This is a genomic window from Microbacterium sp. VKM Ac-2870 (genome assembly GCF_015350795.1).
In the GTDB taxonomy this organism is placed as follows: Bacteria; Actinomycetota; Actinomycetes; order Actinomycetales; family Microbacteriaceae; genus Microbacterium.
Map to the genome: position 1 here is coordinate 565974 of NZ_JADKSH010000003.1, position 112683 is coordinate 678656.

The 112683-nt window shown below is 68.7% G+C and carries 113 protein-coding genes and 1 pseudogene (2 of these 114 running past the window's edge); 48 read left to right on the plus strand and 66 right to left on the minus strand.

The window, feature by feature from the left end; translation table 11 throughout:
* On the minus strand, positions 1-322 hold the 5' end (the start) of the coding sequence (locus tag ITJ43_RS10060; protein ID WP_194583686.1) for an ABC transporter substrate-binding protein. The gene continues 1028 nt to the left of window position 1, outside the view; 322 of the gene's 1350 nt are visible here — the first part of the coding sequence; it begins with the start codon at positions 320-322; the stop codon falls past the left edge of the window.
* 163 nt (positions 323-485) lie between these two features.
* Between ITJ43_RS10060 and ITJ43_RS10065 the strand changes: the two genes are divergently transcribed.
* Positions 486-1562, plus strand: a complete 1077-nt coding sequence (locus tag ITJ43_RS10065; RefSeq protein ID WP_194583687.1) for a LacI family DNA-binding transcriptional regulator — start codon at positions 486-488, stop codon at positions 1560-1562.
* Positions 1563-1604: 42 nt separating this feature from the next.
* On the opposite strand, the gene ITJ43_RS10070 is transcribed toward ITJ43_RS10065, so the two are convergent.
* Complete coding sequence (locus tag ITJ43_RS10070) at positions 1605-2123, minus strand: adenine phosphoribosyltransferase (protein ID WP_194583688.1); 519 nt, start codon at positions 2121-2123, stop codon at positions 1605-1607.
* A 64-nt stretch (positions 2124-2187) separates the two neighbouring features.
* Between ITJ43_RS10070 and ITJ43_RS10075 the strand changes: the two genes are divergently transcribed.
* The 4 genes from ITJ43_RS10075 (at position 2188) to ITJ43_RS10090 (ending at position 7282) form a co-directional block, all read left to right on the plus strand.
* Entirely contained in the window at positions 2188-3867 is a 1680-nt protein-coding gene (locus ITJ43_RS10075; RefSeq protein ID WP_194583689.1) for a glycoside hydrolase family 13 protein, read from the plus strand.
* A 2-nt stretch (positions 3868-3869) separates the two neighbouring features.
* Positions 3870-4874: a LacI family DNA-binding transcriptional regulator gene (locus ITJ43_RS10080; RefSeq protein ID WP_194583690.1), complete on the plus strand. Its 1005-nt coding sequence runs from the start codon at positions 3870-3872 to the stop codon at positions 4872-4874.
* Positions 4875-5156: 282 nt separating this feature from the next.
* A complete protein-coding gene (locus tag ITJ43_RS10085) occupies positions 5157-6380 on the plus strand; it encodes an amidohydrolase (RefSeq protein ID WP_194583691.1) in 1224 nt (407 codons plus the stop codon).
* Between the two features lie 197 nt (positions 6381-6577).
* Positions 6578-7282 carry a hypothetical protein gene (locus tag ITJ43_RS10090; RefSeq protein WP_228495636.1) on the plus strand — a complete coding sequence of 235 codons (705 nt, stop codon included), beginning with the start codon at positions 6578-6580 and terminating at the stop codon, positions 7280-7282.
* 31 nt (positions 7283-7313) lie between these two features.
* On the opposite strand, the gene ITJ43_RS10095 is transcribed toward ITJ43_RS10090, so the two are convergent.
* Positions 7314-8357 (minus strand): VanZ family protein, encoded by a 1044-nt coding sequence (locus ITJ43_RS10095; protein ID WP_194583693.1) that lies wholly within the window; start codon positions 8355-8357, stop codon positions 7314-7316.
* A 72-nt stretch (positions 8358-8429) separates the two neighbouring features.
* Between ITJ43_RS10095 and ITJ43_RS10100 the strand changes: the two genes are divergently transcribed.
* From ITJ43_RS10100 to sufU, 3 genes are read left to right on the plus strand one after another with little or no spacing between them, the layout of a single operon-like run.
* Positions 8430-10481, plus strand: a complete 2052-nt coding sequence (locus tag ITJ43_RS10100; protein ID WP_194583694.1) for an APC family permease — start codon at positions 8430-8432, stop codon at positions 10479-10481.
* A 60-nt stretch (positions 10482-10541) separates the two neighbouring features.
* Complete coding sequence (locus ITJ43_RS10105; RefSeq protein WP_194583695.1) at positions 10542-11813, plus strand: aminotransferase class V-fold PLP-dependent enzyme; 1272 nt, start codon at positions 10542-10544, stop codon at positions 11811-11813.
* A gap of 1 nt (position 11814) precedes the next feature.
* On the plus strand, positions 11815-12276 hold the full coding sequence (gene sufU / locus ITJ43_RS10110) for a Fe-S cluster assembly sulfur transfer protein SufU (protein WP_194583696.1): 462 nt from the start codon (positions 11815-11817) through the stop codon (positions 12274-12276).
* A gap of 28 nt (positions 12277-12304) precedes the next feature.
* Here sufU and ITJ43_RS10115 read toward each other — a convergent pair whose 3' ends face one another.
* The 3 genes from ITJ43_RS10115 to ITJ43_RS10125 are packed head-to-tail and all read right to left on the minus strand — an operon-like array spanning position 12305 to position 14972.
* Positions 12305-13105, minus strand: coding sequence for an alpha/beta fold hydrolase (locus tag ITJ43_RS10115; protein ID WP_194583697.1), 801 nt, complete (start codon positions 13103-13105; stop codon positions 12305-12307).
* A gap of 50 nt (positions 13106-13155) precedes the next feature.
* The gene (locus ITJ43_RS10120) at positions 13156-13458 is read right to left on the minus strand and encodes a DUF427 domain-containing protein (RefSeq protein WP_194583698.1); all 303 of its coding nucleotides are present in this window, start codon (positions 13456-13458) and stop codon (positions 13156-13158) included.
* Entirely contained in the window at positions 13455-14972 is a 1518-nt protein-coding gene (locus tag ITJ43_RS10125) for an MATE family efflux transporter (RefSeq protein WP_194583699.1), read from the minus strand. The genes ITJ43_RS10120 and ITJ43_RS10125 overlap by 4 nt, the downstream gene beginning before the upstream one ends.
* A 143-nt stretch (positions 14973-15115) precedes the next feature.
* Between ITJ43_RS10125 and ITJ43_RS10130 the strand changes: the two genes are divergently transcribed.
* Positions 15116-16036 carry a DUF808 domain-containing protein gene (locus tag ITJ43_RS10130; RefSeq protein WP_194583700.1) on the plus strand — a complete coding sequence of 307 codons (921 nt, stop codon included), beginning with the start codon at positions 15116-15118 and terminating at the stop codon, positions 16034-16036.
* An 18-nt stretch (positions 16037-16054) separates the two neighbouring features.
* On the opposite strand, the gene ITJ43_RS10135 is transcribed toward ITJ43_RS10130, so the two are convergent.
* Both ITJ43_RS10135 and ITJ43_RS10140 read right to left on the minus strand, forming a co-directional pair.
* Complete coding sequence (locus tag ITJ43_RS10135) at positions 16055-18130, minus strand: HAD-IA family hydrolase (RefSeq protein ID WP_194583701.1); 2076 nt, start codon at positions 18128-18130, stop codon at positions 16055-16057.
* A gap of 62 nt (positions 18131-18192) precedes the next feature.
* The gene (locus tag ITJ43_RS10140; protein WP_194583702.1) at positions 18193-19068 is read right to left on the minus strand and encodes a LysR family transcriptional regulator; all 876 of its coding nucleotides are present in this window, start codon (positions 19066-19068) and stop codon (positions 18193-18195) included.
* A gap of 81 nt (positions 19069-19149) precedes the next feature.
* Here ITJ43_RS10140 and ITJ43_RS10145 point away from each other — a divergent pair, with 81 nt between their 5' ends.
* Together ITJ43_RS10145 and ITJ43_RS10150 are read left to right on the plus strand one after the other, a co-directional pair.
* Positions 19150-20382, plus strand: a complete 1233-nt coding sequence (locus tag ITJ43_RS10145) for an MFS transporter (protein ID WP_228495637.1) — start codon at positions 19150-19152, stop codon at positions 20380-20382.
* 22 nt (positions 20383-20404) lie between these two features.
* Entirely contained in the window at positions 20405-20698 is a 294-nt protein-coding gene (locus ITJ43_RS10150) for a DUF4190 domain-containing protein (protein ID WP_194583862.1), read from the plus strand.
* 23 nt (positions 20699-20721) lie between these two features.
* Here the strand turns inward: ITJ43_RS10150 and helR are convergent, their stop codons facing one another.
* Entirely contained in the window at positions 20722-22953 is a 2232-nt protein-coding gene (gene helR / locus ITJ43_RS10155; protein ID WP_194583704.1) for an RNA polymerase recycling motor ATPase HelR, read from the minus strand.
* A 109-nt stretch (positions 22954-23062) separates the two neighbouring features.
* A complete protein-coding gene (locus ITJ43_RS10160; protein ID WP_194583705.1) occupies positions 23063-23737 on the minus strand; it encodes a Type 1 glutamine amidotransferase-like domain-containing protein in 675 nt (224 codons plus the stop codon).
* Between the two features lie 67 nt (positions 23738-23804).
* Here ITJ43_RS10160 and ITJ43_RS10165 point away from each other — a divergent pair, with 67 nt between their 5' ends.
* Positions 23805-24230, plus strand: a complete 426-nt coding sequence (locus ITJ43_RS10165) for an NUDIX hydrolase (protein ID WP_194583706.1) — start codon at positions 23805-23807, stop codon at positions 24228-24230.
* 25 nt (positions 24231-24255) lie between these two features.
* On the opposite strand, the gene ITJ43_RS10170 is transcribed toward ITJ43_RS10165, so the two are convergent.
* Positions 24256-25737: an SDR family oxidoreductase gene (locus ITJ43_RS10170; protein ID WP_194583854.1), complete on the minus strand. Its 1482-nt coding sequence runs from the start codon at positions 25735-25737 to the stop codon at positions 24256-24258.
* Between the two features lie 94 nt (positions 25738-25831).
* Positions 25832-26503, minus strand: coding sequence for a hypothetical protein (locus ITJ43_RS10175; protein WP_194583707.1), 672 nt, complete (start codon positions 26501-26503; stop codon positions 25832-25834).
* A 121-nt stretch (positions 26504-26624) separates the two neighbouring features.
* On the opposite strand from ITJ43_RS10175, the gene ITJ43_RS10180 reads away from it, so the two are divergent.
* Positions 26625-27266 carry a TMEM175 family protein gene (locus tag ITJ43_RS10180; protein WP_194583708.1) on the plus strand — a complete coding sequence of 214 codons (642 nt, stop codon included), beginning with the start codon at positions 26625-26627 and terminating at the stop codon, positions 27264-27266.
* A 1-nt stretch (position 27267) separates the two neighbouring features.
* Positions 27268-27600 (plus strand): hypothetical protein, encoded by a 333-nt coding sequence (locus ITJ43_RS10185; RefSeq protein ID WP_194583709.1) that lies wholly within the window; start codon positions 27268-27270, stop codon positions 27598-27600.
* On the opposite strand, the gene ITJ43_RS10190 is transcribed toward ITJ43_RS10185, so the two are convergent.
* Positions 27601-28269, minus strand: coding sequence for a cation transporter (locus tag ITJ43_RS10190; RefSeq protein WP_194583710.1), 669 nt, complete (start codon positions 28267-28269; stop codon positions 27601-27603).
* Positions 28266-28610: an ArsR/SmtB family transcription factor gene (locus ITJ43_RS10195; protein ID WP_194583711.1), complete on the minus strand. Its 345-nt coding sequence runs from the start codon at positions 28608-28610 to the stop codon at positions 28266-28268. The genes ITJ43_RS10190 and ITJ43_RS10195 overlap by 4 nt, the downstream gene beginning before the upstream one ends.
* Positions 28611-28681: 71 nt before the next feature.
* On the opposite strand from ITJ43_RS10195, the gene lgt reads away from it, so the two are divergent.
* Complete coding sequence (lgt, locus tag ITJ43_RS10200; protein ID WP_194583712.1) at positions 28682-29596, plus strand: prolipoprotein diacylglyceryl transferase; 915 nt, start codon at positions 28682-28684, stop codon at positions 29594-29596.
* A 7-nt stretch (positions 29597-29603) separates the two neighbouring features.
* On the opposite strand, the gene ITJ43_RS10205 is transcribed toward lgt, so the two are convergent.
* Positions 29604-29837, minus strand: a complete 234-nt coding sequence (locus ITJ43_RS10205) for a histidine ammonia-lyase (protein ID WP_194583713.1) — start codon at positions 29835-29837, stop codon at positions 29604-29606.
* Positions 29838-29978: 141 nt separating this feature from the next.
* Here ITJ43_RS10205 and ITJ43_RS10210 point away from each other — a divergent pair, with 141 nt between their 5' ends.
* A complete protein-coding gene (locus ITJ43_RS10210) occupies positions 29979-30455 on the plus strand; it encodes a hypothetical protein (protein ID WP_194583714.1) in 477 nt (158 codons plus the stop codon).
* Positions 30456-30482: 27 nt separating this feature from the next.
* Here the strand turns inward: ITJ43_RS10210 and ITJ43_RS10215 are convergent, their stop codons facing one another.
* The 5 genes from ITJ43_RS10215 to ITJ43_RS10235 all read right to left on the minus strand — a co-directional run bounded on the left by ITJ43_RS10215 (position 30483) and on the right by ITJ43_RS10235 (position 35303).
* Positions 30483-30815: a DUF6804 family protein gene (locus ITJ43_RS10215; RefSeq protein WP_194583715.1), complete on the minus strand. Its 333-nt coding sequence runs from the start codon at positions 30813-30815 to the stop codon at positions 30483-30485.
* Positions 30812-31855: a zinc-dependent alcohol dehydrogenase family protein gene (locus ITJ43_RS10220; protein ID WP_194583716.1), complete on the minus strand. Its 1044-nt coding sequence runs from the start codon at positions 31853-31855 to the stop codon at positions 30812-30814. Before ITJ43_RS10220 ends, ITJ43_RS10215 begins: the two co-directional genes overlap by 4 nt.
* 195 nt (positions 31856-32050) lie before the next feature.
* Positions 32051-33193, minus strand: a complete 1143-nt coding sequence (locus ITJ43_RS15330; protein ID WP_194583717.1) for a DUF998 domain-containing protein — start codon at positions 33191-33193, stop codon at positions 32051-32053.
* Between the two features lie 194 nt (positions 33194-33387).
* Positions 33388-33954, minus strand: a complete 567-nt coding sequence (locus tag ITJ43_RS10230; protein ID WP_194583718.1) for a dihydrofolate reductase family protein — start codon at positions 33952-33954, stop codon at positions 33388-33390.
* Positions 33955-34031: 77 nt separating this feature from the next.
* Entirely contained in the window at positions 34032-35303 is a 1272-nt protein-coding gene (locus tag ITJ43_RS10235; protein ID WP_194583719.1) for an alpha-hydroxy acid oxidase, read from the minus strand.
* A 115-nt stretch (positions 35304-35418) separates the two neighbouring features.
* On the opposite strand from ITJ43_RS10235, the gene ITJ43_RS10240 reads away from it, so the two are divergent.
* Both ITJ43_RS10240 and ITJ43_RS10245 read left to right on the plus strand, forming a co-directional pair.
* The gene (locus ITJ43_RS10240) at positions 35419-36177 is read left to right on the plus strand and encodes a FadR/GntR family transcriptional regulator (protein ID WP_194583720.1); all 759 of its coding nucleotides are present in this window, start codon (positions 35419-35421) and stop codon (positions 36175-36177) included.
* Between the two features lie 10 nt (positions 36178-36187).
* Positions 36188-36724: a GNAT family N-acetyltransferase gene (locus tag ITJ43_RS10245; RefSeq protein ID WP_194583721.1), complete on the plus strand. Its 537-nt coding sequence runs from the start codon at positions 36188-36190 to the stop codon at positions 36722-36724.
* A 12-nt stretch (positions 36725-36736) separates the two neighbouring features.
* On the opposite strand, the gene ITJ43_RS10250 is transcribed toward ITJ43_RS10245, so the two are convergent.
* The 9 genes from ITJ43_RS10250 to ITJ43_RS10290 all read right to left on the minus strand — a co-directional run bounded on the left by ITJ43_RS10250 (position 36737) and on the right by ITJ43_RS10290 (position 46809).
* Complete coding sequence (locus ITJ43_RS10250) at positions 36737-37618, minus strand: GNAT family N-acetyltransferase (protein WP_194583722.1); 882 nt, start codon at positions 37616-37618, stop codon at positions 36737-36739.
* A gap of 49 nt (positions 37619-37667) precedes the next feature.
* A complete protein-coding gene (locus ITJ43_RS10255) occupies positions 37668-38561 on the minus strand; it encodes an esterase/lipase family protein (protein WP_194583723.1) in 894 nt (297 codons plus the stop codon).
* 82 nt (positions 38562-38643) lie between these two features.
* Positions 38644-39636, minus strand: a complete 993-nt coding sequence (locus ITJ43_RS10260; RefSeq protein WP_194583724.1) for a TerC/Alx family metal homeostasis membrane protein — start codon at positions 39634-39636, stop codon at positions 38644-38646.
* A gap of 200 nt (positions 39637-39836) precedes the next feature.
* Positions 39837-40700, minus strand: coding sequence for an NAD-dependent epimerase/dehydratase family protein (locus ITJ43_RS10265; protein WP_194583725.1), 864 nt, complete (start codon positions 40698-40700; stop codon positions 39837-39839).
* A gap of 50 nt (positions 40701-40750) precedes the next feature.
* Entirely contained in the window at positions 40751-41908 is a 1158-nt protein-coding gene (gene hutI / locus ITJ43_RS10270) for an imidazolonepropionase (RefSeq protein ID WP_228495763.1), read from the minus strand.
* Positions 41909-41940: 32 nt separating this feature from the next.
* Positions 41941-43260, minus strand: a complete 1320-nt coding sequence (locus ITJ43_RS10275) for a formimidoylglutamate deiminase (protein WP_194583727.1) — start codon at positions 43258-43260, stop codon at positions 41941-41943.
* The gene (locus ITJ43_RS10280) at positions 43257-44459 is read right to left on the minus strand and encodes an allantoate amidohydrolase (protein ID WP_194583728.1); all 1203 of its coding nucleotides are present in this window, start codon (positions 44457-44459) and stop codon (positions 43257-43259) included. The genes ITJ43_RS10275 and ITJ43_RS10280 overlap by 4 nt, the downstream gene beginning before the upstream one ends.
* Positions 44456-46111: a urocanate hydratase gene (gene hutU / locus ITJ43_RS10285; RefSeq protein WP_194583729.1), complete on the minus strand. Its 1656-nt coding sequence runs from the start codon at positions 46109-46111 to the stop codon at positions 44456-44458. The genes ITJ43_RS10280 and hutU overlap by 4 nt, the downstream gene beginning before the upstream one ends.
* A complete protein-coding gene (locus ITJ43_RS10290; protein ID WP_194583730.1) occupies positions 46108-46809 on the minus strand; it encodes an IclR family transcriptional regulator in 702 nt (233 codons plus the stop codon). The genes hutU and ITJ43_RS10290 overlap by 4 nt, the downstream gene beginning before the upstream one ends.
* Positions 46810-46960: 151 nt before the next feature.
* Here ITJ43_RS10290 and ITJ43_RS10295 point away from each other — a divergent pair, with 151 nt between their 5' ends.
* Positions 46961-47245, plus strand: a complete 285-nt coding sequence (locus ITJ43_RS10295) for a hypothetical protein (RefSeq protein ID WP_194583731.1) — start codon at positions 46961-46963, stop codon at positions 47243-47245.
* A gap of 16 nt (positions 47246-47261) precedes the next feature.
* Complete coding sequence (locus ITJ43_RS10300) at positions 47262-48473, plus strand: MFS transporter (protein ID WP_194583732.1); 1212 nt, start codon at positions 47262-47264, stop codon at positions 48471-48473.
* Here the strand turns inward: ITJ43_RS10300 and ITJ43_RS10305 are convergent.
* Positions 48458-49156, minus strand: coding sequence for a YoaK family protein (locus ITJ43_RS10305; protein WP_194583733.1), 699 nt, complete (start codon positions 49154-49156; stop codon positions 48458-48460). The two genes, ITJ43_RS10300 and ITJ43_RS10305, sit on opposite strands and share 16 nt — an antisense overlap.
* A 151-nt stretch (positions 49157-49307) precedes the next feature.
* Here ITJ43_RS10305 and ITJ43_RS10310 point away from each other — a divergent pair, with 151 nt between their 5' ends.
* Genes ITJ43_RS10310 through ITJ43_RS15110 form a run of 4 tightly spaced genes read left to right on the plus strand, consistent with a single transcriptional unit; the run spans position 49308 to position 53018 of the window.
* Positions 49308-50546 (plus strand): MFS transporter, encoded by a 1239-nt coding sequence (locus tag ITJ43_RS10310; protein WP_323741194.1) that lies wholly within the window; start codon positions 49308-49310, stop codon positions 50544-50546.
* Positions 50543-52189 (plus strand): MFS transporter, encoded by a 1647-nt coding sequence (locus ITJ43_RS10315; protein WP_194583735.1) that lies wholly within the window; start codon positions 50543-50545, stop codon positions 52187-52189. The genes ITJ43_RS10310 and ITJ43_RS10315 overlap by 4 nt, the downstream gene beginning before the upstream one ends.
* A 6-nt stretch (positions 52190-52195) precedes the next feature.
* Entirely contained in the window at positions 52196-52669 is a 474-nt protein-coding gene (locus ITJ43_RS15105; protein WP_228495638.1) for an NAD(P)-binding protein, read from the plus strand.
* Complete coding sequence (locus ITJ43_RS15110) at positions 52617-53018, plus strand: FAD-dependent monooxygenase (protein WP_228495639.1); 402 nt, start codon at positions 52617-52619, stop codon at positions 53016-53018. Before ITJ43_RS15105 ends, ITJ43_RS15110 begins: the two co-directional genes overlap by 53 nt.
* A gap of 57 nt (positions 53019-53075) precedes the next feature.
* Here ITJ43_RS15110 and ITJ43_RS10325 read toward each other — a convergent pair whose 3' ends face one another.
* Positions 53076-54290 (minus strand): cupin domain-containing protein, encoded by a 1215-nt coding sequence (locus ITJ43_RS10325; RefSeq protein WP_194583736.1) that lies wholly within the window; start codon positions 54288-54290, stop codon positions 53076-53078.
* 108 nt (positions 54291-54398) lie between these two features.
* Between ITJ43_RS10325 and ITJ43_RS15210 the strand changes: the two genes are divergently transcribed.
* The gene (locus tag ITJ43_RS15210; protein WP_267238044.1) at positions 54399-54533 is read left to right on the plus strand and encodes a hypothetical protein; all 135 of its coding nucleotides are present in this window, start codon (positions 54399-54401) and stop codon (positions 54531-54533) included.
* Positions 54534-54541: 8 nt separating this feature from the next.
* Here ITJ43_RS15210 and ITJ43_RS10330 read toward each other — a convergent pair whose 3' ends face one another.
* From ITJ43_RS10330 to ITJ43_RS10350, 5 genes are all read right to left on the minus strand, one after another.
* Positions 54542-54835, minus strand: a complete 294-nt coding sequence (locus ITJ43_RS10330; protein WP_194583737.1) for a DUF2277 domain-containing protein — start codon at positions 54833-54835, stop codon at positions 54542-54544.
* A 91-nt stretch (positions 54836-54926) separates the two neighbouring features.
* A complete protein-coding gene (locus ITJ43_RS10335; RefSeq protein WP_194583738.1) occupies positions 54927-55463 on the minus strand; it encodes a YbhB/YbcL family Raf kinase inhibitor-like protein in 537 nt (178 codons plus the stop codon).
* A gap of 426 nt (positions 55464-55889) precedes the next feature.
* Positions 55890-56357, minus strand: coding sequence for a hypothetical protein (locus ITJ43_RS10340; RefSeq protein WP_194583739.1), 468 nt, complete (start codon positions 56355-56357; stop codon positions 55890-55892).
* A 44-nt stretch (positions 56358-56401) separates the two neighbouring features.
* Positions 56402-57193: a MerR family transcriptional regulator gene (locus tag ITJ43_RS10345; protein ID WP_194583740.1), complete on the minus strand. Its 792-nt coding sequence runs from the start codon at positions 57191-57193 to the stop codon at positions 56402-56404.
* Positions 57186-57698: a VOC family protein gene (locus ITJ43_RS10350; protein ID WP_194583741.1), complete on the minus strand. Its 513-nt coding sequence runs from the start codon at positions 57696-57698 to the stop codon at positions 57186-57188. The genes ITJ43_RS10345 and ITJ43_RS10350 overlap by 8 nt, the downstream gene beginning before the upstream one ends.
* A 119-nt stretch (positions 57699-57817) precedes the next feature.
* On the opposite strand from ITJ43_RS10350, the gene ITJ43_RS10355 reads away from it, so the two are divergent.
* The 3 genes from ITJ43_RS10355 to ITJ43_RS10365 all read left to right on the plus strand — a co-directional run bounded on the left by ITJ43_RS10355 (position 57818) and on the right by ITJ43_RS10365 (position 59910).
* Entirely contained in the window at positions 57818-58219 is a 402-nt protein-coding gene (locus tag ITJ43_RS10355; RefSeq protein WP_194583742.1) for a DoxX family protein, read from the plus strand.
* Between the two features lie 123 nt (positions 58220-58342).
* Positions 58343-59389, plus strand: a complete 1047-nt coding sequence (locus ITJ43_RS10360; RefSeq protein ID WP_228495640.1) for an AAA family ATPase — start codon at positions 58343-58345, stop codon at positions 59387-59389.
* On the plus strand, positions 59386-59910 hold the full coding sequence (locus tag ITJ43_RS10365) for a hypothetical protein (protein WP_194583743.1): 525 nt from the start codon (positions 59386-59388) through the stop codon (positions 59908-59910). Before ITJ43_RS10360 ends, ITJ43_RS10365 begins: the two co-directional genes overlap by 4 nt.
* A gap of 218 nt (positions 59911-60128) precedes the next feature.
* On the opposite strand, the gene ITJ43_RS10370 is transcribed toward ITJ43_RS10365, so the two are convergent.
* From ITJ43_RS10370 to dnaB, 4 genes are all read right to left on the minus strand, one after another.
* Positions 60129-61439 carry a nucleotide-binding domain-containing protein gene (locus ITJ43_RS10370; RefSeq protein WP_194583744.1) on the minus strand — a complete coding sequence of 437 codons (1311 nt, stop codon included), beginning with the start codon at positions 61437-61439 and terminating at the stop codon, positions 60129-60131.
* Positions 61440-61441: 2 nt separating this feature from the next.
* Entirely contained in the window at positions 61442-62038 is a 597-nt protein-coding gene (locus ITJ43_RS10375) for an SLATT domain-containing protein (protein ID WP_228495641.1), read from the minus strand.
* A 41-nt stretch (positions 62039-62079) separates the two neighbouring features.
* On the minus strand, positions 62080-62562 hold the full coding sequence (locus ITJ43_RS10380; protein ID WP_194583746.1) for a P-loop NTPase fold protein: 483 nt from the start codon (positions 62560-62562) through the stop codon (positions 62080-62082).
* Positions 62563-62666: 104 nt separating this feature from the next.
* Positions 62667-64049 (minus strand): replicative DNA helicase, encoded by a 1383-nt coding sequence (dnaB, locus tag ITJ43_RS10385; RefSeq protein ID WP_121190005.1) that lies wholly within the window; start codon positions 64047-64049, stop codon positions 62667-62669.
* A 453-nt stretch (positions 64050-64502) separates the two neighbouring features.
* Between dnaB and ITJ43_RS10390 the strand changes: the two genes are divergently transcribed.
* Both ITJ43_RS10390 and ITJ43_RS10395 read left to right on the plus strand, forming a co-directional pair.
* Complete coding sequence (locus ITJ43_RS10390; protein WP_194583747.1) at positions 64503-65426, plus strand: hypothetical protein; 924 nt, start codon at positions 64503-64505, stop codon at positions 65424-65426.
* 82 nt (positions 65427-65508) lie between these two features.
* Complete coding sequence (locus tag ITJ43_RS10395; protein ID WP_194583748.1) at positions 65509-66648, plus strand: chaplin family protein; 1140 nt, start codon at positions 65509-65511, stop codon at positions 66646-66648.
* 112 nt (positions 66649-66760) lie between these two features.
* On the opposite strand, the gene rplI is transcribed toward ITJ43_RS10395, so the two are convergent.
* The 4 genes from rplI to rpsF all read right to left on the minus strand — a co-directional run bounded on the left by rplI (position 66761) and on the right by rpsF (position 68435).
* Positions 66761-67213, minus strand: a complete 453-nt coding sequence (gene rplI / locus ITJ43_RS10400; RefSeq protein ID WP_005054607.1) for a 50S ribosomal protein L9 — start codon at positions 67211-67213, stop codon at positions 66761-66763.
* Positions 67214-67225: 12 nt separating this feature from the next.
* Positions 67226-67480 carry a 30S ribosomal protein S18 gene (rpsR, locus tag ITJ43_RS10405; RefSeq protein WP_005054609.1) on the minus strand — a complete coding sequence of 85 codons (255 nt, stop codon included), beginning with the start codon at positions 67478-67480 and terminating at the stop codon, positions 67226-67228.
* A gap of 101 nt (positions 67481-67581) precedes the next feature.
* Positions 67582-68091 carry a single-stranded DNA-binding protein gene (locus ITJ43_RS10410; protein ID WP_194583749.1) on the minus strand — a complete coding sequence of 170 codons (510 nt, stop codon included), beginning with the start codon at positions 68089-68091 and terminating at the stop codon, positions 67582-67584.
* Between the two features lie 5 nt (positions 68092-68096).
* On the minus strand, positions 68097-68435 hold the full coding sequence (rpsF, locus tag ITJ43_RS10415) for a 30S ribosomal protein S6 (RefSeq protein ID WP_194583856.1): 339 nt from the start codon (positions 68433-68435) through the stop codon (positions 68097-68099).
* A gap of 195 nt (positions 68436-68630) precedes the next feature.
* Between rpsF and ITJ43_RS10420 the strand changes: the two genes are divergently transcribed.
* Together ITJ43_RS10420 and ITJ43_RS10425 are read left to right on the plus strand one after the other, a co-directional pair.
* A complete protein-coding gene (locus ITJ43_RS10420) occupies positions 68631-70190 on the plus strand; it encodes an MFS transporter (RefSeq protein ID WP_194583750.1) in 1560 nt (519 codons plus the stop codon).
* Between the two features lie 58 nt (positions 70191-70248).
* Positions 70249-71400: a hypothetical protein gene (locus ITJ43_RS10425; protein ID WP_194583751.1), complete on the plus strand. Its 1152-nt coding sequence runs from the start codon at positions 70249-70251 to the stop codon at positions 71398-71400.
* A 1-nt stretch (position 71401) separates the two neighbouring features.
* Here ITJ43_RS10425 and ITJ43_RS10430 read toward each other — a convergent pair whose 3' ends face one another.
* The 5 genes from ITJ43_RS10430 to ITJ43_RS10450 all read right to left on the minus strand — a co-directional run bounded on the left by ITJ43_RS10430 (position 71402) and on the right by ITJ43_RS10450 (position 77375).
* The gene (locus tag ITJ43_RS10430) at positions 71402-71800 is read right to left on the minus strand and encodes a VOC family protein (protein WP_194583752.1); all 399 of its coding nucleotides are present in this window, start codon (positions 71798-71800) and stop codon (positions 71402-71404) included.
* A gap of 42 nt (positions 71801-71842) precedes the next feature.
* Positions 71843-73501, minus strand: a complete 1659-nt coding sequence (locus tag ITJ43_RS10435; RefSeq protein WP_194583753.1) for an ABC transporter ATP-binding protein — start codon at positions 73499-73501, stop codon at positions 71843-71845.
* Complete coding sequence (locus tag ITJ43_RS10440; RefSeq protein WP_194583754.1) at positions 73501-74505, minus strand: ABC transporter permease; 1005 nt, start codon at positions 74503-74505, stop codon at positions 73501-73503. Before ITJ43_RS10440 ends, ITJ43_RS10435 begins: the two co-directional genes overlap by 1 nt.
* A 14-nt stretch (positions 74506-74519) precedes the next feature.
* The gene (locus tag ITJ43_RS10445; RefSeq protein ID WP_194583755.1) at positions 74520-75611 is read right to left on the minus strand and encodes an ABC transporter permease; all 1092 of its coding nucleotides are present in this window, start codon (positions 75609-75611) and stop codon (positions 74520-74522) included.
* Between the two features lie 117 nt (positions 75612-75728).
* Positions 75729-77375, minus strand: coding sequence for an ABC transporter substrate-binding protein (locus tag ITJ43_RS10450; RefSeq protein WP_194583756.1), 1647 nt, complete (start codon positions 77373-77375; stop codon positions 75729-75731).
* 240 nt (positions 77376-77615) lie between these two features.
* Between ITJ43_RS10450 and ITJ43_RS10455 the strand changes: the two genes are divergently transcribed.
* The 4 genes from ITJ43_RS10455 to ITJ43_RS10470 are packed head-to-tail and all read left to right on the plus strand — an operon-like array spanning position 77616 to position 81129.
* The gene (locus tag ITJ43_RS10455) at positions 77616-78521 is read left to right on the plus strand and encodes an ABC transporter ATP-binding protein (protein WP_194583757.1); all 906 of its coding nucleotides are present in this window, start codon (positions 77616-77618) and stop codon (positions 78519-78521) included.
* The gene (locus tag ITJ43_RS10460; RefSeq protein WP_194583758.1) at positions 78518-79339 is read left to right on the plus strand and encodes an ABC transporter permease; all 822 of its coding nucleotides are present in this window, start codon (positions 78518-78520) and stop codon (positions 79337-79339) included. Before ITJ43_RS10455 ends, ITJ43_RS10460 begins: the two co-directional genes overlap by 4 nt.
* 24 nt (positions 79340-79363) lie before the next feature.
* Positions 79364-80527: a sensor histidine kinase gene (locus ITJ43_RS15335; protein ID WP_194583759.1), complete on the plus strand. Its 1164-nt coding sequence runs from the start codon at positions 79364-79366 to the stop codon at positions 80525-80527.
* The gene (locus ITJ43_RS10470) at positions 80524-81129 is read left to right on the plus strand and encodes a response regulator transcription factor (protein ID WP_194583760.1); all 606 of its coding nucleotides are present in this window, start codon (positions 80524-80526) and stop codon (positions 81127-81129) included. Before ITJ43_RS15335 ends, ITJ43_RS10470 begins: the two co-directional genes overlap by 4 nt.
* Here the strand turns inward: ITJ43_RS10470 and ITJ43_RS10475 are convergent.
* Entirely contained in the window at positions 81126-81569 is a 444-nt protein-coding gene (locus ITJ43_RS10475; RefSeq protein WP_194583761.1) for a MarR family winged helix-turn-helix transcriptional regulator, read from the minus strand. The genes ITJ43_RS10470 and ITJ43_RS10475 overlap by 4 nt on opposite strands.
* Positions 81570-81627: 58 nt before the next feature.
* Between ITJ43_RS10475 and ITJ43_RS10480 the strand changes: the two genes are divergently transcribed.
* Complete coding sequence (locus tag ITJ43_RS10480; RefSeq protein WP_194583762.1) at positions 81628-81996, plus strand: VOC family protein; 369 nt, start codon at positions 81628-81630, stop codon at positions 81994-81996.
* A 16-nt stretch (positions 81997-82012) separates the two neighbouring features.
* Here the strand turns inward: ITJ43_RS10480 and ITJ43_RS10485 are convergent, their stop codons facing one another.
* The 3 genes from ITJ43_RS10485 to ITJ43_RS10495 all read right to left on the minus strand — a co-directional run bounded on the left by ITJ43_RS10485 (position 82013) and on the right by ITJ43_RS10495 (position 84680).
* Positions 82013-82396, minus strand: a complete 384-nt coding sequence (locus ITJ43_RS10485) for a DUF779 domain-containing protein (protein ID WP_194583763.1) — start codon at positions 82394-82396, stop codon at positions 82013-82015.
* Positions 82397-82504: 108 nt separating this feature from the next.
* The gene (locus ITJ43_RS10490) at positions 82505-84052 is read right to left on the minus strand and encodes an aldehyde dehydrogenase family protein (RefSeq protein ID WP_194583764.1); all 1548 of its coding nucleotides are present in this window, start codon (positions 84050-84052) and stop codon (positions 82505-82507) included.
* Positions 84053-84158: 106 nt separating this feature from the next.
* On the minus strand, positions 84159-84680 hold the full coding sequence (locus ITJ43_RS10495) for a MarR family winged helix-turn-helix transcriptional regulator (protein WP_323741196.1): 522 nt from the start codon (positions 84678-84680) through the stop codon (positions 84159-84161).
* Positions 84681-84714: 34 nt separating this feature from the next.
* Between ITJ43_RS10495 and ITJ43_RS10500 the strand changes: the two are divergent.
* Positions 84715-85515: pseudogene (locus ITJ43_RS10500) on the plus strand (DMT family transporter); the annotation flags it as partial.
* A gap of 62 nt (positions 85516-85577) precedes the next feature.
* On the opposite strand, the gene malQ reads toward ITJ43_RS10500, so the two are convergent.
* The 4 genes from malQ to ITJ43_RS10520 form a co-directional block, all read right to left on the minus strand.
* The gene (malQ, locus tag ITJ43_RS10505) at positions 85578-87713 is read right to left on the minus strand and encodes a 4-alpha-glucanotransferase (RefSeq protein WP_194583765.1); all 2136 of its coding nucleotides are present in this window, start codon (positions 87711-87713) and stop codon (positions 85578-85580) included.
* A 155-nt stretch (positions 87714-87868) separates the two neighbouring features.
* Positions 87869-89200 (minus strand): GAF domain-containing protein, encoded by a 1332-nt coding sequence (locus ITJ43_RS10510; RefSeq protein WP_194583766.1) that lies wholly within the window; start codon positions 89198-89200, stop codon positions 87869-87871.
* Between the two features lie 74 nt (positions 89201-89274).
* Positions 89275-90714, minus strand: coding sequence for a CCA tRNA nucleotidyltransferase (locus ITJ43_RS10515; protein ID WP_194583767.1), 1440 nt, complete (start codon positions 90712-90714; stop codon positions 89275-89277).
* 39 nt (positions 90715-90753) lie between these two features.
* Positions 90754-92301 carry a methyltransferase gene (locus ITJ43_RS10520; protein ID WP_194583768.1) on the minus strand — a complete coding sequence of 516 codons (1548 nt, stop codon included), beginning with the start codon at positions 92299-92301 and terminating at the stop codon, positions 90754-90756.
* Between the two features lie 165 nt (positions 92302-92466).
* On the opposite strand from ITJ43_RS10520, the gene ITJ43_RS10525 reads away from it, so the two are divergent.
* From ITJ43_RS10525 to trxA, 4 genes are all read left to right on the plus strand, one after another.
* Positions 92467-94665, plus strand: a complete 2199-nt coding sequence (locus ITJ43_RS10525; RefSeq protein ID WP_194583769.1) for a DUF6049 family protein — start codon at positions 92467-92469, stop codon at positions 94663-94665.
* The gene (gene murJ / locus ITJ43_RS10530; RefSeq protein ID WP_194583770.1) at positions 94658-96268 is read left to right on the plus strand and encodes a murein biosynthesis integral membrane protein MurJ; all 1611 of its coding nucleotides are present in this window, start codon (positions 94658-94660) and stop codon (positions 96266-96268) included. Before ITJ43_RS10525 ends, murJ begins: the two co-directional genes overlap by 8 nt.
* Positions 96269-96385: 117 nt before the next feature.
* Entirely contained in the window at positions 96386-97366 is a 981-nt protein-coding gene (trxB, locus tag ITJ43_RS10535) for a thioredoxin-disulfide reductase (RefSeq protein WP_194583771.1), read from the plus strand.
* A gap of 105 nt (positions 97367-97471) precedes the next feature.
* Positions 97472-97795, plus strand: coding sequence for a thioredoxin (gene trxA, locus ITJ43_RS10540; protein WP_194583772.1), 324 nt, complete (start codon positions 97472-97474; stop codon positions 97793-97795).
* Between the two features lie 57 nt (positions 97796-97852).
* Here trxA and ITJ43_RS10545 read toward each other — a convergent pair whose 3' ends face one another.
* The 9 genes from ITJ43_RS10545 to rpmH all read right to left on the minus strand — a co-directional run bounded on the left by ITJ43_RS10545 (position 97853) and on the right by rpmH (position 104178).
* A complete protein-coding gene (locus ITJ43_RS10545; protein WP_194583773.1) occupies positions 97853-98194 on the minus strand; it encodes a tryptophan synthase subunit alpha in 342 nt (113 codons plus the stop codon).
* A gap of 9 nt (positions 98195-98203) precedes the next feature.
* A complete protein-coding gene (locus tag ITJ43_RS10550) occupies positions 98204-99232 on the minus strand; it encodes a ParB/RepB/Spo0J family partition protein (protein WP_194583774.1) in 1029 nt (342 codons plus the stop codon).
* Positions 99232-100167 (minus strand): ParA family protein, encoded by a 936-nt coding sequence (locus tag ITJ43_RS10555; protein WP_323741197.1) that lies wholly within the window; start codon positions 100165-100167, stop codon positions 99232-99234. Before ITJ43_RS10555 ends, ITJ43_RS10550 begins: the two co-directional genes overlap by 1 nt.
* Before the next feature lie 819 nt (positions 100168-100986).
* The gene (gene rsmG / locus ITJ43_RS10560) at positions 100987-101640 is read right to left on the minus strand and encodes a 16S rRNA (guanine(527)-N(7))-methyltransferase RsmG (protein ID WP_194583775.1); all 654 of its coding nucleotides are present in this window, start codon (positions 101638-101640) and stop codon (positions 100987-100989) included.
* Between the two features lie 6 nt (positions 101641-101646).
* Complete coding sequence (locus tag ITJ43_RS10565) at positions 101647-102153, minus strand: protein jag (protein ID WP_194583776.1); 507 nt, start codon at positions 102151-102153, stop codon at positions 101647-101649.
* A 30-nt stretch (positions 102154-102183) separates the two neighbouring features.
* On the minus strand, positions 102184-103305 hold the full coding sequence (gene yidC / locus ITJ43_RS10570; RefSeq protein WP_194583777.1) for a membrane protein insertase YidC: 1122 nt from the start codon (positions 103303-103305) through the stop codon (positions 102184-102186).
* Between the two features lie 3 nt (positions 103306-103308).
* A complete protein-coding gene (yidD, locus tag ITJ43_RS10575) occupies positions 103309-103695 on the minus strand; it encodes a membrane protein insertion efficiency factor YidD (protein ID WP_323741198.1) in 387 nt (128 codons plus the stop codon).
* Positions 103692-104030: a ribonuclease P protein component gene (gene rnpA / locus ITJ43_RS10580; protein WP_194583779.1), complete on the minus strand. Its 339-nt coding sequence runs from the start codon at positions 104028-104030 to the stop codon at positions 103692-103694. Before rnpA ends, yidD begins: the two co-directional genes overlap by 4 nt.
* A gap of 10 nt (positions 104031-104040) precedes the next feature.
* The gene (gene rpmH, locus ITJ43_RS10585) at positions 104041-104178 is read right to left on the minus strand and encodes a 50S ribosomal protein L34 (RefSeq protein WP_194583780.1); all 138 of its coding nucleotides are present in this window, start codon (positions 104176-104178) and stop codon (positions 104041-104043) included.
* Positions 104179-104505: 327 nt separating this feature from the next.
* Here rpmH and dnaA point away from each other — a divergent pair, with 327 nt between their 5' ends.
* The 6 genes from dnaA to gyrA all read left to right on the plus strand — a co-directional run.
* On the plus strand, positions 104506-105924 hold the full coding sequence (gene dnaA, locus ITJ43_RS10590; RefSeq protein WP_194583781.1) for a chromosomal replication initiator protein DnaA: 1419 nt from the start codon (positions 104506-104508) through the stop codon (positions 105922-105924).
* A gap of 441 nt (positions 105925-106365) precedes the next feature.
* Positions 106366-107508, plus strand: a complete 1143-nt coding sequence (dnaN, locus tag ITJ43_RS10595) for a DNA polymerase III subunit beta (protein ID WP_194583782.1) — start codon at positions 106366-106368, stop codon at positions 107506-107508.
* 91 nt (positions 107509-107599) lie between these two features.
* Complete coding sequence (recF, locus tag ITJ43_RS10600; RefSeq protein WP_194583783.1) at positions 107600-108787, plus strand: DNA replication/repair protein RecF; 1188 nt, start codon at positions 107600-107602, stop codon at positions 108785-108787.
* Complete coding sequence (locus ITJ43_RS10605) at positions 108777-109262, plus strand: DUF721 domain-containing protein (protein WP_194583784.1); 486 nt, start codon at positions 108777-108779, stop codon at positions 109260-109262. The genes recF and ITJ43_RS10605 overlap by 11 nt, the downstream gene beginning before the upstream one ends.
* A 123-nt stretch (positions 109263-109385) precedes the next feature.
* A complete protein-coding gene (gene gyrB / locus ITJ43_RS10610) occupies positions 109386-111443 on the plus strand; it encodes a DNA topoisomerase (ATP-hydrolyzing) subunit B (protein WP_194583785.1) in 2058 nt (685 codons plus the stop codon).
* A 54-nt stretch (positions 111444-111497) separates the two neighbouring features.
* A protein-coding gene (gene gyrA / locus ITJ43_RS10615) for a DNA gyrase subunit A (RefSeq protein WP_194583786.1) crosses the window boundary here: on the plus strand, positions 111498-112683 show its 5' portion. Its footprint extends 1391 nt past the window's final position; the window shows 1186 of its 2577 coding nt (coding positions 1-1186); it begins with the start codon at positions 111498-111500; the stop codon falls past the right edge of the window.

The window sequence follows — 112683 nt, forward strand, 5'->3', positions numbered from 1 at the left end:
GCATGATGTCCGGCGGCGAGTCGACGAGAACGCGGGGAGCGTTCTGCGTGATCACCGCGAACTGGTCTTCACGGGTGTTGAACGTGACGTTCGGGAACTGCTTCGTGAACTCCGCCGTCAGATCGTTGAACAGCGGGAAGCCGGTCTCGACGTACGCGCTGAGGGTGACCGGGTCGGTGCCGCAGGTGAGCGCCACGTTGCCCGAGGGCGCCTGAGCGGTGGAGGTGTCTGCGCCGGGAGGGGCGCAGGCGGTGAGGGCCAGCCCGGCGATCGCCGTCGTGGCGACCGCGGCGAAAACGCGCATGCGCGTGGTGTTCGACATCGTTGTCTGCCTTTCCATGCAGGTTCTGCAGTTATCTCGGTGCGAGGATGGTGTTTGCTGCTATACCGATTCAGCTCGCGTGCTAAAACGTACTAGCAGTGATGGACTCCCGCAACCCCCACGAGGCGGATGCGACCGAGACGAGAGAAACAGGAGCGCCGAGGTGGTCAGAAAACGTGTCACGCTCTCGCAGGTCGCGCTCGAAGCGGGCGTGGCACCGTCGACGGCATCGCTCGTGCTGGCTGGCCGCGCCGACGAGTTGCGCATCTCGACCACGGCGCAGGAGCGGGTGCGCGAGGCTGCCCAGCGGTTGGGCTACCGCCCCAACGCCCTGTCGGCGGGGCTGCGTACCGGCACCACCCGCACCCTCGGGTTCGTCTCTGACTCGGTGGCGTCGTCGCAGCTGACCGGTGAGATGATCCGCGCGGCCATCGAAGCGGCGCGCGCCCGGGGCTACATGGTCTTCGTCGGCGAGACCGGCGGCGACGCCCAACTCGAGCGCGACCTGCTCGACGCGATGTCCGATCGGCAGGTCGACGGGCTGATCCTCGCCACCATGCTGACGCACGCCCGACAGATTCCTGCGGCGGCCACACGGATGCCGACGGTGCTCCTGAACATCGAACCCATCGGAGAGCGCGGCAGCGTCGATCTCGTCCGCGTCCTTCCGGACGAGTACCGCGCCGGCCAGGACGCCGCGCGGCTGCTCGTGGACACCGGGCATCGCCGCATCCACATCATCGGGGTCGGCGCCGATCCGGAGCACGCCCACCCCTTCGCGCTCGCGGCCGCCCTGCGGCTGCGTGGCGCACTGTCGGTGCTGACGGAGGCGGGCATCGACATCGTGTCGGCGCAGCCTGCCACCCAGTGGCTGCCCCCCGAGGGCTTTCGGTTGACGAGCGCGGTGATCGAGCGCGGCGAACCCTGCGATGCGCTGCTCTGTTTCAACGACCGCCTCGCGATGGGGGCGTATCAGGCCCTTCACGAGACCGGGCTCCGCGTGCCCGACGATGTGTCGGTGGTGTCGTTCGACGACACCACCTTCGCGCGCTGGCTGCGCCCCGGGCTCACGACGTTCGCATTTCCGCAGCGGGCGATGGCCAAGCGGGCCACCGACGAGCTGATCGATCTGATCGAGCGCGGGGAGCATGCGGGCGACGAGGGCGGCGGGGTTACCGGCGCCACCCACCTCATTCCCCTACCGCTGCGGTCGCGCGAGTCGGTCGCCGACCGGAGCTGACCGGAGCCGACGGGAGCCGCGGCGGCCGAGCGCTGCGGCGGCTCAGACCCGGAAGACGGAGTGCACGGGGCCGCAGACCTCACGGCCTCCGAGCGCGACGAGCTCCATCAGCACCGCCGTCCCCGCCAGCTGCAGGCCGAGCTCATCGAGCAGTTGCTGGCCCGCGCGCAGGGTGCCGCCGGTGGCGAGGATGTCGTCGACGAGCAGCACGCGGGTGCCGGCGGCGAGGTCGTCACTCATCTCAATCTCGGCGGTGCCGTACTCCAGCGCGTACGCGACGGATGCCGCGGGCCGCGGCAGCTTGCCCGCCTTGCGGATCGGGGCCATGCCCACACCCGCGGCGATCGCGACGGCGCCGGCGAGCATGAAGCCGCGCGCCTCGATGCCCGCGACGACGTCGAAGTGCCCGGCGAACGGTTCGATGACGGCATCCACGACGGTGCGCAGCGCCGCGGCATCCGCCAGCAGCGGCGAGATGTCGCGGAACAGCACCCCCGGCTCGGGGAAGTCGGAAATAGACGCGATCAGGGATTCGGCGTGGGCGAGAGCCTCGGAAGTCACCGGTCAAGGCTAGCCGCTCCCCTGCCCGACGCCCTGCGCAAGCGCTTGCGCTATGGTGGTGCGCATGACGTCTCTGATGACTTCCTCCCTGCCCGGCATCGGACAGAACCGTCCGGGCGCCGAATGGTGGCGCACCGCGGTGATCTACCAGGTCTATCCCCGCTCGTTCGCCGACGCGTCGGGCGATGGGATCGGCGACCTGGCTGGCGTGACCGCGCACCTCGACGATCTGCAGGCGCTCGGGGTGGATGCCCTCTGGCTGAGCCCCTTCTACCCCTCCCCGCAGAAGGATGCCGGGTACGACGTCGCCGACTACTGCGACGTCGACCCGCTGTTCGGCACCCTCGCCGACTTCGACGCGATGCTGGCCGCAGCGCACGACCGCGGCATCCGGGTGATCGTCGACCTCGTTCCCAACCACAGCTCCGACCGCCACGAGTGGTTCCAGGAGGCTCTGGCCTCGGCACCGGACAGCGCGGCACGCGCCCGCTATCTGTTCCGCGACGGCGCCGGCGAGAACGGCGAGCTGCCGCCGAACAACTGGGAGTCGGTCTTCGGCGGTCCCGCCTGGACCCGCATCACCGACGCCGACGGCACACCCGGGCCCTGGTACCTGCACCTGTTCGACTCGAGCCAGCCCGACTTCGACTGGTCCAACCCGGAGGTGCAGGAGCGGTTCCGCGGCATCCTGCGCTTCTGGCTCGACCGCGGCGTCGACGGCTTCCGCGTCGACGTGGCGCACGGCCTGGTCAAGAGCGACGGACTGCCCGACCATGTTCCCGCCGTGGATGCCGACAGTATGGGCGGTCACGATGAAGCTCCGTACTGGGGCCAGGACGGCGTGCACGAGATCTACCGCGACTGGCACCGCGTGCTCGCGGAGTACGACGGCGACCGGGCCCTCTGCGCCGAGGCGTGGCTGCCCACGGTCGACCGCACCGCCGAGTGGGTGCGCCCCGACGAGATGCACCAGGCGTTCAACTTCCCGTATCTGATGACCGAGTGGAACGCTCCGGCGATCCGCGAGGTGATCTCCGAGTCGCTGCGGGCGTTTCCCGCGGTCGGCGCGCCGGCCACCTGGGTGCTGTCGAACCACGACGTCGTGCGGCACGCGTCGCGACTGGCGCTGACCGCCGAGAACCCGCAGGGTCACGGCATCGGCCCCGATTCCCCTGGCCAGCCGATTCCGGAGGTCGGGCTGCGTCGCGGTCGTGCGGCCACCACGGTCATGCTCGCCCTACCCGGCTCGGCGTACATCTACCAGGGCGAGGAGCTCGGCCTGCCCGAGGTCATCGCCCTCCCACCCGAGACGCGGCAGGATCCGACCTGGTTCCGCACCGACGGCGAGCGCTACGGCCGTGATGGATGCCGCGTGCCGATCCCGTGGTCGGCGGATGCCCCGGCATACGGATTCAGCCCGACGGGCTCTTCGTGGCTGCCGCAGCCTGCGGAGTGGGCGTCGCTCGCGCGCGACGTGCAGGAGGCAGACCCCGACTCGACCTTGTGGCTGTACCGCACCCTGTTGGCGACCCGTCGCGCGGAAGGGCTCGGCGCTGCGGAGCTGGAGTGGATCGACGGCTACGGCGACGACGTGCTGGCGTTCCGCTCTGGCGTCGTGACGGTCATCGCCAACGCCGGAACGTCGCCCGTGCCGCTGCCGTCGGGGACGGTGCTGGTGGCCAGCGAGCCGTTCGAGGGCGCCGAACTGCCCGTCGATGTCGCGGTGTGGATGCACGCGAGCTGACCGTGACCGGAATCGAGGAGGTGGCGCGCGCCGCCGGGGTGTCGACCGCGACGGTGTCGCGGGCGCTCAGCGGCCGCGGGCGGCTGAGCGATGCCACCCGCGCCCGAGTGCGCGCGGCTGCCGCCGACCTCGGCTACGTCGTCTCGGCCGCGGCGGCGACCCTGGCCTCGGGGCGCGCCGAGAACATCGGCGTCGTGGTTCCGCTGCTCGACCGGTGGTTCTTCGCGACGGTGCTCGACGGCATCGCGTCACAGCTGGCGCCCCGCGGGTACGACATGACGCTGTACAACCTCTCGGCCGACCCCGCGCAGCGCCGTGTGCTGTTCGAGACGGGGCTGCGCCGCGGTCGGGTCGACGGGCTGATCGTGCTCTCGGTCGATCTCACTGCGGACGAGCTCCGTCACCTGTGCGAACTGCCGATTCCGGTGGTCGGACTCGGGGTGCCGCACGCGGAGATCGAGGGGCTGCGCGTCGACGACACCGCCGTGGGTCGGACGGCGACAGCGCACCTGCTTTCGCTGGGGCACCGCGACATCGTGCATCTGGGTCGAAGCGTTCCCGGCGCGGACGACGGCGCCCTCGACATCCCGACGCGACGTCGGCGCGGGTTCACCCAGGCGATGGCGGATGCCGGCATCCACTCCCCCCGCTTCGTCGAGGCCGACTTCACCGCCGACGGCGCACGCCGCCGCGCGCTCGACCTGTTGACGGGCCCTGCCCGCCCGACGGCGATCTTCGCCGCCTCGGACGAGATGGCTTACGGCGTCCTGGCCGCCGCGCGCGAACTCGGCATCGCCGTACCGCGGGAGTTGTCGGTGATCGGCGTCGACGGACACGAACTCGGCGGCCTGCTCGAGCTGACGACGATCGAGCAGTTCCCGCACGCGCAGGGCGAACGGGCCGGACGCGCCGTGCTCGCCGCGCTCGGCGTCGAGCAGGTCACGGCTCCCACGGCATCCCTCCCGTTCGAGCTCGTCGTGCGCGGGTCGACAGCGCCGCCGGCCTGAGCATCGCACCGCTCGCCTGCTCCGCCCGCCCTGTTCCGCCCGCCCTGCTCCGCCCGCCCTGCTCCGCTCCGCATTCAGTCTCCCCGCGACCCTGGGGCACGCCGACCCCGCAACCGCGCGAACCAGACCGGATGCCGCAGCCACCGAGACTGAATACGGAACACCACGACGGGGAGACGCGACACGAAGACGGGGAGGCGCCGGACCGCGGCGACCGGATCGGAACAGCGCTCCGTCACCTCCGGGGGCGCCGCCAGCGGCCCCCGCGTAGTCTCTTGTGGCATGAGCATCGACCTCGAAGCCCTCTACATCGATCTTCACCGGCATCCGGAACTGTCGTTCCAGGAGACCCGCACCGCAGGCGTCATCACCCGCGAGCTGACGGCGCTGGGCCTCGACTACGTCGAGGGACTCGGCAAGACCGGCGTCGCGACGAGCGTCACCGGCACCGCCGCCGGTGAGGGTCCGGTCGTGTGGCTGCGCGCGGACATGGACGGGCTGCCGGTCGCCGAGCAGACCGGACTCGCCTACGCGAGCACCGCACGCGGCACCGATCCCGCCGGCACCGACGTGCCCGTCATGCACGCCTGCGGGCACGACATGCACGTGACCGCGCTGCTGGGCGCGCTCGAGAAGCTCGTCGCCACCCGCGACGAGTGGTCGGGCACGGTCGTCGCCGTCTTCCAGCCCGCTGAGGAGTACGGCGCCGGTTCGCAGGCGATGATCGCCGATGGCGTGCTCGACCGCTTCCCGCGGCCCGACATCGTGCTGGGCCAGCACCTCACCCCGCTTCCGGCCGGCACGATCGGCGTCCGCCCCGGCACGCAGATGGCCGCGTCGGACGGCCTGACCGTCACGCTGCTCGGCCGCGGCGGCCATGGCTCGCGTCCGCACGCCACGATCGACCCGGTCGTCATGGCCGCGGCCACCGTCATGCGCCTGCAAACCGTCGTCTCTCGCGAGATCGACCCGCGCGAGATGGCCGTCGTCACCGTCGGATCGATCCACGCGGGCCTCAAGAACAACATCATCCCCGCCGAGGCGAAGCTCGAACTCAGCCTGCGCTACCCCGACGACGCGGCCCGCGCCGACGTGCTGGCCCGCGTGGAGCGCATCGTCCGGGCGGAGGCTGCGGCATCCGGCGCCGAACAGGAACCGGTCATCACGACCGACCACTCCCTGCCGCCCACCATCAACGACGCCGAGGCCACCGCACGCCTGACGGCCGCGTGGGACCGCGCCTTCGGCGAGGGCACCGTGATGGACCCGGGCATGTTCACCGGCAGCGAGGACGTGTCGTGGTTCGCCCGCGAGGCGGGCGTGCCCCTGGTGTTCTGGTTCTGGGGCGGCCTCGACCCGCAGCAGTTCGCGGATGCCGTAGCCCGCGGAACGGTCAACGAAGATATCCCCACCAACCACTCGCCGTTCTTCGCGCCGATCTTGCACCCCACGATCGAGCGCGGCGTCGACGCGCTCGTCGTCGCCGCCCGCGAGTTCCTCGCATGAGCCTCGAGGATCTGTTCGGCGCACAGCCCGACGAACCGGAACGCCCCTCGAATGCGCGGGAGCCGAAGCCGGCGCGCGAGCCACGTCCACCCCGGGAGCCGCGCCCGCCTCGGGAACCTCGCGAACCTCGCCCGCCCAGGCCGCCGCGCGAACCGCGCGACGGCGACGGTGGAGGCGGCGGCTGGCCGCGAGCGACCGTGATCCTCGCGGTCGTCGCCGCGGTGCTGGTGGTCGCCGTGGTGGCCGTGCTCGGCTTCGCGCTGACGCGCCCGTCCGACACCGCGCAGACCGATACGTCGGTACCGCCGGTCTCGACGTCAGACGCTTCCACCCCGGCATCCATCCCGTCCGCCTCGCCCAGCCCCTCCGAGTCGGTGAGTGCGATGGGTCTTTCCCTTTCAGCCACGGGCTTCACGCTGCGCACCGGCAGCGCAGACCCATTCACCTACCGGTGGGCGGACGAGCCGACGGCCGCCGTCGCCGCTCTCACGACGGCGTTCGGTTCCGCCCCCACCCAGCGGACGCAAGCGGGCGACGGCTCGACCCTGCCCGACTACACCGTGTACTCATGGGGCGGATTCTCGCTGTTCGAGATGATGCCCACGGCGGCTCTCCCGCGCGCGAGCTTCTCGCAGCCGTCGTACGCGCTCTTCAGTGCCAACCAGGTGGGCACGGTGGCGATCACGGCGGAGTTCGGCCTGAAGATCGGCCTGAGCGCCGCGCAGGTGCGCGCGCTCTCGCCGGCGAGCGAAACCCCGCGCTCGTCGGGCAACATCCGGTTCGCGTTCGACCCGCAGCGCTCATCGTTCAAGGGCGGGGTGCCGTCGTACAGCGTCTTCGCCGATACCGACGGCGCCGACGGCCCGGTGGGGACGATTCTGTACTTCTACGCGCCGCAGTAACCCCGGCCGCCGGCCCCGCCCGCCCCGCGGTTCACGACGCGGGCTCGCGGGCATCGACGAGCTGCTGCCCGGTGAGCAGCCCCGGCAGGCCGCGACCGGCCCGGGTGGTGAAGACGAGAACCAAGGATGCCACGACGAACACGCCCTGGGCGATCGACCACGGGCCGGGCAACAGCCCCAGCAGCAGGTACCCGCCGATCCCGCCGAGAAAACGCAGGGGCCGGGCGAGAGCTGCGGGCTGGGGACCGCCGCGGTAACGCAGTTCCACGGCGACGTCGCCGGGCGTGCGACCGGTGACGAGCACCACGACCGCCCACACCACGATCGGCAGGGTGCTGAGCATGAAACGACCGGCGGCTCCATCGAGTACCGCAGTGTGATCGCGGATCACGTACTCCAGGAACACCTGTACGGCCACTGCCGACCCGTAGCCGACGAGACCGGTGCCGAGCAGGTCGCAGAACATCGCGAGCAACCGACGGCCCCGCGTGACCGGATGCGGGCGGGCACCGGCATCGCCGAGTCGGCTGCCCCGCCACCGCCGCGGCACGACGAGGGCGAGCAGCGAGCCCAGCACGGCGCCGACGGTGTTGGTCAGCAGGTCGTCGACGTCGAAGACGCGGTACGCACAGGGATACATGCCCCACACGCCGGTGAGCTGGATCGACTCGATGGTGAGCGAGACCAGCAGGCCGGTGACGAAGGCGACGAGGATGCCGCGACGGCCGATGACCCGCAGGAAGAACCCGAGCGGCAGAAACAGCAGTACGTTCAGGGCGAGTTGCAGCACAGCGAAGTCGGTGAAGCTGTGCGCTGCGCGCAACTCATCGACCGCAGCCCACACATCGAAGTTCACTCCCGCGCAGACATAACTCTCGCTGTCGGGGAGGGGAAGAAGTGTGTACGTCCAGATGGCCCAGAAGTAGACGAGAGCGGCCGCCCACAGCAGGAAACGCCCCAGAGTGAGGCGGCCGCGGCGGCGATAGCTGAGTGCCACGAACGGCACGAACAGCACGATTCCGACCACGAAGCCGATGCCGACGGCGACCGCTCCGGAGAAGAACTCGTGGCCCATCGTGCGATCCTCTCAGGCGAGCTGACGTATTCTCACGCACCGCGGGATTGCGTGGCGTCGTCCGACCGCGTAATGTCGCCCGCCGTGACAGACGACAGTCGCGGTCCCGGCGAAGAGACGCCCATCGCCAAGCGCATCCTGATCGGCGAGCCGCTGACGAGCGAAGAACTCGAGGGTCAGCTGCTGCCCAAGAGGATGGCTCTGCCGATCTTCGCCTCCGACGCGCTGTCGTCGGTGGCGTACGCTCCGCAGGAGCTGCTGATGATCCTCCTCATCGGCGGAACGGCCTTCCTGGCCCTGAGCCCGTGGGTCGCCGCAGCCGTCGTGGCCCTGCTGATCGTCGTGGTGCTCAGCTACCGCCAGCTGATCAAGGCCTACCCCTCCGGCGGCGGCGACTACGAGGTCGCCCGCACGAACCTGGGTGAGAGAGCCGGCGTCGTGGTCGCCGCGGCCTTGCTCGTCGACTACATCCTGACGGTGGCCGTGTCGGTCGCGTCGGGCGTCGACAACATCATCTCCGCCCTGCCTGGCCTGGACTCGTGGCGGGTGGAGTTGGCGGTCGGCTTCGTCGTCCTGATCATCCTCGTGAACCTCCGCGGTGTGCGTGAGGCATCCACCGCGTTCGCGATTCCGACCTACCTGTTCATCGGCTCGGTCATGGTCATGATCGTCACCGGCCTGATCCGATGGGCGATGGGCGATGCCCCTATCGCCGAAAGCGCGCAGTTCGCGGTGCAGGCCGAGGATCTCAGCCAAGCCGCACTGATCCTGCTCGTGCTGCGAGCGTTCTCGAGCGGATGCTCGGCCCTCACGGGTGTCGAGGCCGTCTCGAACGGTGTGCCCGCCTTCCGCCAGCCCAAGGTGCGCAACGCCCAGACGACCCTCGTTCTGATGGGCTCCATCGCGATCACGATGTTCGCGGGACTCACCGTTCTCGCCCTCGTCGCAGGAGTGCACTACGCGGAAGACCCCTGCCACCTCATCGGCTTCCAGTGCGACGCGCTCGTACAGCCGAGCCTCATGGCACAGGTGGCGGCCGCGACCTTCGGTGGCGGCAGCATCCTGTTCTACGTGGTGCAGGCCGCCACCGCGGCCGTGCTGCTGCTGGCCGCCAACACCGCCTTCAACGGTTTCCCGCTGCTCGGCTCCGTGCTCGCGCGCGACGGCTACGCCCCCAAGGCGCTGAACACCCGCGGCGACCGTCTCGTGTACTCCAACGGCATGATCGTGCTGGGCCTTGCCGCGGCACTCGTGCTGGTGGTCTTCCAGGCGAAGCTGACGACGCTCATCCAGCTGTACATCATCGGTGTGTTCGTCTCGTTCTCGCTTGGCCAGCTCGGCATGGTCAAGCACTGGCGCCGCGAACTGCGGCTGCTCTCGCCGAAGGCGGCGGCGGCTCGCCGAGAGGCCATCTCGGGCCTGTTCATCAACGCGCTGGGCGCGACGTTCACGATCGTCGTGCTCGTCATCGTGACGATCACGAAGTTCACCCATGGCGCGTACCTCGTGTTCATCGCGATCCCCGTGCTGTCGTTCCTGATGATCGGCGTGCATCGGTATTACCGCGACGTGGAGCACGAGATCGAGATGGACGACGACGTGCACTATGGCTCCACCGGCGACGTCGCGCTCGTCCTCGTCGGCAAGCTGCAGAAGCCCACAGCGAAAGCCATCGACTACGCACTGTCGGGCAAGCACGAGAAGACCATCGCCGTCCACGTGGCCGTGACGGCCGACGAAGCGCGTGAGGTACAAGACGACTGGCAGTTCCACCACATGCCGATCCCCCTGCTGGTGATCGAATCGCCGTACCGCCAGTACGCCGCCCCGCTCGCCCAGTTCATCGCCGAGTACCGCAAGAAGCACGGCCCCGCGGTGGTGACCGTCTATCTGCCGCAGTACATCGTGGGGCACTGGTGGGAGACGTTCCTGCACAACCGACGCGCACGGCGCATCGCCCAGCAGCTCATGCTCGTGCACGGCGTGCAGATCACACTCGTGCCGTGGATGCTCGACTCGTCGGAGCTGATCTACGGTCGGCGCTCGCGGCCGCTTCCGGGAGACGACCGCGCGGGACGCATCACGTCGTACGGTCTGGTTGCCCATACCGACGACCAATCCTGACCGCTCGGCGGCCTCTGCCGCACCGGAGCCGGGCAGGATGCCGGGGCGTAGCCTAGAGGGGTGACTTCCGCCCCCGCGTCCCCGCCCACCGCCGCCGCGGTAACGGCCCTCGATGTCGCCGCGATCGCGGCGGACTTCCCGATCCTCGCCGAGCAGGTCAACGGGCACCGCTTGGCTTATCTCGACTCGGCGGCAACCAGTCAGAAGCCGCTCGTCGTGCTCGATGCGGAGCGCGACTTCCTCACGCATGCGAACGCCGCCGTGCACCGCGGGGCCCACACCCTGGCGGCCGAAGCGACCGAGCTCTTCGAGGACGCTCGGGCGACCGTGGCGGCCTTCGTGGGTGCGCAGCCCGAGCAGCTCGTCTGGACCAGCGGGGCGACGATGGGCCTCAATCTGGTCGCATACTCGATCGGGAATGCAGGACTCGTGCGCCCCGGCGACGAGATCGTCACGACCGCCATCGAGCACCACGCCAACCTCATTCCGTGGCAGGAGCTCGCGGCGCGCACCGGCGCCGTGCTGCGTCATATCCCGGCCCGCGACGACGGCACGCTCGACATGGATGCCGCGGCATCCCTCATCGGCGAGCGCACGCGCATCGTGGCCTTCACGCACGTGTCGAACGTGCTGGGCATCGTGAACCCGGTCGCCGACCTCATCGCGCTGGCGCAACAGGTGGGTGCGATCACGGTGATGGACGCATGCCAGTCGGCTCCTCACCTGCCGCTCGATCTGCCTGCTCTGGGTGTGGATCTCGCCGTCTTCAGCGGTCACAAGATGCTCGGACCCTACGGTGTCGGTGGACTCTACGGTCGCACGCCCGTGCTGGAGTCGCTGCCGCCATTCCTGACCGGCGGCTCGATGATCACGACCGTGACGCTCGATCGCGCCGAGTACCTGCCGCCACCCCAGCGCTTCGAGGCGGGCACGCAGCCGGTCGGACCCGCGATCGGGCTCGCGGCCGCCGTGCGCTACCTGGACGGCGTGGGTCTGTCCAACATCCATGCCCACGAGAGCATGCTCGCCGAGCGCATGCACGCGGGTCTCGTGGATATCCCCGGCATCCGTCTCCTGGGCGATGCCGAGGGCGTCGAGCGCGTGGGGCTGTGGTCGTTCGACGTCGACGGCGTGCACGCGCATGATGCAGGTCAGTACCTCGACGCCCTGGGCATCGCGGTACGGGTCGGCCACCACTGTGCGGCTCCGCTGCACACCCGCTACGGCGTGACCGCGAGCGTTCGCGCCAGCGCCGCGCTCTACACCTCGACCGACGATGTCGACCGCCTCATCGACGCTGTCGCCGGCATCCGCCCCTACTTCGGAGTCTGACATGAGCGAACTCGACGCCCTGTACCGCGAGCTGATCCTGGATCACTCCAAGCATCCCCAGCACTTCGGGCTGACCGACGAAGGCGACGCGCCCGCTGTCGCCGGCACGATCGGCACCTCGCACCAGAAGAACCCGGTCTGCGGCGATGAGATCACACTGCGCGCGCGCGTCGAGGGCGAGACGATCGCCGACGTGCAGTGGGAGGGACGCGGCTGCTCGATTTCGCAGGCCTCCGCATCCATGCTCGCCGACCTGGTGGCCGAAGAGGGCCTGACCCGTGCGGAGGCGGTGACGCTGATCGAAGGCTTCCGTGAGGCGCTGCGCTCTCGCGGCACGCTCGAGCTCGACGAGGAGGTCTACGGCGACGCCGCAGCCCTGTCGGGAGTCTCGAAGTTCTCCGCCCGCGTCAAGTGCGCGATGCTCGCCTGGGTCGCACTCGAAGACGCGATCGCCAAGGCGTGACGGGCAGCTCGCGCCGGTCCCACGCGGGTCAGGCCTCGGCGAGGAACTCCAGCGCGGCGGCGCGGAACACGCGCGAGCCGGGGGTGTTGAAGTGGTGCCGGTCGGGGATCTCGACGAAACGGCCCTGCGGACAGGCGGCGGCGAGCGCCTTCGATCCGTCGATGATGGCGTCCATCGACCCCGTGGCGAACATCACCGGCTGTTGCGGCGCGTGCGCGGGGTCGGGGTCGATCGTGTCGGAGGCGCGCATGCCCTCGGCGATCGCGAGCAGGGCGCGTAGGTCGTTGCCGGCCACGCGGTCGGTGAGGGCGATGTAGTTCTGCGTCACGCGGTCGGTGACGGGTGTGCCGTCGGCGATGAGCGCGCGCACCTGGGCGATGTCGAGGCGGGCAAGGGGGATGCCGTCGGGAACCCCGCCGAGCACCGCCCGTGGAATGCGCGGGGCGATGTCCTGGACGACCTCCCAGCCGACCCGGGCTCCCAGGGAGTAGCCGACGTAGAAGGCCTCGTCGACGAGATACGTATCGAGCATCGTCTCGACGTCGCCGGCGAGCTGGCGCATGTCGTACGCGCTCGACGCGTGCGGCTTGTCACTCGCACCGTGGCCACGCTGATCCAGCGCGAGCACCCGGTAGCCAGCCGCCGTCAGGTCGCGCACCCAGCCCGTCGCAACCCAGTTGTCCTTCGTGCTCGACGCGAATCCGTGCACGACGACGACCGTCGGTGCGTCCAACTCACCCCACGAATACGTGGCGATGCGATAGCCGTCGCCCACCATCAGGTACTGCGGGTCGGGCATCTGCGTGAGGTTCTGAAGCGGGGTAGTCACGGCTTCTATCCTGCCGTCGATCCGCTCCGGGCGCCGCGCCCGAGAAGACGTCAGTCCTCGACGCGTACTTCTTTCCAGAACGCGACGTAGCCCGAGAAGTCCTTGCCGACGCGCGCGATGCCGCTCTCGTACGGCGTCGGGTACGACCAGGCGCGGTCTGCGAGCAGCTCGTCACCGTCGCGCACGGAGTAGTACTGGCATTCACCCTTCCAGGGGCACGTGTACGGGGTGGGGCTCTCTTCGAGCAGGTCCCACTTCACGCTCGACGGCGGGAAGTACCAGTTGCCCTCGATCGAGATCAGGTCGTCGCGGTCGGCCTCAGCCACCGTCACATCGCCCAGAACAGCTTTCATCGCGTCCTCCGCTTCGCTCGCATCCCAGCCTTCCACCGCCGCGGCCGTGCCGCAACGAGGTCGACGGCCGGCTGCTGCGGAAGCGCGATGGGCTGCGTGACGACGGCATCCACCACCATCGATCCATCGGTCGGTCCGATCACCGCGATGGGCGTGGTGAGGGTCGGCTCGTCGGGGTCGATCGGCATCCGCTCCAGCGCACGATGCGCACGGACGTACGCAGGAATGAGGATGACGGACGCGCCGATCCACGCCAGCGGGTTGCTCCACACCACGCCGACGAAGCCGAAGATGTGCCCGAGCACTACCGCCGCACCGACGCGCATGGCCAGCTCGACGAGACCGGTCACCGTGGGGATGAGGGTGCTGCCGAGACCCTGCAGGGTGCCGCGCAGGATGAACAACACGCCCAGCGCGGTGTAGCTGGCGCCGTTGATTAACAGCATGAGCGCCGCCAACTGCACCACGACATCACTGCCGTCGCCCACGAACAGACGCACGAGCGGGGCTCCGAAGGTGATCAGCAGCGCTCCGAGCACCAGCGCAGCGATCACGGCCATCCAGATCGCCTGCACGACCCCCCGACGTATGCGGTCGGGCCGACGCGCACCGATGTTCTGGGCCGCGTACATGGATGCCGCGAGTCCGAGTGACTGCAAGAGGGCGACGGCCAGTCCGTCGACGCGCGAGGCAGTCGTGTACGCGGCGACGGCGTCGGCGCCGATCGTGTTCAGAGCGACCTGCACCGTGAGGGTGCCGATCGCGATGATCGACGCCTGGAACCCCATGGGAAGGCCGAGGCGAAGGTGGTCGGCGAGATCGGCGCGGGTGACCCGCCAGTCGGCGCGGCGAACGTGCAGCACCGGCAGACGGCGCCGGACGTACGCGAGACACAGCAGAACCGACAGCGCCTGTGAGACGACGGTGGCCAGAGCTGCGCCGCCGACCCCCAGGGCGAGCGGGCCGACCATGAGGATGACGAGCCCGACATTGAGGGCGCAGGCGATCGTCAGGAAGACGAGCGGCGTTCGGGAGTCGCCGATCGCGCGGATGATGGCCGACAGATAGTTGAAGCCCATGATCGCGCCGGCTCCGAGGAAGCTGATCTGCGCGAACACGGTCGCCTCGTCGATCAGCTCGGGCGGCGTCTGCAACAGGTGCAGGGCCGGCCCCGCCAGCAGCGGCGCCCCGATGGTGAGCACCACGGTGGTGAAGGCGGTGAGGATCGTTCCCGCCGCCACCGACCGCCGTACCGCAGTGAAGTCACGGGCACCGAACGCCTGCGCGGTCGGGATTGCGAACCCGCTCGTCAGACCCCACGCGAAGCCGAGCAGCAGGAAGATCAGGCTTCCGGTCGCGCCGACCGCGGCGAGGGCGTCGACGCCGAGGTGACGACCCACGACGATCGCGTCGGCGAACTGATAGAGCTGCTGCACGACGTTGCCGATGAGCAAAGGCACCGCGAAGACGAGGATGACGCGCCACGGGCTACCGGTGGTGAGAGAACGAGACATACGACCGGGGTTCGAGGAGGGGCGGAAACGGCGAAAGGCGCTCCTCCCGGGAGCGCCGACACTCATCCTATCGAATCGATTCGAGACGCGCAAGCGACGGCATCCGGAAGGGACGGTCGCATGCGCCCGGTACTGTTGCTGGCATGTCTGTGGGTCTGCTCGCCGTCGTCGACGACATCCTCAGTGCCGCCCTCAAGGCGTCGGCGAAGTCGGCGGGCGTCGTGATCGACGACGCGGCCGTGACTCCGCAGTACGTGCAGGGGCTGTCGCCCGCACGCGAGCTGCCGGTCGTCGGGCGGATCGCATTGGGATCGCTGGCGAACAAGTTCCTCATCATCATCCCGATCGCGATGCTGCTCACCGCCTTCGCGCCCTGGGTGCTGCCGTGGCTGCTCATCGTCGGCGGCGCGTACCTCTGCTTCGAGGGCGCTGAGAAGGTGCTCGAGTGGTTCGGCTTCCAACACGGCGGTCACGACGACGAGGGCGGGCGCGACGAGAAGCGCCTGGTCATGGGTGCGATCCGCACCGACCTCATCCTCTCGACCGAGATCATGCTCATCGGCCTGTCCAACGTCGACCCGGAGCTCGACTTCTGGCTGCGCCTCGCCGTGCTCGCCGTCATCGCCCTGTCGATGACCGCGTTGGTCTACGGCGCTGTGGCGCTGCTCGTCAAGATCGACGACATCGGTTTGAAGATGGCGAAGAGCGGGTCGTCGAACGTTCGCCATACCGGAATGCGTATCGTCCGGTCGATGCCCGCGGTCTTCCGGGTCATCTCGGTCGTCGGAACGGTGGCGATGCTCTGGGTGGGCGGTCACCTCGTGCTCGCGAACCTCGGCGAGGTGGGGTGGCATCCGCCGGTGGAGTTCCTGCACGCCGTCGAGCACGCCCTCGAACCGGCGGGCCCCGTCGTCGTGTGGCTCGGCGACACGCTCGTATCGGCGATCGCGGGCGTCGTCGTGGGCCTCGTGATCGTCGGCATCGCCCTGATCATCGGCAAGGCGTTCGGCAAGAACCTCAGCTTCAGCGAAGGCCACCGCGCGCCGCAGGGCGAGACCGACTGACCCGCGTCACACCCTCCGTCAGTCGAGGGTGACGACGATGCCGTCGCCATGGCCTCGGGCGACGTGGATGCCGGCGGCATCCGGGACCGTCCACGTCGGCGCGGATGCCGCGGCGTGCGGACCGACCCCGATGACGCGCATACCCGCGGCGAGCCCCGCCGCGATGCCGTTGGCCGAGTCCTCGACGACGATGCCGCCCGCGGCATCCACCCCGAGCGCGGCGGCGCCCGCCAGGAACCCTTCCGGGTCGGGCTTGCTGCGGCTGACGTCGGCGGCGGCCACGACGACGGGCGGAACGGGCAGACCGGCCGCCCGCATACGGGCCGCGGCCAGTTCGGCGGTCGCCGAGGTGACGAGGGCGTACGGCACACCCTCGCGGTCGAGGGCGGCGAGCAGGTCGGCCGCGCCGGCGAGGGCGACGACGCCTTCGGTCTGCGCGGTTTCGGCGGCCAGCATCGCCGCGTTCTCGGCGAGGTTCTCTTCATGCGGGCGATCGGGCAGCAGCTGCGCCATCGAGTCCTGACCCTGGCGGCCGTGGATGATCGACAGCGTGCGCTCGGGATCGATGCCGTGCTCGATCGACCACTGTGTCCAGAGGCGTTCGACGACCTCGTGCGAGTCGACGAGGGTTCCGTCCATGTCGAGCAACAGCGCCGACGCGTGCGTCTCGATGCGCGGGACGGATGCCGGCACCCGCAGGGCGTTCCACCCGTCACCGAGCGGGCCGATGTGCCACCCGGCCGTCACGACGCCCGTGGCGTCGCGGCGGACGATGGCCCGGTGCGGCGACGTCGTGTCGACGATGTGCACGAGCGCACCGCCGTCGTCGAGGCGTTCGCCGCGGGTCGCGAGCCGCAGGTGGGTGGCCGACGGCGCGCCCTCGGGCGCGGTGCCGTCCACACGGATCTCCTGCCAGTGCGGGGCGACCGGCAGCGTGCCGACACCGGGCAACTGAACGATCCCGCCGCCGCCGTCCGCGTCGGTCAGCGTCAATCCCGCCGCGTCGAACGGGTCGCCGGTGCTGATCGTGAAGCGATCGCGGGCGTCCCACGTGTCGCGCGCCGGCTCGAGGGGCGCGACGGGGGATGCCGCCGCATCCGCGTCGGCGCCGCCGGCCGCATCGGCGACCTCGACCGCGGCGACGAACGCCCAGAACGCGCGCAGCGTGGCCTGGGTGTCGAGAGTGGCGCCCTGGTAGGCGATGACGAGATCGTGATCCGGCAGCACCAGCGCGAACTGCCCGAACGCGCCGTCGAGCCGGAAGCCCTGGCGGCCGCGCCAGACCTGGTATCCGTAGCCGAGCGTCCAGTCGTTGATCTCGCCATCGACCGCCGTCGGGCCGTCGAACACCCCGGTGTCCGACCAGGGGCGCGCCATCTCCTCGACGTACCAGGCGGGCGCCACCTGGACGCCGTCGAACGCGCCACCGGCGCCGAGCATGATGGCGGTGCGCGCGAGGTCGTCGACGGTGAGGTGGAAGCCCGAGGCCCCGTGCTCGATGCCGCCGCGCGGCGACATCCACCGCTCGCCGATGCCGAGCGGGTCGAGCAGCCGCGGCCGCAGGTAGGCCGTGAGCGGCTCACCGGTGATCGCCGTCACGATCGCCGACAGCGCGTGCGTAGCGGGCGAGTTGTACGCGAAATGGGTGCCCGGCGCGAATGCGGGCGCTTCGCGCAGGAGCACGCGCGGATCGGCGCCGATGCGATCGATCTGCTCGGGCGAATGCCCCGTGTTCATGGTGAGCAGGTGCCGCACCGTGATGCCGTGCGGGTTCGGCTCGGCCAGATGCGTACCGGCCGAGTCGTCGAGCCCCAGTCGTCCCTCGTCGGCGAGGAAGCCGATCGCGAGCGACGTGAAGGTCTTGGATGCCGAGTACACGAGCGCCGGCCGCTCCAGACGATACGGCGCCCATGCGGTTTCGAAGGCGACGTCGCCGTGGCGCGCGACGAGCAGCGCGTGCGGGTCGAGGCCTTCGGCGGAGAGGCGCTCAGCCAGAGCCAGCACCGCGGCCGCGGGGATGCCGAGCTCAGCGGGAGTTCGGCGCATCAGCGGACGCGACGGACGAGGACGACGGGACTGCAGCGAAGAAGTCATCCCCTCCACTCTACGAGCGGGCGATCCGACCGAGGCGCGGCTGACGGTTGGCACTCTCGGCGTCACTCGGCACGCAGCGCGGCCACCAGCTCCTCGGCATACCGCGAGCCCTGCGCGCTCGCGCTCCACGCGATGCCGATCGCGCGCACCCGTCGCGGCTGCAGCGGCAGGTACACGACGCCGGGGTCGTCGCGGCCCGGAGTGCGCGGAAGGATCGATACCCCCAGCCCGCCGGCGACGAGACTGCGCATGGTGTCGATCTCGCTGCTTTCGAAGGTGACGTTCACCGCGACGCCGGCCTCGTCGAGGACGTCGGTGACGACGGCGCGCAGCTCGGCGATGCGCGAGAACCCGATGAAGTCGCGGCCCCGCAGATCGCGGACGTCGACCTCCTCGGCAGCGGCAAGGGGATGCCCCACGGGCACGGCGATGCACAGCGGCTCCTCCGCGAGGGCCAGCCAGCGCACCTCGTCGGATGCCGCGGGCGTGGCCGTCGGCGCCGTACTGAGCGCCACATCGATGACGTCGAGGTCGAGCCAGCCGTAGAGGTCTCGCGCGAAGCCCTGCCGGAGCGATACCCGCACCCCTGGCCGCAACGCGCGAAACCGCTGAACGACGTCGGGCACCATCCACCGGGCGACCGAGTGCAAAAAGCCCACCCGCAGCAAACGGCCGTCCTCGGCGATGAGTTCCGCGTGACGACGGGCCGCGTCGACGGCGTCGAGCACTCCCGCGGCATCAGCGCGGAAGGCGAGCCCGTTGGCGTTCAGTTCGAGCCGCTTGCCGTGACGGGCGAACAGCGGCATCTCCACTTCGGCCTCGAGGCGGGCCAGCGCCCGCGAGACGTTCGACTGGTTGATGCGCAGCTCGGCGGCCGTATCGCGGGTGTTCTGCGTCTCAGCCAGCGAGAGGAAGATGCGCAGCGTCTGCTCGTCCATCGCCTCATTATGCGATGAACGCATCATTATCGGCATCCGTTTCATTTCACGGCCCATCCGCGGGAGACGACCATGGAGCGCATGGCTGCCACCGTTCTCGACCGCACCCCCACCGGGTCGATCGCGCGCGTGGCCGCGGGCACGCCGTCGTATCGCCGACTCGTGGGGTTGCTGGCGGCGGGCGGACTTGCCAACTTCGCCGTCATCTACTTTCCGCAGCCGCTTCTTCCCGCGATCGCGTCGTCGTTCGGAGTGGATGCCGGGGCGTCGGGACTCGCCATCTCGGCGACGACGGCGGCGATGCTCCTCGGCCTGTTGCTGTCGGCACCGCTGTCCGACCGCATCGGGCGGGTGACGGCGATGGGCGGATCTCTCGTGCTCGCCGGCATCCTGTCGGTCGCGTGTGGGTTCGCGCCGACCTGGGAGGTCTTCCTCGCCCTGCGCGCGGCCGGCGGTATCGCGCTGGCGGTCCTTCCGGCGGTGGCGCTGGCCTACCTGCGCGACGTGGTGCGCACCGACGCGCACGGGCGGGCCAACGCGTTGTACATCTCCGGCACGGCACTCGGCGGCGCCGTCGGACGCCTCGCCCCCCTGCCCCTGGCGGCCATCGGCGGCTGGCAGGTCGTCAGCGTGGTGCTCGGCGCGCTCAGCGTGATCATCGGCGTGCTGGTCTGGTGGGCGCTCCCCCGCGACGGCGCCGTGTCGATGCCGCTCCGCATCGGAGATCTCCTCGGCGGCACGCTCGCCTCACTGCGCGACCCGGTGATCCTCGCCGTGTGCGCCGCGGGCGCCCTGGCGATGGCGACCTTCGTCGGTCTGTACAACGCCGTGCCGTTCCGTCTCGACGCACCGCCGTTCTCGCTCGGAGCCGCCGAGGTGTTCGTGTACTTCGCCTACCCCCTCGGCATCCTGGCACCGGGACTGTTCCACCGGATGTCGCGCCGCCTCGGTCGCGCCCTGACATCTGGGCTCGGCGCGCTCGCCACACTCGCCGCCATCGCGCTGCTGATCGTGCCGAACGTGGTCGCCGTGTTCGCGGGTCTCGGACTGTTGACCGCCGCGTTCCTCGGCACGCACTCGGTGCTCACCGGATGGGTCGTCGCCCGCGCGCAGACCGTCGGGCGCAGCACCTCACGCGCCTCCAGCGCGTACCTCCTCACCTATTACCTCGGCAGCACGCTGTCGGGAGCGGCCTCGACTCACCTGTTCGCCGACGCGGGCTGGACGGCGGTCATCACGCTCGCGACCGGGCTGACGGCGGCATGCGCGGTGCTGTTCCTCGCGCTGAGCCTTCGGGGTTCAGCCAGAACATAGCGTCGCGTGGGACAACACACGTATGGATGAGTCCGATTCCGCGCGGGCGACCGCCGCGGCAGCCGAGACGCCGAACCTGTCGGCTCCGCGGCTGCCCTTCAGTCAGATGGCGATCTGGGGTTTCGTGATCTCCTGCGCGAGCCTGTTCGTGTTCGGGTTCCTCGGCACGGTGGGTGCGATCATCTCGGCGCAGGGCGTCAAGGCGGCGACGCGGGGACTCGCGAGAGGCAAGGGACTGGGACTCGCCGGGTTCTTCATCGGTGCGGCGGCATTCCTGTACTGGGCGATCACGTACATGGTGACCCTCTCCCACTGACACGCCCGGCACCGCGCCCGCCGTCACGAGAGCACCACCAGCCGCTGCGTCGCCCGCGTCATCGCGACGTAGCGGTCGACCGCGCCGGTGACGCCCTCTCCGAAGCCATCGGGATCGACGAGCACCACGAGGTCGAACTCGAGCCCCTTCACGCGCTGCGCATCGAGCGACGACACTCGCTCGCGCGGGGCGAACGAGCGATCGCCGATCACGACCGCGGTACCGTCGGCGTTCTCCCGCTCCCACGCGTCGATGATGGCGGCGAGCTCTTCCTTCGAGCCGTAAGCGACCGGCACCCCGGTCCGACGGATCGATTCCGGCACGTTGGCGTCGGGCAGTGCCGCGCGGATCACGGGGCCGGCGGCATCCATCACCTCCTCCGGGGTGCGGTAGTTCACACGCAGGCTCGTGACGGTCGCGGGACTGAGGCCGACCCGGGCCAGCCGCTCCCCCCAGCTTTCGGGGAACCCGTGCCGGGCCTGCGCACGATCTCCGACGATCGTCACGCTGCGCGACGGGCACCTCCGCAGCAACATGCGCCACTGCGCGTCGGTGAGTTCCTGCGCCTCGTCGATCACGAGGTGCGCGAAGGGACCGGCGTACGGATCGAGCTCGGATGCCGCGTCGATGTCGAGCGTGCGGCGAAGGTCCTGTCCCCGCAGCATCGACATGACCTTCATGTCGCCGTCATCGGCCGCGATCAGATCGCTGACCACATCCGACATCACCCGACGGGCGTCGGCGGCTTCGCGGCGGGCGCGACGATCGCGCACCTCGCCCGTGGGGTCGCCCACACCGAGGCGCGCGGCATCGAGCAGCGGCAGATCGACGTCGGTCCACTGCGACGCCAGCGGACGTGCGACGATCGCGTCGACCTCTTCTGCCGCGAGCCACGGCGCACAGCGTCGCAAGAGGTCGGGCGTCGTGAGCAGTCCGCGCAGCAGGACGTCGGGGTCGAGCAGCGGCCACGCGCGATCGAAGAGGGCACGCAGCTCCTCGTCGTTTTCGAGCGTTTCGCGGGTCGATTCGTCGTCGTCCCATCCCGAACCGTAGGCGTCGAAGTCGTCGCCCGGACGCGATGCGTCACCCCACCCCTCGCCCCAGCCGTCGGAGGAGATGGCCGAGCCGCGCAACTGGTCGTCGATGCGGTCTTCGAGCAGATCGAGAAGCCGCTCCCACGCACGGGAACGCACGGCGTTGTGCGCGAGCGTGTCAGCCCCGGCGAACACCTCCGCCCAGTCGGCGACGTCGAACACGACCGTTCCCCACGCCGTCTCGATCGGCGAGCGTCGCGCGGGCGGGCGCTGCCAGATGCGCACCGCGGCGTCGACGGCATCGAGGAGGCGACCGTCGCCGAGCAGCGCACGGATCGTCTCGTCGGCCTCCTCGATCGCACCCGCACCCCCGGTGACGAGATCGTCGACCGCACAGACCAGCGCCCCGTCTTCGCCCAGGCTCGGCAGTACGTCGTCGACGTAGGCGACGTAGGGTCGGTGCGGTCCGACGAACAGCAGCCCGCCGCGCCCGGTCTGCAGCCGCGGGTCGGCGTACAGCAGGTAGGCCGCCCGATGCAGCGCCACGACCGTCTTGCCGGTGCCGGGCCCGCCGTCGACGACGAGCGCACCGTGGGAGTCGGCGCGGATGATCGCGTCTTGATCGGCCTGGATGGTCGCCAGCACGTCGCGCATCTTCGGCGACCGGCTCGCACCCAGGCTCGCGATGAACGCCGACTGGTCATCGAGCGCGGCGGTGTGATCCACGCCGTCGGGCGCGAACACCTCGTCCCAGTAGTCGACGATGCGCCCGCCGCGCCAGCGATAGCGGCGTCGACTGGTGAGACCCTGCGGCTGGGCGGCGGTCGCCGCGAAGAACGGCGCAGATGCCGGGGCGCGCCAGTCCATCATCAGGCGCTCCTCCGCGGCATCCGCGAGGCCGAAGCGTCCAATGTAGGTCACCGAGCCGGACCCGTCGACCATGCGACCGATACACGCGTCGAGACCGAACCGGCGGAGCACCCGCAGGCGCGCGCTGAGCGCCTGCACCTCGAGGTCGCGCTCGAGCGCGCGCTGCCCGCCGCCGACGGCCTCACGGCGCAGTGCCGTCAGCCTGTCGTCGGCGCGCCGCACCTCGGCGGCCAGCGCGGCCGCAATCGCGGCGAACTGCTCTTCGTCGCGGCGGATCAGTGCGGGGTCGGCCTTCGCCCGCAACCGCTCCGGCAGATCAAAGGGGCTCGTCTGGTCATTCTGCGTCGGCATCGCATCCCTCTCCGGCGCCGAGAAATCCGGCGCGACCTGCGATTCTGCCCCACCATAGGGGTCTTGCCACAAGCCCCCCTGCGCGCGGGATAATGGAAAGGGAAGGCAGTCAGGCGTTGAGCAGGTGCCAGGTCCCCTCCGAGATGACCTCGACCGCTCCGCCCACGACGCGAATGGCGCTCTGATCGTCGATCGCGTACGCGCGACCCGGGATCTCGGCGGCCCACCGATACGCGGCCTTGGTCGTGTTCCCGCTCCAGCCGGGGTAGTCCAGGTGAGGGAAGATCGAGAAGTCGACGAGACCGAGCGTCTCGTCGGTGCCCTCCGGATGCCGGTCGACGAACGCGCGCCCGACGCGCGGCGTCAGCGCCATGCTCCCCGCGCTGATGCCGACCCAGACGGTGTCGTGCAGCTCGGGGACCAGATCGGCCAGACCCGACCTGCGGATCCACTCCGCCAGGTACACCGCCTCGCCACCGTCGACGAGCAGCGCGTCGGCCTCGCGCACCCACGGCATCCACCGCTCCGGGTCGATGGTCGGCAGCGCCGTGAGTTCGAGCGTGCCGACCGAACGCCACCCGAGCTCGACGGGACTGTGGATGCCGCCCGGCCAGCGCCCCGAGGTGGAACGCCAGACAGACTCGGGCGAGCACATCGGCTGCCCCCACTGCGCCGTCGGGACGAACAGCGCGGAGCTGTCGGCGATGGGCTTGCCGAGCAGATCTTCGAGCGCGGCGCGGATGCTGTCGTTGGTGACGCCACCCGAGGTCAGCAGAAGCTTCATGCGTTCAGTCAACCGCCTCCGGCGGCGCTCGGCCAGGGGGCGGTGTGGCGGGTGTTAGCGTGCGAGGGTGACCTCGACGCCACCGAACCCCGACTCCGCGACCTCCCGCTCCATCCGTGTCTCCGCCGCGGTCATCACCGACGCCGACGGTCGTCTGCTGCTCGTGCGCAAGGCCGGGACGACGGCGTTCATGCAGCCGGGCGGCAAGCCCGAGGCGGGCGAGGACGCCGCAGCTACCCTCATCCGCGAGCTCGCAGAAGAGGTCGGGCTGCAGCTGCAACCCGCAGACCTCACCCCGCTCGGCGAGTTCACCGCACCCGCCGCGAACGAGCCGGGTTTCGCGGTCGTCGCCGACGTGTTCCGCGTCGACATCGGCGATCAGCAGCCGGTGACGGATGCCGAGATCGAGGAGCTGCGGTGGGTCGACCGCGCCGCGGCATCCGCTCTCGAGGTCGCGCCCCTCGCGGCGGCCTACTTCCTGCCGCAGACCTGAGCGCCGCCGTCGGGGGCCGACCGGATCACCAGGAGCTCTTGCGGTAGTCCTTCAGGAAGATGCCGAACAGGTCTTCGCCGGCCTCGCCGCGCACGATCGGATCGTAGACGCGGGCCGCGCCGTCGACGAGATCGAGCGGGGCGTGGAAGCCCTCTTCGGCGAGGCGCACCTTGGTGAAGTGAGGGCGTTCGTCGGTGATCCATCCGGTGTCGACAGCGGTCATCAGAATGCCGTCGGTCTCGAACATCTCGCGCGCGCTCGTGCGGGTGAGCATATTGAGGGCGGCCTTGGCCATGTTGGTGTGCGGATGCCCGGGCCCCTTATAGCCGCGGCCAAACACGCCCTCCATCGCCGAGACGTTGACGATGTAGGTACGGCGGGCGGGCGACACCGCCATCGCGGGACGCAGCCGTGAGACGAGCAGGAACGGTGCGGTCATGTTCGCGAGCTGCACCTCGAGCATCTCGAGTGGTTCGACCTGGTCGACCGACTGCGTCCAACTGTTGATGTGGTTCTCGTCGGGCACCAGTCCCCCGGCATCGATCGCTGTGCCGGCGGCGAGGCGTTCGAGCGACGACGAACCGGCCGCCATCGCCTCGGCGGTCAGCTCGTCGGCCGTTCGCGCGGCCGCGGCGAGGATCGGGTGGCTCGACACCGACTGCGCGAGGGCGAGCGGGTGCGCATCGTTGGTGTGGCCGAAGGTCAGCAGCTCGGGCAGCGGACCGGTCGGCAGGGGTGCAAGCTCGGCGTCGACGAGCGGCTTGTACGCACCCGCCGAGCGGCGCACGGTCTGGGCGGCGTTGTTGATGAGGATGTCGAGCGGACCGTCGGCGGCGACGGCATCCGCGAGACCGATCACCTGGGCGGGGTCGCGCAGGTCGATGCCGACGATCTTGAGCCGGTGGATCCAGTCGGCGCTGTCGGGCAGGGCCGAGAAGCGGCGGACGGCATCGCGCGGAAAGCGAGTCGTGATGGTCGTGTGGGCGCCGTCGCGCAGCAGGCGAAGCGCGATGTACATGCCGATCTTCGCGCGACCGCCGGTGAGCAGGGCACGGCGGCCGGTGAGGTCGGTACGGGCGTCGCGCTTGGCGTGGCTCATCGCCGCGCACGAGGGGCAGAGCTGATGGTAGAAGGCGTCGACCGTCGTGTACTGCTCTTTGCAGATGTAGCAGGCGCGCGGCTTGATCAGCTCGCCCGCCGTCGGTGTCGCAGTGCGCGTGGCAAGTGGGATGCCGCGGGTCTCGTCGTCGATGCGGTCGGGCGCGCCCGTCGCCGTTGCGGCGACCACCGCGCGGTCGGCGTCGGCGATGCGCTGACGCTTCTCCTTGCGAGAGAGGCGCTTGACGTCTTTGTACATCTTTCCGGTCTGACGGCGCAGCGCGATGTAGGCGGGATCGTCGTGATCGAGTCGGGATGCCGCGTCGATGACGCGCAGGGCGATTTCGAGCTCGGCCGGGTCGATCGGGGCGGGCACCGAGGTCGTCGGATCGTCCGGATCGGGCGTCATCTCGGGCTCTGCAGGCGTTTCGGGCACGACAGAGTTTATCCGGGCTCGGCTGGACGGGGCCCGGGCGCATGCGGCAAGGCAGGGCGCTGTGTTGTCAGCCGCCGATGCCGAGGAGCTGCTTTGCGACGGCGACCGCGGGCGCACCGAAGAGGCGGGGGTCTTCGTTGAGCGCACCGGAGGTGACCGCCACACCGATGCCCGGGACATCGACGAGCACCCCGAAGATGCGCAGGTCGCCGGTGTTCTTCGTACCGTAGGCGATGCCGCCGCGCGCCTCGACAGCCGCGTCGGGAAGGTACTCGGAACCGATGGCTGCGATGTCCTCTTTCTTGGGCACGTCGACCGCACCGTTGTTGGACGTCACCGAAACACTGACCGTGTTCACATAGTCTCCGGTCGTCGACATCCAGTCGCATTGGACCGCGCCGCCTTCGTTGCTCTCGTTGTTCAGCTCAAGACCATCGATCGCCGATCCGAGCAGAGAACCCATCGCGGTGCAGTCGGGGTACCGGGCGAGTACCTCGGCGAGCGCCATGGTCGGTACAGACGGTGCAACGCCGCCGCCTGCGTCACCGTCGCCGTCACCGTCACCGCCTGTCGGCTCTGCGGAGGGCACTCCCGCCTCTCCGCCGCCCACGGCACCGGACGCGGAGACCGACGGCGACGCAGCCGGACCCGACCCCGCCGCGCAGCCGGCCAGGGCTACGGCGACCGCCGTGACGAGAAGGGCGAGCGGGAGGCGAAACGGTCGTCGAGGGGTCGGCACCTCGGCATCCTAACGAGCCGGACGAACCCGCTGCCGACGTTGTCCACAGGATGCGGCGCCGGAGGCAACGCATGCTCGATACCCTGGGCACGACGAGGTGACGGCGCAGACGGGGAGGCTCATGGCCGACGTGGAGATCGACGACGGGGCTCGCGGCGCCGTTCAGGGCGAGAAGGCTCTCGACCGCCTGGTCGCTTTCAGCGATGCCGTGGTGGCGATCGCCATCACCCTCGTGGTGTTGCCGCTGGTCGACGGCGCGATGGCGGCGAAGAACGCCGAATCGTTCTTCGCCGACAACGTGACCGGCATCATCTCCGCGGCACTGAGCTTCGTCGTCATCGCGGCGTTCTGGCGATCGAATCACGTGATGTTCGTCCACGCGCGGGGGTACACGCGAGGTGTCGGGCGCCTTCAGATGCTGTGGCTCGCGACGATCGTGTTCCTGCCGGTCGCGACGGCGCTCGACCTCGCCAGCCCCAGCGCCGACCGCGTCGGCCTAGGTGCGTACGTCGGCACAATGCTCATCAGCGGCACGCTGCTGCGGCTGGAAGGCGTCGCACTGGAACGGTCGGGGCTCAGTGACCGTCCCGCCCGCTCCGCGGTGTCGCGCTGGGCCGGGATGATCCTGATGGCACTCGCGCTGGTACTGGTGCTGGTATTTCCGCAGGTCGGTGCGACATGGCTCCTCGTGCTGCTGCTCGAACCCCTGCTCGCCCCGCTGTTCCGCCCCCGCCGCCACGCTTATGCCCAGAGCGGCTCGTGACGTGACCGAGCTCGGCGCGATCGCGGCCGGAAACCGCGCCAAGGCCGTGCTGTGGATTCTCTTACAGACGGGCGTCTCGCTGGTGTCGTGCGCCTTGGTCGTGTTCAGCACACTCAGCGCCGCCGGCTGCGGCGACGGATGCGATTACGGAACCCTCAGCTTCGCCGTGCACTCGGCCTTCACCGTGTGCGGCGGCGCGTTCGTGGCCAGCATTGCCTCGCTCATCCTGCTCCGCCGGCGACCACTCTGGTGGCTGCCGGCGATCGCGACGGGCGTGGTCATCCTCTGGACGGTAGTGGCCGTCGTGCTGGTTCACATCGCCACGCATCCCTGATCACCGCGACGGGGCCGCGGAGTCAGCTTCTTCGAGGAGCATTCCCACCGATGTCGCGCACGCATCGCCGCGCCACGCTTCGACGCCTTCACGAACGGCAAAGACCGCGATGACGAGGGCGGCGGCGGCATCCGCCCACCACCAGCCGAAGAGGCTGTTGGCGACCAGGCCGAGCAGCACCGCGGCCGACAGGTAGGTGCAGATGAGCGTCTGTCGCGAATCGGCGACGACCGACGCCGATTCGAGCTCGCGGCCGACGCGACGCTCGGCGAGCGAGAGCACGGGCATGATCGCCACGCTCAGCGCCGTGAGTACGATGCCGAGCGGCGAGTGCGCCGGCGCAGCACCGTCGAAAAGCGCAGCAACCGACGTCACCGTGACGTAGGCGGCGAGGGCGAAGAAGGCAACGGCGATGACGCGCAGGGTGGGCCGCTCCCACCGTTCGGGATCGGGGCGCGTGAACTGCCACGCGACGGCGGCCGCCGACAGCACCTCCACGGCCGAGTCGAGCCCGAAACCGATAAGAGCGGCGGAGGATGCCGCCGATCCTGCGACGAGCGCGACGAGCGCTTCGACGACGTTGTAGGCGATCGTGACCCCGACGATCAGGCGGATGCGGCGGTGGAGCACCCTTCGCCGCTCCGCGGTCAGCAGTGCCGCCCGGCTCATGCGCACGTGCAGGTGTCGCCGGAGCAGCAGCCGGGTTCGACGTAGAGCACCACGCGCATGAGCTCGTCGAGCGCCGGAGCCAGGTGAGGGTCGGCCAATCGGTACCAGGTGCGCCGTCCCTCAGGCACCGACTCGACGAGGCCGCACCCCCTCAGGCAGGCCAGCTGGTTCGACATGACCTGGCGCGAGACGCCGAGGGCGCCCGCGAGATCGGACGGGTAGCCTGGCGCCTCGCGCAGCGCCAGGAGGATGCCGACGCGCGTCGTGTCGGACAGCGCATGGCCCAGACGAGCCAGGGCCGCGGAGTGCGTGGCCGTCGCGGTCAGGGTTACGGAGACCATACAGCCCACAGTACAGCTTTCGCTGAACTATCACCGCGCACCTGGGAGCGGCCATACATCGGTAGCGCATAATGTCGGGCGTGCACCTGAGCATTCCGAGCCCCGACCTGAGCTGGTCCAGCTTCCACATCGGTCCCCTGACGATTCACGTCTACGCGCTGTGCATCATCGCGGGCATCATCGCGGCGGTGATCATCACCGAGCGGCGGTTGCGGGCGCGCGGCGTACCGGCGGGGACCGTGCTCGACGTCGCGCTGTGGACGGTGCCCCTCGGCATCGTCGCGGCGCGGATCTACCACGTGCTCACCCACATGGGTGACTACTTCGCACCGGGCGACAACCTCTGGGCGGTCGTCGCGATCTGGGACGGCGGCAACGCGATCTACGGCGCCATGATCGGCGGCTCGGTGGGCATCTACATCGCCACCCGCCGCGCCGGCATCCGCTTCTTCGCCTTCGCCGACGCCCTCGCGCCGGCGCTCCTCGTCGCGCAGGCGATCGGCCGCCTCGGCAACTACTTCAACCAGGAACTGTTCGGGCTGCCGACCACCCTGCCGTGGGGCCTGGAGATCTCACCGAACGCGCCGATGTTCCCGCATGGAACCGCCCCCGGGACACTCTTCCATCCCCTGTTCCTGTACGAGATGATCTGGAACCTCGTCGGCGCCGCGCTGATCATCATGCTCGAGCGCAGGGTACGTCTCGGGTGGGGCCGCAGCATCGCGTCGTACTTCATCTGGTATGGACTCGGACGCAGCTGGCTGGAAGCCATCCGCATCGACCCCACGAGCGATGCGCCCCTCGGCATCCCGGCGAACATCTGGGCGTCGTTCGCCGTCGTGCTGCTGGGCATCGCGATCTTCATCGTGCAGACGATGCGCCACCGCGGCGAGCCGGACTCGTCTCCGTTCACCGTCGCGGAGCAGCGCCGACGGGATGCCGAGGAGCTCGCTGCCACCCGTGAGGATGCCCCGCTACCGTCGTGACGCCTGGTCAGCTCGGCGATCCGCCGCCGAACCCAGGTGCACCCGGACCGTGGGGGCGGCCGGTCGCCGGATCGACCCAGTTGCCCGAGCCGGTCATCCGGTGCCAACGCTTGTGGAATGCGAGATCGGTGTCGTCGGCATCGACGACGGCCGCCCCGCACAGTTCGCAGATGCGGAGAAGGACGATGTCGCCCTCCGCCGTCGTCAGCGACACCGTTCCGGTCGGGAATGCGACACCCATGGTGTTCCCCTCACTCCGCGGCTGATCGTCGCGGTCAGGTTCCGAGAATGCCCTCACCCTACGCGTTCCGCTCCGGCGTCGACCATCATGCCGTGGCCGGCGGTGCCACACTCATACGATGAGGTGCGAAAGCTCGGGACCGTGATCAGTCGTGATGCCGCCGACGGCGAGGGCGTCGCGGACAACCCCTGGGGCGCTCGAGCCGTACTGCAGTTCTTCGTCGGTGGTGCCGTGCTCTTCGTCACCGCGCTGAGCCTCATCTTTTCGTCCGTCTCGGATTACGACACCGTCTTCTCGCTGCTCGTGCTCGGCGTCTTCGCCGTCGTTGTCGCCGCCGTGTCGATGGTCGGAGCCTTCGTCGTCGGCCTACCCTTGCGGCTCATCGCCGGGCTGAGATCCCGATGGCTCGCAAATGGTGAGCTGACCGTCGTCGGCGCAGTGGTAGGGCTGAGCGCCTGCTGTCTTCTCATCGCGTTCGCACCTGTGACAGACGTAACGGCCGAATTGGGTACCTCACCGTCGCGTGAGCCCATCGGGTGGGCGTTGTTCGCTGCATGGGCGCTTTTTGCGCTCTCTGTCGCACACTTCGCTTGGCCCCGGCGATGGCGTCGATCCTGATAAAGCCCCGTCGATCCGGCGCCCCGCTCACGCCCGCGGCGTCTTGATCAGAGCACCCGCGACGAGGAAGACGAACGCCGCCGCGGGCTGCGCGAGCGACCAGACGACGCCATCGAAGCCGAATGGGAAGACCGGGTTCCAGGCCACGGCGATCGCGGCGAACACGGGCACCCACACCCACTGACGCGCCTGCACCGCGAACCACCCGACGATCAGCGCGAAGATCGCCGTCACGAACAGGACGGCCTCGCCCCAGCCTCCGACGATCAGGACGGGGGCAAGAAACAACACGGCCGCCGCGATGAGAGCCGGCGCCAGCGCATTGCGCTGCGTGGTGGGTTCGTTCTTCTTGTTGCTCACGAGGTCCTCCGCGGGTCGATCATGGTCATGCCCGCCGGCGTCGACCGGTCGAGCTGAGGCAGTTCCGTGGCGGCCTCATCGAGCGAGATGGTCCGCTCGATGAGGTCCTGCGGGCGCAGGCGACCAGCGGCGATCAGATCCAGCATCGCCGGATAGTCCACAGCCGCCATCCCGTGACTGCCGAGAAGGTCGATTTCCCACGCGATGACACGCGCCATCGGCATCCCCGACAATCCGGTCGCGGACGGCAGCAGCCCCACCTGCACGTGCCGGCCGCGGCGGCGCAGACTCAGCACGGCGTCGGCGGACGTCTGCTCGGCGCCCACCGCGTCGATCGATACGTGCGCGCCGCCGCCGGTGAGCGCGTGCACGCGCGCGGGCACATCCGCCCCGTCAGCGAGCACGACCGCGGCGGCACCGAGCGCGGATGCCGCGTCGAGTGCGGCCTGCGTGCGGTCGACGGCCACGACGTGGGCGCCGAGCGCGCGGGCGATCATGACGGCGCTGAGTCCGACACCTCCGGCCCCGACGACGACGACCCACTCCTCTGGCTGTACCCGCGCACGGCCGGTGAGGGCGCGGAAGGCGGTGGCGAAGCGGCATCCGAGCGATGCGGCGGCGGCGAACGAGACGTCGTCGGGAATGCGCACGAGGTTGGTGTCGGCGGCGTGCAGAGCAACGCGCTCGGCGAACGACCCCCAGTGGGTGAAGCCGGGCTGCTCCTGTTCGGGGCACACCTGCGCGTCGCCCGCGCGGCACCACTCGCACCGCCCGCACCCGCAGACGAACGGCACCGTGACCCGGTCGCCGACGGCGAAACGCTCGACCCCGGCGCCGGTCTCGACGATGACGCCGGCCAGCTCGTGACCGGGCACGTGCGGCAGCGCGATGTCGTCGTGACCGACCCAGGCATGCCAGTCACTGCGGCAGAGCCCCGTCGCCCGCACCTCGACGACCACGCCGCCGTCAGGGGCTGTCGGATCGTTGACCTCGCGCACCTCCAACGGCTCGCCGATGGCATCCATCATCACTGCACGCATGCGTCCCTTTCGTCCCCTTCACGGTAGTCGGTGGCCGCCGTAGAATGGCCCCCGCACATGCCGGATGCACGACCGAGAGGATGCCTGCCGATGCACGATCGCCCCTCAGATTCAGCACCCGGAGGTAACGCCTTCATCCGGGCGGTGACGAGGTTCTTCGGACGTCTCGCCGAGATCTTCGGATCGCTCGCGCGGTCACTCTCCGGCCGCTACTGACCGACCGGCAGCCGACACGAGAACGGCGACGTGCGTCGCGGAATCCGCGTAGGCACGCGATTGCCGCACGAACAGCATGAGCCAGGCGAACAGCAGGCCGGCGATGATGAACTCAGACCCGGTGAGGTTGTAGTAGTCGATCGGCACCCACAGGGCGACGGCGACGACGATGCCGGCCACGACGAGCACGGAGAAGACCGCGATGTCGCGGCCGATTCCGGGGACGAGCGTGAGCAGGCATCCCACGAGCACGCCGAAGACGACGACCATTCCGGATGCCGCGCCCACATGCACGGGGAAGGCGACGGCGTCCGGAACGAACCCGGCCAGCATCAGGCAGAGGCCGATCACGGCGAGCAGCCACGCGAACAGCCGCGCGCGCCGCTGGGCGTTCGTGACGTGCGCACGCAGGCCCACCTCGAGGTCGTGGGCGACGAAGTTGGCGAGCGCGGTGATGACGGCGCCCGTCGTGATGAGGGAGAGGTTGAACTGGTAGCCCGCATAGCCCGACTCGTTGCCGAGTTGGGAGAAGTGGAACCGCCACCAGTCGCCCTGGGAGGCGCTGACCATGCTCGCCAAGGTGCCGATGAACAGGACGAGGGTGGCCAGGGAGGCGACGCCGGTCGAGGTGACCCGGGCGCCCGAGGCCGACGCCGTGTACGTCATCGCGCCGACGGCGGCGGCCACCAGACCCGCACCACCGAACGGGTCGATCGTGAGGCCGCGGAAGCCCAGTTGGAACAACTCCGCGACAGCCACGACGACGAGCGCCGCCAGCATCATCATCGCCGCCGCGAGCGCGATCAGGTCGGTCGCCCGCTTGGCGCGCGGCAGGCTGTCACGCCACGCGAGGTACCCGCGGCGTCGTTCGAGGGCGAACGAGACCGCGAACGCAGGGCCGGCGCCGATCGCGGCCAGCAGCGCGGCGAGGCTCCCGACCGATTCGCTCCCCCCGAGCGGCATCCGCTCCCCGCCCATGACGAGAACGGTCGCGGCAGCGGCGACCACCGCAGCGCCCAGCGCCCAACGGGTCGCGCGGGCCTCGACGGTCGGGGAGAAGCGGGGCGTCTCGGATGCCGCGTGGTGCACCCACCGCGCGGGGGACGGGCGCCATCTGCTCACGCCTCGAGCTTACTTTCGGCTCCGCCGCTTCCCTCCCGCCGACCGGACTGCAAGGCCGTCGTGTCAACACGCCGCCTGCCGCCGCAACGCCCCGGCGCGTCCCGGGGCATCCCTTGCAGTTCGGTGGCCGGACGAGCGGGTCGGGTCTGTACGCGCGGCCGAACCGGCAGGCCGCCGGGCATTCAGGCCGCCGCTCAGTCCCTCACGACCCGGTAGCGCAGCGCCTGGATGCCGCGGGCCCAGCGGCGCGTCGACACCAGCTCGAGTGCGACCGGGCCGATCCCGCGCGGGTAGAACGGCGTGCCGTCGCCCAGGAGGACCGGATACACGACGCTGCGGTATTCGTCGATGAGTCCGGCGGCGGCGACCGCCGCGGCCAAGCTCGCCCCTCCGACCGCGACCTCGGCGACCGCGTCGTCGCGCAGTCTTGCGACCTCCTCCGTCAGATCGCCACGCAGCAGCGTGGTGTTCTGACCCGGCGCGTGCGTCAGGGTCGACGAGACGACGATCTTTGGCAGCGCCTTCCACACCTCGGCGAACTCGCGCTCGAGCGGCTCGAAGGTGGGCTCGACCTCGGGATCCTCCCAGTACCGCATCGTCTCGTAGAGGCGCCGTCCCAGAAAGTGCGCACTGAGTCCGCGAACCTCCTCGAGCGCGGCGCGGAAGATCTCCTCGTCTGGCGCGCCCCAGTCGAAGCGCCCCTCGGCATCCGTGATGTAGCCGTCGAGGGAGTGCGACATCGAGAGGATGATCCGGGCCACGTTCCGCTCCTTTGCGTCGTTGCTGTGGGCTCGACGCTACCCCTGCACACGACCGGGGAACACCGGGTCGCTCCGCGTCAGTGGGATGCCGCACTCAGCACGCCGCCGTTCGACGCGCGCGGAACGAGTCGCTCGAGCTGGGTGACGTGACGCGGCTCGAGCTCGGCGAGGTTCGAGACACCGAGGAGCTTCATCGTGCGCTCGATCTCGGTGCGGAGGATGTCGATCGTGCGGTCGACGCCCTGGCGTCCGCCGGCCATGAGCCCATAGAGGTACGCGCGCCCGATGAGGGTGAACTTCGCGCCGAGGGCGACCGCGGCGACGATGTCGGCGCCGTTCATGATGCCGGTGTCGATCATGACCGTGGCATCCTTGCCCACTTCGCGCACGACCTCCGGCAGCAGGTGGAACGGGATGGGCGCCCGGTCGAGCTGTCGTCCGCCGTGGTTGGAGAGGATGATGCCGTCGACACCGCGGTCGATGAGGCGCTTGGAGTCTTCGACGTTCTGCACACCCTTGACCACGATCTTGCCCGGCCACAGACCGCGGATGACGTCAAGGTCGTCGTAGCTGATGGTCGGGTCCATCGCCGCGTTGAGCAGTTCGCCGACGGTGCCTCCCGTCGTCGACAGCGACGCGAACTCGAGCTTCGGCGTCGTGAGGAAGTCGATCCACCACCACGGCCGGGGGATGGCGTTGATGATCGTGCCGACGGTCAGCTGCGGCGGGATGGAGAAACCGTTGCGCTTGTCGCGCAGACGCGCACCGGCCACGGGGGTGTCGACGGTGAACTGCAGGGTGTCGAACCCGGCTGCGGCGGCGCGCTTCACGAGTCCGTAGGAGATCTCGCGCTCGCGCATGACGTAGAGCTGGAACCAGTTGCGTCCGTGCGGGTTCGCTGCCTTCACGTCTTCGATGGACGTCGTACCGAGGGTTGACAGGGTGAACGGGATGCCGGCGGCACCGGCGGCTCCCGCTCCCGCGGTCTCACCCTCGGTCTGCATCAGGCGGGTGAACCCGGTGGGGGCGATGCCGAAAGGCAGCGCAGACGGACCGCCGAGGATCTCCGTCGACATGTCGACCTCGGCGGCGGGACGAAGGATGTCGGGGTGGAACTCGATGTCCTGGAAGGCCTGGCGGGCGCGGGCGAGTGACAGCTCCCCCTCGGCAGCGCCGTCGGTGTAGTCGAAAGCCGCTTTGGGTGTGCGACGCTTGGCGATCGTGCGGAGGTCGGCGATCGTGAGCGCAGCATCGAGCCGGCGCTTGCGGGCGTCGAGCTCGGGCTTCTTGAACGTCATCAGTTCGAGCAACTCGGCCGGGTGGGGCAACTGACGCTTCACGGGTGACATGTCGGGCCTTTCGGAGAATGCGACGGTGCACGGCCATAAAGAGGTCTGACCTCTAGCGCACGGTATTCGACGCGCCCTAGGCTGTCAAGCGGATCGAAGGGCGAAGCGAGGCGTGATGACGGAGAATCGAGCGGCACCGCCGTGGCAGCCGGTGAAAAAAGCGCGCGCCCACGAACTGGTGATCGAGGCCATCGAGGACCGCATCCTCTCTGGCGCGCTGCAGGTCGGCGACGCCCTGCCACCCGAACGTGAGATGGCGACGAGCCTCGAAGTCAGTCGTGCGGGCGTGCGCGAAGCCGTGCGCGTCTTGGAAGCGCAGGGCGTGCTGCGGTCACAACCCGGAGCGGGCGCGGCAGCGGGGACGTTCGTCGCCGCCCTCCCCCGCGATGCGCTCACGCGCTTCCTCCGTCTGCACGTCGCGCTGTCGAACTTCTCGATCCAAGACGTCACCGACGCACGAATCGTGCTCGAGCGTGCCAGCGCATCCGCCGCCGCGCGTCGGCTCGACGACGCCTCGCGAGCGACGATGATCGACGCACTCGACCGCATGGATCTTCCGCATGCGACCCGCGACTCGTTCAACGAAGCCGACACGCAGTTCCACCTGGCGATCGCCGAGGCCTCCGGCAGTGCACTGTCGGCGGCGCTCACCGCCGCGATCCGCAGCGCGATGAAGGTGCCGATCCTTCGCGCCGCCGAGCGCACCGAGGAGTGGCCGGAGGAGTCGCAGCGCCTCCGCCGCGAGCACCGGGCCATCTTCGACGCCATCGACGCGGGTGACGCCGAACGCGCGGCCGAGCTCGCCGAAGGTCATATCCGCCGCGCGGCATCCGTGCTGTTCGGCCTGCCCGTCCCCGCGCCTCAGCGCCGGTAACGTGGAGGGAATGCCACATCCTCCGCTCGTGACCCTGCGCGCCCGCACCGCCGCGGACGTCGATGCGCTGTACCGCATCGCGGCGGATCTGGACACGTGGGAGGAGCGCACCCCGTCGCGTCCGTCGCCGCTGACCCGGACGGCGTTCGAGAAGCGCCTGACCGACACGGCGAACGGGCCGGGCACCCGCAGCATCGAGTTCGTGATCGACGTCGAGGGCGACGCGGCCGGCACCGTCAGCCTGTTCGGCTTCGACGACCTCGCCCGGCACGCGGAGATCGGCATCGCCGTCCTCGGCGAGCACCGCGGCCGCGGGATCGGTTCTGCCGCACTGGCGCAGATCGTCGAGTTCGCGTTCGTGCGCTGCAACCTGCGACGCGTGCACCTGCAGGCGATCAGCTCCAACGCCGGCGCGATCCGTGTCTACGAGAAGGCCGGCTTCATCGTCGAAGGACGCCTGCGCGAACACGCGTGGGTGCGCGGGGCATACGAGGACATGGTGGTGCTCGGTCTGTTGCGCGCGGAGTGGAACGGCCGCAACGGCTGACGCGACTCGCTCCTACGGGGCGAAGTCTCGCGCCGGCGGCACGACGGTGCCCTGGTGGAAGCGCAGTCGTGGGGTATCGCCGGCGATATCCCACAAGGACGAGTGCCGACTGCGGCCGGACGGCGCTTCGAGTCGGTAGGTGACGAGCACGAGATCGGGCGAGGGATGCCGGAACTCCCACTGGTCGGTCTGCGGGGCGACCCGAGCGCCTTCCGACTCCTCGGCGAGTGCGGTGACAACCTGCTCGCGCGTCCACAGGATGCCGGAACGCCCGATCTCGACGAATGTCGGGTGCAGGAGCTCGTCGACCCGAGCGGCGTCGCGGCGCACCTGCGGCTCGAGCAGCGCCACCTCGGCATCCTTCACCGCCGCCCACCGCGACACTCCGTCGTGACGCACCAGCCGCACGACCTGGATCGGGTGGCCCGCCAGCCTCCGCTCGCGCTCGACGCCGTCTCGCTCGAACCCGTTGCGGCGATAGAACGCCTCGGCGCGTGGGTTGTCGTCCATCATCCAGAGGTACGCATCGTCGGCACCGACGGCGGCATCCATCAGGAGCTGCCCGGCGCCCGTGCCGTAGAACGCGGCGAGCACGTAGATGCCCTCGAGTTCGCGTCTCACGGGCCGGTCGTGATCACGCCCGTCGCTGGCAGTCGCCCAGCCGACGATGCGCCCGTCGAGCTCCGCGACGTGGACGTCCGTCACGTCGTCGGCAATGATCGCAGCCCACCGCTCGACCCTCGGCTCCACCCGCAACCCGGCGAGTAGGTCGGCAGGCAACTGGCGTGCGTACGCCTCGCGCCAAGCCTGCACGTGCACCTCGGCGACGCCGCGCACATCATCGGCGGATGCCGGGCGCACCCGCAGAGCGTGTCGGTCTGTGGTCGCACTCATGCGCCGATGTTCCCTCACGGTGGGTCGGAGACTTTGCGCGACGCGCACGTCACGCGGTCAACGCGGTGTCGACCAGTTCGAACACCGCCGGGTCCCAGGTGAGGGCGCGCTCCCAGGGGAGTTCGAAACCATTCGCGAAGAAGATGCTGTGCACGTCGCCGCCAACCGTATGACGGCGCACGTGCGGCAGAACGGCCGCGGGTACGTCCTCGGCGAGCGCACTGCGCAGCGACACGAGGCCGTCGTGCGGCCAGAGCCGGTCGGGCTCACTGTGCGCGTGGAAGTAGCCCCCACCGATCACCGTGACCGCGACGTCGTTCAGCACATCGGCCTGCGCGGAGTTCCACTCCGTGAGGAAGCGGGCCGAGACCTCGGCCGCCGCACCCTGCGAGTTCGCGGCCGCGTATCCCGGCGACGCCGCCAGGATACTCAGCGTCGGCGGGTCGTCCTGCGCATCGCCCGTCGTGATGTCGCCGCTCAAAACATCGCCGAGAAGCGATCCGTGCCACGGCGTTCCGAGCGCCACCAGCCGTGAGACGGCAGGTCCTTCGTGTCCGAGTTCACGCAGGGCCGCGCGGCAGAACAGTCCACCCATGGAGTGAGCCACGAGCTGCACCGACGACACGCCCTGCTCCTCGGCCAACCAACGGAGGAACGCTGCCAGCTTCACCCCTGCGGGGTCGATGTCGCCGACCGCGTTGATCGTCAGGGCTGCCGGGAGGACGTCGGCCACTTCTGAGAACCCCTGCCACCCTGTGTCCTCACGAACTTGCCCCTCACCGATCCCCGCGGGGGCCGTGAACACGGCGGCATGCCGGTCCAGAAGGTGGGCACGCAAGGCCGTCAAGGTATTGCCCGCGGCGAGCCCCTGGGCCGCAGCGCGATCGACGCTGGTGTACGGAGTCACCGCCGCTCCACCGGAAACGAGCACCACAGCATCCACGTCGACGTCCTCTCCTCGGGTGACACCAGCCTAGATCCCGGCGCGTCGGAACCACGAGGGGTCTTCGCCCGAACCGCCGGGCTCAGGTGCGGCCGTGGGAGACCGCCGCCATCCGGTCATTGCGCGTCTTGGCGAGGCTTGCGATCGTTGCCACGGTGACCGTGGCGGCGATGAAGACCAGCGACAGCCAGATGGGGATCTCCGGGATGAACGTCACGTGCTCGCCGCCGTTGATGAACGGCAGCTCGTTCTTGTGGAGCGCGTGGATCAGCAGCTTGACGCCGATGAAGGCGAGGATGACCGCCAGGCCCTGGGCGAGATAGACCAGGCGCTCGAGCAGGCCCCCGATCAGGAAGTAGAGCTGGCGAAGGCCCATCAACGCAAACGCGTTGGCGGTGAAGACGAGATACGCCTCCTGCGTGAGCCCGTAGATCGCGGGGATCGAGTCGACGGCGAACACGAGGTCGATGAAACCGATCGCGACGATCACCAGCAGCATCGGCGTGACGAAGCGTCGTCCGCCCTTCACGACCGTGAGCCGGTCGCCGTCGTACTCGTCGCTCACCGGAAGCACGCGTCGCACGAACCGCATGAAGCGGCCGTCGGCCGGGTTCGACTCGCCGTGCGCGAAGGCCTGTCGGTACGCGAGGAACAGCAGCAGCGCGCCGAAGAGGTAGAACACCCACGAGAAGTTCTCGATGAGTGCGGCACCGACCGCGATGAAGCCACCGCGCATGATCAGCGCGATCACGATGCCGATCATCAGCACCTTCTGCTGATACATCTTCGGCACCGCGAAGCCGGTCATGACGATGAGGAAGACGAACAGGTTGTCGATCGACAGGGCCTTCTCGGTGAGGTAGCCCGCGAAATACTCGCCGCCGTATCCCCAGCCCGAGACGACGCCGACGCCGACGCCGAACAGCAGCGCCAGTCCGATGTAGAAGGCCGACCAGCGCGCGGATTCACCGACGGTCGGCTCGTGCGGTTTGCGGACGTGGAGGAAGAACTCCCACACGAAGAAGGCGATCGTGACGGCGATCGTGATGATCCACACAAGGGGTGTGATGTTCACAGAGGGCTCCTGGCTAGTGGCGTGACGAGGTCGACGCCAGAGTCTCCCCCATCCCTTTCAGGACCGGTCGGCCCGGGCTGCGAAGCAACCGTAATGACGAGCCGTCCGTATCGGAGTACTCCCCCTGGACTGGTTGAACACTAGAGCACGGGGCCGCAGCGAAGCTGACAAGAAGCCGGATGCGAGAGGGCGCTCCTGCCTCAGTGCGCGGCGTAACCGCCGGCGCGGATCTCCTCGATGAGCGACGGGCGCGAAGGGGTCCACCCGAGCGCGCGGGCCTTCGCACCGAACCCCTGCTGGTCGAGCATGAGCGCGTCGGCGAAGGCCGCGCCGAGCCGTGCGCGCGACGCCTCCAGCCCCTCCGGAACGACGGCTCCGTCGGCGAACGCCGCGCCGATCTCGGCGACGGTGGGGTTCGATCCGCTCAGACCCAGGATGCGTCCGACGGGTTCGGGGCTCTCGACCACCCGGACGTAGAGGTCGGCGAGGTCGTCGACGTGCACCGTCGCCCAGTGCTGCGTACCCTCGCCGATCACGGTGAGGTGCCCCTCGGCATCCCGCGGAGCCTGCCCCAGCAACGCAGGGATGCCGGCGCCGGCGCCGTACACGATGCCCGGCTCGACGATCGAGAGCACGAGGTCGGCGCCAGCCAGCCGCGACTCGACCTGCTCGCGCCAGGCGACCAGTGCGGGCGGCGCGAACGGCGTCTCTTCGGTGAGGTCGTCGGAGGGGCCGTGGATCCAGAGGCCACCGGTGTGCACATAGGGCTTGCCGGTTCCCGCGAACGCGGCGATCGCGGCGTCGGCCACCGCACCGTCGAACTGCGGCGCCGTGTCGTCGCCCGGTGCGGCCGTGTGGATCGCGGCATCCGCTTCGGCGAGAAGAGGTGCGAACCACGCGGCGTCGGTGATGTCACCCACCACGGCGGTCGCCCCCGCGGCGGTCGCCTTCTGCGCCGCCGTCTCGCTGCGCACGGGGGCGATGACCTCGTGCCCCCGCGCGCGGAGCGCGGCGAGAACGGAGGAGCCGATATAGCCGGTTGCACCGGTGAGAACGATCTTCATACCGTCATCGTAGGCACGCCCAGGATGCCGGAGGGCGGCGCGGACGTAGGTCAGGAGGAGGCGGATTCCGTCGTCACGACGAGCCGCCCGCCCCGCCAGACCGCGGCAGTGAGCGGCATTCCGGGACGGTAGGCGAGATGCGTCGCCGACGGCGCGTCGAGCAGATGGAGGTCGGCCCGGTGACCGACGGCGATCGATCCGATCGCGCCGTCGCCATCGCCCTTGCTCCCGTCGCGACCGAGCGCGATGGCCCCGGCGCGGGTGGCCGCTCGCACCGCCTCGTGCACGCTCAGTCCCATCTGCAGCACGGCGGTCGCCACGCAGAACGGCATAGAGCTGGTGTACGACGTGCCGGGGTTGCAGTTGGAGGCGATCGCCACTTCGACGCCCGCGTCGAGCAGACGTCGGGCGGGAGCAAGAGGCGCGCGGGTCGAGAGGTCGCAGGCAGGAAGAACCGTGGCGACCGTGCTGCCCGCGGCGAGCGCGTCGAGGTCGGCGTCGGAGACGAAGTTGCAGTGGTCGACGCTCGCGGCACCGAGCTCGACCGCGAGGCGGATGCCGTCACCGTGACCGAGCTGGTTGCCGTGCACCCGCAGGCCGAGACCCGCAGCCGCGGCGGCGGTGAGCACCTCACGCGACTGCTCGGCGGTGAACGCGCCGCGCTCGCAGAACACGTCGGCCCACGACACGAACGGGCGCACCGCGTCGAGCATGGGCCCGCAGACCTCGCGCACGTAGTCGTCGGGGTCGACGCCGGCCGGCACGAGGTGCGCACCGAGGAAAGTGGCCTCGTCGGCGCCGGCGGCCGCGATGCGGGCACTGCGCGCTTCGCTCGCGACATCGAGTCCGTAGCCGGTCTTCGTCTCGATCCACGTCGTCCCCTGCGCGCGAGCCGCGCGCACGCGGGCCGCGACGAGGGCGGACAACCGCTCATCGGAAGCGGCGCGCGTGGCATCCCGCGTCACCGCGATGCCTCCCGCGACGTAGCTCTGTCCGGCCATCCGGGCTTCGAATTCGGCGGTGCGGTCGCCATCGAACACGAGATGGGTGTGGGAATCGACCCAGCCGGGGAGCAGGGCGCGACCGTCGGCGTCGACGCGGTCGTCGGCGGCAGGGGCCTCGGCGGCGGCGCCGATCCACGCGATGCGGTCGCCGTCGATGACGACGGCCGCGTCGCGCAGCACACGGTCTTCGTCGTCGACGGTCATCAGCTCACCGATACGGGTGATGAGGGTCGCGCTCACGCGAGCACCGCCTTTCGCCACAAATCCCCGATGGGGCCGAGATCGGTATGCACTCCGCGGATCGCGCGCTCGCGCCCTCCGATGATCACACGGGTGACGTCCTGCGCGGTGGCGCTGAGCACGAGCTGGCCGGGGTCACTGCCCGCGGTGCGAGCGCTGGCCTCATCGACCACGAGCAGGTCGCACGGCCGGCCGACCGCAAGCGCGCCGACCCGGCGGCCGACGGCCTCCGCGCCTCCGCGGGTGAGGGCGGCCACGAGTTCGGCGGGCGAGAACCGTCCGCGACGCCCCGACGCGAGCCGTTCGCCGTGCTCGAGAGCGCGGGCCTCGAGGAGCGGATCGACGACGGCGTGCTGGTCGGTGCCGAGGGCGATGCGCGCACCGGCATCCGCAAGTCTCCGCGCCGGCCCCACGCCGTCGCCGAGGTCGGCCTCGGTGGTCGGGCACATCACGATCGTCGCCCCCGCCGCACCCAGGGCCGCGATGTCGTCGTCGTCGAGGTGGGTCGCGTGCACGGCCGACAGCCGCGACGAGAGCAGACCGCTGCGAGCGAGCAGCGCCGTCGGCGTCAGGCCGGTCGCAGCCACGCACGCCTCGTTCTCGCCGGGCTGCTCCGACAGGTGCACGTGCAGCGGGATGGCGGGGTCGAGCTCGGCGCCGATGCGTTCGAGAGCATCGACCGGCACGGCGCGCACGGAGTGCACGGCGGCGCCGACGACGACCTCGGGATGCTCCTCGGCGAGGCGCGAGCGCAGCGACGACAGACGGGCGAGCCACGCCGCGGCATCCGCATCGCCGAAGCGGCGTTGCGCGGGCTCGAGCGGCGAGCCGAAACCACTCGACAGGTAGCACGTGTCGAGCAGCGTCAGTCGGATGCCGGCAGCTCGCGCCGCGCGGGCGAGGGCGAGCTCCATCGCGTGCGGGGGGTCGTACGGGCGCGCATCGGGCGCGTGGTGCACGTAGTGGAACTCGGCCACCGCGCTCCAGCCCGCGGCGACCATCTCGGCGTAGACGGCGGTGGCGATCCGTTCGTACGACACGGGATCCAGCCGCGCCGACTCGCGGTACATCAGCTCGCGCCAGGTCCAGAAGCTGCCCCCGTCGGCGTGGGTGCGACCGCGCAGCAGCCGGTGGAACGCGTGCGAATGCGCGTTGACCGCTCCAGGCAGCACGAGCCCGTCGAGGCGCTCGTCGCCGTCGCAGCAACCGGTGTCGGTGTCGATCTGCGTGATCACGCCGTCGGCGGATGCCGTGATGCGCACGCCATGGGCGACGTCGCCTTCGACCCACGCCCGCTCTGCCCAAAACGCGGTCATGACAGCAGCTCCTGCAACGCGTCGGCGAGAGCCGCGGCGGAAGCGTCGGCGTCCGCATCGGTGACGTATTCCTCCGGCGAGTGGGAGATGCCCGAGGGGTTGCGGACGAAGAGCATCCCCGTCGGCACGGCGCTTGCGAGGATGCCCGCGTCGTGTCCCGCGCCGGTGCGCAGATGCGGGGCGTCGGCGAGCGCCGCACCCAGGCGGCCGGCGAGTGTCGGATCGAATCCGACCGTGGGGCTCCAGGATTCCTCGACCAGGACCGCCTCGCATCCCCGGGCTGCGGCGATATCGCCGCACATGCGGTCGATGTCGGCCATCATGCGCCGGGTGACGGCGTCGTCGGGGTGGCGCGCGTCGATCCAGAAGTCCACCGACGACGCGATGACGTTCGTGCCGCCGGGAACAGGCTCGAAGCGGCCGACGGTGGCGCGCGCATCGTCGATGGCGCCGGCGACCTCGGCGATGGCGCCGACCATCGCTGCGGCGGCGACCACGGGATCACGGCGGTCGGCCATGAGGGTCGTGCCGGCGTGGTTGCCCTCGCCGCGCACCGACACCTTGAAGCGACCGTGGCCGAGGATGGACTCCGCCACGGCGAACGGCCGAGCGAAATCGATCAGACCGCGTCCCTGTTCGACGTGCAGCTCGACGAACACGCCGATGCGGGCGAGCGTCTCGGGATCGGGGCCGATCCACCGCGGATCGATGCCACCCGCCGCGAACACGTCGGCGAGCGTGTTGCCGTCGCGGTCGGTGAGGGTGCGCGCGGCATCCGGCGAGAGTGCACCGGTGAGCAGGCGGGAGCCGAGGCACGCGACGCCGAAGCGCGACCCCTCCTCCTCGGGGAACACCGCGATCGCCAGCGGCCGTGCCGGAGTGAACCCGCGCTCACGCAGCACGTCGACGGCGCCGAACGCCGCCGCGACGCCGAGCGGGCCGTCGAACGCCCCTCCGCCGGGCACGGAGTCGAGGTGGCTGCCGGTGACGACGGCGTCCGGTCCCGCCAGCCCCCACCACGCCCACAGGATGCCGTTGCGATCGACCTCGACGTCGAGTCCGCGCTGCGCGGCCTCAGCGAGGAACCAGCTGCGCAGGTCGCGTTCGGCGGTCGAGAACACCGGGCGGACATATCCGCCGCTGCGGGCGTCGCGGCCGATGCCCGCGATCGCGGTGAGGAGGGTGGTGACGGCGGTCATGGCCGGAGCATCGGTACCCGGACGCCACGCTCACGGGCGACCTCGATGGCCCGTTCGTAGCCGGCATCCACGTGTCGGATGACGCCCATGCCGGGGTCGTTCGTGAGCAGACGCTCGAGCTTCTGCGCCGCAAGCGGTGTGCCGTCGGCCACCGAGACCTGGCCCGCATGGATGGAACGACCGATGCCGACGCCGCCGCCGTGGTGGAGGGAGACCCATGTGGCGCCCGACGCGGTGTTGAGGAGCGCGTTGAGGATGGGCCAGTCGGCGATGGCGTCCGACCCGTCGGCCATGGCCTCGGTCTCGCGGTAGGGCGATGCCACCGATCCCGAGTCGAGATGGTCGCGGCCGATCACGATCGGCGCGGAGATCTTGCCTTCGGCTACGAGCTCATTGAAACGCAGGGCGGCCTTGGCGCGCTCACCGTAGCCCAGCCAGCAGATGCGGGCGGGCAGTCCCTCGAACTCGACGTGCTCCTGCGCGGCGGCGATCCAGCGCGTGAGCCCCTCGTTCTCGGGGAAGAGCTCGAGGATCGCCTGGTCGGTGACGGCGATATCGGCCGGATCGCCCGACAGCGCCACCCACCGGAAGGGGCCGAGACCTTCGCAGAAGAGCGGGCGGATGTAGGCCGGCACGAAGCCGGGGAACGCGAACGCGTCGGCGTACCCACCCTGACGGGCCTCGTCACGGATCGAATTGCCGTAGTCGAACACCTCGGCGCCGCGGTTCTGGAAGGCCACCATCGCCTCGACGTGCCGCGCCATAGACGCACGCGCACGGACGGTGAAGCCCTCCGGATCGCGCTCCGCTTCGGCGCGCCAGTCCTCGAACGCCACCCCCACCGGCAAGTACGCGAGCGGGTCGTGCGCGGAGGTCTGGTCGGTGACGATGTCGACCGGGACGTCTCTGCGCAGCAGCTCGGGCAGCACCTCGGCGCTGTTGCCGACGAGACCGACCGACAGCGCGCGGCCCTCGGCCTTGGCCGTGAGCACGCGCTCGAGCGCGTCGTCGAGGTCGGTGGCGACCTCATCGAGGTATCGCTTGCCCAGACGGCGGCGCAAGCGCGTCTCATCGACATCCACGATCAGCACCGCGCCACCGTTCAAGGTGACGGCCAGCGGCTGCGCGCCGCCCATGCCGCCACATCCGCCGGTGACCGTGAGCGTGCCGGCGAGCGTGCCGCCGAAGCGCTTGCGAGCCACGGCGCCGAAAGTCTCGTACGTGCCCTGCAGGATGCCCTGCGTGCCGATGTAGATCCACGAACCGGCCGTCATCTGGCCGTACATCGTCAGTCCCTCGGCCTCGAGGCGGCGGAACTCGGGCCAGGTGGCCCAGTCGCCGACGAGGTTGGAGTTGGCCAGAAGAACACGCGGCGCCCACACGTTCGTGCGGAACACTCCGACCGGCTTGCCCGACTGCACCAGCAGCGTCTCATCGTCGTCGAGGTCGGCGAGCGTCGCGACGATCGCGTCGTAGCTCGCCCAGTTGCGGGCGGCCTTTCCCGTGCCGCCGTACACGATGAGGTCTTCGGGACGCTCCGCGACCTCGGGGTCGAGGTTGTTCATGAGCATCCGCAGCGGGGCTTCGGTCTGCCAGCTCTTCGCTGTCAGTGTCGTCCCTCGCGGCGCGCGCACCTCACGGCTTCCGGTCATCTCGGTGTCTCTCTTCCTGGTGTGCTCGCTCGTGTGGCGGCGGACAGTTCGGGGCGGGCCAGGATCGACTGGCTCTCGGCGACGAGCAGGCGCCCGATCGCGGCGTTCTTCACGTCGGTGGTGCGGTAGCTGGGCACGACGACCGAGAGGGAGGCCACGACCCGGCCGCCCACGGCGACCGGCGCGGCGATGGCGGTGACGTCGTCTTCCACACCCTGGGTCACGACGATGTAGCCGGCGTTGCCCGCCTCGCCCGCTTTTCCCTCGAGGACGGCGCCCGCGGCGGAGCCGTGCAGCGGGATGCTGCGGCCGACCCAACTCGCGTGACGCACCGAGTGGGTGCCCTCGACGATGGCGATGTAGAGCGCGGTGTCGCCGGCGCCGCGGATGGCGAGATAGCAGGACTCCCCCGTTGCGGCGACGACCCGCGCGAGGGCAGGCTCGGCGAGGGAGACCAGCGAGTCGTTCGACAGTGCGAGAGCACCGAGCTGCACGATTCGCGCGCCGGCGGCGTAGCGGCCGTCGGGCACGCGGCGGACGAACTCCTGGGCCTCGAGCGTGCGCAGCAGACGCAGCGCGGTGCTCGCCGACAAGTCGGCGGCTCGGGCCGCATCGGCCAGCGTGATCGGTCCGCCGTCACACACGGTGCCGAGAAGCGACAGGGCGCGATCGACGGTGCGGGTGGATGTCTCGGTCATATTCCATTCAGTAAAACGCTGTTGCTACTCAATGGCAAGAGGTGCGGCCGCTGGTGGCGGGCGATGTTCCGTCATCCGTCGAGGGACGAACCGCACGTCGGTGACCAGACTGTGCGGGAGCCCTCAGCCCACACGAACGGAAGGAACGAGGATGAGCGAACCATCCAGCCACACACACCTCAGCGAGCACCATCGGGTCACCCTGGAGCACATTGCGCGCCACCCCACCACGCACAACCTGGAGTGGGACGACGTGATCGGACTGCTCCGCGAGGTCGCCGAGGTGCACGAAGAACACGACGGCAAGGTGAAGGTCGCCCTCGGAAACGAGAAGCTCGTGCTGAGCAGACCGCGACACAAAGACGTCGACGAGCAGATGGTGCTCGATCTTCGCCGCCTGTTCCGCGCCACCGGCGTGCTGCCGGCCGGCGACTGACGTTCAGCCGCGAGAGATGCCGTCACCCCGAGCGCGACCCTCTCTCGCGCTGCGGATACCGAACTACCGCCGATTCATCGCCGGTCAGGGTGTCAGCCTCATCGGGTCGTGGACGGAGACGATCGCCCAGGGCGTGCTCGTCCTGCAGCTGACGAACTCGCCGCTGCAGCTCGGTATCGTCGCGGCGCTTCGCTACCTGCCCGTGCTGCTCTTCGCGCCCTACGCCGGGGTGATCGTCGACCGCCACGACCGCCGACGGGTGCTGATCACGACCCAATCGCTGCTCGGCGGCCTCTCCGCCGTCCTCGGCATCGCGGTCGTCCTGCAGATCATCTCGATCGAGGCCGTATACGTCTTCGCCCTGTCGTTCGGTGTGCTCACCGCCCTGGACAACCCCGCCCGGATGGCGCTGATCCCCGAACTGGTCGATCGCGAAGCACTGCGCGACGCCATCACCCTGAACAGCATCTTGGCGAACGTCGGTCGAGGCGTCGGCCCCGTCGTCGCCGCGGGGCTGCTGGCCACTGTCGGGGCAGCCTGGTGCTTCTTCGTCAACGCCGGCAGCTTCGTGTTCGTCGTCGTCGCCCTGCTTCTGATCGACCGGTCACAGATGCACCCGGAAGGAACTGTTCCCCGTCGTGGTGGGCAGCTACGGGCGGCGCTCGTGGTGGCGCGGCGGACACCCGACATCCTGGGACCGCTCGCCATGATGGCCGTCGTCGGCACGCTCACGTACGAGTTCGAGGTCAGCTTCCCGCTGTTCGCCGAACGCTCCCTCGACGGCGGAGCCGTGGAGTACGCGTGGTTGACCGCGGCTTTCGGTGCCGGTGCCGTTCTGGCCGGGCTCATCCTGATCTTCTGGCCGCAGACGGGCCTGCGGCAGATGGTATGGATCACGGTCGCGTACGCCGCCGCTCTCGCGCTTGCGGCCACGGCGCCGACGAGCCTCTGGGCGAATGCGGCTGTCGTCCTGGTCGGATCCGCCAGCATCGGCTTCCTGACGACGGGAAACGCCACGATCCAGTTGGCCGCACCCGCTCAGATGCGCGGTCGCATCACCTCGCTGTGGACGATGGCCTTCACCGGGAGCACCCCGATCGGCGCGCTGATCATCGGCGGCGTCGGCGCACTGTGGGGCGGACGCTCCACCGTGTACGTCGCCGCTGCGGCGTGCGCCGCCGCCGCCCTTGTCGGCTGGTCGATTCTTCGCCGTCAGCCGCGGGTCTGATCGGGTCGGCGGCGGTTCTGTCGTCGAGCGACCAGCAGCAGCACCAGCCCCACAGCCGAAGGGATGACAGGGAGGACGGCGCCCGCGGCGACGTCGACCGTCATCACCGCGGCGCCGCACAGGGCGCCGGCGGCGAGCGCGACGATCGTCCCGATGCGGACGAGCGCTTCGGAGAGATCGCCGTCTGCGGCATCCTTCATCAGTGTGGTGATCGCGCCGGTCACGAAGGTCGTCGCCACGCGCGATCGCACCTCGACACGGCGCCCGATCACAGTCTGCAGCGCCATCGCGGTCGTCGACAGGGCCACCACGACCATGATGAGCACCATGCCGCGCCGCCCGCCGTCTACCGCCCAGATCCCGGCCACGGCGAGTTGCGCGGCGAGCCCGCACCCCATGACGCTGCCCAGCCGCCGCGTCGACACCTGCGCCCCGCGCGTCACGCGGAAGCCGGCGAACACGACACCCGAGAAGACGACGACCGCAACGATCGCGCCCGTCAGCGTCGCCGGATAGTCCGGTCGGGTGATCAGGCCGGAGAGCACCACATTTCCGGTCATATTCGCCGTGAAGATCCCGCCGAGTTGGAGGAACGCGAACGCGTCGGTCGCACCTGCGGCGAAGGAGAGCACGACGGCCAGGGCGTCGAGACTCGGCCGGTCGCGGTCATTCGGAATGGTCATCGGCTCGGCTCCCGTCGCTCTGCGGGAACGCTATGGCCAACGAGATTGCGGGCCTTGCGACGACTGTCGGAGAACATCACGTCGCCGGCACGTCTCAACATCCGTCGTAACGCCGCCACCGCCTCGCCGAATACGGTGCGAGGAGGGAGGCGTGGTGACAGATCTATCGAGCGAGAGGGCGCGGGCACGCGGAGTGCGCCTACCTGCCGCGGGACACGGACCCGGCTTCTGGATCGTGGCATCCACGTTCCTCACGGTGATGGCCTACTCCACCGTCCCCACACCGCTGTATCCGCTGTACGAAGAACGTGACGGCTTTCCGGTTCCGACGATCACCGTCATCTTCGCCGCGTACGCGGTCGGGGTCGTCATCGCCCTCTACCTGCTCGGGCACGTCAGCGACTGGGTCGGGCGGCGACGGATGCTGGTCGTCGCTGTCCTGGTGTCGGCCCTGTCGGCGGTCATCTTCCTGCTGTGGCCGGAGGTGCCCGGCCTCATCGTCGCGCGCCTGATCAACGGCGCGAGCATCGGCATCCTCACCGCCACAGCCACCGCGCACCTCTCCGAGCTGCGCGCCGCCGCGAAGCCGGATGAGGACGGCATCATCGCCTCGTCGATCGCCGGAGCCGCCAACATCGGCGGACTCGCTCTGGGCCCGCTCGCCGGAGGCCTGTTCGCCGAGTTCCTGCCCGATCCGCTCACCCTTCCGCACGCGGTCTTCCTCGTGCTGCTGCTCGTCGCGGCGGTCGTGCTGACCTGTGTGCCCGAAACCGTCGCCCCCCGCGAGGAGCCGCCCGCGTATCGTCCCCAACGCCTGTCGGTGCCGCGCGCCGCGCGGCCGGCTTTCGTCACCGCCGGCTTCGCGGCCTTCGCCGGCTTCGCGGTGTTCGGCCTGTTCACGGCGCTCGCGCCGACGTTTCTCGGGACGACGTTCGGCCAACACGATCACCTCGTCGCCGGCGCGACCCCGTTCGCGGTGTTCGCAGCCGCCGCGGCCGGGCAGCTCATCTTCGGCCGCCTCCCCCTGCGGACCCAGTTGACGATCGCCGCGATCGCATGCGGGGTGGGGCTGGTCACGGTCGCCGCCGGGGCCGTGCTGCCGAGCATCGTCGCGTTCGTCGCCGGCGGCGTGATCGCTGGTCTGGGCGTCGGTGTGCTGTTCAAGGGCGCCGTGGCGACCACGATCTCGCTCGCCGACCCCGATCGGCGCGGGGAGACTCTGGCGCTGCTGTTCCTCATCGCCTATGCGGGGCTCGCCGTGCCCGTTCTCGCGGTCGGCGGCGCCCTGCTGTTCGCGCCGGCGACACCCGTGCTCCTCGTGTTCGTGACGATCGTGCTCGTCGCCACAGTGTCGGCGGCGTCGGTCCTGATCCGCAGGGAGGCGAAGTGAGCGGCGATGCCACGGCGAGTTCCGTGGCATCCGCGCCGCCCACCGCGTGGACGTCACTGCGAATCAAGGTCTTCCGCGCGATCTGGTTGGCGGGGATCGTCAGCAACATCGGCAGCTGGATGCAGAGCGTCGGCGCGCAATGGATGCTCGTCGAAGGCGGCAGCGGTCCTGCCGTCGTGGCCCTTGTGCAGACAGCCGCCGCCGCGCCCGTGCTGCTGCTCGCGATCCCCGCCGGTGTGCTGGGCGAGTTCATGAACCGGCGGCGGATGCTCATCGCCGTGCAGACCGCCCAGGTGATCGTGGTCGGCATCCTCATCTGGCTCACCGCGGCGAACCTCGTCACCCCACCCCTGCTGCTCGTGCTGACGCTGCTGCTCGGAGCGGGCTCCGCGATCCAGCTGCCCGCGTACCAAGCGCTGGTGACCGACATCGTTCCGGCGCCCCTCGTGCAGGGGGCCGCGGCCCTCACCTCCATCGGCGTCAACGTCGCGCGCGCCGTCGGTCCGGCTCTCGCCGGCCTGCTCGTCGCGCAGGCCGGCGTCGTGGCCGTCTTCGCTGCGAATGCGATCTCGTTCGCCGCCTTCGTCGGGGTGCTTCTCGCCTGGCGGGGGTACTCGGTGCCGCGGGGACGGCCGGAGCGCTTCATCGACGCCACGCGCGCCGGGTTGCGGTACGTGCGCCACTCCCGCGTGATCCTCGATCTGTTCGTGCGACTCGCTCTGTTCCTGCTCCCTGCCAACGCCCTGTGGGCGCTGCTGCCGATCATCGCCAGCGCAGAGCTGCACTTGCAAGCCAGCGGATACGGACTGCTGCTGACGGCACTCGGCATCGGGTCGATCGCGGGAGGCATCCTCCTGCCCACCGCGCGGAAGAGATGGACGACGAACACGACGCTGGTCTCGGCGGCGGGCCTGTACGGCGCCAGCACCGCGGCGCTCGTCGTCTTTCCGTCGATCTGGACGGCGTTGCCCTTGCTGGTTCTCGCAGGCATCGGCTGGATCGGTGTGATCGCCACGGTCAACGGCACGGTGCAGGCGTTCCTGCCCGCCTGGGTGCGTACGCGCGGTCTCTCGGTCTACCAGCTCGTGCTGTTCGGCGGAACGGCCATCGGTGCCGCCCTGGCCGGCGCGGCCGCCGGGTTCGCGGGAGTCGCGTGGGTCACCGGCCTCTGCGGAGCGCTGATCGTCGTCCTCGCCGCCGCGGGGGTCGTCTGGCCGACCGCCAGCACGGTCGGGCGCGGGCGCGGCGCGGTCGAGCTTCCCTTCCCGGAGGGATCGTCTGTCGACACCGAGGTGGTCGATGCGGCCAGACGCCCCGTCCTGGTGCTGCTGCGGTACCGGGTCGCCGCTGCGCGGCAGGCGGACTTCCTCGCACACATGGAGATGGTCGGCCACAGTCGTCGACGCACCGGTGCACGGTCCTGGCGGTTGTACGAGAATCACGAGCAGCCGGGGACGTTCGTGGAGGCGTTCGCGGTCGGTTCCTGGCAGGAGCATCTCAGCCAGCACGCCGACCGCGACACGCAGTACGACGACCAGCTCCTGGCCGACGCGCGGCAGTTCAGCGAGGACGACCCCGCGGTGGAGCACCTGATCGCCGTCCCGGAACGGCACGCGAAGACCGCCCCGACGCGCGGAGGATGACGACGGATGACGAATGCGAAGACCCCTCGGCTCGACATCGGCATCGTCGGCGGGTCGATCGGCGGCCTGTTCGCCGCCTCGGCGCTGACGCGGGCCGGTCACCGCGTGCAGGTGTTCGAGCGGTCGCAACACGGACTGGCGCGACGAGGGGCGGGCCTCGTCGCGCAGCAGGAGGTATATGACCTGCTGCGCGCCGTCGGCCAGCCCGACGAGGTCGCGGTCGGCGTGGTCGCCTCCGAGCGGATCACCCTGAACCGCAGGGGCGATGTCGTCTACCGCGACCCGACGCCGCAGACCCAGGTCTCGTGGGATCGCCTCTACTCCGTGCTTCGCGCGCAACTGCCGCTGTCGGCCTACCGCCTCGCCTCTCCCGTAACCCGGGTCACGAGCACGGACGGCGGGGCGGTGGTCGCCTTCGCCGACGGGCGTGAGCAGTCGTTCGACCCTCGCACCGGGCGACCTGGCCGACGACCTGCGTGACCAGCTCGTCGACGACGCCCGGGCAGAGCTGCCGCCGGCATTCGCCGACGCGGTCGCGGCGGAACCGCAGCCTTTCCTGCAGGCGATCCTCGACTACGTGCCGCCTCGCATCACCACCGGAAGGGTGGTGCTGTTGGGCGACGCCGCGGTCGTGGTGCGACCGCACACCGCCATGGGGGCGGCGAAGGCGGCCGGCGATGCGCTCGTTCTCCACGACCTTCTCGAGCGGCTGCCGCTGACCGCCGCGATCGAGCAGTACGGGCGGGAACGGCTGGAGGTCGGCCGGTCGATCGCCGCGTACGGACTGCGCCTGGCCGAATCGCTGCCGTTCTTCCGCGCCCCGGCCTGACCCCGCTCGCACCCGGACGTTCCGCGGGGCGAGCGGGGCGCGCGGGGCGTGGCGTCGTTACCGCAGCGGCACGATGCCCTGCGACGTGCGCGGGAAGGTGGCCAGCACGTCGGCCGGGATGTTCAGGTGCGCGCTGACGAGCTGCGGCGGCAGATGGCTGAGCCAGTTCGCGAGCGAGACCTCTTCGTAGTGGTCGCTGCGGAACACCTCGAGAAACTGCAGCACGTCGTCGCCGGTGTTCTCCACGTAGTGACCGAAGTTGCGCTTGACGACGCCCACATCGCCGGCGCGGAAGTCGGTGGTGTTCGCGTGCGGACCGGTGTTGAACACCGTCATCCGTGCCGACCCGCGCAGGTAGTACTGCCACTCGTCGGCGTTCGGATGCCAATGCAGCTCCCGCATCGATCCCGGCTCCACCGTCACCAACGCGGTGGCGACCGTGGAGGCGACGGGGAAATTGGTGCTGTCGGCGATCTGGATCCGACCGCCGCTGTTCTCGTGCACGGGCGTCGAGCGCGAGAGGCGGAAGATCACCGGCTGGTCATCGCCCCACTGCACCCCGGCGGCGTTCTGGTCGGCCTCGAGATCTCCGGGCACGTCGCCCGGGAAGATCCAGAGGTTGTGCAGCGGGATGTCCCTGAACACCTCCTGCGCGACGCCGAAGTTCTTCGCCAGCACGTCCGGCGGCGTGTGCGCGAACCAGTCCGTCAGCAGCAGCGTATTGCTCTCCGACTGTGAACCGTCATCGAACGCGAGCACGAATTCGGCGCCGTCGGGGCCGAGGCCCTGCAGCGAGTGCGGCAGCCCGGCCGGGAAGAACCAGAGGTCACCCTCCTCGACGTCCTCGACGCTCGGCATCCCTTTGCGGTTCAGCGTCGTGATGCGGCATCGGCCCCGGGTCATGACCGCCCACTCGGCCGTCTGATGCCAATGCAGCTCGCGGATGCCGCCGGCTTCGAGATACATGTTGACCCCGGAGATCTCCTCCGAGATCGCGAAGTCCTGCTGGGTGATCTCCCGTGCCCAACCGCCGCGCTGCACCCGCCGCGGCGAGATGTTGAACGACGACCAGAAGAACGCCTGCGTGCTGATGTCGGTCGCGGGAGCGTCGATCTGGTTGGGGAACTGGCTGGCGATCACCGGGTTCTGCGGACCGGTCATCACCAGGCTCGCCGGATCTCCGACGGTGTTCACCTCGCCTTCGCCGGGAAGGTCGGGGTTGCCGAACGACGCAGGGGCGTGGTTCGGGGCGGTCGCGCCGGTGGGTTCCATGTCGATCTCCTTCGCAGGCAATTGGCCGATGCGACCAGGACATCGCGGCCGGCGAGCAAACGGGTCCGACAAATGACGTGAATCACGTGAACGCGGTCAGCTCGCGAGATGTCGACGGTGACCGCTATGTTCGCGGTGATACGGGCGCTCGCGCGTGCGCGGCATCCGACACCGGACGAAGGACGAGCCACGATGTCATTCCAGGCGTACCTCGACACCATCGAGACCAAGCCGCAGGGGTGACGCGCGGCTCAGGATGCCGTGCGGATGCGGACCTCTCGCTCCATCCGCTTCTCGTGGCGAGCCCGTCCTTTGATCGCTTCGGCTTCGCGGCTCTTCGGCGGCGCAGACGTGACCAGCGCATCGAGCAGGCGCCGCGTCGCCGCGGCGATCTCGTCGATGGCACTGTCGAAGGCCTCGGCGTTCGCGCGGGAGGGATGGGTCGACCCGCTCACCTTGCGGACGAACTGCAGCGCCGCTTCGCGCACCTCGTCGTCGGTGGTCGGGGGTTCGAAGTTGTGGAGCACCCGGATGTTTCGGCACATGCCGCGAGCGTAGACCCCGCGGACCGCGAGCGGAACGCCGATGGGTTCGGCCGTCACCTCACACCGAATCACGCTCGAGCGTGACGTCTGATCACTCGTCGATCTTGCCGGTGACGACGAGCGTGGCGCGACCCAGGATGTGGGAGGCCATGTTGAAGCCGAGGAAGGCCGGCGTCGCATCGGCGGGCACACCGATGTCGGCGACGTCGAGAGCATGCACGGTGATGAAGTAGCGGTGCTCTCCGTGGCCGGCCGGCGGAGCGGCGCCGATGAACTGCGCAGAACCGGCGTCGTTGGTCAGCTGGACGGCCCCCACAGGCAGCAACTCGCCCGAGGGGCTGCCGGCACCGACCGGCAGCGATGTCGTGGATGCCGGGATGTTCGCGACCGCCCAGTGCCAGAAGCCGGAGCCTGTCGGGGCGTCCGGGTCGTAGACCGTGACGGCATAACTGAGCGTGTCGGCAGGGGCGCCCGACCAGGACAGCTGTGGTGACTCGTCTTTCCCACCGGCAACTCCGAAGGCGCCGGAGTACTGGGGCGCCGGCCAGGCACCCCCGTCGTGGACGGTCTCGCTCGTGACGATGAAGCTCGGTACGTCGGGGAGGCGGTCAAAGGGGTCGTTGGGCATGACGTGTCCTTTCGTCGCCGATCACCGTAGTCGCTCGCGGGTGCCTCCGCAGGGGCCTTGCGGGTGCCGGCAAGGATGCTCATGCCCCGATCACAGGAAGCGCCCGGAGGCGAGGAGCTTCGGCGTCCCCTCCCGCGCCGTGGGGCTCATGGCGAGATGTAGGGATGCCGCAGCGCCGTGGGGGTACGCGATGTCCGGCATCCGGCGCACCGCACCGTGCCGTGCCGTGCCGTGCCGTATTCAGTCTGCATGCCGGGCTGTCACGTGGCTGCCCCCGAAATCACGGGGCCGCCGGCGCGAGTGCGACGCGCGGAGACTGAATACGGCACGGCGGGATCTCGGGTCACGCCGCTCGGAAGCACGCCGCACGTCACGTTGAGGGGCACGCGAGTGCGACCTGGCTTGCCCGAGCCGTCGCGGTTCGCGTCAGCCGGGCGGGAAACTGCCCGGGTGCTTTCGAGCGAGTGCGGCGAAGTAGCTCGGCTTGGCGCGGATGATCACGGTGAGGTTGTCGAGAGTGACCGTAGCGTCGAGCGGCGCGATCTTGGGCAGGAGGATGCGTGCGGCTGACGTCACGAACGCGCGCGTCAGCGCCGCCCCGATGATGGCTATGACCAGGTTGCAGACGGCGCCAAAGATCACCCAGTTCTTCGCACTCGCCTCGTCACCGGCGACGAGCTCCGCAATCGCACCACTGAGCGCGACGATCCAGAACGCGACAGCGAGCCATACCGCGATCGAGAGCACCGCTTGCGTCCGCAGAATCGGGCGCGCCGCGCGCTCGCCCACAAGCTGAATCCAGACCCCCCGCTGCCGGCGCAGCTCCCGGACCGGAGAGAAGATCAGCCTCGTTCGGATCGATCGTGGCTCGCGGTGCCGATCAGAGGCGTTCACGGCGCGATGTTATCTGGCATTCCTGTGGCGGGAGACGCGGCCCGTCACTCCCAGGTGGCCGTGTCGGGGTCGATGCCCGCGGCGCGCGCGCTCTCATCTATGGCCCTGCTCAGCCATACGGCAAGCCCCGGCCGCACCGCGTCGTAGTGTGCCGCGAAACGCGGGTCGGCGACGTACATCCGCCCGAGGCACACCTGCATCTGCGGGGTGATCGGGAAGAACTGCGAGAGCAGGGCGCGGTGTCGCTCGACGAGGCGGTTCGCCACGGCATCCCCGGGTGTCGCTCCGCCGTCGACCGCGGCGCCGAGGTCGGCCTCGAACGCCGTCATCGCCTCGGTCACCGCCGCCCAGTCACCGGTCGAGCGTGAGGCTGAGCGCTCGGCGTACTGCTGCCACTGCGCCGACTGTCCGTAGGCCTCGCGTGCCTGCCTGGGCCAGTCGGGGTTCCACTCGGAGCCGAAGATCGCGCGCTGCTCCTCTTCGGAGAGCAGGATGCCGCGCTCTTGCGCCTCGATCATGCGGGCGAGATCGCCGTCGAGGTCGTTCAGCTGCGCGATGCGCTGCGCGAGCTGCGCTCTCTGCACCCGCAGCTGCTCGGCGACATCGCCCGACGGCTCGTCGAGGATCGTGCGGATCGCGTCGAGGTCGAGGCCGAGTTCGCGGTACACGACGATGCGCCGGAGGCGTTCGAGGTCGGCATCCGTGTACAGCCGGTAGCCGGCGCGCGAGCGTGCGGCGGGGCTCGCGAGGCCGATCTCATCCCAGTGGTGCAGGGTCCGCACAGTGAGGCCGAGGCGCGCGGCCGTCTCGCCCACCGGCATCCCGTCGTCAGACATGGGACTCATTGTCGTCGGTGCCGATGCCGACTGCGCGGAGGGTGCGGCCCTCGACGCTGTCGGGGTCGAACACCTTGGCCGCGGTGAAGATCACGCGGGCGTTCTCGGGGGTGATGACCTCGATGTCGCGGGTGTTCCACATCGTGTCACGCGGTTGGGCGTCGACGCCGAGGGCGCGGAGGGCCTCGACGATCGGATCGATCTGGTCGAGCACGCAGGCGAAGCTCACGCTCGCGGCGGGGGCGCTTTCGGCTGGCGCGCCGGCGACGAGGAGGACGTCTTGGAACGCCCACCGGCGCAGGTGCACCATCTGCCCCGGGATGCCGAACAGCTCGAAGAAGCCGAGGCCGCGGGTCCAGAAGTCGAAGGATGCCGGCAGATCCGCCGTGGGGATCGTCACGAACATGGGCATGCCGTAGATGCCGCGGAACAGCGGCGGGGCGACGGCGTCGGGTCCCGGAGCAGGGACGGGGCTCATGTCGAAGGCGTCGGGAAGGTCGGTCATGAGACCACGATCGAGCCTGACGTCGCGTGAGGGTCAAGCCCCGGCTGCGATGCGCACGCTGTCACCGGAGGTGTTCGCGCGGTGGCCCCGGGCGTCGGCGCGCCGGGGAGAATGGCGTGATGACCCGTCGCGCGAAGAGGCCCGCCGCCACCGTTCCCTGGATCGTGCTGGTGCCGTTTGCGGTGTCGGGCATCATCCATCTCGTGCGACCCGGTGTGTTCACGCCGATCATCCCGCGAGCGCTGCGCCGGTGGGATCGGCCGCTCGTGGTCGCATCGGGGATTGCGGAGCTGGCGTGCGCGGTGGGACTGGTCGTGCCTTCGACCCGGGCCGCCGCGGGGCGAGCGAGCGCGGTGGTGCTGGCGGCCGTCTGGCCCGCGAACATGCAGATGAGCATCGACCTCGGTCGCCGGGCCGCTCGCCGCCGCACCCCGAAGGCGTGGGCCGCGTTCGCCGTGTCGCTGGCTCGACTGCCGCTTCAGGTCACATTGATCCGGCGGGCGCTTGGGAACTCACGCTGAACGAAACCAATCAACCCCGTCACGCCCCTCATCGCGCACCGCGGTATCGCCCTTGCCGCGGTTTACTGCCCTCAACTGCTTGAATGGTGCCCAAGCAGTCCAGCCCAAAGGAACGGTGATCGCTTGCCCACCAAGATCAGCAATGTGCGTCTGCATGACTTCACGGTGTTCTCAACGCTCGACCTACCCCTCGCAGAGGGCATTAACGTAATAGCTGGCGAGAACGGTGCGGGCAAGTCCCATCTGCTGAAAGCGATGTACGCAGCCATCTCTGCAGACGAAACGCCTCGCGACGCTCCTTCGTCAAGCGTCGAAGCACGACTGGCGGCCAAGCTCGTCAGCGTCTTTAGGCCGGAGTCTCTCGGCAGGCTGGTCCACCGGCGCCCGGGCCGCGGGAGAAGCAGGGTGGACCTCCAATTCACTGCACCGAAGCAAGGTCTTTCGTTCTCTTTCTCCACCAACTCCCGTACCGAGGTCAACGTCACACGCCGTCTGTCGAAGCCAATCGACGGCACGCCAGTTTACTTCCCAACACGAGAGCTACTCACCCTTTACCCCGGGTTCGTGTCGCTCTACGACAGGACCTCACTCGAATTTGAGGAAAGTTGGCGGGACACCTGCCTTCTGCTAGGGCTGCCGCTGACCCGCGGGCCTCGCGAACAAAGGGCCAAGTCTCTGCTCGCGCCTCTTGAGGAGTCGCTAGGAGGAAAGGTCGCGGAGGAAGGCGGTCGGTTCTATCTCCGAGTCGCAGGCGGCGGCAAGTATGAGATGCCTTTGGTCGCGGAAGGCATGCGCAAACTCGCCATGCTTGCGCGCCTCATAGCGAACGGAACTCTCCTAGAGAGCGGCTTCTTGTTCTGGGACGAACCGGAGGCCAACCTCAACCCACGTGTCTTGCGGCACGTGGCGAAGACTGTTGCGGCGCTCGCCCGGTCGGGCGTGCAGGTCTTCGTCGGCACGCACAGCCTCTACTTGATGAAAGAACTTGAGATTCTGAAGCGGGCGGAGCCTGATAACTTCCCACCACTTCAGTTCATCACTCTCACCAAAGATGAAGCGGGTGTAAGGGCTGACACCGGCACCTACCTCGACGAGCTAGACCACCTCGCAGTCCTCGACGAATCGATCTCACAGTCCGATCGATACCTCGACGCGATTGTTGCTTCGTGATCGTCGACGTTGAGGGTGCGACCTTCGCATTCACGGACGAGTGGTCTGCCATAAAGTACGACGACTCCGATTTCTACCGCGCGCTATACTCCCGTGTCCATGATGGGCTCGGCGCCGTCGACATCGTGGCCCTTCATTCGGATTCAACGACAGGTCACGACGTGAGGGTTGTGCTGATCGAAGTCAAGGATTATCGACATCCGAACTTGCGTCAGAAGGCACCCAGCATTCTGATCGAGGAAGTGCTACGGAAAGTCACCGCAACTCTTGGCGGCCTCTCGGTCGGGGCAAGAAGGGCAAATATCGAAGTCGAGAAAGCGCTATTTTCGCGCGCGCAGGGCGCGGCTCGCGTCGAACTAGTGCTCCACTGTGAAAATCCGTCAGTACCAATCGTCGACCCGTCCGAGTTGGCCATCAAGTTGAGGCAGCGGCTGAAGCGGATCGTTGACTCGGCCGTTGTCGGAAAGTCAATTCTTCCGGGCGGACCCTGGTCAGTCGTAATGCCGACGCTTGAGTCCTGAATCTGGCACTCGAACCTTCAGGCAGCGTTCGGGGGTGAGAAACGAACTGGTGACAGGTCAGGTCAAGTTGTCACCGATTCGTTCCTCACGCCCCGCCTTGCCAACATGGCTCGACCACTACAACCTAGACAGAGCCACGTCGGCATCGGAGGCCAGACCCCCATCGACCGAATCAACAACGGTCGAGGTCAGTACATCTAGATCACCGCGGGCGCAGCTCACATCTCGTTGTTGGTGATAATGGGCACGTCGATTCTGTCTCGGGCCACGACCGTTCCGTCCTGAATGACGTAGCACTCGACGATGTGCTCGCCGCGGAACGATGAGGTTTCGGTGCGAATCCCTGGTTGGGTGGAGTCGATGATCTGCCCGCGGATCATGTGTCGACGTTCCGCCTCCGGGCCTCGGTTGAGGACTTTCCATTTGAACGTGTAGGGCTGCGTCGCTGTGCAGTTGGTGACCTGGAACTTGAGGTGCTTGCCGGCGGCTAGGGGGATGCCGATGCGTCTCATTGCGCGAAGCCAGAGGGGTCGCCATCCGTCCTGGGTCACTTCGCAGTCGATCGTGACGCTCTCGGTGATGTCGACGAGGTAGCGACCCTCGATGAACTCTTCGGTGTGCGTTTCCGCGTAGGAGGCGGATGCGGCGAGGACACTGTCGGCGGTGGTCAGGGGGACGCTGACGCCGAAGATCTCCCGCCACTTCTTCACCGCTGCGGTCTTGCCTGCGTCGTCGATTGCGTCTACGCAGCGCTTGTGCGCCCTTTTTGCTTTCGCTTGGAATTTGGCTTTGACGTGGACGCGCTGGCGGCTGCCGAGTGCAAGGTAATAGTCCTGGTCGGGTTCGTCCATGAGGAAGGCGAAGAAGTCGCGGGACATCAGGTCGAACGACGCGGTGTTCGCGGTGTCGTAGTCGGAGGTCTGGTCAAAGAAGCTGTGAACCAGGGTGTCGATGACGAGCCCGCCGATGTTGACGCCGTTGGCGTTTTTCCAGGCGCGGGTCATGCGTGCGAGGTGGCGCATGTTGGTGGACGTGCGGTCGTTGCAGTCTTTCGTCGCCTTGATCTCCGCGCGGGGCTTGGTGGTCTTCCATCCCTGGGCTTTGGTGTCGGGGTAATCGAAGGTGCCGTCAGTGTTTTCGAAGGCGGGCTGCACCTCGAACTTGAAGGCGTTGGTGGCGAACTGCACGCGCACCACGCACTGGTCGACTCGGATATCGGTGTTGGGGTAGCGAGCGGTGAGGGTGTCGCGCACTCGTTCGAGCATTCGTCGGGGGCCGTTGTCGTCGCTGTAGGCGTCGCGCAGGCTCGAGGGCAGAATGAAGATCATGTCCAGATCGGAGATGGCCTTGATAGCCGTGTGCCGACCGAACGATCCGATCATGAGCCTGTATTCGATGCAGCCGTCTTTAGCGCGGAAGTTCTTGTTGAGGGCTTTGGTGATCTCATCGTGACGGGTTCGGATGGTGGCGACCTTGTCCCCGACCTTCAGGTTGGTCAGCAGACCGTCGAAGATTTCGTAGGTCTCCATGCTCACTGCTCACCCTCGTTGAGTCGGAGCGCTTCGGGCAGCAGCAGATCGAGCTCTCGGGAGGTGAAGGTCAGCTCTTCGTTGTTTTTTAGGCCGTTCTGCGCTCGGGTGTACGCCTTGACGCTGGTGCGTGGTGCCGTGGAGTAGATCTGGAGAGTTGTTGCCCGTAGGTCATTGCGAAGGTCTCGGACGCTGGAGTCGGAGACGTTACCGCTCATTAGGTCTGCGATGAGGGACAGGTAGGACTCGCGCACGTTCCAGAGCTGAGAGGCCGTCTCGCGGTGCGCCTCTGCTTCTTCGTGGAAGCGGAATGTCTTGGCCCCGAGGGATACCCAGGTCACCAAGATGGCGACGGTGGAGGTGATGAGGCCGGTCACAGTGGTGGTGGTGAATTGACCTACCACTGCGGCGAGGAAAGTGCCCGAGCTGATCGCGGTCAACGCAATGAGAACGCCCTGCTGCCATCGGTGTTTGGTGAAGCAGATGTCCGCCTGCTTCTCATGGGTTTTGTGCGAGTACGCCACCCGGCCGAACGCTTCGCGAACCTGCCCCAACAGGTACGGGTCGCGCCCCGTGTCGACGGGATCAGAATCAGCCAAGGTCGCCCCATTCTTTCGCTTACAAGCCTCTACAGGCGAGTTCATTCGAGTATTACCGGGGAATTTGGAAGCTGGAGCGTCACAGCGGTCGTTGCAGCGATCTTCAGTGCTTTCGCCCAGTCCGCCCGAGCAGCAAGCGCCTTCACGAGATTCTTTGCCTTCTCAGACGGATGCTCCACTCGCGCGAGTTCGTCCTGGACGGCCGTCAACACTTCGCCGATGAGAGTTTCCTTTGACCCCACCGTTGGGTCGTGGCGCCCCGGAGCAGTCCTGACAACGACAATCAGGCGGTGCTCGGCCGCACGTCGACGAACTTCGCTTTCGACGAGATCGAGCACCGCAGTCTTGCCGCTGCCCCAGTTTCCAGAGAGCCCCAGTGCCACCGAGTCAAGCTCCTGATCGAGTAGAGCATCGGTGATGGTCTGCGCAATGGCATCAAACGACAGCAGATCGACAACCGCGGGTTCATCCGGAAGGAGACGTGCGGCAGGAGCGTTCAGGTCAAACATCTCGGGCCTTGTCACTTTGTCTTCCTCGCATCTTCGCGACCTCACGAGTGGTAATTGTCCAATTGGACACCTCGGGACATTTGTACTCGGAATTTGACACGTTCAGCGGGAAATTACCCCTACCCGAAGTCGCCCGGGGCCATGTCGGTGAAGCGGGAGAAGTGGCCCTGGAAGGCGACGGTGATCGTGTCGGTCGGGCCGTTACGGTGCTTGGCGACGATCAGGTCGGCCTCGCCGGCGCGGGGGCTGTCCTTCTCGTAGGCGGCCTCGCGGTGCAGCAGCACCACCATGTCGGCATCCTGCTCGATCGAGCCCGACTCACGCAGATCGCTCAGGGCCGGCTTCTTGTCGGCGCGCTGCTCGGGACCACGGTTCAGCTGCGACAGTGCGATCACCGGCACCTGCAATTCCTTCGCAAGCAGCTTGAGCGCGCGCGAGAACTCCGACACTTCCTGCTGACGGCTCTCGACGCGCTTACCCGAGGTCATCAACTGCAGGTAGTCGATGATGACCATCTTCAAACCCACGCGCTGCTTGAGCTTGCGGCACTTCGCGCGGATCTCGACGAGCGTCATGTTCGGGCTGTCGTCGATGTACAGCGGCGCATCGTTGATGCGACCGCGGGTCGCGGCGATGGTCGTCCAGTCGCGGGAATCCAGCGTGCCTTTTCGCATGCTCTGCAGCGGGATGGCACCCTCGGCGCTCATCAGACGCATGGCGATCTCACTGCGACCCATTTCGAGCGAGAAGACGATCGTCGGCTGCTGCGCCTTGATCGCCGCCGCGCGAGCGAAGTCGAGCGCGAGCGTCGACTTACCCATGGCGGGACGCGCCGCGATGATGATCATCTGACCCGGGTGCAGACCGTTGGTCAGCTGGTCGAGTCCGGCGAAGCCGGTGGGGATGCCGGTCATCTGACCGTCTCGACCGCGTGCGGCCTCGATCTCCTCGACCGCGGCATCCACGGCGATCTGCAGCGGCACGTAGTCTTCGGCCTGCTCCGCACCGGTGACCGAGTAGATCTCCGCCTGCGCGTTGTTGACGAGGTCGAGCGCGTCGCCCTGACCGTTGTAGCCCATCTGCACGATGCGCGTGCCGGCCTCGACGAGCCGGCGCAGCAGCGCACGTTCGCGCACGATCGACGCGTAGTACGCCGCGTTCGCCGCCGTCGGCACGATCGAGGTCAGCGAGTGCAGGTAGTCGGCGCCGCCCGAGCGCTGCAGGTCACCGGTCTTGATGAGCTCGTCGGTGACGGCAACCACGTCGGTAGGCTCGCCGTGCGAATACAGCGAGAGGATCGCTTCGAAAATCAGCTCATGCTTCGGCACATAGAAGTCGGTGCCGCGCAGCGCCTCGATGACATCGGCGACCGCGTCGCTCGACAGCAGCATTCCGCCCAGCGTGCTCTGCTCGGCGAGCATGTCGTGGGGAGGGGTCCTCTCGGGACCGCGCTTCTCGATGGGTCCCCCGAAGCGGTCTTCGGAGATGTCCGCGATCGACATGCAGCTCCTCTTCACACGCTCGATGACCGGCCCCCTCGCGAGGCCACACGCCACGTTAGGGACGGGTTCCGACAGCCGCAAACGCACCTGTGGATAACTCTGTGGAGTATCTGCGCGAAACGCCGAGCACCCTGTGCACAGTGCCTGTGGAAACAGGTGCTCATTCCTCAAGACTTTGCGACAAAAATACCCTCTGACCAGGCATCCATACTTTTCCGCCCTGTGGATTGACAATGTGGTTGAAGTGCCGGTTGAAGGTTCGGTCGCCGGACGAGGGTTGGGGACAACCATGGGGATGAATGCGATGTTGTCAAGTCGAGATCAGCTTCCGGCGCGTCGGAAATCGCATCCATAGGGTCTAGACAGGAAAGCTCCACCGGCGTATCTTCGTGGGTCCAGGCACCATGACGGCTCCGGCCGACATTTCCGACACATCGTCGTGGGAGGTGAACCATGGCAACAATCGCAGTCCCCCCGCTGCGCCGCGGAAGTAGCACACGGCGATGGGCCCTCCTGGGCGCCGCCGGTGCGGGAGCCGCGCTGGCCTGGTTCACGCTCTCTCTCTTCGCCGTGCCCGCGGCCCACGCCGCAGACGACGACAACAACCCGCTCGGCTCGTTGATCGGCGGAGTGTCCAGCACGCTGTCGACGGTGACCACCCCCGTCCTCCAGCCGGTCGCCGATGTCCTTGCTCCGGTCGCCGACGCCGTCGCGCCTGCGGTCGAGGTGGTCGCACCCCCGCTCGGCAGCGTCGTCTCGTCGGTCTCGCCCGTCCTCGAGCCGCTGGCCCCCGTCGGCGACATCGTCGCCCCGGTTGGCGCGGTTCTCGGCGACACGGTCGGCCAGATCGCCCCCGTCCTCGCGCCGGTCACCGGCGCTCTCCAGCCCGTGGTGGATGCCGCGGCCCCCGTCACCGGCGCCGTGAGCGCCCTCCCGGTGGTCGACCACCTCATCCCCCCGGCTACCGGGGTGGTCCCGCCACTCGGCGGTGCGGCATCCGCCCTCGATCCGTCCGCCATCACACCGCAGATCCTCAGCGCTGCGGTCGCCGGCACCTGGCAGCAGATGACCGGTCAGGTCGAAGCAGCCTCTCGCGGCCTCTCTGCCGCCTTCGTCTCGGCCACCACACTCACCGGCGCCGCGACCGGATTCTCGACGCCCGCCGGCGGCCCGGCTGGTCCCGACGCACCGTTCTCCGCGCTCACCCTCGAGTCGACGACGTTGATCTCGAGCGGTTCCGGCTTCACCTTCGGCGCCAGTGCCGTGCTCGCCTTCGCCGTGTTCGCCGCATACCGTGCCTGGATGCTGCGACGCACGCCGACCGACGAATATGGGCTTCCCGCGCCGTTCTTCGACACCGACGTCTCTCCCGACTGACGGGGGTTCGGCCGCGCTCTTGTGCGGCACGTTCCCGCGCGCTCTCGCGCGCACAACCCCCCGATTCTCAGGAGCGATCATCATGAACACCACCATCAAGCGCGCCCTGTGGGGCACGCTCCTTGCCGGAGGCATCACTCTTCTCGGCGCGACCGTCGCTCAGGCGGCAGAAACCACGGGCGACGGCGGTCTGCTGTCGGGCACCCAGGGCCTCATCTCGGTGCAGGCTCCCATCACCGTCGCGGGCACCGGACTCTCGGTACTCGGCGACGCGACCAGCAGCAACGCACAGACCGCTCAGCCCTCGATCAGCGTCGGCGGCGACGGCACCACGACCGACGGCTCCGACGGCACCGTTTCGGGCACCCAGGCGCTCATCGATGTCGTGCTGCCCATCACTCTCAGCGGCAATGCGGTATCGGTCCTCGGCGACGCCGGCAGCACGAATGCCGGCACTTCCGCCCCCGCGGCGGCCCCTGCCGACGCCGCCGCACCCACGGATGCCGGTGCGCCCACCACGGGCGGATCCGACAGCATCCTGGGCGGCACCCAGGGCGTCGTGGACGTCGCTGCCCCCGTGACCGTGAGTGGTAACGCCATCTCGGTGCTCGGTGACGCCGACAGCACGAAGGCAACCACGACCGGCGGTACGACCGGCGGCGGAACCACCAGCGGTGCCACCACCGACGGCTCCGACGGCATCCTCGGCGGCACGCAGGTGCTCGCCCCGATCACCGCCCCGATCACCGCTGGCGGCAACGCCATCTCGGTGCTCGGTGACGCCGACAGCACCAACGCCGCCACCACCGCTCCGGCGGGTACCAGCGGCACCACCAGCGGCGCCACCACGAGCGGCATCGGCGGCATCCTCGGCGGCACCCAGCTGGCGGTACCGGTGACGGCGCCGATCACGCTGGGCGGCAACGCCATCGCGGTCGTCGGCGACGCCACGACGAGCACTCCCACCACGGGCACCACGCCCACGACTCCGACGACGCCCACCACCCCGACGACGCCCACCACTCCCACGACGCCCACGACACCGGTCACGACCGGCGGCGGCGCCACGGGTGGCATCGTCGGCATGGCGGCGGCGACGGGCTCGGTGAAGACGCTCGCCCAGACGGGTGGGGTGCTGAGCTCACTGCCGATGCTGGCGGGACTGGTCGCGATCGCACTGGGGGTGATGCTCACCCTGCGCCGCAGCGCCCGCGCCGAGTGATCACCGACCGGGAGGGATGGCGACCGTGCCTGGCACCGTCCCTCCCGGCGTCGGGCGAAAACGACGGATGCCGCGACCTCACCTTGGGGGAGGTCGCGGCATCCGTGCGGACTTACTTGGCAGCGACCACCTGAAGGGTGATCACGGCGGTGAGGTCATCGCGCAGGCGCACGGTGGCCTCGTGCTCACCGACGGCCTTGATGGGCGCGGTGATGTGGATCTTGCGCTTGTCGAGCTCGCCCAGACCGGCGGCCTTGACGGCGTCGGCCACGTCGGCGGTCTTGACCGAACCGAACAGGCGGCCTTCCTTGCCGGCCTTGACGGCCAGCTTGACCTTGTTCGACTCGAGGGTGTTCTTGAGTGCGACGGCCTCTTCGTGGTCGTGGATCGCACGGGCGTCACGGGCGGCGCGGATGGACGCCACCTGCTTCTCGCCACCGCGGCTCCAGGCCACGGCGAAACCCTGGGGGATGAGGTAGTTGCGGGCGTACCCGTTCTTGACCTCGATGACGTCGCCGGCGCTTCCGAGCCCGGCAACTTCGTTCGTGAGAATCAGCTTTGCCATGATGGATGCCCCTTAGCGGCCAGCGCCGGCGTAAGGCAGGAGCGCCATTTCACGGGCGTTCTTGATCGCCTTGGCGATCAGACGCTGCTCCTGCACCGAGACACCGGTGATACGACGGGCGCGGATCTTGCCACGCTCCGAGATGAACTTGCGAAGCGTTGCGACGTCCTTGTAATCGATGACGCCGACGCGGATCGCCTTCGCGGGAGCAGCGTTCTTCGCGCCCTTCCGCGGCTTACGGCGATCGCCGGTAGCCTTTCCAGCCATTGTTTTCCTTAGGTGTGTGCGGATGCCGAGGCATCCAAGATTTTCTGCGTGAGGGTGTCGACGCGGCCCTGAAGGCCCCGGTCAACCCCCGGGGGCGACGATCAGAACGGAGTGTCGTCGCCGTAGGCGCCGGGTGCGCTCCAGGCATCGGGGGCAGCCGAGCCAGGAGTAGCCCAGGGCTCCTCCTGCTGCACCTGTGCGGGACGCGACTGCTGGCCGCCTCCGCCACTGAAGTTGCCTCCGCCGGATGCGGCACGCGTGACCTGGGCCGTCGCATACCGCAGCGAGGGGCCGATCTCGTCGACCTCCAGCTCGATCGCGGTGCGGTTGTTGCCTTCGCGGTCCTGGTAGGAACGCTGCTTCAACCGACCGGTCGCGATGACGCGGGAACCCTTCGTCAGCGAACCGGCGACGTGCTCGGCGAACTCACGCCACACCGACGCGCGGAGGAACAGCGCTTCGCCGTCCTTCCACTCGTTGGCCTGACGGTCGAAGTTGCGCGGAGTCGACGCGATCGTGAAGTTCGCGACGGGCAGGCCGTTCTGCGTGTAGCGCAGCTCGGGATCTGCCGTGAGGTTGCCCACGACGGTGATGACGGTCTCGCCGGCCATCGTCGTTACGCCTTCGCTGCCTTGCGAGCGGCCTTGGCGTCGGCGCGCTCCTTCTCGGCGGCGACCAGGGCGATCGCCTCTTCGGCGCGCAGGACCTTGGTACGCATGATCTGCTCGTTCAGCTTGAGCTGACGGTCGAGCTCCTGCGTGGCCTCGCTCGTGGCGGTGAAGTTGACGACGGCGTAGATGCCCTCGTTCTTCTTCTGGATCTCGTACGCCAGGCGACGCTTGCCCCAGATGTCGACGTTCTCGATGGAGCCACCGTCTGCGGTGATCACCTTGAGGAACACGTCGAGCTTGGGGGCGACCTGACGCTCGTCGATCTCGGGGTCGAGGATGACCATGAGCTCGTACTGGTGTGAGTGCGTCACTAACCCACCTCCTTCGGACTAGAACGGATGCCGGGCATTTCCCGGCATCAGGAGGGTTGATGCACGTGCCCGCCGGGCACGCCGGAACGGCATGCAGACGGGCAACCACAACAGTCTACCCGACGACCGCTACGCTCTGGAACGAGGGCGGAGAAGAGGGAGTGGTGGATGCCGCACACAGACGTTCCGGCGCGCTCGGGCGCCGTGCTGACGGCGTTGCTGCTGGCGGCGGCCGTCTGCAATCTGACCACGGGCGGTGCCACCGTGGCCCTGCCCGACATCGCGGCATCCTTCGACGCCTCGCAGACCACGCTCAACCTCGTCGCGCTCGGCACGGGGCTGGGCCTCGCGATGACCGTGCTCTACGCGGGCGCGATCGGCGACCGCTACGGGCGAGTGCCGGTGCTGTGCATCGGCCTGGTCGGCCTGCTCGTGGCGGGCACGGCAGCCAGCGTCGCCCCGACCGTCGAGACGCTCATGGCGGCGCGGGTACTCACCGGGGTCGCCGCCGGGTTCGCGTTTCCGACGACACTCGCGCTGATCACCGCGCTCTGGGCCGAGGGGCCCGCCCGGGTGCGCGCGATTGCGCTGTGGACGGCGACCGGCGCCGTCGCGACGGTCGGCGGATCGGTGCTGTCGGGCGCGCTGGTCGTCGCGTTCGGCTGGCGCATCGCCCTGCTGCTGCCGGTGCCGATCGCCGTCGTCGCCCTACTGATCTCAGCCCGCGCCATCCCGCGCGGGGTGGCGGAGTCGGACGAGCAGGTCGACCACCTCGGCGGCATCCTGTCAGTCGTGGCGATCGCCGCCCTGGTGCTCGGTCTCGGCATCGTCTTCGCCCCCGGTGACACCGCGATGGGTCTCGCCCTGCTCGCGGCCGCGGCCGTCCTGCTGGCCGCCTTCGTCGTCCACCAACTGCGAGTCGACGCGCCGCTCTACGACCTCGGCGTCGCGCGGCGCCGACTGTTCTGGGTGCCGGCCGTGGCGGGCACCCTCGCCTTCGGCTCTCTCGTGGGCGCCATGTTCGTCGGTCAGCAGTACCTGCAGAACATCCTCGGCTACGACGCGCTTCAGGCCGGCGTCGCCCTCGTTCCGGCGGCCGTCGCGCTGTTGGTGTGCGCGCCGTTCGCCGCCCTGCTCGTCGCCCGCGGCGTCCGCGTCAGCATGATCGTCGGCTACGTCCTGCTGATCGGCGCGTTCGCCACGATGATGGCCTGGAACGAAGCCACGGGCCCGGTCGTGGTCGCCCTCGCTTTCGCCCTGGTCGGCGGCGGCGCGTCGTTCGTGATGACCGCGGCATCCCGCTCGCTGACCAGCAGCACACCGGTGCGCAAGGCCGGCATGGCCTCGGCCACGAGCGACCTGCAGAGCGACCTCGGCGGCGCGGTGTTGCAGGCCCTGCTGGGCGCCGTGGTCGCCGGAGGATTCGCGCACGTGTTCGCCGGGCTCATCGCCGCCTCGCCCGAGGCCTCGTCGCTGTCCGACGAGGTGACGCGCGCTCTGCAGGCGTCGTTCGCCTCGGCCGCGCACGTCGCTGCAGACAACCCGCTCTACGCGGCGCAGATCCTCGAGGCCGCGCGACTGAGTTTCGTCGACGGCGCGTGGGCCGCCTACCTCGTGGGCGGCATCGCGCTGGTGCTCGGGCTCATCGTCGTCTCCGTCGGGCTGCCGGGCCCCGCCGCCGAACAGCAGCTGCGCGACCGCTACCGCGAGCAGGACGCCGCGCTCTGACCTCGCCGCGCTCTGACCTCGCCGCGCTCTGAGAGCGGCGGGCCGGTAGCGTGACCGCATGAGCACGCCCGCGGCATCCCTGCCCTTCGACGCCCGCCCGCTCATCGAGCCGGCCGACCGCGCCACCGTGCGCGCGTACGTGCGGGCGCTACGCCAGAGCGGGCGGGCGCCCACTCCGAACGTCGGCTCGCGCATCCTGTTCGCCGTGCTCGCCGTCGTCGGCGTGCTGTTCGTCTTCGGGACGAGTGTCATCGGTGTGGTCGGCCGGCTGATCACGGGGGCCGACGGCGCCGGATTCTCGGTGTTCGCGATCGCACCCCTGCTGGTGTTCGTGGGCGTCGCCGGCGTGTTCGTGTGGGTGCTGGTGCGCACGCTCGGTTCCCGGTCGGGGGAGCGGTGGTGGCGGCTCGATCGATTCGCACGTGCCAACGCCATGGAGTGGTTTCCCTCCGTACCGAACCCTCGGCTGCCGGGCATGATCTTCGGCGTCGGCCACGGACGCGAGGCCACCGATGTCGTGCGCGGCGAGCGGCCCCGCTTCGTCGAGTTCGGCAACTACCTGTACCGCAGCGGTTCGGGAAAGAACGAGTCCACCCACACGTGGGGCTACGTCGCCGTGAAGCTGTCGACGCCCCTGCCCCATATCGTGCTGGATGCCGTCGGCAACAACGGCCTGTTCGGCTCGAACCTGCCCACGACGTTCGACAAAGCGCAACGGCTGAGCCTCGAGGGCGACTTCGACCGCTACTTCACGCTCTCCTGCCCGGCAGGTTACGAAGCGGATGCCCTCTATCTGTTCACCCCCGACATCATGGAGCGCTTCGTCGACCAGGCGGCGGCGCTCGACGTCGAGATCGTCGACGACTGGCTCTTCCTCTATTCGCCGCGCCAGGCGTCCACCCTCGACCCCGCGACATGGGCGTGGCTGTTCTCGGTGGTCGGCTCGCTGATCGACAAGTTCGCCCAGTGGGAGCGCTGGCGCGATGACCGGCTCGCGGCCACGGCTGCCACCGCGGCGGGCATGGCCGACGCGGCGGCGCTTCCGTTCGTGGCGCCCACCACGACGCTGCGCCCGCCGCCCGGCGTGGCTCCTCAGGGCCGGCGCCTGCGTCGCGGCATCCCGTGGGTCACTCTCATCATCGTCGGCGGGTTCGTTGTCATGGTCGTCCTCGGCCAGCTCGGCGGCGTGCTGAGCGCGCTGCTGCGCTGAATCAGCTCTCGGCGAGCGGAGCGAAAAACTCCACCGAGTTGCCGTCGGGGTCGCGCACGCTCGCGTAGCGCTGACCCCAGAAGGCGTCGAACGGCGCGACGTGACCGTCGTGTCCTGCGTCGACGAGCGCAGCATATGCGGCATCCACCTCGGCGGGGCTTTCGTGCGCGAACGCGAGAGCGATACGGTGGCCGCCGACGGCGGGCTCGTACCCGGGGTCGAAGGTGCGGATCGTCTCGATCGTGTCCCATGCCAGGGCGACGCCGCCATCGAGGACGGCGTCGACGTGAGGCGCATCGTCCTGCCCCTCGGCGATCGGCACACCCACCGCGCGGTAGAAGGCGAGGGATGCCGCCATGTCGCGCGTGACGATGCCGATGAAGCCCAGTGTGAGTGTCATGGCGTCAGGCTACGCCGAGCCCCCGACGCCGAGAGCTCCGACTCAGCCGCGCGCGGCGCGCCAGGCCTGGCGCCGGGCGGCCTGCTCAGCGGGGTCGGGCACCGGCAGCGACGCGATGAGCGTGCGCGTGTAGTCGTCCTGCGGGTCGCCGAGCACCTGCGCGGTGGGCCCGGTCTCGGCGATCGTGCCCTTGTGCAGCACGACCACGCGATGCGCCAACATGTCGACGACAGCCAGATCGTGAGTAATGAAGAGGGTGGCGAAGCCGAAGCGCTCTTGCAGCTCACCGAACAGCTCGAGCACCCGAGCCTGCACCGACACGTCGAGCGCACTGGTCGGCTCGTCGGCGATGAGCAGCTGGGGATTGAGCGCCAGGCCGCGCGCGAGCGAGGCGCGTTGACGCTGACCACCCGACAGCTCGTGCGGGAATCGGTCGCCGAACGCCTTGGGCAACTGCACCGCCTCGAGCAGTTCGTCGACGCGGTCGCGGGCATCCTCCGCATTGCGTGCGCCGCCGTGCACGATCAGCGGCTCGGCGACGTTCTGCGCGATGGTCAGCAGCGGGTTGAAGCTGGTGGCCGGGTCTTGGAAGACGAAGCCCAGATCCTTGCGGTGCGGCCGGAACTGCCGTTCCTTGACCCCGTTCATCTCGACTCCGAGCACCCGCAGTGAGCCGCCGGTGACGGGGGTGAGCCCTGCGATGGCGCGGCCGATCGTGGTCTTTCCCGACCCGCTCTCACCGACGAGGCCGACGACCTCGCCCGGCGCGATCGAGAAGCTCACGCGATCGACGGCGCGGAACCCGGCACGACGCAACCGTCCGGCGTATTCGATGACCAGATCGGATGCCGCGACCACAGGCGTCGCTGTGGCCGCCCCCGCCGGCGGTTGCCGATCGACGATCTCCAACCGCGGCACCGCGGCCAGCAGGCGCTTGGTGTAGTCGTTCTGCGGATGCGCGAACAGCTCAGCGACGGGTGCCGTCTCGACGACCTCACCGTTGAGCATGACGGCGACGCGGTCGGCGAGGTCGGCGACGACACCCATGTTGTGGGTGATCAGCACGATCGCCGTGCCGTCCTCGTCACGCAGCCGCCGCAGCAGGTCGAGGATCTCGGCCTGCACGGTGACGTCGAGCGCGGTGGTCGGCTCGTCGGCGATGATCACGGTCGGATCGAGCGCGAGCGCCGTCGCGATGACGATGCGCTGCTTCTGCCCGCCGGAGAACTGGTGCGGATAGTCGTCGACGCGACGCTCGGGCTCGGGGATGCCGACCCGTCTCAGCATCTCGATCGCGCGCTCACGGGCCTGCTTCTTCGTGTACGTGCCGTGCGCGCGCAGGCCCTCGGCGAGCTGCCAACCGACGGTGAAGACGGGGTTCAGCGCCGTCGACGGCTCCTGGAAGATCATCGCGGCCTTGGTGCCCCGCACGCGCCGGAGCGCTTCGCGGTCGAGGCCGACGACATCGGTGCCGTCGAGCACGACCGCCCCCTGGGTGAGCGCCGTCTCGGGCAGCAGGCCCAGGATGGTGCGTGCCGTGACGGTCTTGCCGCTGCCCGACTCACCGACGATGGCGAGGACTTCGCCCGGGCCGACGTCGAGGCTCACGTCGCGGACGGCGTGCACGTCGCCGCCGTCGGTCGCGAAGGTGACGTCGAGGTTGCGGATGTCGACGACGGGCTGGTCGGATGCCGAGGCCATCACTCCACCTCTCCCATGAACTCACGCGACGCGGGCTGCGTGGCGGCAACCGCATCGGCCGGTGTCTGCGGCCGCGCCGCTGCTCCTGCGCGGCGGCGGGCACGCAGTCGCGGGTCGGCCAGATCGTTGAGGCTCTCACCGATGAGGGTGATGCCGAGCACCGTCCACACGATCGCGATGCCCGGCGGGATCGCCGTCCACCAGATGCCGGCGGCGACGTCGCTGATCGACTTGTTGAGGTCGTAGCCCCATTCCGCCGCCTGCGTCGGCTCGATGCCGAACCCGAGGAAGCCGAGGGCGGCGAGCGTGGAAATCGCCTCCGACGCGTTGAGCGTGACGATCAGCGGCAGGGTGCGGGTCGAGTTGCGCAGCACGTGGCGGAACATGATGCGCGGCGTGGAGGCGCCGATCACCTTGGCCGACTCGACGAAGGCCTCGGACTTGATGCGCACCACCTCGGCACGCACCACACGGAAGTACTGCGGGATGAAGACGACGGTGATCGAGCCCGCCGCCGCGAAGATGCCCGGCCACAGCCCCGACTGCCCGCGGCTGACCGCGATGGCCACGACGATCGCCAACAGCAGGGTGGGGAAGGCGTAGACCGCGTCGGCGACGACGACGAGCGCGCGGTCGACCCAGCCGCCCAGATAGCCCGACAGCAGACCGAGCAGGATGCCGAGGAACACCGACATCACGATCGCGACGATGACGACGTACAGCGCGGTCTGTGCACCCCAGATGACACGCGAGAGCACGTCGTAGCCGCCGACCGTCGTGCCGAGCAGATGCTCGGCACTGGGCGGCTGCTGCGCACCGAAGTTTCCGGCCGGCCCGCTCAGCTGGGCGTAGCCGTAGGGGGCGATGAGCGGCGCGAGGATCGCGCACAGCACGAAGATGCCGGTCAGCACGAGGCCGGCGACGAGCATGCCGCGCTGCAGGCCGACGCTCTGGCGCAGTTGATGGACGACCGGCATCCGGTCGATGAGACGAGGCTTGGTCATATCCGCATCCGCTCTCAGTACCGGACCCGCGGGTCGATGAGCGCCGCGATGATGTCGACGGCGAAGTTCGTCAGGGCGACGATGATCGCGATCATGGCGACGATGCCCTGAACGGCCACGAAGTCGCGCGACGAGAGGTACGCGGCCAGCTGGAAGCCGAGGCCCTTCCACTCGAAGGTCGTCTCGGTGAGCACGGCGCCGCCGAGCATGAGGGCGATCTGCAGGCCGATCACGGTGATGATCGGGATGAGCGCCGGCTTGTACGCGTGCGTACGCACCAGTCGGCGCTCGCGCACGCCGCGGGAGCGGGCCGCGTCGATGTACGGCATGTTGTAGGTGCCGATGACGTTCGTGCGCACCAGACGCAGGAAGATGCCGGCGGTGAGCAGACCGAGGGTGAGGGCGGGCAGCACCGCGTGCAGCAGGACATCCTGCACATAGGCCGGGTTGCCGGAGGCGATCGCGTCGATCAGGTAGATGCCGGTGCCGCCGTTGCGGCCGATCGCCAGTTCGGTGCGCACACCGGCGCGGCCCGATACCGGCAGCCAGCCGAGCCACACCCCGAAGATGAGCTTGGCGACGAGGCCCGCGAAGAAGACGGGAGTCGCGTAGAAAAGGATGGCGCTCACGCGCAGCACGGCGTCGGGCCAGCGGTCGCGCAGTGCCGCCGCCACCATTCCGAGCGGGATGCCGACGAGGAAGGCGACAACGAGCGAGTAGAGCACGAGCTCGAGTGTCGCGGTGCCATACGAGGCGATCACCTGCACGACGGGCTGGTTGTCGGTGATGGTGGTGCCGAAATCGAACGTGAAGATGCGGCCGAGGTACTCGACGTACTGCACGAGGATCGGACGGTCATAGCCCGCTTCGTGAATGCGCTCGGCCAGCTGATCGGCGGGCAGACGTCCGCCGAGGGCCGCCGTGATGGGGTCGCCCGTGAGGCGGATGAGGAAGAAGACCAGTGTCACCAGGATGAGCACGGTCGGGAAGATCAGCAGGAACCGGATCAGGATGTACCTGCCGAGCGCGGAACCGGACCCGGTCTTGCGAACCTCGAGCGCGGGAGGCGGCTCGGCGATGGAGGATGCCGCGACGGTGCTGGTCATGGATGCCTACTCTACGGACGGCGGGCGTTTCGACTCGCTGCGCTCGCTCGACGACCGGGAGCGTGTCCCGGTCGTCGAGCGAGGCGCGAAGCGTCGAGCCGAAACGCCCGCAGAGGGTTACTTCGTGATTGGTGCGAAGCGGAGCTTGAACGACGCGTCGAGGGTGACACCCTTGACGTCCGCCCCGGTCACCGCGACCTGAGCGCCCTGCAGCAGCGGGACGGTGGACAGGTCCTTGGCGACGAGCTCCTGGATCTGCTCGATGTCGGAGGTGCGCTTCGCGGCATCCGGCTCGACGGCCTGCTGGAGGATCAGGTTGTTGACCTCCGCGTTGACGTAGTGGTTGCCCAGGAAGTTCTTCTCCAGGAAGAACGGCGTCAGGTAGTTGTCGGCGTCGGAGTAGTCCGGGAACCAGCCGAGCTGGTAGGCGGGGTAGACGTCAGTGGTGCGGTCCTTGGAGTACTGCACCCATTCGGTCGACTGGAGGTTGACGGTGAACAGGCCGTCCTTCTCGAGCTGCTGCTTGACCAGCGCGTACTCGTCACCCGACGACGGTCCGTAGTGATCCGGGCTGTACTGCAGGTTGAGCGTGACGGGGGTCGCGACGCCGGCCGCCGCGAGGGCCGCCTTGGCCTTGTCGGCGCTCGGACCACCGCTGCCGTCGCCGTAGAGGCCCTTCAGCGCGTCGGTCGCACCCGCGAAGCCGGCGGGGACGTAGGAGTACAGCGGGGTGTAGGTGCCCTTGTAGACCTGGTCGGAGATCGTCTGGCGGTCGACGAGGTCGGCCACGGCCTGACGGACGGCGAGCGCCTTGGCCGGGTCGGCCTCGGCGGTCGTCGCACCGAACGGCTGCGTGTTGAAGTTGAACACGATGTAACGGATCTCGCCGCCGGGACCTTCGACGACCTTGACCTTGTCGTTGCCCTTCAGGTCGGCCACGTCGGTGGACGAGAGGCTCCGGTACGCCACGTCGACGTCACCCTGCTGAACGGCCAGCTTGAGGTTCGACGACTCGGCGAAGTAGCTGAGGATGACGCCCGCGTTGGCGGCGGCCGGGAGCAGACCCTTGTAGTTCTTGTTGGGCGTGAACTCGACCGTCTTGTTGAAGTCCCACTTGGTGACCGCGTAGGGACCACCGAAGGCGTCGGCCTTCACGATGTCCTGATCGGGCGTGACCGCGTCGGGGGAGAAGACCTCTTCGTCGACGATGGCGCCGGGGAAGGAGGTCAGAATGAAGGGGAAGACCTGGTCGTTGTCCGTCTTCAGCTTGAACACGACCGTGGTCGCGTCGGGCGTCGAGACGCTGTCGAGGTTGTAGAGCAGGCTCGATGCGCCATTGGGGTCGGCGATCTTCACGTTGCGGTCGAACGAGAACTTCACGTCCGAGGAGGTGAGGTCGTGGCCGTTGGCCCACTTCAGACCCGCCGGCAGCTTCACCGTGTATTCGTTGGGCGACGTGAACTCCGCCGACTCGGCGAGGTCGGGAACCACCTTGTTGGAGTTGTAGTCCGTGTTGACCAGGTACGGGAAGACCTGCGTCTGAACGGCGAGCGAGCCGTTGTCGTACGATCCAGCCGGGTCGAGCGTGGTGACCTTGTCGGTCGTGCCGACGATGACGGGTCCGCCCGAGGCGCCGTCGGTCGACCCGCCGGTGGAACCCCCGCCGGCGCAGCCGGCCAGGAGCAACGCGGAGACGGCGAGCGCCCCGGCGACCAGGCCGACGCGGCCTCGGGGGGAGCCCCCGGAAGTGAAGTGCAGTGCCATGTGTACTACCTCTACTGTGTGTCGGTCGGCCCCACCGGGAAGGCGGGGCCCAAGCCGCTATCTTGTCGCGGGCGCAACGGATCTGCCGCCCCATCGCGTCTTTTGTAACGAGAATGAAACCCGGGGCCACCGATCACGACGCCCAGTTTCCGGTGCACGGAGAGTACGTGACGAATGTCACGGGACAGTCGTGACGCCCGTGAGCGGCATCGACACGCCCGCCCCGGCAGAGTCGATGTCATGGATGAAAACCAGGGAATTCTCGCGGTGGATGCCGCGGGGTTGCAGAAGAGTTTCGGCACGGTCCGAGCGGTCGAGAACGTCGATCTGCGGGTGCATCCCGGAGAGATCGTCGCCTTCCTCGGCCCCAACGGCGCCGGAAAGACGACGACGATCGACATGCTCCTCGGATTGTCGGACCCCGATGGCGGTGCGGTGCGCGTCTTCGGCGAAAGTCCCCGAGCGGCCATCTCTCATGGCCTGGTCTCGGCGGTGCTGCAGACCGGAGGCCTGCTCAAAGACATCACCGTTCGGGAGACCCTCGCGCTGACCGCGAGTCTGTTCGCCGACACACGACCGGTCGAGGAGGTCATGCAGCGCGCCGGTATCACCGAGATCGCCGATCGTCGGGTGGGGCTGTGTTCGGGCGGTCAGCAGCAGCGCTTGCGATTCGCGATGGCGCTGCTGAGCGACCCGGGGCTGCTGATCCTCGACGAGCCCACCACGGGCATGGACGTCGAGGGGCGCCGGGCGTTCTGGAACGCGATCCGCACCGACGCCGCGCGCGGGCGCACCGTGCTGTTCGCCACCCACTACCTCGACGAAGCGGACGAGTACGCCGACCGCATCGTCCTGATGAGCCGCGGCCGCATCGTCGCCGATGGCTCGACCTCCGAGATCAAGAACCTCGTGTCCGGCCGTATCGTGCGCGCCACCTTGCCGGGCGCCGACCCCGCCCGCCTCGCCGCATTGCCCGGCGTCGACGACGTCGAGTTCGCCGGCGATCGCGTCACCATCCACACGAAGGACTCGGATGCCGTGGCTCGCCACCTCCTCACCGAGACCGCCGCCCGCGACGTCGAGATCACCGCCCAGAACCTGGAGAGCGTCTTCCTCGCCCTCACCTCCGAAGGAGCATCCGCATGACCACCGCGGCATCTACAGCCACCGATCGCGTCACCCTCGACCGGCGCGTGCCGCCATTCGGCGGCTTCAACCTGACGTACCTCGTCATCGAGCTCAAGCGACGCCTTCGCAACCGGCGCACCCTCTTCTTCACCGTCGCCTTCCCGATCGTGATGTACGTGCTGATCGGCCTGCCCATGCGCGACGAGCAGCTGACCGCGACCCCGCTGGCTGCGGGTGGCGTCTCGGTCGCCGCCTACATCATGGTGTCGATGGCGATGTACGGCGCGATGATGTCCGCGACGCAGACCGGAGCCGCCGTCTCCCTCGAACGCACGCAGGGATGGAGCCGCCAACTGCGGCTCACGCCGCTGAACCCGCTGGTCAACATCATCATCAAGATGATCGCGGGCATGGTGCTCGGGCTGCTCGCAGTGGTGGCGACCTACGCAGCCGGTGCGATCAGCGGCATCCACCTCAGTGCCGGCCAGTGGATCGGCACCGGTCTGGTCGGCTGGCTGCTCGCCAGCGCGGTGTTCACGACGCTCGGGCTGTTCGTCGGTTACCTCATGCCCAGCGAGAACGCCGCACAGGTCACGAGCCTGATCGTCGTGTTCCTCTCTTTCCTCGGCGGCCTCTTCTACCCGCTGAGCAGCATGCCGGACTTCATGCAGACGATCGCGAAGTTCACTCCGGTGTACGGCATCGGCGAGCTGGCCCGCTCACCGCTGACCGGTGAGAGCTTCGACATCATGTGGCTCGTGAACGCTCTGGTCTGGCTGATGCTGTTCATCGCGGGCACGACGTGGGCGTTCCGGCGCGACACGAAGCGTGTCTGAGTGGCCGCGGCCTACAGTGATGTCGTGACGGCGACCCGCGACGAGCTCAACGGGCCCGGGTGGTACCTCCATCCGGGCCCCGCCTCGTCGGCCCCACCGACGCCGCGGGAGCTGCTGACCACGCGCGCCGCCCGCGGCTGGTACGTGGGGGCGTCCATCTCCCTCACCTGGTTCTTCACGGTGGCGCCCGATGTCGTCGGCGCGGCCACCTCGCCGCTCTCGACCGCCGTCGCGGTCACGCTGCTCGTGCTGTTCGCTGCGTCGTTCCTCCTCGTCGTCCCCCTGTCGAGGGGCCTTCGGGTGGGGCGTCGCCTGATTCCCGCCGCAGGACTGTTCCTCCTCTCTTTCACCCTCTTCCCATGGATCGGGTGGGACATCCGGGGGCTCTGGAGCTACGTGGGCGTCGCCATCGGAATGGCCGTCGTCCGACTGCGCACGACCTGGATGCTGCTGCTGAGCCTCGGCGCGGCGGCGCTGGTCGCCGGCGTGATCGGTGACGGATGGACCGAGAGCGTCCTGTTCCTGCCGGCGATCATCGTCTCGATCTCCGCCATGATGGCTGCGTTCGGACGCACCATCGCGGCCATGAACGCGCTGCGCGCCACGCGCGACCAGATGGCGGCGATGGCCGTCGAACGCGAGCGCAGTCGCGTCGCCCGCGACCTGCACGACATTCTCGGCCACTCCCTCACCGTCATCACGGTGAAGACCGAGCTCGCAGGCCGGCTGATCGACGTCGACCCGGCGAGGGCGCGGACCGAGATCGGGGAAGTCGAGGCTCTCGCACGCGGAGCTCTTGCCGATGTGCGCACCACGGTCGCCGGCTACCGCGGGGTCAGCGTGGCGGGAGAACTCGCTGCCGCACGGGCGGCCCTGGATGCCGCGGGCATCGCCGCCGAACTGCCCACCGCCACCGAGAACGTATCCGCCGAGCGTCGGGAACTCGCCGGCTGGATCGTCCGCGAAGGCGTGACCAACGTCATCCGCCACGCGCACGCCACCCGGTGCCGCGTGCGACTGACCGCCCGCGGCGTGAGTATCGAGGACGACGGGGTCGGGCCGGCATCCGATGCCGCCTTTGCGGGCAGCGGTCTGATCGGTCTCCGCGAACGCGTCGAAGCGGCCGGCGGTCGTCTGACGCTGGGCCGCAGTGAGCTGGGCGGCTTCCTGCTGCGAGTGGCACTGTGATCCGCCTGCTCATCGCCGACGATCAGGCGCTCGTACGCGGCGCCCTGTCGGCACTGCTCGGGCTCGAGCCCGACATCGAGGTGGTCGCCGAGGTCGGCCGGGGCGACGAGGTCGTGGCCGCGGCCGTGCAGACCGCGCCGGATGTCGCGTTGCTCGACATCGAGATGCCCGGGATGGACGGGATCGCGGCGGCATCCGCTCTGCGCAGCGCCGTGCCGGCGTGCCGGGCACTCATGGTGACGACCTTCGGTCGTCCCGGCTACCTGACCCGCGCCATGCGGGCCGGGGCCGCCGGTTTCGTCGTGAAGGACACCCCCGCAGCTCAACTGGCCGACGCGGTGCGCCGCGTGTCTCAGGGGTTGCGCGTGGTTGATCCGGCGCTGGCGGCTGATTCACTCGCCCAGGGCGATTCGCCTCTGACGGCGCGCGAGACGGATGTGCTCGCCGTGGCCCGCAGCGGCGGATCGATCGCCGACATCGCCCAGATGCTGCACCTCAGCGAGGGGACCGTTCGCAACCATCTCTCCAGCGCGATCGGCAAAACCGGCGCGCGCAACCGAGCCGATGCCGTGCGCGTCGCCGACGAGAACGGCTGGCTCTAGCCGCGCAGCGAACGGATCATCGCTGCGAGCAGCCGTCGCGCCTCATCGCGGTCGTCCGCGTCGAGACCGTCCAGCATGCGATCCTCCACCGAGCGCACGGCGGTGCTGGCGGCGGCGAGCGCGGCCCGGCCACGATCGGTGATCGTCGCGGGGAGCACCTTGCCGCTGACGGGCGTATCGGGCCGTGAGATCTCACCGTCGCGCTCGAGCTTCTGCAGCAGCACATTCATCGTCTGGCGGGTGACGAAGGTGCCGCGAGCCAGATCCGAGTTCGACAGGCCGGGACGCTGTGCCAGCAGCTCGAGACACGCGTAGTGGGTGACGTTCATCCCGAGCGGTCGCAGAACGTCCTCCATCGCGGTGCGAAGTGCGCTGGCTGCCTCTTTGAGGCGATAGCCGACGGAGGTCGGCAGATCGATGGCGGGACGGCGTTGACTCATGTCAGTATTCTGACATACAGTTACGTGTCAGATAACTGACATACGAGAGGATTCACCCATGCCCGTCACCGGCCCCGACTTCATTTCCCTGCAGGTTCGCGACCTCGCGGCATCCCAGGCGTTCTACGAGAACTTCCTCGGCCTCGTGCGCTCACCGGCAGGCCCCCCGCACGCCGTCGTCTTCGCCACGACGCCGATCGCGTTCGCCGTACGCGACATCGTCGATGACGCCGTGCGGGATGATGCGACCCACCCGGGCGCGGGCATCGCCCTCTGGCTGCACGCCACCGACGTTCAAGAGATCCACGATGGCCTCGTCGCCGCAGGCCATGAGATCGTCGCGCCCCCGATCGACGGCCCGTTCGGCCGCACGTTCACCTTCGCCGACCCCGACGGCTACCGCGTGACGCTCCACGATCGCGCGTGAGCTGCCGGCGCAGGCTTCAGCGCAGGCCGAAGTGTTCCAGCTCTGCGTCGTCGAGCATGCGCGAGCGGATGAGGAAGCGCAGGCCCGTCGGACCCTCCACGCTGAAGCCGGCGCCGCGACCCGGGACGACGTCGATCGTGAGGTGCGTGTACTTCCAGTACGCGAACTGCGCCTCGGAGATGTACACCTCGATCGCGTCGTCGAGGCCCACATCGAGGTCGCCGAGCTTCACATCCGACGGCCCGGTGAGAAACATGCCGATCGGGTAACACATCGGCGCACTGCCGTCACAGCATCCGCCGGACTGGTGGAACATGAGCGGCCCGTGCTGCCCGGTGAGCGCGCGCAACAGCGTTGCCGCGGCATCCGTCACCGCCACCCTGTTGACCGTCGTGGTCATCGATCGACCTCTCTTCTCGCCGCTTTCGTCTGCCGAGACACGACCTGGCGCCCGAAACGCGTGTGCGTCTGGTGCGCCGGGTCGTGTTTCGGCGAAGGGGGGTGGGGCTCAGAAGAAGCCCATGGCGCCTTCGGCATACGAGACCAGCAGGTTCTTGGTCTGCTGGTAGTGGTCGAGCATCTTGAGGTGGTTCTCGCGGCCGATGCCCGACTGCTTGTACCCGCCGAACGCGGCGTGCGCCGGGTACTGGTGGTAGGTGTTCGTCCACACGCGACCGGCCTCGATGCTGCGCCCGGCGCGGTACATCGTGTCTGCCGACCGGCTCCAGACGCCCGCGCCGAGCCCGTAGAGGGTGTCGTTGGCGGTATGGATGGCGTCGTCGAAGCCGTCGAACGCGGTCACCGAGACGACGGGGCCGAAGATCTCCTCCTGGAAGATCCGCATGCTGTTCTGACCCTCGAAGACGGTCGGCGCGACGTAATAGCCGCCGCTGAGCTCGCCGCCGAGGTCGACCCGCTCCCCGCCGGCGAGCAGCTTCGCGCCCTCGGCCTTGCCGATCTCGATGTAGCTGAGGATCTTCTCGAGCTGGTCGTTGGAAGCCTGCGCACCGATCATGGTGGCGGGATCCAGCGGGTTGCCCTGGATGATCTTGCCGACGCGATCGAGCCCGTCGCCGAGGAACTGGTCGTAGATCGAGCGCTGGATGAGCGCCCGCGACGGGCAGGTGCAGACCTCGCCCTGATTGAGCGCGAAGAACGTGAAGCCTTCCAGGGCCTTGTCGTAGTAGGCATCCTTCTGGCGGGCGACATCCTCGAAGAAGATGTTCGCGCTCTTGCCGCCGAGCTCCAGCGTCACGGGGATGAGATTCTGCGACGCGTACTGCATGATGAGCCGCCCCGTCGTGGTCTCACCGGTGAAGGCGACCTTGCGGATGCGCTTGTGCTGCGCGAGCGGGGCGCCGGCCTCGATGCCGAAGCCGTTGACGATGTTCACGACGCCGGCCGGCAGCAGATCGCCGATGATGTCGAAGAGGAACAGGATGGATGCCGGGGTCTGCTCGGCCGGCTTCAGCACCACGCAGTTGCCAGCCGCGAGCGCCGGAGCGAGCTTCCACGTGGCCATGAGGATCGGGAAGTTCCACGGGATGATCTGGCCGACCACACCGAGCGGCTCGTGGAAGTGGTACGCGACGGTGTCTTCGTCGATCTGGCTGAGCGTGCCCTCCTGGGCCCGCAGCACGCCGGCGAAGTAGCGGAAGTGGTCGATGGCCAGGGGGATGTCGGCGGCGAGCGTCTCGCGGACGGGTTTGCCATTCTCCCACGTCTCGGCGACGGCGATCTTCTCGAGGTTCGCCTCCATCCGGTCGGCGATCTTGTTGAGGATGTTGGCGCGGTCGGCGGGCGTCGTCCGCTTCCACGACTCGAAGGCCTTCCAGGCGACGTCGACGGCGCGGTCGATGTCTTCGGCGGTGCCGCGGCCGACCTCGGTGAACGGCTTGCCGGTGACGGGCGTGATGTTCTCGAAGTACTGGCCCTTGATCGGTTCGACGAACTCGCCGCCGATGTAGTGGCCGTACCGCGGGCGGTATTCGGCGACGGCGCCGCGCTGACCCGGGGCGGCGTAGACGCTCGAGACGCCCTCTTCGACGATGGTCATGATGTCTCCTTCGACAGTGCATGGTCCGCGGCATCCTCGCCGCGTTCGGATGCACCGACGGTACGCAGCGCAACGTTGCATCGCGTTGCGAGGGGTGTGCCGCGGGTCAGTCTCGGGACACGCCGTCGAGCGCCGCGAGCCAGCGGCGCGAGGCGTCGCGGAGGGCGTCGGCGTCGCCCGCGGGCATGAGCGCGACGAGGCGGTGCTCGTTGGCGAGATGCGCCGTGAACGCCCGATCGATGAGCTCCACGCCCGCGGGCGTGAGGCGGACGAGGCGGCGACGGCGATCGTCCCCGGCATCCGTCCGGACGACGAGGCCGCGCTCGGTCAGCCGGTCGACGCGCTTGGTGAGCCCGCCGGTCGTGACCATCGTGTGGTCGGCAAGTTCGCCGGCCGGCAGCGCGTACGGTGCGCCGACCCGGCGGAGGGATGCCAGGAGGTCGAACTCCGCCTCGCTCAGCCCGAACTGGGCGTAGACGGCCGTCAGCTCCTGCGTGAGGGCGACGGCGAGACGGTGGAGGCGGCCGATGACGCCCTGCGGGGACGGGTCCAGATCGGGGCGCTCGCGGCGCCACTGCTCCTGGACGAGGTCGACGTGGTCCTTCACCCCGTCGACTTTACCTTCCACGGAAGTTATATTGTCTTCCGTGGAAGATAAATCGATGCGCTGGGTGCTGGTGACGGCGATCGCGCCCATCGCCTGGGGGAGCACCTACTTCGTGACGCGCCATCTGCTGCCGCCAGACGCGGCGCTCTGGGGCGCGGTGATCCGATGCCTTCCGGCTGGACTGTTGGTGCTGCTCATCACCCGACGGCTGCCGCACGGTGCGTGGTGGTGGCGGTCGTTCGTCCTGGGTGCACTCACCGTGGGCGGGCTGAACGTGCTCGTCTACGTCGCCGCCCAGCGGCTGGCGACGAGCCTCGCGGCGACGATCATGTCCACCTCGGCCGCCGCGCTCATCGTGCTGAGTTGGATCGTGCTCGGGCAGCGCCCGGCGCTGCGCGCGGCGGTGGGGGCGATGCTCGGCATCGTGGGCGTCATCGTCATGCTGCAGCCCGGGGGCGGCGAGGCCGACGGGTGGGGCATCGCGGCATCCGTGCTCGCGATGCTGTCGTCGTCGCTCGGCTTCGTTCTCACGCGCCGCTGGGGTGCGGACGTGCCGCCGCTGACAATGACGGCGTGGCAGCTCATCGCCGGCTCCCTTGTGGTCGCGCCGCTCGCGGTCGCGGTCGAGGGCGCTCCGCCCGCCCTGGACGGGCCCGCACTGATCGGATTCGCCTACGTCATCCTCGTGGCCACCGCGGTCGCCTACGCGGCGTGGTTCACCGGGCTCGCGCGGCTTCCCGGAGCGATCGTCGGCGTCATCGGCCTCCTCAACCCGGTCACCGGGGTGCTGCTCGGCGTCTGGCTCGCGCACGAGCCGTTCGGCCCCGCGCAGTTGCTCGGCCTCACACTCGTCGTGATCGGCGTCCTCGCCGGCACGCTGCCCCGCCGGTCCCGTCCGTCCCGGCGGCGCGGGGCGGACTACACGCGGGCGTCGACGGCTCGGGTGAGGGCGTCGAAACGGGGGTTGTCCGCCAGATCGTCGAGCAGCACGGCGCGCCCGTCGGGCCCGGCGAGGGGAATCTGCCAGTTGGGGTACTCGCGGTCGGTTCCGGGCTGATTCTGCGTGCGCCGCTCGCCGACGGCATCCACCAGCGCCACGCCGAGCAGGAGAGAGGGGGATGCCGTGATCAGGACGTTCAGGGCATCGATCACCTCCGCCTCCGACGGGGCCGCGCCGAGCAACCCGCGGTCGCGCAGCAGTGCCAACATGGTCGCCCGCTCGGCATCCGCGTCGGCGAGCTCGTCCTCGACGGGGCGGGTCAGCAGTCCCAGCCGTGCGCGGAGGGCGACGTGCTCGTCGGCCAGGTATCCCGCCGTCGGGGGCAGATCGTGTGTGTTCACGGTGGCCAGCAGCGATCGCCGGTACTGCTCGGGCGGGCGAAATCCCTCGCCCTCGCGCTCGAACCACAGCACCGAGGTGCCCAGCACGCCGCGCGCCGAGAGGAAGTCACGCATCCACGGTTCGACGTTGCCGAGGTCTTCACCGATCAGCACGGCTCCGGCTCGATGGGCCTCGAGCAGCAGTACCCCGATCATCGCCTCGTGGTCGTACCGCACGTAGGTGCCGGCGACCGGGCCGAGGCCCGCCGGAATCCACCACAGCCGGAACAGCCCGATCACATGATCGATACGCAGCGCGCCGGCGTGGCGCAGCAGCGTGCGAATCATGTCGCGCAGCGGCGCGTAGCCCGCCTCGGCGAGCGCCCGCGGCAGCCACGGCGGCTGGTTCCACGTCTGGCCCTGCTGGTTGTACATGTCGGGGGGAGCGCCCACCGCCATGCCGGTTGCGTACATCTCGCGCAGCGACCAGGCATCCGAGCCCTTCGGGTGCACGCCCACGGCGAGGTCGTGCATGATGCCGATCGCCATGCCCGCAGCCTTCGCGGCCGCCTGCGCATCGGCCACCTGCTGGTCGGCGATCCACTGCAGCCACACATGGAACGCGACGCGGTCGGCCAGCTGCGTGCGTAGCGCCGCGACCAGCGGTGAGCGGATGTCGTCGACCTCGACGGGTCGCTCCCGGCCGGCGTAGTGCTCCTCCAGGGCGCACCAGAGGGCGAAGTCCTGCAACGGCTGACCCTCCCCGGCGGCGAACGCGTCGAGCTCCGCGCGACGTGCGGGTGAGAGCGTCACGGCGAAGATCGCGTCGAGCGCCACGCGTTTCGCGGCCCAGACGGCGTCACGGTCAAGGCGCGTCGCGTCATCGTCGGTGACGGCAACGGGCGCGCGCGCCGCCTCGACGACAGCACGCTCGGTGGGTGTCAGGTACGCGACCTCGCGGATGTCTTCGGGACGCACGTAGAGCGGCGCGATGAAGCGGCGGGTCGCGGGCCGGTACGGCGACGGCTCGATCGGGCTGGTCACCTCGGCGGCGTGCACGGGGTTCACCAACAGGAAGTCCGCGCCGCGACCCCCGGCGAGTGCAGCGAGGTCGCCGAGATCGGCGAAGTCGCCCAGGCCCCACGACGCCCGCGAGCGCACCGAGTACAGCTGCGCCATCAGTCCCCACCCGCGGGAGCGGCCGGGGCGCGTGGGCGGATCGCCGAGGCGCTCGGGGGTGATCACGAGGGGCGCGGATGCCGTGCGGTCGGTCTGCGCGGCGCCGAACGCGCGCTGTTCGGCGCGCAGGGTGTGCCAGCCGAGGGGCAGGTCGGACGGTACGGGCACCTCGACCCGCCACCGCAGAACACCATCGACCAGCCGGGCGGCGGGGCGCTGCTCGGGAATCGCGACCTGCCGCTGCGAACCGTCCTCGAGCACGATCGTCAGCGCGACGTCGTGGCCGTCGAAGACGTGCAGGTGCAGCATGCCCGTGCCCGCACGCGCGACGACCGAGGCGGGTAGCAGCTCGCGCCACACGCGCTCCTCCTCGGCGACGAGGGCCGCCGAGACCGCGGCATCCGTCGACGCATCGACCTGCATGGCGGCCAACACCGCTCGCAGGGTGGATGCCGGGACGTGCACCCGATCGCCGAAGAAAGACCAGTATTCGGTGGCGATGCCGTAGACCACCGCGAGCCGCACGAGATCGGGGGTGGGCGCGTCGTCGGTCATCTCGATCCTCCCTCGGCGCCCCGTGCGGGCGTCTGCGCCCATCCTGACACCCTCGCCCGGGCGAGCATGCACAACTCCGCCTCCGTCGACCGTTGTCGGTGTGAAGAGCGCGGAAACAGCAGCTCCGGCGGAGGTGTGCACGCCGGCGCGGGCGGTCAGGCCTCGAGCTTCTCGATGCGGCCGACCAGCCCCGCTCGCCGCGGCGAGCGCACCGGCAGCATCTCCAGGGCCAGGCGCAGCACGTCCACGTCGGCGGTGCCGTCTTCCGTGTCGGCGTAGGCGAGCAGCACGTCGACGGATGCCTCGGTCATCAGCGCGTCGCGCAGGGCCAACCGCACCGAATCGCGGAACTCCTCCACCCCGGGCGCAACCGAGTCGGGCAGCACCCGTCCGCGATACGCGGCGAGGGCGACCCGGTGGGCCCCGCGGCCGAGCAGCGCCACGACCTGATGCGCATCGGTGTGCAGTTCGGTGGTGAGGCGGTACGGGCGGGATGCCGGGACCAGCTGTGGCGCCACCCGCTCGAGCACTTTTCGCAGGCGCACGAGTTCGGGGCGGAGGGTTCCTTCCGCGTCGTCCTCGCCGTAGACGAGGTGCCCGAGCCGCTCGGCCGAAAGGCCCTGGCGGTGCACGGCGAGCATGAGGAGGATCTCGGCGTGGCGGGCGGACAGCTCCGTGACGGTGGCGCTGTCGGGTCCGGCGACATCGAGGAGGGCCCGATCGCGCCCGAGCACCCGCAGCATCGTGGTCGCCGTTCGCGGGGCCGGCGCCGGCCTGCGCAGCCGACTCGGTGCGGGAGCCTGGGCGCGCGCCCGCAGTCGACTCACGAGCAGCTCACCCTCGACGGCGCGCGCGGTGGCATCCACGAGCAGCTGAGCCTGCGGCGTCGCGGCGTCGCTGTCGCCGGTCACGTCGATCACGCCCAGCACGCGGCGCGTCTCGGGGTCGTAGACGGGCGCCGCGGTGCACGACCAGGGCTGCACCAGCCGGTTGTAGTGCTCGGCGCCGTGGATCTGCACCGACCGGCCGAGGGCGAGCGCGGTACCGGGAGCGGAGGTGCCTACCGCCTGCTCCGACCAGTTGGCGCCCGCGACGAAGCCCATGTCGCCCGTCAGGCTGCGCACCCGCCGGTCGCCCTCGACCCAGAGCAGGCGCCCGACCGCATCACCGACGGCGACCACGACCCCGGTATCGATGCCGGCGCCGCCCGGAAGAAGCAGCGATCGGATCATGTCCATGGCTCCGGCCAACGGATGCTCACGCCGGTACGCGTCGAGCTCTTCCTCACTGAGGTCGAGGGGCGGCAGGGCTTCGGCTCCGACGAGATGCGCCAGCGAGCGGCGCCACGAATCCTGCACCAGCGGACGGATCTGACCGAGTCGCGGGTCGCTCACGTTGCCGACCACGAGCTCCTCGTGCGCGCGCTCGATCAGCAGGCGCGATGTCTCGGGCGAGACCTCGCGGCGCGATGACCACGGCGAGGGCACGGCGACTCCGTTCGACGATGAGGAGGTGCCGTCAGTCTAGGTCGCGAGCCGCAGCAACAACAGGCGAGACCGAGTCAGCGGGTCGACCACCAGGCGCGGAGGCGCTGCTCGGCGGCATCCGGGCCGATGGGGCCCTCGTCGAGGCGCAGCTCCAGGAGGAAGCGGTAGGCCTCACCGACCTCGCGCCCCGGACCGATGCCCAGGATCTCCTGGATGCGGTTTCCATCGAGCTCGGGACGGATCGCGTCGAGCTCTTCCTGAGCGGCGAGCTCGTCGATGCGCCACTCGATGTCGTCGTACGCACGGCGCAGGCGGGTCGCCTTCTTCGCATTGCGTGTGGTCACGTCGGCACGGGTGAGGATGTGCAGGCGCTCGAGCTGGTCGCCCGCGTCGCGCACGTATCGACGCACGGCCGAGTCGGTCCACGCGCCTTCCGCGTAGCCGAAGAATCGCAGGTGCTGCTCGATCAGCTGGGTCACCGCCGCGATCGTGTCACCGTCGAAGCGCAGCGCCTGCAGCCGCTTGCGCGCCAGGCGCGCGCCCTTGACGTCGTGGTGGTGAAAGCTCACCGCGCCGCCCGGCTCGAGCCGGCGCGTCGACGGCTTGCCGATGTCGTGCAGCAGCGCGGCAAGGCGCAGAGTGGTGTCGGGCTCGGCACCCGGATGCCGCGCGTGCTCCAGTTCGATGGCCTGCCGCAGCACGGTCAGCGAGTGCTCGTAGACGTCTTTGTGGTGGTGGTGCTCGTCGACCTCGAGGCGCAGCGCGGGCACCTCGGGCAGGATCTCGCCCATCAGGCCCGTCTCGACGAGGATCCGGATGCCGCGCACAGGGTCGTCGGTGGCCAGCAGTTTCACGAGCTCGGCCTGCACCCGCTCCGGGCTGACGATCTCGATCGTCGAACGCAGCCGCTGCATCGCCTCGAGCGTGGCGGGCGCGACCTCGAATTCGAGCTGACTGCAGAACCGCGCGGCCCGCAGCATGCGCAGCGGGTCGTCGCCGAAGCTCACGTCGGGGTCTCCGGGCGTGCGCAGTACGCCCGCGATGAGGTCTTCGACGCCGCCCGTCGGGTCGACCAGGGCCGGCACGGGCAGACGCAGCGCCATGGCGCCGACGGTGAAGTCGCGCCGTGCGAGGTCGTCTTCGAGACGATCGCCGAACGCGACGGTGGGCTTGCGCGTCACACCGTCGTAGCTGTCGGCGCGGTAGGTGGTGATCTCGACCTGCTCCGAGGTGCCTCCGGGGCCGGGGACCTTCGCCCCGATCGTGCCGAACGCGCGCCCGATGTCCCACGTCGCCGTCGCGAGCGGTTTGACGATGCGCAGGATGTCGTCGGGCCGCGCGTTGGTGGTGAGGTCGAGGTCGTGAGTCGGTCTGCCCAGCAGCGCGTCGCGCACGGGACCGCCGACGATCGCCAGCTCGAACCCGGCCTGAGCGAAGGCCGCGCCGAGGGTCGCCATGATCGGCGAGGTCGCGAGAGACCCCAGCCGGTCGAGGCCTTCGGCCATGTTGAGCATGATCTCCAGCCTACCGGCGCGCCCTCGCCGCCCCCGGGGTCACGCCAGGCGGAGCATCCCGGTGAACACGAGTTCCCGCACCCGCGGCAGCAGGTCGGCGCGGAGCGCAGCGGCATCCACCTCGAGAAGCTGCGCGATCGCATCGGAGAGCTGACCCACAGTGAGTTCTCCATCGGAAGCGCCCACGAGGGCCGCGAGGGCCGGATCGACCTCCACGGTGCGCGCGAGCCCACCACCCTGGCGCAGCTCGATCACACTCGGATCTTCCACCCCGGGCAGGTGGTGTCGGGCCTCGGTGACGTCGTCCGACACGATCGTTCGCGCCGCCGCGAGGCTGGCGTCGTCACGCTGTTCCAGCGCATCGAAGGCCGCGAGAGCTCCGGCCAGGTGTGCACCGAGGGGGGCGTCCCGGTCGGGCAGCGGATGGGTGATGCGCTCGTAGCGCGCGAGGGCGGCGACGCCTGAGGCGGGTCGCCGCAGCAGCAGGTACCCGAAGCCGATCGCCTCGACGCCGCGGGCGGCGAAGTCATCCAGCCAGGCGTCGACGAGGGCGGCGTACCCGGGGGTGCCCGGGGCGGTGCCCCCGTCGCGCACCCACAGCTCGGCGTACGCGAGGGGGTCGAGGCGCTCGCGCTCGATCACCCATGCCTCCAGAGGAACCGGGGATGCCGCGACCCACCCGCGCACCCGCTGCAGTCCGTCTTCGCCGCCGCGGTACTCCCAGTTGCCGAGCAGTTGCGCCGTCCCGCCCGGGGCGAGCACATCGCCCACACCGCGGACGAACGCCGCGACCAGGTCGTCACCGGCGTACCCGGCGTCGCGGTACTCGTATTCGGGAACGCCGGCCACGCGCGGCGTGATGACGAACGGCGGGTTGGAGATCACGCGATCGAACTGCTCGCCGGCAACAGGGTCGAACAGGCTGCCGTGCCGGGTCTGGATCCCCTCGATCCCGTTCAGCAACGCGTTCATCCGCGTGAAGGCGAGCGCGCGCTCCGACACGTCGGTGGCGACCAGGGATGCCGCGGCACCCGCCGCACCCGCTCGGTACGCCCGGATCGCCTGGATGCCGCACCCGGTGCCGACATCGAGAACCCGTCGCGCGGGGGTGTCGAGCTGGAGCCCGGCCAGGGTCAACGACGCCCCGCCGACACCGAGAACGTGGTCGGTGGGCAGCGGGCCGCCGAGCGCAGCCTCGTCGAGATCGCTGGCGAACCACCACTGTGCGGTGCCGCGGGCATCGACGACGTCCTGCGGGCGTAGCAGTGCCAGCGGGACCACGCTCCCGGCGTCGAGGCGGGCGATGCCGATCGCCACCAGTCCGTCAGCACCCACGGTCGGCAACGCTCGGTCCACATGTTCCCGCGGCGTGGCGACACCCAGGAAGAACAGGCGGGCGAGCGTGGCCGGGGCATCATCCCGCCCGGCGAGCGCGGCAAGAGCAGGGCCGTGCAGGCCGTGGCCGACGGCGTCGTCCGCGATCGGGCCCCACACCTCTCGCACCGCATCGGCCGTATAGCCGGCAGAGGTCAGATCCCGGCGGAGATCCGCCACGATCACGGAATCGGGATGAAGAGGGTGCGCCACAGCATCCCATCCTCACGCACCCGGAGACCGAGCCGCCACCGTTCCGCCACCGATCCAGACCCGGATCACGGTGATCGCGGCCCGTCACGGGTGCCGCACAGCGCCGTGACCCTAGAATCGCAGCTGATCGTGCGGTCAGGGATCGCACAGGAGCCGATTCCCGCCATGACTTTGCCTTCTTCCGCTGTCGCGCGCCGAACTCCCGACATTGCTCGGGTCGGGCGTCGCGGCGTCGCACGCTGGCGGACGCTGATCGCCCTCGCTCTCGCCGCCGTCGTGGGGTTTCCCGCGACCGCGGCGATCGGCGCCACCGATGCTCCGGCGGCTTCCAGCAGCCTGAGCGTCGCGGTCGCTCCCGGAGGCAACGGGGTCATCACGGCGCCGGTGTTCTCTGTGACCTTCTCGGTCAGCAATTCGGGCGACGCACCGGCACCGGGCGGCCCGGTGAGTATCGCCCTGACGCGCACGGCGCTGGCCACGAGCGCCGATGTCTCTGCCTGGCTGTCGTCGAACACCCGCGCAGAGACCGAGGTGGCCAACACCACGGTGACCACCGTCGCCGCACGCGGAACATCCACGGCCGCGGCCGCGGTCGATCTGGCCGCCGTCGGCGCCGCGAGCCTGGCCCCCGGTGCGTATCCGCTGAGCGCCGCGTTCTCCTCAGCGCAAGGCGACCTGGTCGCCCACACCGTCATCGTGGTTCCGGATGCCGCGGCATCCACGGGCGGGGTGGGCGTGGTCGTTCCGATCACCGCGCCGCCCACGACAACCGGGCTGTTGACGGTCGACGACCTGAAGACGCTCACCGCCTCCGACGGCGCGCTGCGCACACAGCTGAACGCGGTGACCGGCACCTCCGCCATCCTCGCGGTCGATCCTGCGATCCCCGCGGCCATTCGCGTGCTCGGCACCGCTGCCCCGGCCTCGGCGCAGCAATGGCTCGCCGATCTGTTGGCGCTGCCCAACACCCGCTTCGCCCTGCAGTTCGGCGATGCCGACCTGGCGACTTCGGTCGCCGCGGGCGCCGGAGCACCGGTGTCGGTGCCCTCGCTGGACTCTTACATGTCGGCGCGGAACTTCCCCTCGACCCCCGCTGCCTCGGGCGCGGCCCCGACGTCATCGATCTCCGATAGCGGGTCGGCCACCCCGACCGGCGCCGCCACCCCGACACCGTCCGGGCGCACGCTGCCCACCCTGGCGGAGCTGCTCGACATCGGCACCGCCCGGGCGAATGTGTTCTGGCCGGCGACCGGATCGGCGACCGCAGCGCTGGTCACCGCTCTGAGCACGGCGAACTCCGACGGCGCGCAACCCGTCACCCTGATCGCCTCGAGCGCGGTCTCCGCCGGGTCGGGTGGGCACGCGGATGCCGCCGGCGCGGGTCTGCTCGTCTACGACGACGGTGCCTCCGCGGCGCTGCGCTCGGCCTCGTTGGCCTCCGACAGCGTCCGCCAGGGGGCGAGCATCGCGGCGGCATCCGCCTACGCCAGCTTCGCCACGCGTGCGGCGGGAGCCAACAGCCCGCTGCTCGTGGTCATCGATCGTGCCAGCGGACGGTCGGCCACGGGCCTGCGCACGGCGATCGCGGCGGCATCCACCCTCTCGGGTCGGTCAGCAGTGGACCTCGACGCGCTTCTGGCCGCACCCGCGGCCGCGGTGACGGTCACCGGCGGATCGGCGCCGGACGACGGTCGCGTGAGTGCCGTGCAGGGGCTGCTCGACGACGAGTCGCGGCTGTCGTCGTTCGCGACGATGCTGGCCGACCCCACGGTGCTGACCGCGCCGGAGCGTGCCGGCATCCTGCAGCTGCTCGGCAACGTGTGGCTGGGCGCGCCCGACCAGTTCGCGACCGCGGTGTCCGACCACCACGATGCGACGACGAAGACGCTGGATGCCGTGGCCATCGTGCCGCCCAGCGACATCACGCTGCTCGCCAGCTCGGCGCCGCTGACCTTCTCGGTGCGAAACGACCTGCCGTGGCCGGTCACGCTGACCCTGAACGCCAGCCCGAACGACCCGCGCCTGATCATTCAGAAGTCCACTGCGGTCTCGGCACGGGCCGAGCAGAGCACGCGCGTGCAAGTGCCCGTACAAGCGCGGGTCGGCAGCGGCGAATCGACGCTGGAGCTGCAGCTGCGCAGCTCGACGGGAGCGGCGATCGGACCCGATGTGCGCGTCGCGGTCACGGTGCGCGCCGAGTGGGAATCGATCGGGATCGTCCTGATGTCGGTGCTCATCGGCGCCATGCTCGTCTTCGGCGTCATCCGCACCGTTCGTCGCCTGCGGCGGCGTTCGCGCGCGCGAGCCGAGACTCACGAAGACCCGAACGCGGCGCCCCGCGGAGAAGAGGATGCCGATGGCTAGTCTCGGTCGCGCGAGCGCCATCATCGGTGCCGGCACATTGTTCTCCCGCGTCACCGGTCTGTTGCGCTCGGTGGTCCTCGTCGCCGTCATCGGCTCATTCGGCAGCAAGGCGGCCGACGCCTTCAGTGTCGCGGCGATGCTGCCCACGAACGTGTACGAGCTGCTCGCCGCGGGCGTGATCACCGGCATCCTCGTGCCGCAGATCGTCAAAGCCGCCGCGCACAGCGACGGTGGGTCGCGCTACGTGTCCAAGCTGCTCACGCTGGGCGCGGTCGTGCTCGTCGCCGCGACCGCCCTCATGATGGCGCTCGCACCCGTCCTGATCTGGCTGTACGCCGCGTCGTGGGGGCCGGAGCAGAAGTCCCTCGCCACCGCGTTCGCCTACTGGCTGCTGCCGCAGCTGCTCTTCTACGGACTTTTCGCCCTGCTCGGCGAAGTGCTCAACGCGCGCAAGGTGTTCGGGCCCTACAGCTGGGCACCGACGGTCAACAACATCGTCTCGATCGCCGGCTTCGGCATCTTCCTCGTGGTCTTCGGTGGCCCGTTCACCGCGATCACCGACTGGAATCCCGGGATGATCGCGCTGCTCGGCGGCACGGCCACGCTGGGCATCGCTCTGCAGACGATCGTGCTCCTGTTCTTCTGGAAGCGCACCCGTCTGCACATCCGGCCCGACTTCGGTTGGCGCGGCATCGGTCTGCGGCACATCGGCACCCTCGCCTGGTGGACCTTCCTCGCCGTCGTCGTCGGACAGCTCGCCGGCATCGTGCAGTCTCAGGTCGTCACCCAGGCATCGGGCGAGGCGAGCGTATCGGTGCTGGTGTACGCCTGGCTGATCTTCATGCTGCCGCACTCGATCGTCGCGATCTCGATCTCCACGACGTACTTCACCCGCCTGGCCGAGGAGATCGCCGCCGGCAGAATGGACCGCGTCGGCCCGAACCTCGACGAATCCATCCGTGCGATCGCGCTGTTCGGCTTCGGATTCACGGCCGCGATCGCCGCGGCATCCGTCCCGCTCTCCCGGGTCTTCACGACCGATACCGAGGGCGCGGTCGCGATGGCGTGGGTGCTCTGCGGGTATCTCACCGCCCTCGTGCCGTTCGGGGTGCTCGTGATCATCCGACGCGCGTTCTTCGCCTTCCAAGACACCCGCACGCCATTCGTCTTCTCGTTCGTGCAAGCCGGCCTGGCCGCTGTCGGCGCCGTCATCGCCGTGGTGGCCGTCTGGCTCGGGATGCTGCCGCTGGGCTTCCTCGCCGCCGCCGTCGCGCTCACGCAGTCACTGTCGACGTACGTCCAGCTGCCCGTCGCGTTGCGCCTGCTGCGGCGGCACACCGACACGACCGCCCTGCACAAGACCTGGCGAGCACTCGGACGCTTCGCCGTGGCGGCCCTTCCCGCTTTCGCCGCCGGCTGGGTGGTCTTCCTGCTCACCGGTGGCGCCGGCGGTTGGGCGGCGAGCGACCGCCTGCTGGGCGCGGTCGGCGGCGGCCTGATCGGCGGGGCGGCGCTCGTCGTCTACATCGCCGCGCTCGCGCTGCTGCGTGCCCCCGAACTCGCCATCGCCGGACGACTCGTGCGCCGCATCGCCGGGCGCTGAGCACCCGGGCCGCGTCGCGGCATCCGCGCGTGATCAGCGAGGGTGGAATGCCCCACGGTTAGCATTGGTTGCACGCACTGGAGCCCGACAGGGGCTCGTGCGGAAAGGGAAGAGCACGTGCGACAGGTCATCATCATCGGTTCCGGCCCGGCCGGATTCACCGCTGCCATCTACGCAGCCCGGGCGAACCTTTCCCCCCTGCTGATCGCCAGCTCGGTCGAAGCCGGCGGCGAGCTCATGAACACCACCGAGGTGGAGAACTTCCCCGGATTCCCCGAGGGCATCATGGGACCCGACCTGATGGCGAAGATGCAGGAGCAGGCCGAGAAGTTCGGCACCGAGGTGCTCTACGACGATGTCGTTTCGCTCGATCTCACCGGCGACACCAAGAAGGTGAAGCTGGGCAGCGGCGCGGAGCACGAGGCCGAGAGCCTGATCTTCGCGACCGGTTCCGCGCCCCGCAAGATGGGCATCGAGGGCGAATCACGCCTCTCCGGCCACGGCGTCTCGTACTGCGCGACCTGTGACGGGTTCTTCTTCCGTGAGCAGGCGATCGCCGTCGTCGGCGGCGGCGACTCCGCGATGGAAGAGGCGACGTTCCTCACCAAGTTCGCATCGAAGGTCTACGTCATCCACCGCCGCGACGAACTCCGCGCGTCCAAGATCATGCAGGAGCGTGCGTTCGCGAACGAGAAGATCGAGTTCGTCTGGAACAGCGAAGTCGCCGACGTTCTCGGTGGTGACGCGGTGACCGGGCTGCTCCTGCGCAACACCGTCGACGGGTCTACCCGCGAGCTCGCCGTGACCGGGGTGTTCGTGGCGATCGGCAACGACCCCCGCACGCACCTCGTGCACGATTCGCTGACCCTGACCGAGCACGGCACCGTGTGGGTCGACGGACGCTCGTCGCGCACGTCCGTCGCCGGCGTCTTCGCAGCGGGCGACGTGGTCGACCCCATCTACCGCCAGGCGGTCACGGCCGCCGGTAGCGGCACGACCGCGGCACTCGACGTGGAGCACTACCTCGCCGCCCGCGGCGACGCCGGAGCCCCGGAGGCCAGTGCCTCCGAGATCGACGGACTCGACGACGCGGCCTGAGCGCCCCGCAGTCAGCGTTCGATCACCCCGCGGGAACATCTGCGGCATCCATCGCGTTCACATCACAGAGCCGTACGATGGCGGCTCGCAACGAAGGAGACAGACATGACCGCCAAGGCCACAAGCGAGAGCACCTGGCAGCAGGACGTCCTCGACGCTGATGGACCCGTGCTGGTCGACTTCTGGGCCGCGTGGTGCGGTCCGTGCCGCATGGTCGGACCCATCCTCGACGAGATCCAGTCCGAGAACAGCGACAAGATCACGGTCCTGAAGCTGAACGTCGACGAGAACCCGAACCTCGCCATGGAGTACCAGATCACCTCCATCCCCGCGATGAAGGTCTTCAACAAGGGTCAGGTCGAGAAGACGATCGTCGGCGCCAAGCCGAAGTTCGCTCTCGAGCAGGACCTCGCCAGCTACCTCGGCTGACCGACACACGTCACCACGCACCCCTGAGGGTGCGCCAGCGACCATCCCGCACCGGCGTCAGGACGCTTCGGCTCGCACCGAGGCATCCCAGCGCCGGTGCGGTTCGTTTCCCAGCAGTCGCCATACGGCGCGAGTGAGCGGCGGGTACTCCAGCGCGATCTGACGGAGCACACGATAGTTGCGGGATGCCGTCGGCTTGTTGCCGCCGTCAGCGGCGATGTTCTCGGCCCTCAGGATGAGGACAACAAGTTCATCGACGGATGGCAGGTCTTCCATGAAGTCCCACGGGTCTTCACCGTCGCGAATGCGCTCTTCGACGAGTACCGACAATTCGTCCGCCGCCTCGGCACGCAACAGCTCGAGACTGGCGCGGCGGGGTTGCGGCGAACGTTCTGTCACCCGTCCAGCCTACGCGCCGGCGCCGACCCCGTACTCTGTCTCCCCCAGTTCACCCAAGATGCGATTCAGATCCTGGATGGTGGCGAAATCAATGTTGATCTGGCCTTTTCTTGCGGTCAGTGAAATCTTGACCTTCGTGTTCAGGCGATCACCGAGGCGCTCCGCGACGTCGTCGAGGTGAGCTCGTCGCGCACCTGCCTTGGGGGCGAGGCGACGAGGCCCGCTCTCAACGACACCCTTCGCCGCGGCTTCTGCGGCGCGGACCGAAAGGTCTTCATTGATGATCTTGTCGGCCAGACGCTGCATATCGGCCGTGTCCTCGAGCGAGAGAATCGCCCGCGCGTGCCCCGCGCTGATGACACCCGCGGCCACCCGCTGCTGCACAGGCATCGGCAGCTTCAGCAGGCGGATCGTGTTGCTGATCTGCGGGCGTGACCGTCCGATCCGCGTGGCGAGCTGCTCCTGCGTGATGCCGAAGTCCTCCAGCAGCTGCAGGTAGGCCGAGGCCTCTTCCAGCGGGTTGAGCTGAGAGCGGTGCAGGTTCTCGAGCAACGCATCGCGGAGCAGATCTTCATCGGCGGTCTCACGGACGATGGCCGGAATCGATGTCAGGCCCGCTTCGCGCGATGCACGGGTGCGCCGTTCACCCATGATCAGTTCGTATGCGCCCTCGTCGTTGCGACGCACGACCACCGGCTGCAGCACACCGAACTCGCGAACACTGTGCACCAGCTCGGCCAGGTCATCCGCATCGAAGTTGGTCCGCGGCTGTCGAGGGTTCGGAACGATGTCGTTGGGGTCGATGTAGACCAGTCGCGCGCCCGGCACCTCCACGAGGCCTTCGCCTGTGGTGGATGCTGCAACATCTGCGTCGACCTCGGGCGGCGCGGCGTCCGCGGCATCCGTCGATGGGGTCGAGGCCGGTGCCGACGCGGCGGGGGCGCCCGGGAAGAACACGTCGACCGGACGAGCCTCGGCACTGTCGTTGGTAGGGATGAGTGCGCCGATTCCACGGCCCAGGCCGGTGCGTTTCGCCATCAGGAGTTCTCCTCGTTCGTGGGGGTGCGCTGTGCGCGATGGACGATCTCCACCGCGGCTTCACGGTACGAGACCGCGCCGGCCGACTGTCCGTCGTAGGCGATGACCGTCTGCCCGAAGCTCGGCGCCTCGGATACGCGCACAGAGCGCGGAATGACGGTGTGCAATACCTCCTGCGGGAAGTGCTGGCGAACTTCGTCGGCGACCTGTTGCGCCAGCCGAGTGCGGCCGTCGTACATGGTGAGCAGGATCGTGGAAAGGTGCAGTTGCGGGTTGAGGTGCTTCTGAATCATGCGCACACTACCGAGGAGCTGACTCAAGCCCTCGAGCGCGTAGTACTCACACTGGATGGGGATGAGAAGCTCACTCGCGGCCGTGAAGGCGTTGATCGTGAGGAGGCCCAGCGACGGTGGGCAGTCGATCAGGATGTAGTCGAGCCGCTCATCGGAGGAGGAAACGTAGTCGTCGATCGCCGTACGCAGGCGGTGCTCACGGGCTACCTGCGAGACGAGCTCGATCTCCGCGCCCGCGAGATGGATCGTGCTCGGCGCACAGAGGAGATTGGGCGACTCCGGGCTGGTCTGAATGATGTCAGCGAGAGGAAACTCGTCGATCAGCACGTCGTAGACACTCGGCACGTCAGCGGAGTGCGGCACCCCCAGTGCGGTGGACGCGTTACCCTGGGGATCGAGGTCGATCACCAACACTCGTGCGCCGAGTGAGGCGAGCGCGGCCGCGATATTCACCGTCGTGGTGGTCTTTCCGACCCCACCCTTCTGGTTCGACACGGTGAGGATGCGCGTCTCACCCGTGAACTCGACGTCGACAGCATCCAGAGCCTTGCGGCGAGACGTGAGGTCTGCGAGCTCGCGGGCGATGGGACTATCGTCGATGGAGAAGGGTGCGGGTGCGGTGGTGTTCTCCGATTCCGGCACCATCAACTCCTGTCTTTCCGGGACTCCTCTACTGTAGTCGAGCCATTCGACAGTCACGCCGCCCCTGAGGGCTTCGACGGGTGTTTCACGTGAAACACTCCCCATCATCGACGGCAGTCGCCCGCCCGGAGCCACCCGACCGGCGAGGGGTGGACGCAATGCAGTCCCGGGCCTCCGCCGCTCACCTCCGCTGCGTCACCGCTCGCTGGCCCTGTTGTCACCTATCCCCGTGCCCGAGGCGCGCGGTCGGCCGGGCGTGGAGAACGCCGTGTGGCCAAGACCTGCGTTTCACGTGAAACACGATGATCACGCAGAGGTGCGGTGGTTCAGGACGCCGCCGAGCCGCCTCCGGTGCCATGTTTCACGTGAAACACACCAATCGCTATAGCTCGTCGACGTCGTGGCGGTGGACCCACGACAATGAGACGGTGCTGGCCTACGCCCCATTGCTGCACACCCAGCCACCAAACCAGTCCCCGCGCAGTGGCTCCACTTTCTTCCGCGATCGACTCCGGTGACCACCGCTGGTTCTCGGGAAACGTAGCTACCCGTTGTGCTCGACCTGGATCCTCGACAGATCCCGTGTTCCCATGAGTTTCGTCAGCGCCGCGGAAAGTGAGCTCTCGCACTCCACCCACCACCAGGTGTTTCAGCTGGAATGCTGCCGGCGCCGGCGCACATGTCGCCGCAGAGATCGCATGTCGGGCGATGTCTGCCCGATCAGCGACCATCCCACGAGCACCGACCCGTCAGACACCACAGGTGCAGGGCTTCGCCTGCTGCAGATGTTTCACGTGAAACACGCCATGGACGAGCTGGTCAGCGAGAGCGTTTCGCGCGCAAGACACGGGTGGGCTCGTCGATGACACCGTCCCCGACGACCTCGACGCGCACGTTCGTCAGCCTGTAACGCTGGATGACCTTTGCTGCCGCACCGATCTCGTTCTCGGCATTCACACCCTTGAGAAGGATCAATTCACCCTCGACGCGGAGCAACGGAACCGTCAGAGGGATGAGCGTACGCAGTGCACTCACGGCACGTGCGGTAACCGCGTCGAAGACAGCGCCGTCTTTCCAGTCCTCACCTCTCGACCGCGTGACGACGACGTTCGCGAGGCCTAGCGTGTCGACCTGCTCCTGCAGCCACGCGACGCGTCGCTCCATCGGCTCGATCAGAACCCACTCGACGTCGGGACGCGCGATGGCAAGAACGAGCCCCGGGAGGCCGGCACCCGATCCCACGTCCGCGACGCGCGAACCCGACGTGAACAGGGGTGCGGTGATGGCGGAGTTCAGGATGTGGCGGTTCCACAGCCGAGGCGGTTCGAGGGGGCCGATCAACCCGCGTTCTTCACCATGAGCACCCAAGGCGGCCGTGAAACGACGCGCGAGATCGATCTGCTCTCCGAACAGGGATGCCGCGGCAGTCGGTTCCGCCTCGATCATCGATGTTTCACGTGAAACGTCGTCCATCGCGAGTTAAGACCGACGGATGACGGTGTGCCGATCAGCACCCTCGCCGTACGACTCTGAGATGAGTCCGCGGTCCGCAACGATGTCGTGGATGAGCTTGCGCTCGTAGCTTGTCATCGCGGGGAGGGACGCCTGCGAAGCACCTTCGTCCAGGCGCGCGATCGCGCGGTCGACGAGCTTCTCCAACTGGCGCTGACGCGCGTCACGAGAGCCACTCACGTCAAGGATCAGACGCGAGAAACGGCCCGTCTTCGTCTGCACCGCGATGCGTGTCAGTTCCTGCAGCGCCTGCACTGTGTCGGGTTCCGCCAGAAGACGGAGCGCGTCGATGTCATCGTTCTCGACCGAGACGTACGCGCGGCCGCTACGGACGTCCAGCGCGAGGTCGCCGTCGATGTCGGCGATGTCGAGCAGGACCTCGAGGTAGTCCGCCGCGATGTCACCCTCCTGCTCGAGCTGTTCGACGGTGGCCGCCGGGCGCTCACCCGCGTCGTGCTCTGACGTAATGCTCATGGTTGTTCCTCAGGAGATGATCGACTCCGGTCAGGAGTCGGTGGTCGGCTTACTCTTCTGCGACTGCTTCTTCGCGCGCTGCTTATTCACCGGCTGCTGACGCTTCGGAGCCTCGGCCTTCGCCTTCTGCGCTTCTTCGTAGAGGCGCTGCTGCTCAGCCTGGTACCTCTCGAGCGGGATGATCTTCCCGTTCGCGTCGATCGCCTTCCCCTTGCGTGCGAGCCGTTCCTCGCGCGCCTTCGCCGCGTCGGAGCCGGGTGTCGGCAGGTTCCTGATGACCAGGAACTGCTGCACCATCGTCCAGATGTTTGAGGTGAACCAATAGAGCACGACGCCGAGTGGGAAGAAGACACCGGAGAAGATGAAGGCGAGCGGCAGGATGTAGAGCATGATGCGCTGCATCTGGTACGCCTGACCGGTCTTCGCCTCGGGGGAGAGGTTCTTCGAGATGATCTGCAGCTGAGTGAGGAACTGCGACGCGATCATCAGGATGACCAGGACCACCAGGATGATGACGGTGACTTCCCAGCCGTCGGGCTTCTGGTTGATCGCCTCGATGAGGCTCGTGTGCAACGGCGCGACGCCGAAGAGCTTGGCTTCGTAGAACTGCCAGGTGAGGTCCTTGCTCAGCAGACCGACACCGCCGAAGCCCCACTCGGCATGCTTCTTGACGTCACTGAGGGTGTAGAACATGCCGAGGAGGATCGGCATCTGCACCAAGAGGGGAAGACAGCTCGAAACCGGGGTGGTGCCGTGCTTCTTGTACAGCGCCATCGTTTCGCGGCTCATCGCCTCGCGGGAGAGCTGATCCTTCTTACCGCGGTACTTCTCCTGGACTTTTCGCAGTTCAGGAGCGATTTCCATCATCTTGCGCTGGCTCTTGATCTGCCGAACGAAGAGCGGAATCAGGGCGCTGCGCACCACGATGACCAAGCCCATGATCGACAGCACCCACGTCAGTCCGGCGTCGGCCGGCAAACCTACCGACGTGAAGATCCAGTGCCAGAACACGAGAATCGCCTCGACGATCCACTTGAACGGCCACATGATGGTGCTGAAGAAGTCGAGGCTGCTCGACGGTGCGGGCGTCGTCGGCGTCGGAACCACCGGGGTCGGCGTCGCGGCAGCGGCGGCATACAGAAGATCCAGCACGGATCAGTCCTTTCTCGGCGTCGAACCCTCAGGCTCGACGTCTATGGATGGCACGACGAACCCGTGGCGGGTCAGATCGTGTCGGAAGTGCGCGTGCATGGGCACGTCATCGATTCCACCACGAGCCCAGGGGTGGCAGCGCGCCAGCCGGGCAGCCGTGAGGGCAGAACCCTTGAGCAATCCGTGCTGTTGCACGGCGCCCACGGCATATGCAGAGCATGAGGGGTAGTACTTGCAGACGTCGCCATAGACGTGCGAGATCGTCGCCCGGTATCCGTGCAGCAGAGCGAGGCCGGCGTTGCGCGGCAGAAGGGGAAGCGCGCGAACGGCAGCGCGTGCCGACAACTGCGCCGAACCGAGCGAATAGGAGGGGAGCGTCGTCGTACTCACGCTGCCGCCCGTCGTGACAAGCACCGCGTGACTTCATCACGCAACTGGGTGAAGTCGGCGGATGCCGCCGAGGGCAGTGCCCGGATCACGACGTCCGCTCCGCGAGTGACGCCCGGCAGAGTTCCTGCACAGACGGCTTTCAGGCGCCGCCGCACCGTATTGCGGATGACGGCGGTGCCGACCTGTTTACTGACGATGAAGCCGAACCGTGCGGGACGGTCTTCGGCGGTCGTGATGACGTAGGTCACCGTGTGCGGCGCGGCACAGCGGACACCCCTGCGGACGACGGTCTTGTACTCCGCCCCGCGGGTGATGCGGTTCCCGCGCGCCAGCACTTTCGTCGGATCAGGCGGACAGCTCGGTACGACCCTTGCCGCGGCGAGCGGAAAGGATCGAACGGCCGGCACGCGTGCGCATGCGGGCGCGGAAGCCGTGCTTCTTCGCGCGACGGCGGTTGTTGGGCTGGAACGTGCGCTTGCTCATGAGGATCACTCCGGATCGTCGGTCACCCGAACGCTCTAGACCGGGGACACGGGGTACAGGGACTGTCCTGACGCGTCCGAAGGCGCTCCAGGGCATAAGTCAACCGACTAAGGCTACGTCGAGAATGACGAGAATTCAAACTGAGAGCCCCGGGCGACACATTATCCACGGACTGTGGATAGCGTGTGGTGAAGACACGCGGGCCGGATCTACCCTGGATTTTGCTCTTCATAGGCTCGCTGACTACCGTGACACCGGTAGTTATCCACAGGCACGGTCGTCGTCGATGTTCGCCTGTCCCGCATCGATCGCACCCCCGGAGGGGACATGTCACAGCACGAAGTTCCGGATGTCCCCGTCTGGACGGCAGTGCTGGCAGAACTCTCCGACGACGAGCGGGTCACTCCGCAGCTGCAGGGCTTTCTCAGCCTCGCCGTCGCCCAGGGTGTCATGGGAGGCACTCTCTATCTCGACGTGCCGAACGACCTGACGGCGGCGCAGCTCAACAAGCGACTGCGAGCGCCGATCATGGAAGCGCTCGCGCGCGTCGAGGCGGAGCCGGCGGCCTCGACGTTCCGCGTGGTCGTCAATCCCGAACTCGCCGATGCCCACCTCACCGTGCCCGTCCCCGTGCAGTCAGCCTCTGCTCCTGTGTCGATCGGACGCCCCGCGGCCGACGACTACGCCGAGACGGCGCCCGCACCGTCTCGCAACGACACCCGTTTGAACCCCAAGTACAGCTTCGACAACTTCGTCATCGGACAGTCCAACCGTTTCGCCCACGCGGCGGCCGTGGCGGTCGCCGAAGCACCTGCCAAGGCGTACAACCCGCTCTTCATCTATGGCGATTCCGGGCTCGGTAAGACCCATCTCCTGCACGCCATCGGCGACTACGCGCTCAGTCTCTATGCCGGCATCCGCGTGAGATACGTCTCGAGCGAGGAGTTCACGAACGACTTCATCAATTCGATCGCCAACAACCGCGGCTCCGCATTCCAGGCTCGCTACCGCGACGTCGACATCCTCATGATCGACGACATCCAGTTCCTGCAGGGCAAAGCCGAGACGCAGGAAGCGTTCTTCCACACCTTCAACACGCTCCACGACCACGACAAACAGGTCGTGATCACCAGCGACGTGCCGCCGCGTCTGTTGACCGGCTTCGAAGACCGTATGCGCAGCCGGTTCGAGTGGGGGCTGATCACCGACGTGCAGGCGCCGGACCTCGAAACCCGTATCGCGATTCTGCGCAAGAAGGCGCAGTCGGAGCGGCTTCTGGTGCCCGACGAGGTGCTGGAGTACATCGCGACGAAGGTCTCGAGCAACATCCGCGAACTCGAGGGCGCTCTCATCCGTGTATCCGCCTTCGCCAGCCTGAACCGATCGACCCTCGACATCTCGCTGACCCAGACCGTCCTGCGTGACATCGTCGACACCGATGACGCGAACGTCATCTCACCGACCGACATCATCACGGCGACGGCGCAGTATTTCCGTCTCTCGGTCGACGACCTCTACGGGTCCAGCCGGTCGCAATCGATCGCGACGGCCCGCCAGATCGCGATGTACCTGTGTCGCGAGCGCACGAGCCTCTCTCTCCCCAAGATCGGTCAGCTCTTCGGCAACCGCGACCACACCACGGTCATGTACGCCTACAAGAAGATCAGCGAGCTCATGAAGGAGCGCCGCTCGATCTACAACCAGGTCTCTGAGATCACCACGCAGCTCGGTCGCGTCGGACGCTGAGTCGACGTCGCTGCTCCTCGAGACCCTCGGTGGTGACACCGGGGGTCTTCTGCGTCGCGTGCTCTTGACAACCCGGCATCCGCGGCCCCAGTATTCGCGTTCTGCACAGTGTGGAAAGCCTGTGGATAACTCGACATCTTCGTGGACTGCTGTGAGTCGATGGGCCGAGGCTGTGGATGACATGCTCCGGACGGCGACGGCGCGAAGGGTGTCATTCACCTGCTCACCGCACGCCGCTCACAAGTTACACGCGTGTGGTTACGGTGCAACGACAGCGATCGCCGAAGTTGTCCACAGTTTCCACAGCTGTTAACACCATGACAGAGACCTTCATTAGAGAAACCCATTCGATCACCTCGACGATCGAGCGGATGCCGGGACAATCCGTTCCGGTCGGGGCACTAGCATGGGAGAGCCCTACTCGACGTCAAGGGAGCGCCAGTGAAGTTCCACGTGAATCGCGATGTGTTCAGCGAGGCCGTGTCGTTCGTTGTCAAGCTCCTGCCGCAGCGCAACCCTCAGCCGATCCTGGCCGGTGTGCTGATCGAAGCATCCGACGCCGGCCTGTCACTGGCGGCTTTCGACTACGAGGCCTCGGCCCGGACGACCATCGAAGCCACCGTCGACGACCCCGGCACCATCCTGGTACACGGGCGTCTGCTCTCGGAGATCGCCAGCCGCCTGCCCAACGCACCGATCCAGATCGAAGTCGGTGACGACGACGGCATCGTCCTCACCTGCGGTTCGGCCCGGTTCACGCTCTCGTCGATGCCCGTGCAGGAGTACCCCGCGATTCCCGAGGTATCCGGAGAATCCGGGCTGGTACCGGCGGAGGACTTCGCCACTGCCATCGCTCAGGTCGCCTTCGCAGCCTCACGCGACGACGTCACTCCCGTGCTGACGGGCGTGCAGCTCGAGGTCGCCGGCACGGGACTGAGCCTGGTCGCCACCGACCGCTACCGCGTCGCTCTTCGCGATGTGCAGTGGGACGGCGGCGGTGTCGCGACCGACGATGCGACCACGGCGCTGGTTCCGGCTCGCACTCTGACCGAGGTCGGCAAGACGTTCGCTCACTCCGGCGACATCCAGATCTCCTTCTCCGGATCGGGTGATCGCGAGATCATCGCCTTCACCTCGGGCAACAAGACCGTCACTTCGCTTCTGATCAAGGGCAACTTCCCGCCCGTGCGCCGGCTGTTCCCCGAGCAGACCGACCACTATGCGGTCGTGAACACCGCCGAGCTCGCCGAGGCCGTGCGTCGTGTCGCGCTCGTGCTCGATCGCTCGGCCCCGCTGCGTTTCACGTTCACCGATGAGGGCGTATCGATGGATGCCTCGGGAACCGAGCAGGCGCGCGCGACCGAATCGGTCGACGCCACCCTCGCCGGCGAAGAAGTGACCCTCGGACTCAACCCTCAGTACCTGCTCGAAGCGCTCGGCGCCGTGAAGAGCGAGTTCGCCCGCATCACCTTCACCTCGAGCGACAATGCGAACAAGCTCAGCCCGGTGCTGATCACTCCGCAGACCTCGGGCACACCCGAGAGCTTCAAGTACCTTCTGCAGCCGAACCTGCTGCTGCGCTGAGTTCCCCGCGTCTCGATGCGGTCTGCTCGCTCAATGGCCGGGGTCACCGACGACAACGCAGCGCGTCGGCGCCGCCGAATAGGCTTGATCAGTGATCGTGGAGCAGCTCAGTCTCGTCGACTTCCGCAACTATGCGGCAGCCGACGTGACCTTGGCGGCCGGCGCGAACGTCTTCGTCGGCCGTAACGGTCAGGGAAAGACGAATCTCGCCGAGGCCATCGCCTTCTTCGCCACTCTCGGTTCGCATCGCGTTTCGCAGGACGCACCGATGGTGCGAGATGGTGCGGATGCCGCGATCGTCCGCATGAGGCTGGCGTACGGAGAGCGACGGGTGCTGCTCGAAGTCCAACTCAACCGTTCGGGCAGCAACAAGGCGCGCGTCAACGGTTCACCGGTGAAGACCGCGGAGCTGCCGCGTTACGCCCAGGTGGTGCTGTTCGCGCCGGAAGATCTGCAGATCGTCCGCGCCGATCCGTCGGCCCGGCGCCGCTTCGCCGATCAGCTCCTCATCCAGCGTGCGCCGCGCATGGCCGGCGTTCTGGCCGACTACGACCGTGCCCTCAAGCAGCGCACTGCACTGCTGAAGTCGGCGCGGGCCCGCGGCATCCGCGGTGAAGCGTTGTCGACCCTCGATGTCTGGGACGACAAGCTCGTGCAGTTGGGTACCGACGTTATTCGGGCGCGGTCGGTTTTGGCCGATGATCTGGCGGGACCGGTCGCTGACGCCTACACCGCGATCGCCGGTGAAGACCACCGTCCCGAATTGGAGTGGATGCTGTCGATCGGCGGCTCCGACCCCGATGACGACGAAGGTGGTGACGCTGCGGCACCGCGACACGCGGGGGCGGGATCGCTGACCGCCGAGGAGATCGGTCGCCAGTTCCGCGAGATGCTCACTGCGCGCCGCTCGGCGGAACTGGAGCGCGGGCTCACTCTCGTCGGACCCCATCGTGACGATCTGCTCCTGCGCGTGCGCGGTCTCCCGGTCAAGGGCTACGCGTCGCACGGAGAATCATGGTCGGTGGCGCTCGCGCTGCGTCTTGCATCGGCGCAGTTGCTGCGCGCGCAGTCGCAGCTGGGCGACCCGGTGCTCATCCTCGACGACGTCTTCGCGGAGCTCGATGCCGACCGGCGTTCCCGTCTTGCGGCACTCGTGGAAGGATACGAGCAGGTCGTCGTCACGGCCGCCGTCGAAGAAGATGTGCCGAGCGCGCTGCGCGCGCGGACGGTGAGGGTCGTCGCGGGAACCATCGTGGAGGGTGACGTCGATGACCGATGAGCTTCCCGAGACCGTCGGCACGTACCTGCGCCTGCGCGGGTTGGAGCCCTCGCCGCGCACGGCGCGCCGACGGAAGAAGCGCGCTGCCGAAGACGACGACAAGCAACCCTTCGCGCCCGGGCGAGATCCCAAAGGCGTCGGCGATGTGTTGGCCGATCTCACGCGGCAGTCGGGATGGGATGCCCAACTCGCCCGTGAAGATCTGGTGCTGCAGTGGACGGATGTCGCGGGCGAAGAGACCGCGCGGCACGCGCATCCCGTCGCCCTCTCCGATGGTCTGCTCACCGTGCAGTGCGACTCGACGGCATGGGCGAAGAACCTGCAGCTCATGCGTGGCGAGATCGTGACGCAGTTGATGCGCCGGTTCCCTGAAGCCGGTGTGCAGAACGTCCGATTCGTGGGGCCGGACGTCCCCTCGTGGAAATGGGGCCCCAGAGCCGTTCCAGGGCGCGGTCCTCGCGATACCTACGGCTAGGGAGGGTCCGACGGCATCCGGAACGATTTCAGCGCGCCACAGGGCCGTTTTGCGGACTTTCGAGGCCACTCTGGGGGTAGAATGAGTTGTCTCTGATCGACCATCCAGGAGCGCTCGAAACCTATGACGTCCGACACCCCCGACAGCGTTCCTCAGGAACTTCCGCCCCAGCCCTCGCACATGGCGGGAAAGCCACAGAAGGTCGAGAACGAGTACGGGGCCGACGACATCCAGGTGCTCGAAGGCCTGGAAGCGGTCCGCAAGCGCCCCGGTATGTACATCGGCTCCACCGGTGAGCGCGGCCTCCACCACCTCGTGTACGAGATCGTCGACAACTCCGTCGATGAGGCGCTCGCGGGATACTGCGACACGATCACCGTCACGATTCTCGAAGATGGGGCCGTGCGCGTCGTCGACAACGGCCGCGGCATCCCCGTCGACATGCACAAGACCGAGGGCAAGTCGACGGTCGAGGTCGTGCTGACCGTGCTGCACGCCGGCGGAAAGTTCGGTGGCGGCGGCTACGCCGTGTCCGGTGGTCTGCACGGCGTGGGCTCTTCCGTCGTCAACGCCCTCTCGACCCGCCTCGATGTCGAGGTGCGCCGCCAGGGTCACGTGTGGCGTCAGTCCTTCCGCGACGGCGGCTTCCCCCAGGCTCCACTGAGCATGGATGAGGAGACAGACGAGACCGGGACGACGATCACGTTCTGGCCCGACGACTCCATCTTCGAGACGGTCGACTTCGACTACGACACGCTGCGCACCCGCTTCCAGCAGACGGCCTTCCTGAACAAGGGCCTGCGGATCACCCTCAGTGATCTGCGCGCCGCGTCGGCGTATGTCGTCGACGGGGAAGACGGCCAGGCTGTCGAGAAGCAGCCCTTCGACGACTTCCACTACGAGCGCGGTCTCGTCGACTACGTCGAGTACCTCAACAAGATCCGCAAGGCAGAAGTGGTCAACGACGAGATCATCGAGGTCGAGTCCGAAGACACCGACCGCCACATCTCACTCGAGCTCGCGATGCAATGGACCACGAGCTACACCGAGAACGTGTTCACCTTCGCGAACACGATCAACACGCACGAGGGCGGCACTCACGAAGAGGGCTTCCGCGCGGCGATGACGACGTACATCAACAAGTACGCGCGCGATAAGGGCCTCCTCAAGGAGAAGGACGACAACCTCACGGGTGAGGACATCCGAGAAGGTCTCACCGCGGTGATCTCGGTGAAGCTGTCGGAGCCGCAGTTCGAGGGCCAGACGAAGACGAAGCTCGGCAACACCGAGGCAAAAGCGTTCGTGCAGAAGGTCGTCGGCGATCAGTTGACCGACTGGTTGGATCGCAACCCGGCCCAGGCCAAGCGCGTGATCATGAAGGCGATCGACGCCGCCACCGCGCGTCTGGCCGCCCGCAAGGCGCGCGAGACGGCGCGCCGCAAGAGCGTCTTCGAGTCGGCATCCATGCCCGACAAGCTCAAGGACTGCACGAGCAAGGACCCCTCGATCAGCGAGATCTTCCTCGTGGAGGGCGACTCGGCCGGCGGCTCGGCCGTGCGCGGTCGCGATCCTGAGACGCAGGCGATCCTGTCGCTGCGCGGAAAGGTTCTCAACGTCGAGAAGGCCCGACTCGACCGCGCCCTCGGCAACAATGAGATCCAGGCGATCATCTCCGCGTTCGGCTGCGGCATCGGCGAGGACTTCTCGGTCGAGAAGGCCCGCTACCACAAGATCGTCCTCATGGCCGATGCCGATGTCGACGGCCAGCACATCACGACGCTGCTGCTGACGCTCCTCTTCCGCTACATGCGAGGGCTCATCGAGGCGGGCTTCGTCTACCTCGCCATGCCGCCGCTGTTCCGCCTGAAGTGGTCGAACGCCGAGCACGAGTACGTGTTCAGCGACCGCGAACGCGATGCGCTGCTCGCCGACGGCCTCGCGAACGGCAAGCGGATGCCGAAGGACTCGGGGATCCAGCGGTACAAGGGTCTCGGTGAGATGAACCCGAAGGAACTGTGGGAGACCACGATGGACCACAACACCCGGACGCTTCGGCAGGTGACCATCGACGATGCCGCCGCGGCCGACGAGATCTTCTCGGTGCTGATGGGTGAGGACGTCGAGTCGCGACGTAGCTTCATCCAGCGCAACGCCAAAGACGTCCGCTTCCTCGACATCTGATCGCGCGCTGCTCCGGCCGCCGCACGTCGAGACTGAACGACACGAGAGAACATCATGACTGACGAAGAACGCCCCGACCCGAACGCCGGCCACAACCACGGCAACATCGACCAGGTCGACCTCCAGGTCGAGATGCAGCGCAGCTATCTCGACTACGCGATGAGTGTGATCGTCGGCCGCGCCCTTCCGGATGTGCGCGACGGGCTCAAGCCCGTGCACCGCCGTGTGATCTACGGCATGTACGACGGCGGCTACCGTCCCGACAAGAGCTTCAACAAGTGCGCCCGCGTCGTGGGCGAAGTGATGGGTCAGTACCACCCGCACGGCGACACGGCGATCTACGACGCTCTCGTGCGACTCGTGCAGCCGTGGTCGCTGCGGTACCCGCTCGCCGATGGCCAGGGCAACTTCGGTTCGCCCGGCAACCAGGGCGCGGCAGCGCCCCGGTACACCGAGACCAAGATGGCCGCGCTCGCCATGGAGATGGTCCGCGACATCGACGAAGACACCGTCGATTTCGAGGACAACTACGACGGCAAGACCCAGGAACCCGTCGTCCTGCCGTCGCGCTTCCCGAACCTTCTCGTCAACGGCTCGGTCGGCATCGCGGTCGGCATGGCCACGAACATCCCGCCACACAACCTGCGCGAGGTCGCCGCCGGTGCGTTGTGGGCGCTCGAGAACCCCGAGGCCTCGCGCGAGGAACTCCTCGAAGCGCTGATGGGCCGCATCCACGGACCGGACTTCCCGACGGGTGCGCAGATCCTCGGCACGAAGGGCATCCGCGAGGCCCAGCGCACCGGCCGCGGCTCGATCACGATGCGCGCCGTCGTCAACGTCGAAGAGATCCAGGGCCGTACGTGCCTCGTGATCACGGAGCTTCCGTACCAGGTCAACCCCGACAACGTCGCCCTGAAGATCCGCGACCTCGCGCGCGACGGCCGCATCACGGGCATCGCCGACATCCGCGACGAGACCAGCGACCGCACCGGTCAGCGCCTCGTGATCGTCCTCAAGCGGGATGCCGTCGCCAAGGTCGTGCTGAACAACCTGTACAAGCACACGCAGCTGCAGGAGAACTTCGGCGCCAACATGCTGGCGATCGTCGATGGCGTGCCGCGGACGCTCGCCCTCGACGGCTTCATCTCGTACTGGATCGAGCACCAGGTCGAGGTCATCGTCCGGCGCACCGCGTACCGGTTGCGCAAGGCCGAAGAGCGGATGCACATCCTCCGCGCCT

Excerpts from the sequence above, each read along its gene's own strand:
- ITJ43_RS10425 (WP_194583751.1), top strand. The coding sequence starts at position 70,249 with ATGAGCACGCCCGCGGCATCCCTGCCCTTCGACGCCCGCCCGCTCATC.
- ITJ43_RS10525 (WP_194583769.1), top strand. The coding sequence starts at position 92,467 with ATGACTTTGCCTTCTTCCGCTGTCGCGCGCCGAACTCCCGACATTGCT.
- ITJ43_RS10565 (WP_194583776.1), bottom strand. The coding sequence starts at position 102,153 with ATGAGCATTACGTCAGAGCACGACGCGGGTGAGCGCCCGGCGGCCACC.
- gyrB (WP_194583785.1), top strand. The coding sequence starts at position 109,386 with ATGACGTCCGACACCCCCGACAGCGTTCCTCAGGAACTTCCGCCCCAG.
- lgt (WP_194583712.1), top strand. The coding sequence starts at position 28,682 with ATGTCGGGCGTGCACCTGAGCATTCCGAGCCCCGACCTGAGCTGGTCC.
- ITJ43_RS10190 (WP_194583710.1), bottom strand. The coding sequence starts at position 28,269 with ATGAGCCGGGCGGCACTGCTGACCGCGGAGCGGCGAAGGGTGCTCCAC.
- ITJ43_RS10085 (WP_194583691.1), top strand. The coding sequence starts at position 5,157 with ATGAGCATCGACCTCGAAGCCCTCTACATCGATCTTCACCGGCATCCG.
- ITJ43_RS10355 (WP_194583742.1), top strand. The coding sequence starts at position 57,818 with ATGACCCGTCGCGCGAAGAGGCCCGCCGCCACCGTTCCCTGGATCGTG.
- ITJ43_RS10290 (WP_194583730.1), bottom strand. The coding sequence starts at position 46,809 with ATGACCGAGACATCCACCCGCACCGTCGATCGCGCCCTGTCGCTTCTC.
- ITJ43_RS15105 (WP_228495638.1), top strand. The coding sequence starts at position 52,196 with ATGACGAATGCGAAGACCCCTCGGCTCGACATCGGCATCGTCGGCGGG.
- ITJ43_RS10350 (WP_194583741.1), bottom strand. The coding sequence starts at position 57,698 with ATGACCGACCTTCCCGACGCCTTCGACATGAGCCCCGTCCCTGCTCCG.
- ITJ43_RS10300 (WP_194583732.1), top strand. The coding sequence starts at position 47,262 with ATGCCGTCACCCCGAGCGCGACCCTCTCTCGCGCTGCGGATACCGAAC.
- ITJ43_RS10435 (WP_194583753.1), bottom strand. The coding sequence starts at position 73,501 with ATGGCCTCGGCATCCGACCAGCCCGTCGTCGACATCCGCAACCTCGAC.
- ITJ43_RS10145 (WP_228495637.1), top strand. The coding sequence starts at position 19,150 with ATGGCTGCCACCGTTCTCGACCGCACCCCCACCGGGTCGATCGCGCGC.
- ITJ43_RS10410 (WP_194583749.1), bottom strand. The coding sequence starts at position 68,091 with ATGGCCGGCGAGACCGTCATCACCGTCGTGGGCAACCTCACGGCAGAT.
- ITJ43_RS10130 (WP_194583700.1), top strand. The coding sequence starts at position 15,116 with ATGTCTGTGGGTCTGCTCGCCGTCGTCGACGACATCCTCAGTGCCGCC.
- ITJ43_RS10430 (WP_194583752.1), bottom strand. The coding sequence starts at position 71,800 with ATGACACTCACACTGGGCTTCATCGGCATCGTCACGCGCGACATGGCG.
- sufU (WP_194583696.1), top strand. The coding sequence starts at position 11,815 with ATGAGCGAACTCGACGCCCTGTACCGCGAGCTGATCCTGGATCACTCC.
- ITJ43_RS10265 (WP_194583725.1), bottom strand. The coding sequence starts at position 40,700 with ATGAAGATCGTTCTCACCGGTGCAACCGGCTATATCGGCTCCTCCGTT.
- ITJ43_RS10390 (WP_194583747.1), top strand. The coding sequence starts at position 64,503 with ATGGCAACAATCGCAGTCCCCCCGCTGCGCCGCGGAAGTAGCACACGG.
- ITJ43_RS10095 (WP_194583693.1), bottom strand. The coding sequence starts at position 8,357 with ATGGGCCACGAGTTCTTCTCCGGAGCGGTCGCCGTCGGCATCGGCTTC.
- ITJ43_RS10370 (WP_194583744.1), bottom strand. The coding sequence starts at position 61,439 with ATGGAGACCTACGAAATCTTCGACGGTCTGCTGACCAACCTGAAGGTC.
- ITJ43_RS10295 (WP_194583731.1), top strand. The coding sequence starts at position 46,961 with ATGAGCGAACCATCCAGCCACACACACCTCAGCGAGCACCATCGGGTC.
- ITJ43_RS10515 (WP_194583767.1), bottom strand. The coding sequence starts at position 90,714 with ATGCTCAACATGGCCGAAGGCCTCGACCGGCTGGGGTCTCTCGCGACC.
- ITJ43_RS10275 (WP_194583727.1), bottom strand. The coding sequence starts at position 43,260 with ATGACCGCGTTTTGGGCAGAGCGGGCGTGGGTCGAAGGCGACGTCGCC.
- ITJ43_RS10140 (WP_194583702.1), bottom strand. The coding sequence starts at position 19,068 with ATGGACGAGCAGACGCTGCGCATCTTCCTCTCGCTGGCTGAGACGCAG.
- ITJ43_RS10150 (WP_194583862.1), top strand. The coding sequence starts at position 20,405 with ATGGATGAGTCCGATTCCGCGCGGGCGACCGCCGCGGCAGCCGAGACG.
- murJ (WP_194583770.1), top strand. The coding sequence starts at position 94,658 with ATGGCTAGTCTCGGTCGCGCGAGCGCCATCATCGGTGCCGGCACATTG.
- rpsF (WP_194583856.1), bottom strand. The coding sequence starts at position 68,435 with ATGGTCATCCTCGACCCCGAGATCGACGAGCGTCAGGTCGCCCCCAAG.
- helR (WP_194583704.1), bottom strand. The coding sequence starts at position 22,953 with ATGCCGACGCAGAATGACCAGACGAGCCCCTTTGATCTGCCGGAGCGG.
- malQ (WP_194583765.1), bottom strand. The coding sequence starts at position 87,713 with ATGACCGACGACGCGCCCACCCCCGATCTCGTGCGGCTCGCGGTGGTC.
- ITJ43_RS10475 (WP_194583761.1), bottom strand. The coding sequence starts at position 81,569 with ATGAGTCAACGCCGTCCCGCCATCGATCTGCCGACCTCCGTCGGCTAT.
- ITJ43_RS15210 (WP_267238044.1), top strand. The coding sequence starts at position 54,399 with ATGTCGACGGTGACCGCTATGTTCGCGGTGATACGGGCGCTCGCGCGT.
- ITJ43_RS10420 (WP_194583750.1), top strand. The coding sequence starts at position 68,631 with ATGCCGCACACAGACGTTCCGGCGCGCTCGGGCGCCGTGCTGACGGCG.
- ITJ43_RS10485 (WP_194583763.1), bottom strand. The coding sequence starts at position 82,396 with ATGACCACGACGGTCAACAGGGTGGCGGTGACGGATGCCGCGGCAACG.
- rplI (WP_005054607.1), bottom strand. The coding sequence starts at position 67,213 with ATGGCAAAGCTGATTCTCACGAACGAAGTTGCCGGGCTCGGAAGCGCC.
- ITJ43_RS10335 (WP_194583738.1), bottom strand. The coding sequence starts at position 55,463 with ATGCCCAACGACCCCTTTGACCGCCTCCCCGACGTACCGAGCTTCATC.
- ITJ43_RS10160 (WP_194583705.1), bottom strand. The coding sequence starts at position 23,737 with ATGAAGCTTCTGCTGACCTCGGGTGGCGTCACCAACGACAGCATCCGC.
- ITJ43_RS10205 (WP_194583713.1), bottom strand. The coding sequence starts at position 29,837 with ATGGGTGTCGCATTCCCGACCGGAACGGTGTCGCTGACGACGGCGGAG.
- ITJ43_RS10605 (WP_194583784.1), top strand. The coding sequence starts at position 108,777 with ATGACCGATGAGCTTCCCGAGACCGTCGGCACGTACCTGCGCCTGCGC.
- ITJ43_RS10490 (WP_194583764.1), bottom strand. The coding sequence starts at position 84,052 with ATGACCATCGTCGAAGAGGGCGTCTCGAGCGTCTACGCCGCCCCGGGT.
- ITJ43_RS10135 (WP_194583701.1), bottom strand. The coding sequence starts at position 18,130 with ATGACTTCTTCGCTGCAGTCCCGTCGTCCTCGTCCGTCGCGTCCGCTG.
- dnaB (WP_121190005.1), bottom strand. The coding sequence starts at position 64,049 with ATGTCGATCGCGGACATCTCCGAAGACCGCTTCGGGGGACCCATCGAG.
- ITJ43_RS10195 (WP_194583711.1), bottom strand. The coding sequence starts at position 28,610 with ATGGTCTCCGTAACCCTGACCGCGACGGCCACGCACTCCGCGGCCCTG.
- ITJ43_RS10240 (WP_194583720.1), top strand. The coding sequence starts at position 35,419 with ATGACGGAGAATCGAGCGGCACCGCCGTGGCAGCCGGTGAAAAAAGCG.
- ITJ43_RS10480 (WP_194583762.1), top strand. The coding sequence starts at position 81,628 with ATGCCCGTCACCGGCCCCGACTTCATTTCCCTGCAGGTTCGCGACCTC.
- ITJ43_RS10220 (WP_194583716.1), bottom strand. The coding sequence starts at position 31,855 with ATGCGTGCAGTGATGATGGATGCCATCGGCGAGCCGTTGGAGGTGCGC.
- ITJ43_RS10440 (WP_194583754.1), bottom strand. The coding sequence starts at position 74,505 with ATGACCAAGCCTCGTCTCATCGACCGGATGCCGGTCGTCCATCAACTG.
- ITJ43_RS10325 (WP_194583736.1), bottom strand. The coding sequence starts at position 54,290 with ATGGAACCCACCGGCGCGACCGCCCCGAACCACGCCCCTGCGTCGTTC.
- ITJ43_RS10460 (WP_194583758.1), top strand. The coding sequence starts at position 78,518 with ATGACCACCGCGGCATCTACAGCCACCGATCGCGTCACCCTCGACCGG.
- ITJ43_RS10120 (WP_194583698.1), bottom strand. The coding sequence starts at position 13,458 with ATGAAAGCTGTTCTGGGCGATGTGACGGTGGCTGAGGCCGACCGCGAC.
- ITJ43_RS10180 (WP_194583708.1), top strand. The coding sequence starts at position 26,625 with ATGGCCGACGTGGAGATCGACGACGGGGCTCGCGGCGCCGTTCAGGGC.
- ITJ43_RS10330 (WP_194583737.1), bottom strand. The coding sequence starts at position 54,835 with ATGTGCCGAAACATCCGGGTGCTCCACAACTTCGAACCCCCGACCACC.
- ITJ43_RS10075 (WP_194583689.1), top strand. The coding sequence starts at position 2,188 with ATGACGTCTCTGATGACTTCCTCCCTGCCCGGCATCGGACAGAACCGT.
- ITJ43_RS10395 (WP_194583748.1), top strand. The coding sequence starts at position 65,509 with ATGAACACCACCATCAAGCGCGCCCTGTGGGGCACGCTCCTTGCCGGA.
- hutU (WP_194583729.1), bottom strand. The coding sequence starts at position 46,111 with ATGACCGGAAGCCGTGAGGTGCGCGCGCCGCGAGGGACGACACTGACA.
- ITJ43_RS10170 (WP_194583854.1), bottom strand. The coding sequence starts at position 25,737 with ATGACGCCCGATCCGGACGATCCGACGACCTCGGTGCCCGCCCCGATC.
- ITJ43_RS10125 (WP_194583699.1), bottom strand. The coding sequence starts at position 14,972 with ATGTCTCGTTCTCTCACCACCGGTAGCCCGTGGCGCGTCATCCTCGTC.
- rpmH (WP_194583780.1), bottom strand. The coding sequence starts at position 104,178 with ATGAGCAAGCGCACGTTCCAGCCCAACAACCGCCGTCGCGCGAAGAAG.
- trxA (WP_194583772.1), top strand. The coding sequence starts at position 97,472 with ATGACCGCCAAGGCCACAAGCGAGAGCACCTGGCAGCAGGACGTCCTC.
- ITJ43_RS10305 (WP_194583733.1), bottom strand. The coding sequence starts at position 49,156 with ATGACCATTCCGAATGACCGCGACCGGCCGAGTCTCGACGCCCTGGCC.
- hutI (WP_228495763.1), bottom strand. The coding sequence starts at position 41,908 with ATGACCGTCGACGACGAAGACCGTGTGCTGCGCGACGCGGCCGTCGTC.
- ITJ43_RS10280 (WP_194583728.1), bottom strand. The coding sequence starts at position 44,459 with ATGACCGCCGTCACCACCCTCCTCACCGCGATCGCGGGCATCGGCCGC.
- rsmG (WP_194583775.1), bottom strand. The coding sequence starts at position 101,640 with ATGGACGACGTTTCACGTGAAACATCGATGATCGAGGCGGAACCGACT.
- ITJ43_RS10250 (WP_194583722.1), bottom strand. The coding sequence starts at position 37,618 with ATGAGTGCGACCACAGACCGACACGCTCTGCGGGTGCGCCCGGCATCC.
- dnaA (WP_194583781.1), top strand. The coding sequence starts at position 104,506 with ATGTCACAGCACGAAGTTCCGGATGTCCCCGTCTGGACGGCAGTGCTG.
- ITJ43_RS10100 (WP_194583694.1), top strand. The coding sequence starts at position 8,430 with ATGTCGCCCGCCGTGACAGACGACAGTCGCGGTCCCGGCGAAGAGACG.
- ITJ43_RS10245 (WP_194583721.1), top strand. The coding sequence starts at position 36,188 with ATGCCACATCCTCCGCTCGTGACCCTGCGCGCCCGCACCGCCGCGGAC.
- ITJ43_RS10550 (WP_194583774.1), bottom strand. The coding sequence starts at position 99,232 with ATGGCGAAACGCACCGGCCTGGGCCGTGGAATCGGCGCACTCATCCCT.
- ITJ43_RS10445 (WP_194583755.1), bottom strand. The coding sequence starts at position 75,611 with ATGACCAGCACCGTCGCGGCATCCTCCATCGCCGAGCCGCCTCCCGCG.
- rpsR (WP_005054609.1), bottom strand. The coding sequence starts at position 67,480 with ATGGCTGGAAAGGCTACCGGCGATCGCCGTAAGCCGCGGAAGGGCGCG.
- ITJ43_RS10345 (WP_194583740.1), bottom strand. The coding sequence starts at position 57,193 with ATGTCTGACGACGGGATGCCGGTGGGCGAGACGGCCGCGCGCCTCGGC.
- ITJ43_RS10235 (WP_194583719.1), bottom strand. The coding sequence starts at position 35,303 with ATGTCACCCGTGAAGCGTCAGTTGCCCCACCCGGCCGAGTTGCTCGAA.
- ITJ43_RS10450 (WP_194583756.1), bottom strand. The coding sequence starts at position 77,375 with ATGGCACTGCACTTCACTTCCGGGGGCTCCCCCCGAGGCCGCGTCGGC.
- ITJ43_RS10455 (WP_194583757.1), top strand. The coding sequence starts at position 77,616 with ATGGATGAAAACCAGGGAATTCTCGCGGTGGATGCCGCGGGGTTGCAG.